The 115,343-nt window shown below is 64.2% G+C and carries 97 protein-coding genes, 3 pseudogenes and 1 riboswitch (1 of these 101 only partly in view); of the genes and pseudogenes, 57 read left to right on the forward strand and 43 right to left on the reverse strand.

The genetic code is table 11. From position 1 onward, the window contains the following. Positions 1-118: 118 nt before the first annotated feature. Positions 119-478 carry a hypothetical protein gene (locus tag E8E78_RS05385; protein WP_049277463.1) on the reverse strand — a complete coding sequence of 120 codons (360 nt, stop codon included), beginning with the start codon at positions 476-478 and terminating at the stop codon, positions 119-121. After that, a complete protein-coding gene (locus E8E78_RS05390; RefSeq protein ID WP_049277460.1) occupies positions 475-852 on the reverse strand; it encodes a glyoxalase superfamily protein in 378 nt (125 codons plus the stop codon). The genes E8E78_RS05385 and E8E78_RS05390 overlap by 4 nt, the downstream gene beginning before the upstream one ends. Before the next feature lie 101 nt (positions 853-953). Further along, a riboswitch (cobalamin riboswitch) is annotated at positions 954-1,170 on the forward strand. Between the two features lie 99 nt (positions 1,171-1,269). Between E8E78_RS05390 and cobW the strand changes: the two genes are divergently transcribed. From cobW to E8E78_RS05410, 4 genes are all read left to right on the forward strand, one after another. Continuing rightward, complete coding sequence (gene cobW / locus E8E78_RS05395) at positions 1,270-2,337, forward strand: cobalamin biosynthesis protein CobW (protein WP_049277459.1); 1,068 nt, start codon at positions 1,270-1,272, stop codon at positions 2,335-2,337. 3 nt (positions 2,338-2,340) lie between these two features. Next, positions 2,341-6,102, forward strand: a complete 3,762-nt coding sequence (cobN, locus tag E8E78_RS05400) for a cobaltochelatase subunit CobN (RefSeq protein ID WP_061204116.1) — start codon at positions 2,341-2,343, stop codon at positions 6,100-6,102. Between the two features lies 1 nt (position 6,103). Then, on the forward strand, positions 6,104-7,126 hold the full coding sequence (locus E8E78_RS05405) for an AAA family ATPase (RefSeq protein WP_016499411.1): 1,023 nt from the start codon (positions 6,104-6,106) through the stop codon (positions 7,124-7,126). A gap of 101 nt (positions 7,127-7,227) precedes the next feature. After that, the gene (locus E8E78_RS05410; protein ID WP_049275019.1) at positions 7,228-7,794 is read left to right on the forward strand and encodes a VWA domain-containing protein; all 567 of its coding nucleotides are present in this window, start codon (positions 7,228-7,230) and stop codon (positions 7,792-7,794) included. A 106-nt stretch (positions 7,795-7,900) separates the two neighbouring features. Here the strand turns inward: E8E78_RS05410 and E8E78_RS05415 are convergent, their stop codons facing one another. After that, positions 7,901-8,167, reverse strand: a complete 267-nt coding sequence (locus E8E78_RS05415) for a hypothetical protein (protein WP_016499413.1) — start codon at positions 8,165-8,167, stop codon at positions 7,901-7,903. Positions 8,168-8,508: 341 nt separating this feature from the next. Between E8E78_RS05415 and E8E78_RS05420 the strand changes: the two genes are divergently transcribed. Beyond that, the gene (locus E8E78_RS05420) at positions 8,509-9,834 is read left to right on the forward strand and encodes a sigma 54-interacting transcriptional regulator (protein ID WP_016499414.1); all 1,326 of its coding nucleotides are present in this window, start codon (positions 8,509-8,511) and stop codon (positions 9,832-9,834) included. Positions 9,835-9,850: 16 nt separating this feature from the next. On the opposite strand, the gene E8E78_RS05425 is transcribed toward E8E78_RS05420, so the two are convergent. Together E8E78_RS05425 and E8E78_RS05430 are read right to left on the reverse strand one after the other, a co-directional pair. Beyond that, entirely contained in the window at positions 9,851-11,851 is a 2,001-nt protein-coding gene (locus E8E78_RS05425; protein ID WP_016499415.1) for a U32 family peptidase, read from the reverse strand. Positions 11,852-12,056: 205 nt separating this feature from the next. Continuing rightward, positions 12,057-12,437 carry a RidA family protein gene (locus E8E78_RS05430; protein ID WP_016499416.1) on the reverse strand — a complete coding sequence of 127 codons (381 nt, stop codon included), beginning with the start codon at positions 12,435-12,437 and terminating at the stop codon, positions 12,057-12,059. A gap of 137 nt (positions 12,438-12,574) precedes the next feature. Here E8E78_RS05430 and E8E78_RS05435 point away from each other — a divergent pair, with 137 nt between their 5' ends. Further along, positions 12,575-13,267 (forward strand): tRNA (adenine(22)-N(1))-methyltransferase TrmK, encoded by a 693-nt coding sequence (locus E8E78_RS05435; protein ID WP_049275020.1) that lies wholly within the window; start codon positions 12,575-12,577, stop codon positions 13,265-13,267. A 1-nt stretch (position 13,268) separates the two neighbouring features. On the opposite strand, the gene E8E78_RS05440 is transcribed toward E8E78_RS05435, so the two are convergent. Next, on the reverse strand, positions 13,269-13,529 hold the full coding sequence (locus E8E78_RS05440) for a DUF2790 domain-containing protein (protein ID WP_049275009.1): 261 nt from the start codon (positions 13,527-13,529) through the stop codon (positions 13,269-13,271). Positions 13,530-13,655: 126 nt separating this feature from the next. Between E8E78_RS05440 and E8E78_RS05445 the strand changes: the two genes are divergently transcribed. After that, positions 13,656-14,588 (forward strand): LysR family transcriptional regulator, encoded by a 933-nt coding sequence (locus tag E8E78_RS05445; protein ID WP_016499436.1) that lies wholly within the window; start codon positions 13,656-13,658, stop codon positions 14,586-14,588. Positions 14,589-14,738: 150 nt separating this feature from the next. Here E8E78_RS05445 and E8E78_RS05450 read toward each other — a convergent pair whose 3' ends face one another. After that, positions 14,739-15,890 carry an acyl-CoA dehydrogenase family protein gene (locus E8E78_RS05450; RefSeq protein ID WP_151326264.1) on the reverse strand — a complete coding sequence of 384 codons (1,152 nt, stop codon included), beginning with the start codon at positions 15,888-15,890 and terminating at the stop codon, positions 14,739-14,741. A 16-nt stretch (positions 15,891-15,906) separates the two neighbouring features. Then, complete coding sequence (locus E8E78_RS05455; RefSeq protein WP_016499438.1) at positions 15,907-16,977, reverse strand: enoyl-CoA hydratase/isomerase family protein; 1,071 nt, start codon at positions 16,975-16,977, stop codon at positions 15,907-15,909. Between the two features lie 255 nt (positions 16,978-17,232). Here E8E78_RS05455 and mdcA point away from each other — a divergent pair, with 255 nt between their 5' ends. From mdcA to E8E78_RS05605, 30 genes and pseudogenes are all read left to right on the forward strand, one after another. Beyond that, complete coding sequence (gene mdcA, locus E8E78_RS05460; protein WP_049275012.1) at positions 17,233-18,894, forward strand: malonate decarboxylase subunit alpha; 1,662 nt, start codon at positions 17,233-17,235, stop codon at positions 18,892-18,894. After that, complete coding sequence (locus E8E78_RS05465) at positions 18,894-19,793, forward strand: triphosphoribosyl-dephospho-CoA synthase (RefSeq protein ID WP_049275013.1); 900 nt, start codon at positions 18,894-18,896, stop codon at positions 19,791-19,793. Before mdcA ends, E8E78_RS05465 begins: the two co-directional genes overlap by 1 nt. A gap of 1 nt (position 19,794) precedes the next feature. Next, on the forward strand, positions 19,795-20,094 hold the full coding sequence (locus E8E78_RS05470) for a malonate decarboxylase subunit delta (protein ID WP_016499441.1): 300 nt from the start codon (positions 19,795-19,797) through the stop codon (positions 20,092-20,094). Further along, entirely contained in the window at positions 20,087-20,935 is an 849-nt protein-coding gene (locus tag E8E78_RS05475) for a biotin-independent malonate decarboxylase subunit beta (RefSeq protein ID WP_049275015.1), read from the forward strand. The genes E8E78_RS05470 and E8E78_RS05475 overlap by 8 nt, the downstream gene beginning before the upstream one ends. After that, positions 20,932-21,723 (forward strand): biotin-independent malonate decarboxylase subunit gamma, encoded by a 792-nt coding sequence (gene mdcE / locus E8E78_RS05480; RefSeq protein ID WP_016499443.1) that lies wholly within the window; start codon positions 20,932-20,934, stop codon positions 21,721-21,723. The genes E8E78_RS05475 and mdcE overlap by 4 nt, the downstream gene beginning before the upstream one ends. Position 21,724: 1 nt before the next feature. Further along, positions 21,725-22,339: a malonate decarboxylase holo-ACP synthase gene (locus E8E78_RS05485; protein WP_049275016.1), complete on the forward strand. Its 615-nt coding sequence runs from the start codon at positions 21,725-21,727 to the stop codon at positions 22,337-22,339. Further along, positions 22,336-23,256: a malonate decarboxylase subunit epsilon gene (mdcH, locus tag E8E78_RS05490; protein WP_049275017.1), complete on the forward strand. Its 921-nt coding sequence runs from the start codon at positions 22,336-22,338 to the stop codon at positions 23,254-23,256. Before E8E78_RS05485 ends, mdcH begins: the two co-directional genes overlap by 4 nt. Before the next feature lie 212 nt (positions 23,257-23,468). Next, positions 23,469-23,891 carry a malonate transporter subunit MadL gene (gene madL / locus E8E78_RS05495; RefSeq protein ID WP_016499446.1) on the forward strand — a complete coding sequence of 141 codons (423 nt, stop codon included), beginning with the start codon at positions 23,469-23,471 and terminating at the stop codon, positions 23,889-23,891. 2 nt (positions 23,892-23,893) lie between these two features. After that, the gene (gene madM / locus E8E78_RS05500) at positions 23,894-24,658 is read left to right on the forward strand and encodes a malonate transporter subunit MadM (RefSeq protein ID WP_280313336.1); all 765 of its coding nucleotides are present in this window, start codon (positions 23,894-23,896) and stop codon (positions 24,656-24,658) included. Between the two features lie 281 nt (positions 24,659-24,939). Beyond that, on the forward strand, positions 24,940-30,801 hold the full coding sequence (mnxG, locus tag E8E78_RS05505) for a manganese-oxidizing multicopper oxidase MnxG (protein ID WP_084967036.1): 5,862 nt from the start codon (positions 24,940-24,942) through the stop codon (positions 30,799-30,801). Positions 30,802-30,819: 18 nt separating this feature from the next. Then, complete coding sequence (locus E8E78_RS05510; protein ID WP_016499449.1) at positions 30,820-32,796, forward strand: cytochrome D1 domain-containing protein; 1,977 nt, start codon at positions 30,820-30,822, stop codon at positions 32,794-32,796. Further along, positions 32,793-33,449: an SCO family protein gene (locus tag E8E78_RS05515; protein WP_016499450.1), complete on the forward strand. Its 657-nt coding sequence runs from the start codon at positions 32,793-32,795 to the stop codon at positions 33,447-33,449. The genes E8E78_RS05510 and E8E78_RS05515 overlap by 4 nt, the downstream gene beginning before the upstream one ends. Further along, complete coding sequence (locus E8E78_RS05520; RefSeq protein ID WP_061204109.1) at positions 33,446-34,111, forward strand: SCO family protein; 666 nt, start codon at positions 33,446-33,448, stop codon at positions 34,109-34,111. The genes E8E78_RS05515 and E8E78_RS05520 overlap by 4 nt, the downstream gene beginning before the upstream one ends. 209 nt (positions 34,112-34,320) lie before the next feature. After that, positions 34,321-35,805 (forward strand): ABC transporter substrate-binding protein, encoded by a 1,485-nt coding sequence (locus E8E78_RS05525; RefSeq protein ID WP_280313341.1) that lies wholly within the window; start codon positions 34,321-34,323, stop codon positions 35,803-35,805. A gap of 12 nt (positions 35,806-35,817) precedes the next feature. Then, on the forward strand, positions 35,818-36,459 hold the full coding sequence (locus E8E78_RS05530) for a SurA N-terminal domain-containing protein (RefSeq protein ID WP_049273631.1): 642 nt from the start codon (positions 35,818-35,820) through the stop codon (positions 36,457-36,459). Positions 36,460-36,708: 249 nt separating this feature from the next. After that, entirely contained in the window at positions 36,709-37,242 is a 534-nt protein-coding gene (locus tag E8E78_RS05535) for a response regulator (RefSeq protein WP_049273640.1), read from the forward strand. A 184-nt stretch (positions 37,243-37,426) separates the two neighbouring features. Next, a complete protein-coding gene (locus E8E78_RS05540) occupies positions 37,427-39,100 on the forward strand; it encodes a GspE/PulE family protein (protein WP_016499455.1) in 1,674 nt (557 codons plus the stop codon). Then, on the forward strand, positions 39,084-39,869 hold the full coding sequence (locus E8E78_RS05545) for a hypothetical protein (RefSeq protein WP_059395366.1): 786 nt from the start codon (positions 39,084-39,086) through the stop codon (positions 39,867-39,869). The genes E8E78_RS05540 and E8E78_RS05545 overlap by 17 nt, the downstream gene beginning before the upstream one ends. Before the next feature lies 1 nt (position 39,870). Beyond that, the gene (locus E8E78_RS05550) at positions 39,871-40,413 is read left to right on the forward strand and encodes a hypothetical protein (protein WP_016499457.1); all 543 of its coding nucleotides are present in this window, start codon (positions 39,871-39,873) and stop codon (positions 40,411-40,413) included. Beyond that, positions 40,400-40,963: a type 4a pilus biogenesis protein PilO gene (gene pilO, locus E8E78_RS05555; RefSeq protein WP_016499458.1), complete on the forward strand. Its 564-nt coding sequence runs from the start codon at positions 40,400-40,402 to the stop codon at positions 40,961-40,963. Before E8E78_RS05550 ends, pilO begins: the two co-directional genes overlap by 14 nt. After that, positions 40,963-41,487 (forward strand): hypothetical protein, encoded by a 525-nt coding sequence (locus tag E8E78_RS05560; RefSeq protein ID WP_049274051.1) that lies wholly within the window; start codon positions 40,963-40,965, stop codon positions 41,485-41,487. The genes pilO and E8E78_RS05560 overlap by 1 nt, the downstream gene beginning before the upstream one ends. Further along, positions 41,484-43,349 carry a secretin N-terminal domain-containing protein gene (locus tag E8E78_RS05565; protein WP_049274053.1) on the forward strand — a complete coding sequence of 622 codons (1,866 nt, stop codon included), beginning with the start codon at positions 41,484-41,486 and terminating at the stop codon, positions 43,347-43,349. Before E8E78_RS05560 ends, E8E78_RS05565 begins: the two co-directional genes overlap by 4 nt. Beyond that, positions 43,346-43,825, forward strand: a complete 480-nt coding sequence (locus E8E78_RS05570; protein WP_016499461.1) for a type II secretion system protein — start codon at positions 43,346-43,348, stop codon at positions 43,823-43,825. Before E8E78_RS05565 ends, E8E78_RS05570 begins: the two co-directional genes overlap by 4 nt. A 5-nt stretch (positions 43,826-43,830) precedes the next feature. Continuing rightward, positions 43,831-44,205, forward strand: a complete 375-nt coding sequence (locus E8E78_RS05575) for a type II secretion system protein (RefSeq protein WP_012272103.1) — start codon at positions 43,831-43,833, stop codon at positions 44,203-44,205. Next, positions 44,180-44,707, forward strand: coding sequence for a type II secretion system protein (locus E8E78_RS05580; RefSeq protein ID WP_049274056.1), 528 nt, complete (start codon positions 44,180-44,182; stop codon positions 44,705-44,707). Before E8E78_RS05575 ends, E8E78_RS05580 begins: the two co-directional genes overlap by 26 nt. Then, positions 44,704-45,099 carry a curli production assembly/transport protein CsgE gene (gene csgE / locus E8E78_RS05585; RefSeq protein ID WP_016499463.1) on the forward strand — a complete coding sequence of 132 codons (396 nt, stop codon included), beginning with the start codon at positions 44,704-44,706 and terminating at the stop codon, positions 45,097-45,099. The genes E8E78_RS05580 and csgE overlap by 4 nt, the downstream gene beginning before the upstream one ends. Further along, positions 45,096-45,509: a curli assembly protein CsgF gene (locus E8E78_RS05590; RefSeq protein WP_049274057.1), complete on the forward strand. Its 414-nt coding sequence runs from the start codon at positions 45,096-45,098 to the stop codon at positions 45,507-45,509. Before csgE ends, E8E78_RS05590 begins: the two co-directional genes overlap by 4 nt. A gap of 34 nt (positions 45,510-45,543) precedes the next feature. Further along, a complete protein-coding gene (locus E8E78_RS05595) occupies positions 45,544-46,395 on the forward strand; it encodes a CsgG/HfaB family protein (RefSeq protein WP_016499464.1) in 852 nt (283 codons plus the stop codon). 314 nt (positions 46,396-46,709) lie between these two features. Further along, positions 46,710-46,943 (forward strand): annotated as a pseudogene (locus tag E8E78_RS05600) (RHS repeat-associated core domain-containing protein); the annotation flags it as partial. Positions 46,944-47,953: 1,010 nt separating this feature from the next. Beyond that, positions 47,954-48,985: an RHS repeat-associated core domain-containing protein gene (locus tag E8E78_RS05605; protein WP_280313347.1), complete on the forward strand. Its 1,032-nt coding sequence runs from the start codon at positions 47,954-47,956 to the stop codon at positions 48,983-48,985. Between the two features lie 47 nt (positions 48,986-49,032). Here E8E78_RS05605 and E8E78_RS05610 read toward each other — a convergent pair. Further along, positions 49,033-49,155, reverse strand: a pseudogene (locus E8E78_RS05610) (IS5/IS1182 family transposase); the annotation flags it as partial. A 107-nt stretch (positions 49,156-49,262) separates the two neighbouring features. On the opposite strand from E8E78_RS05610, the gene E8E78_RS05615 reads away from it, so the two are divergent. The 6 genes from E8E78_RS05615 to E8E78_RS05640 all read left to right on the forward strand — a co-directional run bounded on the left by E8E78_RS05615 (position 49,263) and on the right by E8E78_RS05640 (position 57,382). Continuing rightward, on the forward strand, positions 49,263-50,138 hold the full coding sequence (locus E8E78_RS05615; protein WP_280313349.1) for an RHS repeat-associated core domain-containing protein: 876 nt from the start codon (positions 49,263-49,265) through the stop codon (positions 50,136-50,138). A gap of 570 nt (positions 50,139-50,708) precedes the next feature. Then, positions 50,709-52,619 (forward strand): sigma-54-dependent Fis family transcriptional regulator, encoded by a 1,911-nt coding sequence (locus tag E8E78_RS05620; protein ID WP_280313351.1) that lies wholly within the window; start codon positions 50,709-50,711, stop codon positions 52,617-52,619. 2 nt (positions 52,620-52,621) lie between these two features. Beyond that, complete coding sequence (locus E8E78_RS05625; protein WP_049273397.1) at positions 52,622-54,355, forward strand: ABC transporter ATP-binding protein; 1,734 nt, start codon at positions 52,622-52,624, stop codon at positions 54,353-54,355. Then, positions 54,345-55,022, forward strand: coding sequence for a peptidase S8 and S53 subtilisin kexin sedolisin (locus E8E78_RS05630; RefSeq protein WP_084967041.1), 678 nt, complete (start codon positions 54,345-54,347; stop codon positions 55,020-55,022). Before E8E78_RS05625 ends, E8E78_RS05630 begins: the two co-directional genes overlap by 11 nt. Continuing rightward, positions 55,015-56,307 carry a tryptophan 7-halogenase gene (locus tag E8E78_RS05635; RefSeq protein WP_061204169.1) on the forward strand — a complete coding sequence of 431 codons (1,293 nt, stop codon included), beginning with the start codon at positions 55,015-55,017 and terminating at the stop codon, positions 56,305-56,307. Before E8E78_RS05630 ends, E8E78_RS05635 begins: the two co-directional genes overlap by 8 nt. Before the next feature lie 169 nt (positions 56,308-56,476). Beyond that, a complete protein-coding gene (locus E8E78_RS05640; protein ID WP_280313355.1) occupies positions 56,477-57,382 on the forward strand; it encodes an RHS repeat-associated core domain-containing protein in 906 nt (301 codons plus the stop codon). Positions 57,383-57,501: 119 nt separating this feature from the next. On the opposite strand, the gene E8E78_RS05645 is transcribed toward E8E78_RS05640, so the two are convergent. Beyond that, positions 57,502-58,815, reverse strand: coding sequence for a hypothetical protein (locus E8E78_RS05645; RefSeq protein ID WP_084967042.1), 1,314 nt, complete (start codon positions 58,813-58,815; stop codon positions 57,502-57,504). Positions 58,816-58,940: 125 nt separating this feature from the next. Next, positions 58,941-60,434: an aldehyde dehydrogenase family protein gene (locus E8E78_RS05650; RefSeq protein ID WP_016499470.1), complete on the reverse strand. Its 1,494-nt coding sequence runs from the start codon at positions 60,432-60,434 to the stop codon at positions 58,941-58,943. 495 nt (positions 60,435-60,929) lie between these two features. On the opposite strand from E8E78_RS05650, the gene peaA reads away from it, so the two are divergent. The 5 genes from peaA (at position 60,930) to E8E78_RS05675 (ending at position 67,257) form a co-directional block, all read left to right on the forward strand. Next, on the forward strand, positions 60,930-62,495 hold the full coding sequence (gene peaA / locus E8E78_RS05655; protein ID WP_232861166.1) for a quinohemoprotein amine dehydrogenase subunit alpha: 1,566 nt from the start codon (positions 60,930-60,932) through the stop codon (positions 62,493-62,495). Positions 62,496-62,543: 48 nt separating this feature from the next. Further along, positions 62,544-63,974: a quinohemoprotein amine dehydrogenase maturation protein gene (gene peaB / locus E8E78_RS05660; protein WP_049274520.1), complete on the forward strand. Its 1,431-nt coding sequence runs from the start codon at positions 62,544-62,546 to the stop codon at positions 63,972-63,974. A 1-nt stretch (position 63,975) separates the two neighbouring features. After that, on the forward strand, positions 63,976-64,299 hold the full coding sequence (gene qhpC, locus E8E78_RS05665) for a quinohemoprotein amine dehydrogenase subunit gamma (protein ID WP_016499473.1): 324 nt from the start codon (positions 63,976-63,978) through the stop codon (positions 64,297-64,299). A 32-nt stretch (positions 64,300-64,331) separates the two neighbouring features. Then, positions 64,332-65,453 carry a quinohemoprotein amine dehydrogenase subunit beta gene (gene peaD, locus E8E78_RS05670; RefSeq protein ID WP_280313360.1) on the forward strand — a complete coding sequence of 374 codons (1,122 nt, stop codon included), beginning with the start codon at positions 64,332-64,334 and terminating at the stop codon, positions 65,451-65,453. A 130-nt stretch (positions 65,454-65,583) separates the two neighbouring features. Beyond that, entirely contained in the window at positions 65,584-67,257 is a 1,674-nt protein-coding gene (locus E8E78_RS05675) for a fatty acid CoA ligase family protein (RefSeq protein ID WP_280313362.1), read from the forward strand. A gap of 161 nt (positions 67,258-67,418) precedes the next feature. Here E8E78_RS05675 and mobA read toward each other — a convergent pair whose 3' ends face one another. The 3 genes from mobA to E8E78_RS05690 all read right to left on the reverse strand — a co-directional run bounded on the left by mobA (position 67,419) and on the right by E8E78_RS05690 (position 72,371). Continuing rightward, entirely contained in the window at positions 67,419-67,994 is a 576-nt protein-coding gene (gene mobA, locus E8E78_RS05680) for a molybdenum cofactor guanylyltransferase MobA (protein WP_059395356.1), read from the reverse strand. Positions 67,995-68,055: 61 nt separating this feature from the next. Beyond that, complete coding sequence (locus E8E78_RS05685; protein WP_084967046.1) at positions 68,056-71,184, reverse strand: efflux RND transporter permease subunit; 3,129 nt, start codon at positions 71,182-71,184, stop codon at positions 68,056-68,058. An 11-nt stretch (positions 71,185-71,195) separates the two neighbouring features. Continuing rightward, a complete protein-coding gene (locus tag E8E78_RS05690) occupies positions 71,196-72,371 on the reverse strand; it encodes an efflux RND transporter periplasmic adaptor subunit (RefSeq protein WP_016499478.1) in 1,176 nt (391 codons plus the stop codon). A 216-nt stretch (positions 72,372-72,587) separates the two neighbouring features. Here E8E78_RS05690 and E8E78_RS05695 point away from each other — a divergent pair, with 216 nt between their 5' ends. After that, positions 72,588-73,289 carry a response regulator transcription factor gene (locus E8E78_RS05695; RefSeq protein ID WP_016499479.1) on the forward strand — a complete coding sequence of 234 codons (702 nt, stop codon included), beginning with the start codon at positions 72,588-72,590 and terminating at the stop codon, positions 73,287-73,289. Positions 73,290-73,295: 6 nt separating this feature from the next. Then, positions 73,296-74,594, forward strand: a complete 1,299-nt coding sequence (locus E8E78_RS05700; RefSeq protein WP_059395354.1) for an ATP-binding protein — start codon at positions 73,296-73,298, stop codon at positions 74,592-74,594. Between the two features lie 116 nt (positions 74,595-74,710). On the opposite strand, the gene E8E78_RS05705 is transcribed toward E8E78_RS05700, so the two are convergent. The 4 genes from E8E78_RS05705 to nrfB all read right to left on the reverse strand — a co-directional run bounded on the left by E8E78_RS05705 (position 74,711) and on the right by nrfB (position 81,935). Further along, positions 74,711-75,802, reverse strand: coding sequence for a GGDEF domain-containing protein (locus E8E78_RS05705; protein WP_049275470.1), 1,092 nt, complete (start codon positions 75,800-75,802; stop codon positions 74,711-74,713). Between the two features lie 117 nt (positions 75,803-75,919). Next, positions 75,920-76,759: a DUF4434 family protein gene (locus tag E8E78_RS05710; RefSeq protein ID WP_049275472.1), complete on the reverse strand. Its 840-nt coding sequence runs from the start codon at positions 76,757-76,759 to the stop codon at positions 75,920-75,922. Beyond that, positions 76,759-79,764: a phage receptor gene (locus E8E78_RS05715; RefSeq protein WP_084967048.1), complete on the reverse strand. Its 3,006-nt coding sequence runs from the start codon at positions 79,762-79,764 to the stop codon at positions 76,759-76,761. Before E8E78_RS05715 ends, E8E78_RS05710 begins: the two co-directional genes overlap by 1 nt. Beyond that, complete coding sequence (gene nrfB / locus E8E78_RS05720) at positions 79,761-81,935, reverse strand: cyclic di-3',5'-guanylate-activated glycosyltransferase NrfB (protein ID WP_049277643.1); 2,175 nt, start codon at positions 81,933-81,935, stop codon at positions 79,761-79,763. The genes E8E78_RS05715 and nrfB overlap by 4 nt, the downstream gene beginning before the upstream one ends. A 192-nt stretch (positions 81,936-82,127) precedes the next feature. Here nrfB and E8E78_RS05725 point away from each other — a divergent pair, with 192 nt between their 5' ends. Then, positions 82,128-82,559 (forward strand): PACE efflux transporter, encoded by a 432-nt coding sequence (locus E8E78_RS05725; protein ID WP_016499485.1) that lies wholly within the window; start codon positions 82,128-82,130, stop codon positions 82,557-82,559. 180 nt (positions 82,560-82,739) lie between these two features. Further along, positions 82,740-84,299 (forward strand): threonine ammonia-lyase, biosynthetic, encoded by a 1,560-nt coding sequence (gene ilvA / locus E8E78_RS05730; RefSeq protein ID WP_080889223.1) that lies wholly within the window; start codon positions 82,740-82,742, stop codon positions 84,297-84,299. A gap of 92 nt (positions 84,300-84,391) precedes the next feature. Here ilvA and E8E78_RS05735 read toward each other — a convergent pair whose 3' ends face one another. Then, on the reverse strand, positions 84,392-84,598 hold the full coding sequence (locus tag E8E78_RS05735) for a hypothetical protein (RefSeq protein ID WP_049277645.1): 207 nt from the start codon (positions 84,596-84,598) through the stop codon (positions 84,392-84,394). Between the two features lie 369 nt (positions 84,599-84,967). On the opposite strand from E8E78_RS05735, the gene E8E78_RS05740 reads away from it, so the two are divergent. After that, positions 84,968-85,768: a hypothetical protein gene (locus E8E78_RS05740; RefSeq protein WP_059395348.1), complete on the forward strand. Its 801-nt coding sequence runs from the start codon at positions 84,968-84,970 to the stop codon at positions 85,766-85,768. Positions 85,769-85,840: 72 nt separating this feature from the next. After that, a complete protein-coding gene (locus tag E8E78_RS05745; protein WP_016499489.1) occupies positions 85,841-86,341 on the forward strand; it encodes a methylated-DNA--[protein]-cysteine S-methyltransferase in 501 nt (166 codons plus the stop codon). A 3-nt stretch (positions 86,342-86,344) separates the two neighbouring features. On the opposite strand, the gene E8E78_RS05750 is transcribed toward E8E78_RS05745, so the two are convergent. The 3 genes from E8E78_RS05750 to E8E78_RS05760 all read right to left on the reverse strand — a co-directional run bounded on the left by E8E78_RS05750 (position 86,345) and on the right by E8E78_RS05760 (position 87,919). After that, on the reverse strand, positions 86,345-86,587 hold the full coding sequence (locus tag E8E78_RS05750; protein WP_016499490.1) for a hypothetical protein: 243 nt from the start codon (positions 86,585-86,587) through the stop codon (positions 86,345-86,347). Further along, a complete protein-coding gene (locus tag E8E78_RS05755; RefSeq protein WP_016499491.1) occupies positions 86,584-87,327 on the reverse strand; it encodes a carbon-nitrogen hydrolase family protein in 744 nt (247 codons plus the stop codon). Before E8E78_RS05755 ends, E8E78_RS05750 begins: the two co-directional genes overlap by 4 nt. A gap of 76 nt (positions 87,328-87,403) precedes the next feature. Next, complete coding sequence (locus E8E78_RS05760) at positions 87,404-87,919, reverse strand: DUF3016 domain-containing protein (RefSeq protein ID WP_059395346.1); 516 nt, start codon at positions 87,917-87,919, stop codon at positions 87,404-87,406. Positions 87,920-87,994: 75 nt separating this feature from the next. Here E8E78_RS05760 and E8E78_RS05765 point away from each other — a divergent pair, with 75 nt between their 5' ends. After that, on the forward strand, positions 87,995-88,726 hold the full coding sequence (locus tag E8E78_RS05765; protein WP_084967054.1) for a metallophosphoesterase: 732 nt from the start codon (positions 87,995-87,997) through the stop codon (positions 88,724-88,726). On the opposite strand, the gene E8E78_RS05770 is transcribed toward E8E78_RS05765, so the two are convergent. Both E8E78_RS05770 and E8E78_RS05775 read right to left on the reverse strand, forming a co-directional pair. Continuing rightward, positions 88,674-89,288, reverse strand: coding sequence for a LysE family translocator (locus tag E8E78_RS05770; protein ID WP_049276030.1), 615 nt, complete (start codon positions 89,286-89,288; stop codon positions 88,674-88,676). The two genes, E8E78_RS05765 and E8E78_RS05770, sit on opposite strands and share 53 nt — an antisense overlap. Before the next feature lie 198 nt (positions 89,289-89,486). Next, positions 89,487-90,305 (reverse strand): AraC family transcriptional regulator, encoded by an 819-nt coding sequence (locus E8E78_RS05775; RefSeq protein WP_059395345.1) that lies wholly within the window; start codon positions 90,303-90,305, stop codon positions 89,487-89,489. Between the two features lie 131 nt (positions 90,306-90,436). Between E8E78_RS05775 and E8E78_RS05780 the strand changes: the two genes are divergently transcribed. Beyond that, positions 90,437-91,060 carry a LysE family translocator gene (locus E8E78_RS05780; RefSeq protein ID WP_059395344.1) on the forward strand — a complete coding sequence of 208 codons (624 nt, stop codon included), beginning with the start codon at positions 90,437-90,439 and terminating at the stop codon, positions 91,058-91,060. On the opposite strand, the gene E8E78_RS05785 is transcribed toward E8E78_RS05780, so the two are convergent. The 12 genes from E8E78_RS05785 to E8E78_RS05840 all read right to left on the reverse strand — a co-directional run bounded on the left by E8E78_RS05785 (position 91,057) and on the right by E8E78_RS05840 (position 103,753). Beyond that, complete coding sequence (locus E8E78_RS05785) at positions 91,057-93,477, reverse strand: autotransporter outer membrane beta-barrel domain-containing protein (RefSeq protein WP_280313376.1); 2,421 nt, start codon at positions 93,475-93,477, stop codon at positions 91,057-91,059. The two genes, E8E78_RS05780 and E8E78_RS05785, sit on opposite strands and share 4 nt — an antisense overlap. 133 nt (positions 93,478-93,610) lie before the next feature. Then, positions 93,611-93,886: a peptidylprolyl isomerase gene (locus E8E78_RS05790; protein ID WP_016499499.1), complete on the reverse strand. Its 276-nt coding sequence runs from the start codon at positions 93,884-93,886 to the stop codon at positions 93,611-93,613. Between the two features lie 100 nt (positions 93,887-93,986). Continuing rightward, positions 93,987-94,466 carry a serine protease inhibitor ecotin gene (gene eco / locus E8E78_RS05795; RefSeq protein ID WP_016499500.1) on the reverse strand — a complete coding sequence of 160 codons (480 nt, stop codon included), beginning with the start codon at positions 94,464-94,466 and terminating at the stop codon, positions 93,987-93,989. Positions 94,467-94,521: 55 nt separating this feature from the next. Then, positions 94,522-95,292 (reverse strand): 3-hydroxybutyrate dehydrogenase, encoded by a 771-nt coding sequence (hbdH, locus tag E8E78_RS05800; RefSeq protein WP_049276722.1) that lies wholly within the window; start codon positions 95,290-95,292, stop codon positions 94,522-94,524. 98 nt (positions 95,293-95,390) lie between these two features. Further along, positions 95,391-96,407 (reverse strand): ABC transporter permease, encoded by a 1,017-nt coding sequence (locus E8E78_RS05805; RefSeq protein ID WP_061204091.1) that lies wholly within the window; start codon positions 96,405-96,407, stop codon positions 95,391-95,393. Beyond that, positions 96,407-97,465, reverse strand: coding sequence for a microcin C ABC transporter permease YejB (locus E8E78_RS05810; protein WP_280313380.1), 1,059 nt, complete (start codon positions 97,463-97,465; stop codon positions 96,407-96,409). The genes E8E78_RS05805 and E8E78_RS05810 overlap by 1 nt, the downstream gene beginning before the upstream one ends. After that, positions 97,462-99,261 carry an extracellular solute-binding protein gene (locus E8E78_RS05815; protein WP_049276719.1) on the reverse strand — a complete coding sequence of 600 codons (1,800 nt, stop codon included), beginning with the start codon at positions 99,259-99,261 and terminating at the stop codon, positions 97,462-97,464. The genes E8E78_RS05810 and E8E78_RS05815 overlap by 4 nt, the downstream gene beginning before the upstream one ends. 142 nt (positions 99,262-99,403) lie before the next feature. Further along, on the reverse strand, positions 99,404-99,685 hold the full coding sequence (locus tag E8E78_RS05820) for a peptidylprolyl isomerase (protein WP_003248318.1): 282 nt from the start codon (positions 99,683-99,685) through the stop codon (positions 99,404-99,406). A gap of 79 nt (positions 99,686-99,764) precedes the next feature. Beyond that, positions 99,765-100,826 (reverse strand): 3-deoxy-7-phosphoheptulonate synthase, encoded by a 1,062-nt coding sequence (locus E8E78_RS05825; protein WP_016499506.1) that lies wholly within the window; start codon positions 100,824-100,826, stop codon positions 99,765-99,767. Positions 100,827-101,380: 554 nt separating this feature from the next. Continuing rightward, the gene (locus tag E8E78_RS05830) at positions 101,381-101,932 is read right to left on the reverse strand and encodes a YbhB/YbcL family Raf kinase inhibitor-like protein (RefSeq protein WP_049276718.1); all 552 of its coding nucleotides are present in this window, start codon (positions 101,930-101,932) and stop codon (positions 101,381-101,383) included. 48 nt (positions 101,933-101,980) lie between these two features. After that, positions 101,981-102,289 carry a hypothetical protein gene (locus E8E78_RS05835; protein ID WP_016499508.1) on the reverse strand — a complete coding sequence of 103 codons (309 nt, stop codon included), beginning with the start codon at positions 102,287-102,289 and terminating at the stop codon, positions 101,981-101,983. Between the two features lie 165 nt (positions 102,290-102,454). Next, entirely contained in the window at positions 102,455-103,753 is a 1,299-nt protein-coding gene (locus tag E8E78_RS05840) for an MFS transporter (RefSeq protein ID WP_049276717.1), read from the reverse strand. A gap of 515 nt (positions 103,754-104,268) precedes the next feature. Here E8E78_RS05840 and E8E78_RS05845 point away from each other — a divergent pair. Next, entirely contained in the window at positions 104,269-105,144 is an 876-nt protein-coding gene (locus E8E78_RS05845) for an AEC family transporter (protein WP_049276716.1), read from the forward strand. 16 nt (positions 105,145-105,160) lie between these two features. Here the strand turns inward: E8E78_RS05845 and E8E78_RS05850 are convergent, their stop codons facing one another. The 7 genes and pseudogenes from E8E78_RS05850 to tssA form a co-directional block, all read right to left on the reverse strand. After that, the gene (locus tag E8E78_RS05850; RefSeq protein WP_016499511.1) at positions 105,161-106,294 is read right to left on the reverse strand and encodes an HlyD family secretion protein; all 1,134 of its coding nucleotides are present in this window, start codon (positions 106,292-106,294) and stop codon (positions 105,161-105,163) included. Then, complete coding sequence (locus E8E78_RS05855) at positions 106,291-107,940, reverse strand: MFS transporter (RefSeq protein ID WP_280313386.1); 1,650 nt, start codon at positions 107,938-107,940, stop codon at positions 106,291-106,293. Before E8E78_RS05855 ends, E8E78_RS05850 begins: the two co-directional genes overlap by 4 nt. A 163-nt stretch (positions 107,941-108,103) precedes the next feature. Then, positions 108,104-110,520 (reverse strand): annotated as a pseudogene (locus tag E8E78_RS05860) (TonB-dependent receptor). 211 nt (positions 110,521-110,731) lie between these two features. Continuing rightward, positions 110,732-111,697 (reverse strand): FecR domain-containing protein, encoded by a 966-nt coding sequence (locus tag E8E78_RS05865; protein WP_241801181.1) that lies wholly within the window; start codon positions 111,695-111,697, stop codon positions 110,732-110,734. Next, positions 111,694-112,203 (reverse strand): sigma-70 family RNA polymerase sigma factor, encoded by a 510-nt coding sequence (locus tag E8E78_RS05870; RefSeq protein ID WP_049276534.1) that lies wholly within the window; start codon positions 112,201-112,203, stop codon positions 111,694-111,696. Before E8E78_RS05870 ends, E8E78_RS05865 begins: the two co-directional genes overlap by 4 nt. A gap of 88 nt (positions 112,204-112,291) precedes the next feature. Continuing rightward, positions 112,292-114,808 carry an excinuclease ABC subunit UvrA gene (locus tag E8E78_RS05875; protein WP_280313391.1) on the reverse strand — a complete coding sequence of 839 codons (2,517 nt, stop codon included), beginning with the start codon at positions 114,806-114,808 and terminating at the stop codon, positions 112,292-112,294. A 47-nt stretch (positions 114,809-114,855) separates the two neighbouring features. After that, on the reverse strand, positions 114,856-115,343 hold the 3' end of the coding sequence (gene tssA / locus E8E78_RS05880) for a type VI secretion system protein TssA (protein WP_197862839.1). It continues 598 nt past the right edge of the window; only the last 488 of its 1,086 coding nucleotides appear in the window; its start codon lies off the right edge, out of view — the gene reads right to left on this strand; it ends in the stop codon at positions 114,856-114,858.

The following is a 115,343-nucleotide window of genomic DNA, read 5'->3' on the forward strand; positions in this document are numbered from 1 at the left end:
TGGCTTCAGCCCGGCGCGGTGGGAGCTGCGCATGGCGTCAGGCCGGCGCGGTCAGGTGGGAGCTGGCTTGCCGGCGATGCGCCGCGTGAGCGGCGCCCGATCTTGACTGGCCCTGGGCTCAGCGCCCCGTCAAGCGCCTGGCCCAGTCGCCTCCGTGGCTCTGTTTGCAGGCCTCTTCGCTGTCAAACCGTACATGCCAGGCCGGGTGATCCAGTTGTATGCCGGCGTGGTCCAACGCCTGACGGGTCAGCGCAAGCATGCGTGCCTTTGCTTCACCCGCCACAGCAGCGACTTTCTCGGCCTCTTGGTCAAACACCCAAGTAATACGCAGGCTGGCCGGAAAGTTCTCAGGATCCAGGCGATGGGTGAGCCAGGTGAACCCAACGATTTCTGCCTTGGCGGTTTCACAGGCGTCCGTCAGGCACGCTACCAGGTCCCGCTCCAGGCGGGCCATTTCGCGTTTGCCCAGCGCCTTCACAGGTTGGCCTCCTCATCGATCTGCTGACAGAAGCGCAGGCGGTTGCCGAACGGGTCGCACACCTGCATCTGCAGGCCCCAGTCCAGGCGCTCGGCTTCGGGCCGGGCGTAACCGTACTGTTTGCCTTGGAGTTCATGCTCCAGCGCCCGCAGGTCGTCGAGGCGGGCAAACACTGTAGAGCCGGGGCAGGCATCCCCATGGTGCTCGGTAAGGTGCAGGATCAGGCCATCGCGGTGAATCTGCATGTACAACGGCAGGTCCGGGCTGAAGCGGTGCTCCCAGTCCAGGCTGAAACCGAGGAAATCCATGTAGAACTCCCTGGCCTTGTCGACCGAGAAGATGCGCAGTACCGGTATGGCGGGGGCGAGGGGCATGGGGCGTCCTTGACAGTGGGCAAAGTCGCCACTGTACCGCAGTGCCGCCAAGAGTTGTCGGCACGCCCCGCAGCAATGGTTGACCACCCGCCAGCCACTGCGTAGCCTTGCCACTTCGAGGTTCTTCGGCCAGGCCGAAGCTAAGACGGGAACGCGGTAAAAGCCGCGGCTGCCCCCGCAACTGTAAGCACCGACAACGGATCGACACAGCCACTGCGCCAACGCGCGGGAAGGCGTCATCCCGCCAGCCCGCGGTTCAACTGAACGGGGGATGGAACGGTGCAAGCCAGGAGACCTGCCTCGCAACGTTTTCGACTTTCAACCGGGCGGGGTGATCCGGTGGCGAACAAGCCCGGCCGGCCTGGCCCGCGGCTGTCGTCCTGCATGCCCGCGCCACTCTGCCAAGGGCAATGCGACATGAAAACACTGGCCAAGCTCCCCGTTACCATCGTTACCGGCTTCCTCGGCTCGGGCAAGACCACCTTGCTGCGCCACATGCTCGACAACGCCCAGGGCCGCCGCATTGCGGTCATCGTCAACGAATTCGGCGAACTGGGCATCGACGGCGAAATCCTCAAGCAGTGCAGCATCGGTTGCACCGAGGAAGAAGCCAGCGGCCGTGTCTATGAACTGGCCAACGGCTGCCTGTGCTGCACCGTGCAGGAAGAGTTCTTCCCGGTCATGCGCGAGCTGGTGGCTCGCCGCGGCGACCTGGACCACATCCTGATCGAAACCAGCGGCCTGGCCCTGCCCAAACCGCTGGTGCAAGCCTTCCAGTGGCCGGAAATCCGCAACGCCTGCACTGTCGACGCGGTCATCACCGTGGTCGACAGCCCGGCCGTGGCCGCCGGCACTTTTGCCGCCTACCCGGACCAGGTCGATGCCCAGCGCAAGCTCGACCCTAACCTGGACCACGAATCGCCACTGCATGAGCTGTTCGCCGATCAGCTGGCCAGCGCCGACCTGGTGGTACTGAACAAGGCCGACCTGATCGACGCCGAAGGCCTGGCCAAGGTCCGCGCCGAAGTGGCCGAAGAACTGCCGCCGGCAGTCAAGGTGGTCGAGGCCAGCAGCGGCAAGCTGCCACTGGAGGTGCTGCTGGGCGTGGGCGCCGAGTCCGAGGCACACATCGATGGCCGCCGCACCCACCACGATTCGCACCACGACGGCGATGATCATGACGACCATGATCACGACGCCTTCGATTCCATTTCCATCGACCTGCCAGAGGCTGACGAAAGCCTGCTGCTCGACGCCCTGACCCAGCTGGTGGTGGAGTTCGGCATCCTGCGCGCCAAAGGTTTCGCGGCCATCCCGGGCAAACCGATGCGCCTGCTGGTACAAGGCGTGGGTACGCGTTTCGACAAGCACTTCGACCGCGCCTGGCGTACCGACGAGCCGCGCATCACCCGCCTGGTGCTGATCGGCCAGGAACTGGACGCTGCCCAGCTGGAAGCGCGCCTGCGCCAGGCCTTGGGCGCCTGACCCGTGCACCTGCTGCGGACCCAGCCCGGCGGCTTCGTGCCGGACGACAGTATTGCCGATCTCGGCCAGACACCCGCCGAGCTGGTGATTCTCTGCAGCGGCGATTCGCACCTGGCGTTGCTCGCCGATACCGCCGAGCAATTGCCTGAAGGCTTCCCCAGCCTGCGCCTGGCCAACCCGATGCAGGTGCAGAACCACGCTTCGGTCGACCTGTATGTCGACCAGGTGCTGCGCCATGCCAAGGTCATCCTGGTGTCGCTGCACGGCGGCGTCGGCTACTGGCGCTATGGTGTCGAACAACTGGTCGAGCTGGCCGCCCGTGGCGTGCAGCTGATACTGGTGCCGGGCGATGATCGCCCGGACCCGGAGCTGACCCGCCTGGGCACCGTCACGGGCGACCAGGCCGAGCGCCTCTGGCACTACTTGCGTCAGGGCGGCAAGGCCAACGCCATCAACCTGTACTACTGCCTGGCCAACCAGTGGCTGGGCCGCGATTATGCCTGGGACGAGCCGCAACCTTTGCCGCGCACCGCTGTGTATCACCCGGCCAAGGGCAGTGTGGCACTGCAAGACTGGTACCCGCACTGGCACCCGGACTACCCGGTGGCGCCGCTGCTGTTCTACCGCTCCCACTTGCAGGCGGCCAACACCGCGTTCATCGACGTGTTCTGCCAGCGCCTGCAAGCCGCTGGCTTGAACCCGTTGCCGATTGCCGTGGCCAGCCTAAAGGAAAGCGCCTGCCTGGAGCAGGTCGAAGCCTGGCTGGACGAAGTCGGTGCCGAAGTGCTGGTCAATACCACCGGTTTTGCCCTGTCCAGCCCCGAACGGCCCAACCTGCGCCCGTTCCGCCGTGACATTCCGGTGCTGCAGGCCATCTGCGCGCAGGACAACCAGCCCGGCTGGGAAGCCAGCGAACAGGGGCTGGGTGCGCGCGACCTGGCCATGCACATCGCCTTGCCCGAACTGGACGGGCGCATCATTACCCGCCCGGTCAGTTTCAAGGACATGGCCTGGCGCAGCGAGCGCAGCCAGTCCGACGTGGTGTGCTACCGCGCCCACCCCGAGCGCATGGACTTCGTCGCCGAGCTGGCTCGCCGCTGGGTCGAGCTGGCGCGCCTGCCCAACGCCCAGAAACGCGTGGCCCTGGTAATGGCCAACTACCCGACCCGCGATGGCCGCATTGGCAACGGCGTTGGCCTGGACACGCCCGCTGCCGCACTGAACATTCTCAAGGCGCTGCAGACCGAAGGCTATCCGCTGGGCGATTTGCCGGACAGCGGCACGCAACTGATTCACCAGCTGCTCGGAGGCGTGACCAACGACCTTGACCACCTCGACCAGCGCCCTTGCGCCCAGAGCCTGAGCCTGGCCGACTACCAGGCCGCCTTCGAGCGCTTGCCCGAGGCCAATCGCCAGGCAGTGCTGGAGCGCTGGGGGCCGCCCGAGCAGGACCCGATGTACCGCAGCGGCCGGCTGATGGTGGCCGGCTTGCGCTTTGGCCTGACCTTCGTCGGCATCCAGCCCGCCCGGGGCTACCAGGTAGACCCCAGCGCGGTGTATCACGACCCCGACCTGGTGCCGCCGCACGGCTACCTGGCGTTCCACTTCTGGCTGCGCCACGCGTTCGCCGCCGACGCGGTGATCCACGTCGGCAAGCACGGCAACCTCGAATGGCTGCCCGGCAAGGGCGTCGGCTTGTCGGCGCAGTGCTGGCCGGACGCGCTGCTTGGCCCGCTGCCGAACATCTACCCGTTCATTGTCAACGACCCGGGCGAGGGCGCCCAGGCCAAGCGCCGTACCCAGGCGGTGATCATCGACCACTTGATGCCGCCGCTGACCCGTGCCGAAACCTACGGCCCGTTGCGCCACCTGGAGCAACTGGCCGACGAGTTCTACGAAGCGCAGCTACTCGACCCGCGGCGTGCCCGCGAGTTGCAGCGCGACATCCTCGAGCTGGTCAAGGTCAACCACATCGACCGTGAGCTGCAACTGGAAGGGCAGCTGGACGATGCCGCCGTCTGGCTGCCGCGCCTGGACACCTATCTGTGCGACCTGAAGGAATCGCAGATTCGCGATGGGCTGCACGTGTTTGGCCAATCGCCAGAAGGGCGGCTGCGCCTGGACACGCTGCTGGCGCTGTTGCGGGTCGAGCGTGGCGACGGTCGTGGCGGTAATGCCAGCCTGCTGCGGGCCTTGGCCAAGGCCTTGGTGCCAGGCTTTGACCCGCTCGATTGTGAGCTTGGGCTGCCCTGGCAGGGCGAACGCCCTGAGCAGCTTCTGGCCATGAGCAGTGAACCCTGGCGCACCTGTGGCGATACCCGCGAGCGCCTGGAGCTTTTGGCGCAGCAGGTGATCGAGCAAGCGCTGGGCGGCACCCTGCAGTTGCCTGAACCGAACGAATGGCAGCCGGTGCACGACGTGGTGCAGGCTTTGCGCGAAGCGGTGGCGCCCAGCCTGGATGCCTGCGGCACTGCTGAAATGAGTGGCCTGCTGGCGGCGCTGGCCGGGCGATTCGTGCCTGCCGGCCCCAGCGGTGCGCCCAGCCGTGGCCGCCTCGACGTGCTGCCCACCGGCCGCAACTTCTATACCGTGGATGTGCGCAACCTGCCCACTACCACAGCCTGGCGCCTGGGCTTCGCCTCGGCCAGCCTGATCCTCGAGCGCCACCTGCAGGACCATGGCGATCACCTGCGCCAGCTTGGCCTGTCGGTGTGGGGCACCGCGACCATGCGTACCGGCGGCGACGACATCGCCCAAGCCATGGCGCTGATGGGCGTGCGGCCGGTGTGGGCGACCGGCAGCCAACGCGTTGACGATTTTGAAATACTGCCGCTGAGCCTGCTCGACCGCCCGCGGGTAGATGTGACCTTGCGCGTTTCGGGCTTTTTCCGCGATGCCTTCGGCAACCTTATCCGCCTGTTCGATGCGGCCGTGCAGGCGGTGGCCGCGCTGGACGAGCCCGATGATCTCAACCCGTTGGCCGCCCGTGTACGCAGCGAGCGTGCCACGCTGCAAGCGCAAGGCGTAGACGCCGAGCAGGCCGCGCGCCAGGCAGGCTGGCGGGTGTTCGGCGCCAAACCCGGCGCGTATGGCGCGGGGGTGCAGAACGCTATCGACGGGCGCCTGTGGCACAGCCGCGACGATCTGGCCGAGGTCTACCTCAACCATGGTGGCTACGCCTACGGCGGCAGCGACGACGGCACCCCGGCCCGCACCCAGTTCGCCCAACGCCTGGCCAAAGTGCAGGCGGTGCTGCAGAACCAGGACAACCACGAACACGACCTGCTCGACTCGAACGATTACTACCAGTTCCAAGGTGGCATGCTGGCGGCGTCAGAAACCTTGTCCGGGGCGCCGGTGGCCAGCTACCACGGCGACCACAGTCAGGCAGACCGACCCCGCATCCGTACCCTCAAGGAAGAGCTGAACCGGGTGATCCGCGCCCGCGCGCTCAACCCCAAGTGGATAGACGGGGTCAAGCGCCACGGCTACAAGGGCGCCTTCGAGATGGCGGCGACGGTCGACAACCTGTTCGCCTTCGATGCCACCACCCACCTGATCGACGACCATCATTACCAAGGGCTGGCCGATGCCTACGTGCTCGACCCGGCTACCCGCGATTTCATGCGCGAGCACAACCCCGAGGCCCTGCGCGACCTTACCGAGCGCCTGCTGGAGGCCCAGCAGCGCGGGCTGTGGCAGGCGCCAGGCGACTACCGCGAAGCCCTTGAGGAACAACTGCTCGACGGCGAGGAACAGGCTTGAAATGAGTGAACCCGTGCAATTTCCGCTGGCCGCTGTGGTCGGTGCCGACGACCTGAAGCTGGCACTGTGCCTGACCGCCATCGACCCGAAAATCGGCGGAGTGCTGATCGAAGGGCCGCGTGGCATGGCCAAGAGCACCCTGGCCCGTGGCCTGGCCGACCTGCTTGGCGAAGGCCCGTTTGTCACCTTGCCACTGGGTGCCAGTGAAGAACGGCTGGTCGGCACCCTCGACCTGGATGCCGCGCTGGGGCAGGGCAAGGCGCAGTTTTCCCCGGGCGTGCTGGCCCAGGCCGACGGTGGCGTGCTGTATGTCGATGAGGTTAACCTGCTGCCCGACACGCTGGTCGACCTGTTGCTCGATGTGGCTGCCAGTGGCACCAACCGCATCGAGCGCGACGGCATCTCGCATCGGCACAGCGCCCGCTTCGTGCTGATTGGCACCATGAACCCGGAAGAGGGCGAGCTGCGCCCGCAGTTGCTCGACCGTTTTGGCCTGAACGTGGCCCTTGAGGGCCTGCCTGAGCCTGAGGCCCGTCAGCAGATCATTCGCCGGCGCCTGGCCTTCGACAGTGACCCGCAGGCTTTCTGCACGCAATGGGCTGCGGCCCAGGCGCAGTTGCGCGAGCGCTGCCAGGCGGCGCGCCATGCCCTGGCCGGTATTGCCCTGGATGACCAGGCGCTGGCCTGGATTACCGAGCGTTGCTACGCCGCCGGTGTCGACGGCTTGCGTGCCGATCTGGTGTGGTTGCGTGCTGCGCGCGCCCACTGCGCCTGGCGCGGTGCGGCGGCCATCGAAGAAGTGGATGTCGAAGCGGTGGCCGAGTTTGCCTTGCGCCATCGCCGCCGCGTTGCGCCCCAGGCCAACCCGCCGTCGGCGCCGCAGCCGCCTGACCAGCAGCCCGGCCAGCAAAGCGCTGGCAACGCGGGTGAACAGGGCGGGCAGGGCGACTGGGGGGCATTGCCGGCGCAACCTGTGGCCAGCGGCGCACGCCGCGAGGTACCGAACTGGGCAAAAAAGCCCTGAGCATCCCCCAGTCACCTGCAAAAGGGGCGGATGCCAAAGCGGGCGCAGGCAAGCAGAACGGCGCCAGCCGTGGCCGCGCGTGCAGTGCAGCAAGCGGCCGGGTGGCCTGGCTGCCGACCTTGCTCAAAGGGCGGCCACGGCTACGCCAGGACCTGTGCTGGCAACAACGCCAGGCCAAACCGGCAGAGTTGTGGCTGGTGATCGTCGACGCTTCGGCCTCGACCCGCCGCCATCAGGCGTTGGCACACACCAAAGGGCTGCTGGCGGCACTGTTCGACCAGGCCTACCGTCAGCGCGCCCGCCTGGCCTTGCTGACCGCCAGCGGACGCACACCGCAGTGGCAGCGCCATGGCCTGAAGGCTTCGGCGGCCTTGCAGCCGTGGCTGCAGGCATTGGGCGCCGGTGGCGGTACGCCGCTGATCGCGGCACTGGAACAGGCCCGGAATTGGCTACAGGCGCGCCAGCGCGCCCATCCGGATGAAGCGGTACGCTGCCTGGTGTTTACCGATGGTCGCCTTCAGCACTGGAACGCCTTACAACCCATGCCCTGTACAACATTGGTGGTGGATATGGAGTTGGCGCCGGTGCGTATTGGGCGCGCGCAACGCCTGGCCGAACAATTGCAGGCTGATTACCAGCACTTGCAGCAGTTCAAGGCGGTGGACTGAACAGCATGGATGCGACACTGTGTCGCAATAGTGGAAGTTGCCAGAACAGCAACTTTGCATTTGAGCAAGTGCGTGGCATTGCACGCACTTGGTTTGCCAGGCGATGTTACTTTGGCATTGACCACGGTTGCAGGTCGTAACCTTTTTCGCACAGTTCGGCGCGCACTTCTTCGATCAGGCTGGCCCACTGGGCAGGGTCGGAGTAGGTGCTCGAAGACACTCGCTTGCTGCCGATGCGGGTGTTGGTCCGGTCGATCACTGCCAGGCTCAGCTCACCAGTACCGTTGGGTGCATCCCAGGCTACGCACTGGAAAGGTTCGAAGGCGTGGTCGGCAATCAGCAGTGCTTCGTTGACACGGAGCGGGGCATTCATGGTTCGGTCTCTCTATGGTCCCAAACATCGAAGTGATTCCGCGTTGCTTTAAAGTCGCCTCAATGGTCGCGAAGTGCAGCGCGGGGTTATGTGTACTGATGCTCGTTGTCCGTGGGCAAGTCACACATCAGGTGTAAAATTTTTTGTCAGGCTTGAATCCGTTCTTCCCTGCGCCGCCATGTGATGTCGATAAAGTGCGAAAATTCCCGTGGCACTTTGTAAAAAAATGCGTCAGCAGACAGACGGTAGTGGGCACCGTCAACTTCGTTGCTACTGTTAAACGGGCGCCACAACTTGCTGTTTTACTTCATAAAACCTAAAACTGGCGCCAAGGAACGGTCATGCTGCAGCCTGCCGCCCAACGTCGTTTGCTCATCGTCGACCCCTGCGACGACTGCCACCAATTGTTGCCAGGCCTGAGTAGCGCAGGCTGGGATGTGGACAGTTGCGTGCTCGGTGCCGCGCTCGATCACCCTTGTGATGTCGGCTTGTTGCGCTTGCAGGCTTCGCACCTCAGGCACCCGGACGCGGTCAAGGACATGATCAAGCGCAGTAACACCGAATGGATCGCGGTGTTAAGCGCCGAACAGTTGCGCATGCCGGCCGTCGGCGATTTTGTCTGCGAATGGTTCTTCGACTTCCACACCCTGCCATTCGATGTCTCCCGCGTGCAGGTCACCCTTGGCCGGGCGTTCGGCATGGCGCGCCTGCGTGGCAAAGGGGCCGCCAAGGTGGACGACGCCACCCACGAACTGCTTGGCGAAAGCCGGCCGATCCGCGAGTTGCGCAAGTTGCTGGGCAAGTTGGCACCCACCGAGTCGCCTGTGCTGATCCGTGGTGAAAGCGGCACGGGCAAGGAACTGGTGGCTCGCACCCTGCACCGGCAGTCGCAACGCAGTGACCAGCCGTTCGTCGCCATCAACTGCGGGGCAATCCCCGAGCACCTGATCCAGTCCGAACTGTTCGGCCATGAGAAGGGCGCTTTCACCGGTGCCCATCAGCGCAAGACCGGGCGCATTGAAGCCGCCCACGGTGGCACGTTGTTTCTGGATGAAATTGGTGACTTGCCGCTTGAATTGCAGGCCAATCTGCTGCGTTTTCTACAAGAAAAGCACATCGAGCGGGTGGGCGGCAGCCAGCCGATTCCGGTGGATGCGCGGGTTCTGGCCGCCACCCACGTGGACCTGGAAAGAGCCATCGAACAGGGGCGTTTTCGCGAAGACCTGTATTACCGCCTGAACGTGTTGCAGGTGGTGACCGCGCCCCTGCGGGACCGACATGGTGACTTGTCGATGCTGGCCAGCCATTTTGCACATTTCTACAGCCTGGAAACCGGGCGCCGGCCGCGTTCATTCAGCGACCATGCCCTGGCGGCCATGGGCCGGCATGACTGGCCGGGCAATGTACGCGAGCTGGCCAACCGGGTGCGCCGCGGCCTGGTACTCGCCGAAGGCCGGCAGATCGAGGCGCAGGACTTGGGCCTGCAGACGTTGGACCCAGGGCAGCAGCCGCTGGGCACACTAGAGGAATACAAGCAGCGGGCCGAGCGCCAGGCCTTGTGCGATGTGCTTAACCGGCATAGCGATAACATGAGCGTAGCGGCGAAGGTGCTGGGGATCTCCCGGCCCACCTTCTACCGCTTGCTGCACAAGCATCAGATACGCTGACTGAACTGTCCGAGGGTCAGTGTGGCGCGCGCACGATGGTTTTCAGCAGGTCTTCCGGGCTGATGTGCCCCACCACCTGGGCCACCGCGCTGCCTGGGGTTGGCAGGTCGATGATGTGGCTTTTCATCTTGCCGACCACATGCATTTCGCACGGTTTGCAGTCGAACTTCAGGGTCAGCACTTCATCACCCTGAATCAGCTGCATCGGTGCCACCTTGGTGCGCACGCCGGTCACGCCCTTGGCCTGCTTGGGGCACAGGTTGAAGGAGAAGCGCAGGCAGTGCTTGGTGATCATCACCGGCACCTCACCGTGTTCTTCATGGGCCTCGTAGGCCGCGTCTATCAGCTGCACGCCATGGCGATGGTAGAAGTCGCGGGCCTTCTGGTTGTACACGTTGGCCAGGAAGGAAAGGTGCGACTCGGGGTACACCGGCGGCGGCGTGGTTTCGGCCTTGCGCCCGCCACGCGGGTGCGCCTTGATACGCGCCTCGGTCAGCGCCTCGATGGCTTCGCGGCGCAGGGCCTTGAGCTGCGAGTTGGGGATGAAGTACGCCTGCGGCGCGTCCAGTTCGATGCTGCTGGCGTGGTACATCGTGGTACCCAGCTGGCCGAGCAGGTCATGCAACTGGTCCAGGGCCTGCTGCGGCTTGTTGGCCTCGCCAAACGGGCCGTCCAGGGCCACCTGCACGCTGACGCCTTCCTCGCTGCTGAGGGTAAGCATCAAGCGCTGCTCGCGCAGTACAGCATGCCATTCCACACCAACCCGGCGCTCGGAAGAGGTGCGTTGCAGGGCCTGCTGCCAGTTGTGGTCGAGGTTGCGCGACAGCGGGTGGTTGGGCCGCAGCTTGTGCAGGCCTTCAGGCATTTCGTTGGGCTCGACGCGGTAGCGGTAGCGCTTCTGGCCGTCTTCCTCGAATTCGCCACGTGGTTCGGCGATGTTGGCGCGGAAACCCACCACTTCGCGTTTGACCAGCACATTCAGGCCGTCGCCGTTGGTCAGTGGCACCTCGGTAACCACTTGCATGTCACGCTTGCCGACCTTTTCCACCACACCCACCGGCAGGCCGGTGAAGGTTGGCGAGTCGAAGGCACCGATGTCGACCTTGCGGTCGGTCACGAAATAGTCGGTGCTGCCGCGGTGGAAGGTCTTGTCCGGGTCGGGCAAGAAGAAGTGTTCGGTCCGGCCGCTGGACGCACGGGCATATTCCGGGCGGCCTTCGAGGATGGCGTCGAGCTCTTTGCGGTAGTGGGCGGTGATGTTCTTCACATAGCCCATGTCCTTGTAGCGGCCCTCGATCTTGAACGAGCGCACGCCAGCATCCACCAGGTCGGCCAGGTTGGCGGTCTGGTTGTTGTCCTTCATCGACAGCAGGTGCTTCTCGAACGCTACCACGCGACCCTGGTCATCCTTCAGGGTGTAGGGCAGGCGGCAGGCTTGCGAACAGTCGCCACGGTTGGCGCTTCGGCCAGTCTGCGCGTGGGAGATGTTGCACTGGCCGGAGAATGCCACGCACAGCGCACCGTGGATGAAGAACTCGATGGCAGCGTCGGTTTCGGCGGCGATGGCGCGGATTTGCTGCAGGTTCAGCTCACGGGCCAGTACCAGCTGGGAGAAACCGGCCTGGTCGAGGAACTTGGCCCGTTCCAGGGTGCGGATGTCTGTCTGGGTGCTGGCGTGCAGCTCGATCGGCGGGATGTCCAGCTCCATCACCCCCAGGTCTTGCACGATCAGCGCGTCGACGCCGGCATCGTACAGCTGATGGATCAGCTTGCGCGCGGGTTCCAGCTCGTTGTCGTGCAGGATGGTGTTGATGGTGGTGAACACGCGCGCATGGTAGCGGCGGGCGAACTCGACCAGTTCGGCGATCTCGCCCACTTCGTTGCAGGCGTTATGGCGTGCGCCAAAGCTTGGGCCGCCGATGTAGATGGCGTCAGCGCCGTGCAGGATCGCTTCACGGGCGATGGCCACGTCACGGGCAGGGCTGAGCAGTTCCAGGTGATTCTTTGGAAGGGACATATCGTTATATTTTCGGGCTGCCACGGTTTAGGCGGGCATTGTAGCGGCGAAACGGGCTGGCGGCACCATCGGGGTGCCGGGAGGTGTGTTGCTTTTACCGGCCCTATCGCCGGCAAGCCAGCTCCCACAGAAATTGCATAGGGCTCGAGGCCGATGCGGTCGAGGTGGGAGCTGGCTTGCCGGCGATAGGGCCCTTGCAGGTAGCTCAGCGCTTGGCAGCCATCGCCGTGACTTCTACGCGCATGCCTTCAAATGCCAACGAAGCCACACCCACGGCCGCCCGCACCGGCCATGGCTTGCTGAAGAAGCGTTGGTACACCTCGTTGAACGCGGCGCGGTCGGCCATGTCGGTCAGGTAAATGGTCAGGTGCAGCACACGGTCCATGCCGCTGCCGGCCTTTTCCAGCGCTACTTTCAGCGCCTGCAGGGTGCATTCGCTTTGCTCGACGATGCCGCCGAGCTCCAGGCTGCCATCGGCGTGGGTCGGAATCTGGGTGGTGACCAGCACGCCGTTGAACTCGGCGACGTCGGACGAAATCGACTCGGCGTCCGGGTCCGGGGTGTAGATGATGTCTGCATGTGCCATGGTGTGTTTTGCCTTGCGACGGAAGGAAAACGGCAAGCCTACGCGAGCAGGCGGGTTGGGTCGAGGGCGCCCAGGTGTTTGAAATGCGCGGCGTTCGCCGTCAGAATCGCGCCCCATTGCAAAGCCAGGGGCACATTTTGAACGAACAGACTTTGTCCAGGCGCCTGGAGCGCGTGGCTGCACATGTGCCGCAGGGCGCCCGCTTGGCCGACATCGGCTCGGACCATGGTTATCTGCCGGTAGCGTTGATGCTGCGGGGGGTGATCGAGGCCGGGGTGGCGGGCGAGGTGGCGCAGACGCCGTTTGCCTCGGCGCAGCGCAATGTGCGCAGAAACGGCCTGCAAGACCGGTTAACCGTGCGCCTGGCCGATGGCCTGGCGGCGGTCGAACCGCAAGACCGCATCTCGGTGGTCAGCATCTGCGGCATGGGTGGCGACACCATGTGCGACATCCTCGAGGCCGGCAAGCAGCGCCTTGGCGGCGTCACGCGTTTGGTACTGCAGCCCAATGGCGGTGAGCGCGAGCTGCGCCAATGGCTGGCGGGCAATGGGTACCAGATTGTCAGCGAAGAGCTGCTGCGGGAAAACCGCTTCGACTACGAAATCATCGTCGCCGAGCCGGGCAGCGTGGTGTATAGCGCTGAACAGCTGTACTTCGGCCCGGTGTTGATGCAGGAGAAAAGCGAGGCATTTCTGGTCAAGTGGCGGCGCATGCTGCGCCAGAAGCAGCAGACCCTGGCCAATTTCCAACGGGCCCGCGATGCGGTGCCTCAGGCGAAAATCGACGATTTCAATCAGCAGGTGGGCTGGATCACCCAGGTACTCGCCTGACTCACTGCTGCGAGCAGTTGCCCATTTCGCGGTAGTCTATTTCGCGTTTCTGGCCCTGATGGTCGACGTACACCATGTGCGCAGTGCCAACCTGGCAGTCGGCAGCGTTGCTGGCCGGGGTGATGGAGATCACTTTGGCCACATCCAGCGGCATGCCGTACTCATAATTGCTGCTGGTTGGCTGCGTACTGCCCGCATCGGCAAAGGCTCCGAACGAGGCGAGGGTGGCGGCCGCAGCAAGGCCAGCGATCGAACGTTTCATGACAGGCTCCATTTCTTGAATGTATGACTAATGATGTATTCATTGGTCATCCACAATAAATGGGCCAGTCCGTGATAGATTCCTGCCTGTAACGCAAGAATAAGACTGAACAAGGAGCACACCCTCATGGACATGCTGCATGCCATGCGTACCTTCGCCCGTGTGGTGGAGTGTGGCAGCTTCGCTGCGGCCGCCAATGCGTTGGATATTTCCGCGGCACAGGTTTCGCGAATTGTTGCCGAGCTGGAGAACCAGCTGCAGACCCGCCTGCTGCACCGCACCACCCGGCGTCTGCGCATGAGCGAGGCGGGTGAGCGGTTTCTGGAGCGTGCGCGGCAGATCATGCTGCTGACCGAAGAGGCGGTGGGTGAAGCCCGCGGTGCGCACCTCACCCCTCGCGGCCATCTGCGCTTGCATTGCCCGCACGGCCTGGGCCTGTTGCTGATGCCGCTGGTGGCCGGCTACAACGCGTTGTGCCCGGAAGTGGTGATCGAGTTGACACTGTCCCAGCGCAATCCTGACCCGCTGGCCGAAGGGCATGACGTGGTGATCACCGTGGACGGTGCGCTGCCGGACTCCCAGCTGATTGCCGTCCCGCTTGGCAATATCTTCAGTATCCCGTGCGCGGCGCCCAGCTATCTGGAGCGGCATGGCGTGCCTGAGCGCCCCGAGGACCTGCATGCGCACCGCTGCCTGCGCATGGCGTATCCCATGTATGAAGGCGACTGGGTATTCCCCCAGGGGGTGGACCAGTGCGTGATCGCACCCAGTGACAACTTCTCCACCAACGTTGCCGACGCCATGCTGGTGGCCAGTGAATTGGGCATGGGCATCGGCCTGCTACCGTTCTATACGGCCAGCCAGTCGATCGAGCAAGGGCGTTTGTGCAGGCTGCTGGCGCCGTACCGTTTGCGCGAGAGTGCGCTGTATGCGATGTACCCGTCACGGCATTATCTGGACGCCAAGGTGCGGACGTGGATCGATTACCTCAAGGAGCAGTTGCCAGCGGTGTTCGAGGGGCATGCGCAGGTGGTAGATGATTCGCGGTACTGGCGCTGAATCGCAGATCGGCTTCCTTGTGGGAGCGGGCTTGTGTCGCGATTGGGCCGCAAAGCGGCCCCAGCGATTTCGGAGTGTGGAGCAGATCGTGGGGCCGCGTTGCGGCCCAATCGCGACACAAGGCCGCTCCCACAGACGGGGACCGCCGTACTACAGCGGGTAGTGCTTCAGCTCGCGTGCAATCAGCATGCGCTGGATCTCGCTCGACCCCTCATATATCTGCGTGATCCGCGCATCCCGGTAGTAGCGCTCCACCGGGTAATCCTCCAGGTAGCCATACCCGCCATGCACCTGGATCGCCATCGAGCACACCCGCTCGGCCATTTCCGAAGCGAATAATTTGGCCTGCGACGCCTCCGAGAGGCACGGCTTGCCAGCGCTGCGCAGGCGGGCGGCATGCAGGATCAGCAAACGTGCGGCGTTTACCTGTACCTGCATGTCGGCCAGCAGGTTGGCGATGCTCTGGTGCTCGTTGATCGGCTTGCCGAATTGCACCCTGTCGCGCGAGTAGACCAGCGCCGCCTCGAACGCCGCGCGGGCAATGCCCAACGCCTGGGCGGCGATGCCGATACGCCCGCCTTCAAGGTTGGACAGGGCGATGGCCAAGCCCTTGCCACGCTCGCCAAGGAGGTTGGCAGCGGGGATGCGGCAGTTGTCGAAGGTGACCGCGCAGGTGTCGGAGGCGCGGATACCCATCTTGTGCTCGCTGCGGTCTACCTTGAAGCCCGGGTTGTCGGTGGGCACCAGAAACGCCGAGAGGCCCTTCTTGCCCAGCTCTGGGTCGGTCACCGCGAAGACGATGGCCAGGCCGGCGCGGCGGGCGTTGCTGACGAACTGCTTGGCGCCATTGATTACCCACTCGCCGTTGACCAGCTCGGCACGGGTGCGCAGGTTGTGCGCCTCGGAGCCGGCCTGCGGCTCGGTCAGGCAGAAGCAGCCGATGACCTCGCCGCTGGCCAGGCGCGGTAGCCATTGCTGTTGTTGCTCGGCAGTACCGTAGGCCAGCAGCGGGCCGCAGCCTACCGAGTTGTGAATGCTCATCATCGCCCCGGTGGCGCCGCAGCCTGCGGCGATTTCTTCCACGGCCAGGGCGTAGGCAACGTAGTCGGTATAGCTGCCGCCGAAGTCCTCCGGCACCACCATGCCCAGCAGGCCCAGTTCGCCCATCTTGCGCACCACGCCGTCATCGATCCAGCCGGCCTTTTCCCAGGCCTGGGCGTGCGGGGCGATCTCGCCACGGGCAAAGTCCCGGGCCATGTCGCGGATCATGATCTGCTGTTCGCTCAGTTCCAGGTCTTGCATCTGTGTACTCCCGGGCTCACAGGCCTTCGAAGAATTGGTCAACCCGCTGCGGTTGCAGCGCGGCCAGGGTCGGCGGGTTCCAGCGAGGCTGTTTGTCCTTGTCGATGATCAGGGCGCGCACGCCTTCGATGATGTCGCCGTGCCGGAACCACTGGCGGTCCAGGTGCAGCTCCATGGCAAAGCAGTCTTCCAGCCCAAGGTGGCGACCGCGGCGCAACATCTCCAGGGTAACCGCCATGGCCAGCGGTGAGCGGCTTTCCAGCTGGTCGGCGGCGGCCACGGCCCAGGCATGGCTGTCACCGATACTGACCGCACGCAATTGCTCGACGATGGCTTGCAGGTTGGGCAGGGCGAAGAAGTGGTCGATGACCGGGCGCAGCTTTTCCAGTGGTGCATCTGCCAGCGCCTGGGTACCGAGCGTGGCCAGCAGGTTCTGCAGGTCCTTCAGCGGGTTGTCGCCAAAGTTCAGTTGGTTCAGGCCCTGGTCAAGGGCGGTGAGCTGGTCACTGGCCAGGTACCAGTCGGCCAGGCCGCAGTACAGGGCGTCGGCCGCCTGGATCTGGGTGCCGCTGACGCCCAGGTAGATGCCCAGTTCGCCGGGGATACGTGACAGGAAGTAGCTACCGCCTACATCGGGGAAGTAGCCGATACCGACTTCGGGCATGCCCAGCCGGCTGCGCTCGGTGACCACGCGCAGATCACAGCCCTGGGCCAGGCCCATGCCGCCGCCAAGGGTGAAGCCGTCCATCAGCACCAGCACGGGTTTGCGGTAGCGGTGGATGAGCAGGTCGAGGGCGTATTCCTCGACGAAGAAGGTTTCATGCAGCGTGTCGCCAGCTTTGAAACTGTCGTGCAGCGAGCGGATATCGCCCCCGGCACAAAAGCCCTTGGGGCCTTCGCCGCGCAGCACCACAGCGCGCACTTGCGGGTCCTCGGCCCACTGGTCGAGGTGCTGGCGCAGGCTACGGACCATGTCCAGGGTCAGGGCGTTGAGGCCGGCGGGGCGGTTCAGGGTCAGGTGGCCGACCTGGTTGCGGACCTCGGCCAGTACATGATCGGTTGCCGAGGTATTAGCTTGCGCAGTCATTGCGTTCTCCCTGCTTTGTTATTGATTTTCCAAGTGAAGTCTGGAGTTCGCTGGAGGATCGCAGGATCCTGGCATGCGAATTTACCTTGCACAATCGACAATTATGCAGGGGCATCGTGCATTTTTGCTTTAGGCCACTAATCCGGCGGGGCAATTCATTAACCTGAGCGTAACAAACACGCCAGCAGCTTGATTGATCCGCCAGGCAGCGCAGCCCTAAGGTGATCTCCACGACAGCGAACCTGTGGAGCCACCATGACAATAACTCAGAATCCACCGCCGCAATGGTCGCGGCGGCGCGCCGAAAAGCAGCGCCGCCTTGATCGGGTACGTCACCTCGCCGACGGCGTGGTGCTGCCCACCGAGCGTATCGTCGAAGCCCTCGAACTGCTGCTGGCCCCGGGCGACCGGGTGGTGCTGGAGGGCAACAACCAAAAGCAGGCCGACTTCCTTTCACGCTCGCTGGCCAAGGTCGACCCCGGGCGCCTGCACGACCTGCACATGATCATGCCCAGCGTGAGCCGCGCCGAGCACCTGGACCTGTTCGAGCGTGGCATCGCGCGCAAGCTCGACTTCTCCTTCGCCGGCCCGCAGAGCCTGCGCATCAGCCAGTTGCTGGAAGATGGGCTGCTCGAAGTCGGTGCCATCCACACCTATATCGAACTGTACTCGCGGCTGCTGGTCGACCTGATCCCCAACGTCACTCTGGTGGCCGGCTTCATGGCCGACCGTGACGGTAACCTGTACACCGGCCCCAGCACCGAGGACACCCCGGCACTGGTGGAGCCGGCCGCGTTCAGCGACGGTATCGTCATCGCCCAGGTCAACCAGCTGGTGGACCGCGTGGACGACCTGCCACGGGTCGACATCCCGGCGTCCTGGGTCGATTTCGTGGTGGTCGCCGACCAGCCCTTCTATATAGAACCGCTGTTCACCCGGGACCCGCGCCACATCAAGCCGGTGCATGTGCTGATGGCGATGATGGCCATTCGCGGCATCTACGAAAAACACCAGGTGCAGTCGCTGAACCATGGTATCGGCTTCAATACCGCCGCCATCGAGCTGATCTTGCCGACCTACGGCGAGTCGTTGGGCCTGAAGGGCAAGATTTGCCGCAACTGGACGCTCAACCCGCACCCGACCTTGATCCCGGCCATCGAGACTGGCTGGGTGCAAAGCGTGCATTGCTTCGGAACCGAGCTGGGCATGGAGGACTACATCGCCCAGCGCCCCGACGTGTTCTTCACTGGCCGCGATGGCTCGCTGCGTTCCAACCGCATGATGTGCCAACTGGCGGGGCAATACGCCGTCGACCTGTTCATCGGCGCCACCTTGCAAGTGGATGGCGATGGCCATTCCTCGACCGTGACCCGCGGCCGCCTGGCCGGCTTTGGCGGTGCGCCGAACATGGGCCACGACCCGCGTGGCCGGCGCCACGCTACCCCGGCCTGGCTCGACATGACCGTGCCGGAAACCCTGCTGGAGCGCGGGCGCAAGCTGGTGGTGCAAATGGTCGAGACCTACCAGGAAGGCGGCAAGCCCACTTTCGTGGAAACCCTCGATGCCGTGGAAGTGGCCAGGAAGGCCGGGATGCCGCTGGCGCCGGTGATGATTTACGGCGATGACGTCACCCACCTGCTGACCGAGGAGGGCATTGCCTACCTGTACAAGGCCCGCAGCCTGGAAGAACGCCAGCAGATGATTGCCGCCGTGGCCGGGGTTACCGCCGTCGGCCTGCGCCACGACCCGAAAGACACCCTGCGCATGCGCCAGCAAGGCCTGATCGCGTTGCCTGAGGACCTCGGCATCCGCCGCACCGACGCCAGCCGCGAGCTGCTGGCCGCGCGCAGCATTGCCGACCTGGTCGAGTGGTCCGGCGGCCTCTACAACCCGCCTGCCCGGTTCAGGAGCTGGTGATGAAAGCACTCTTTCTCGAGCCCCCCCAGGTTCCTGTGGGAGCGGGTTCACCCGCGAAGAGGCCAGCCCAGGCAACCGAAATCTCCCTGGCCGACCACCTCGCCGACCTGGCCGTTGAAGCCCTGATCGACGAAGCCGACCTGTCCCCCAAACCCGGGCTGGTCGACCGCCGCAGCAACGGCGCCCACAAAGACATGACCCTGACCTTGATGCACGCATCGGCCCTGGCCCTGTGGCCATGCCTGCGCAATATGGCTGAAGCCGCCCAGTCCATCGGCCAGGTTGGCCAACCCCTGCGCGCCACACTGGGCCAGCTCGGCCGTGAAGGCGAGGCCGCGATGCTTGCCGCCACCCACGGGGTAAACACCCACCGCGGCGCGATCTGGGCATTGGGCTTGCTGGTTGCATCCAAGGCCCTGGCCCCTCAGGTCGACGCCGCTACCCTGGCCGTGCGCGCCGGGCGTATAGCCCTGTTCGACGACCCGGCCATGCCGCACCAGCACAGCCATGGCTTGCAGGTCCGCCACCGCTACGGCACCGGCGGCGCCCGCGAACAGGCACAGCAAGGCTTCCCCGCCGTCATCGGCCACGGCCTGCCACAGCTGCAGCGCAGCCGCGCCGCCGGTGCCAGCGAGCAGCACGCCCGGCTCGACGCGTTACTGGCGATCATGGGCGTGCTCAGCGACACCTGCGTGCTCTGGCGCAGCGGCCCGGCCGGGCTGGCTGCCGTCCAGCAAGGTGCCCACGCCGTACTTGCCGAAGGCGGCAGCGCCACACTGGCGGGGCGCCGGCAACTGCGCCAGCTGGACCGGCAACTGCTGCACCTGAACGCCTCACCGGGCGGCGCCGCCGACTTGCTGGCCGCCTGCCTGTTCCTCGACAAAGCCGGGAGCTTGTGACATGGAAACCCTGAATTTTCAATTCCCCGCCGCCGAACCGGGCCGCGGCCGGACGCTGGTGGGCTGCGTCAGCTCCGGCGACCTCGAAGTGCTGATCGAGCCCGGCACTGCCGGCAACCTGCACATCCAGGTAGTGACTTCGGTCAACGGCAGCGGCGCCCGTTGGGCGCAACTGTTGCAGCGCCTGTTCGAGGGCCGTGCGTGGCCGGCCGTGAACATCGACATCCATGATTTCGGCGCCACCCCAGGCGTGGTGCGCCTGCGCCTGGAGCAAGGCTTCGAGGAGATTGCCCATGACTGACACCGAACGCTTGCTGCGCAGCCGCAGCTTTGTCGAACTGGGCGCCCGCCAGCGCGCCCGCGCCGTGCTTGACCCGGGCAGCTTCCGTGAACTGCTGGGCCCGTTCGACCGGCTGATGTCGCCGTGGTTGCCGCGCCAGGGCATCGTGCCGCAGGCCGATGATGGTGTGGTTATCGCCAAGGGCCGGCTGAACGGGCGCCATGCCGTGGTCGCCGCCATCGAAGGCGGCTTCCAGGGGGGCAGCATGGGCGAGGTGGGTGGGGCCAAAATCGCGGGTGCCCTGGAACTGGCCATCGAAGATAACCGCAATGGCATCCCCACATGCGCCGTGTTGCTGCTGGAAACCGGCGGTGTGCGCCTGCAGGAAGCCAACCTCGGCCTGGCGGCGATTGCCGAAATCCAGGCGGCCATTGTCGAGCTGCGGGCCTTGCAGCCGGTGATCGGCCTGATCGCAGGTTCGGTGGGCTGCTTTGGCGGCATGTCCATTGCCGCGGGCCTGTGCAGCCACCTGCTGGTTACCCGCGAAGCGCGCCTGGGCCTGAACGGCCCGCAGGTGATCGAACAGGAGGCCGGCATCGGCGAATACGACGCCAAGGACCGCCCCTTCATCTGGAGCCTGACCGGTGGCGAACAACGCCACGCCAGCGGGTTGGTGGACGGCTACGTGGCCGATGACATCGATGCGCTGCGCGAACGCTTGCTGCAACTGCTGGACGCACCCTCCAAAGACCGCGCCAGCCAGCACGCCTGGTTCCTCGACCGCCTGGCCCGGCTGGGCGATGACTGCCCGCAACTGGATGCCGCCGCCGTGCGCGCCCTTTACCAAGGAGAAGCCCAATGAACCGTGCCTTGAACTGGCTGCCGGGCCTGGCCGGCGGGCAAACCTTGCCGGGCTACCCCGCGTCGCTGCGGGTGATTGACGGCGAACTGGACAACCGCCTGGCGCGCTTCATCGCCGTGGTGCCCGATGCCGACAACCCATTCCCCCGTGCCCGCTCGGGTGAAGTCGGCCTGCTTGAAGGCTGGGGCCTGGCCAAGGCGGTGAGCGAGGCGGTGGAGGCTGACCGTAACGGCCAGAAGCGTGCCATTGTCGCGGTTATCGATGTGCCCAGCCAGGCCTATGGCCGCCGCGAGGAAGCGTTGGGCATTTACCAGGCATTGGCCGGTGCCGTGCAGGCCTACGCCGAGGCGCGGTTGGCCGGGCACCCGGTGATCGGTCTGCTGGTTGGCAAGGCCATGTCCGGCGCCTTCCTGGCCCACGGCTACCAGGCCCAGCGGCTGATTGCCCTGGACGACACGGGGGTCATGGTGCACGCCATGGGCAAGGCGGCTGCGGCGCGGATTACCCTGCGCAGCGTCGAGCAACTGGAGGCGTTGGCCGCCGAAGTACCGCCCATGGCCTACGACCTGGCCAGCTACGCCTCGCTGGGCCTGCTGTGGCGCCGCCTGACTGTAGACAACGCCCAGGCACCGAGCGCCGCCGACATTGCCCAGGTGCGTGCCTGCCTGGCAGAAGCGGTGCGCGATATTGGTAGCACCACCGACCTGTCGTCGCGGCTGGCGGGGGAAAACCGCAGTGCCTCGCGCCAGGTACGCGAACAGCTGCGCCGCCAGTGGCAGGGCGCCTGAGATGAACTCGCCAAGGCCGCACGACCTGCTGTGGGGGATGCCCGTGTCGGGCTTGCCCGCCGATGCGCCGCAGTGGGCACAGGACGTACTGGCAAGCGGTCGACCGGTGGTGGTGCGCCGTGCCTCTTGTGAGGATGGCTGGGTAGCGGTTGGGGTACGTGGTCAGGGCCGGGCGCAGCGCTTGGGTGCGTTGATGCGCCTGGCCGATGTCCAGCGTCAGCAAGGCCCCGAAGTGCTGCGGGTGCACGTACAAAGCCCATGGCCTGCGCTACAGGCACTGGCCTCGGTCACCCCGGTATTGCAGGCCAGCGACCTAGCCTGGGGGCCGACGGGCGGGGTGGGGTACCAGATTGCGACCGGCATTGAAGTGGTACATGCCGACAGTGACCTGGACCTGCTGCTGCGCACACCGCAACCGCTTGCCCGCGCCCAGGCGCGAGAGCTGCTGGATATCCTCGACTGCGCGCCGTGCCGTATCGATGTGCAGCTGGAAACTCCGGCAGGTGCCATTGCCTTATGCGAATGGGCCGGTTTTGCCCGCCGTGTGCTGCTCAAGTCGCCCCATGGCCCGCGCCTGGTCAGCGACCCTTGGGCAATGATGGAGCGTGCCGCATGAGCAGCCTGTTCGCCTTTCCCGGCCAGGGCGCCCAGCAGGTGGGCATGCTACAGCGCTTGCCTGAGGGCGCCGGGCAGCTGCTGGAGGAAGCCAGCGATACCCTCGGCCAAGCCGCGCTGGCACTGGACAGCCGGGAAGCGCTGCAGTCTACCCGCGCTGTTCAGCTGTGCCTGCTGCTGAGCGGTGTGGCCTGGGCACGCTGGCTGATGCAGCGCAGCCCAGCGCCGGATTATGTGGCGGGGTTGTCGATTGGCGCCTATCCCGCAGCGGTTACGGCTGGCGCCCTGGGGTTTGCCGATGCCGTGCGCCTGGTCGCCCTGCGTGGCGAGCTGATGCAGTGCGCCTACCCGCAAGGCTACGGCATGACCGCACTCAGCGGCCTGGACCTGGCAAGTGTCGAGCGTTTGCTGAGCGAGGTGGAGGGCGAGGTGTTCGTCGCCAACCTCAACAGCGAAAACCAGATCGTCATCGCCGGTAGCGATACGGCGATGGCTGCGGTCGCCGCCAGGGCTCGCCGTCAAGGCCAGGGCGTGGCCCGACGCCTGGCAGTCAGCGTGCCGTCGCATTGCCCGTTGCTGGATGGCCCGGCAGCGGAACTGGCCAGTGCCTTCGCCACGGTTGAGTTACACCGCCCACGCATTACCTACCTCAGCGCCAGCAGCGCGCGCCCGGTGTTCGACCCGCAGCGTCTGCGCGACGACCTGGCGGGCAACATGGCCAGGGTGGTCGACTGGCGCGCCACGTTGCGCAACGCCTTTGAGCGTGGCGTGCGCCTGCATCTGGAAATACCACCCGGCAGCGTGCTCAGCGGGCTGGCCCGGGCAGTGTTCGAACAGGGCAGGGTGGTGGCCGTGGAGGGTACACGGTGGGACACCCTGGACGCGCTGCTGCGCCAGGAGGTGGCTGACGACCGATGATGTCAGTCGGCAGACGCTGTCATTCTGGGAGCTGTCCTGTTTTGGATCTGGAAGCTTGTGCGACCCCTGTGGGAGCGGGCAAGCCCGTGCCATGCACCGAGGCGCCTGCTTCGCGGGCACGCCCGCTCCCACAATGACCGTGCAGGCCGCATCAATGTGTGTTTACGAAGAACAACAACAAGCAACTTCGACACTACCTGAGGACAACAATAATGATCATCTATGGTGTGGCACTGCTGGCGGTCTGCACGCTTGCCGGCGTTATCGTCGGCGACTTCCTGGGCGTGTTGCTGGGCGTCAAATCCAATGTGGGCGGGGTCGGCATCGCCATGATCCTGCTGATCTGCGCGCGGCTGTACATGCATCGCAACGGTGGCATGAGCAAGGAGTGCGAGTTTGGCGTGGGCTTCTGGGGCGCCATGTATATCCCGGTAGTGGTGGCCATGGCCGCCCAGCAGAACGTGGTCACGGCCCTGCACGGCGGGCCGGTAGCGCTGCTGGCGGCAGTGGGCGCGGTGCTGGTGTGCGGCGCGACCATCGCCCTGATCAGCCGCAGCCACCGTGGCGAGCCTTTGCCTGCCCTTGAACCCACCCCCGAAGCCCGCGCGCAGGTTGCCCCTGCAGGAGGTCGTTGAACATGTGGCCGATCATTGAAAATGCCCTGGAGCACAACGGCCTGATCACTGCCTTTGCAGTGGTAGGCGCAATCATGTGGTTGTCGGTTGTGATGTCGAAATACCTCACCTTCGGCCGGGTGCACGGCTCGGCCATCGCCATTGTCATCGGCCTGGTGCTGGCCTGGGTAGGCGGCACCGTGACGGGTGGGCAGAAAGGCCTGGCCGACATGGCGCTGTTCTCCGGTATCGGCCTGATGGGCGGGGCCATGCTGCGGGACTTCGCCATTGTTGCCACGGCCTTCGAGGTGCAGGCCACCGAAGCGCGCAAAGCCGGGATGATTGGCTTGGTGGCGCTGTTGCTGGGCACGGTGCTGCCATTCATTGTGGGTGCGGCAGTGGCCTATGCCTTCGGCTACCGCGATGCGGTGAGCATGACCACCATCGGCGCGAGGGCGGTGACCTATATCGTCGGCCCGGTGACCGGGGCGGCACTGGGTGCAAGTTCGGACGTGATGGCCCTGTCGATCGCCACCGGCCTGATCAAGGCGATCCTGGTGATGGTGTTCACCCCGGTGTCGGCGCGCCTGCTGGCGCTGGACAACCCGCGCTCGGCAATGGTGTTCGGCGGGTTGGCAGGGACGGTGTCGGGGGTGACGGCCGGGCTGGCCGCGACGGATCGGCGGCTGGTGCCGTATGGCGCGTTGACCGCCACCTTCCATACCGGGCTGGGGTGCCTGATGGGGCCGTCGATTCTGTACTTCTGTGTACGCGGCCTGGTCGGCTGACGTCGTAGCCTTCACTCTGTGGGAGCGGGCGTGCCCGCGAAGCAGGCGACTCGGTACATGGCACCGGCTTCGCCGGTGTTCGCGGCCACGGCCGCTCCCACAGCGATTGCGTCGCCTTCAAATCATGCAACCCGTTGCCCCCAAATCGGGGAAAACCGCCGGGTGATCCTCCCCAATCCGATTCGGTTACCTACGCAACCATTTGAAAATATTAGCTATCTTCTCCTGGCATACACCTTGCTCCACTCCTCCGCAGAGTTCCCTTGTCCCGGAGGTGCAGCATGTCTACGCCACGCAAAGGCCCCCTTCTGTCATCACTCGTTCTGGCCTTGTTAGGTTGGGAATCGACCAGCGAGGCGGCCGTGCAGTGCCAGCGCACCTTGGTCGCCAATTTGGTGGCACTGGACCAGCCACTGATGTTCAACCGCCTTGGCGCGCAAAACGCCAATGGCATGATGTTCGCGCTTCGTGAAGATGTGGTGGACGACAAGCAAGTCCCCCTCAGCAAGGGCGGGGCCGCTGTACCGGGCAAGGTCACCCTGCGCCCGGACAAGCGCCCACGGCCGATTGTGCTGCGGGTAGCCGCCGGTGACTGCCTCACGGTCAACCTGACCAACCTGCTGGCCTACCAGGCCAACCCCAACAAGCACGGCATCGACCCAGAGGAAAACGAAGCCGAAGGCGAAGAGGAAGGCACGGAGAACGAGGTCGAGAACGAAGGCGGTGAGGATTTCGTCGCTGATGAGCAGGTGAATGACCGGCATGTCGGCTTCCAGGTGAACGGCATGCAGGCGGTCAACAGCATTGGCGATATCGCCGCCAACACCGGCCGCAATGGCAATTTCCTGGTGTCGCCCGGCAACACCCGCAGCTACACCCTGTACGCCGAGCGCGAGGGGGCCTTTGCTGCCACCAGCCAGGGCGCTACTTTTGGCGGCCAGGGTGGGGCAGGTAACGTCGCCAATGGCCTGTTTGGCCAGGTGGTGGTCGTCCCCAAAGGTGGGCGAACCTTCCGCAACACCTTGACCGAAGAAGAAATGCGCCTGGCCACCACCGGGCGTACCGCCACCGGCCAACCGGTCATCGATTACCAGGCCCGATACCCGCAGACTCAACCGTGGATCAGCGAGGGCAAGGCCGGCAAGCCGATCATTGCCATGGTCGACGGCAATGAAATTCTCAACAGCGAGACCGACGCCATTGTCATGGGGCCAAACCCGGACGGCAGCTTCCCGCGTTCGACCTACCCGCTGGAAAGCGTCAACAAGCGCAACCCCGCATTGCCCAACCGTCTGGAAGCATTCCGCGACTTTGCCTCGCAGTTCGCCGATGAAGTGGCCGCCACCCAGGCCTTCCCCGGCTACTGGGCGGACCCGGTGATGGGGCATGTGCTGGAGCCAACGCGCGATTCGTTCATGATCAACTACGGCTCCGGCGGCATGGGCGCTGAAGTGGTCGCCAACCGCCTGGGTGTGGGGCCGATGCATGACTGCCTATCGTGCGCCTACGAAGAGTTCTTCCTCAGCGCACACACCGTGGGCGATATCGGTACCCTGGTGGACGTGCCGGCCAACGTCGGCCTGGAGAACATTCGGCCAGGCCAGACGCCGCCCGCCAGCGCCGTGGGGGTAAAGGCCAGTATGGCGCTGTACCCGGCCGAGCCTGCCAACGTGCACCACAGCTACATTGGCGATTTCACCAAGTTCCGCAACACCCACAATGGCCATGAGCAGCACATCTTCCACCTGCATGGCCACCAGTGGCTGTTCAACCCCAACGACGACAACTCCGACTACATCGACGCCCAGGGCATTGGCCCGGGTATCGGTTACACCTACGAGATTGCCAACGGTGGTTCGGGCAACCGCAACCGCGTGGCGGGCGATGCCATCTACCACTGCCACTTCTACCCGCACTTTGCCCAAGGCATGTGGGCCATGTGGCGGGTACACGATGTGTTCGAAGAGGGCACCCGGCTGGAAGTAAGCGGGCAGGGCGAGAATGGTTTCCACAGCACCCCGTTTGCCCTGCGCAGCGGCAAGCCGGCTGCTGGCGCCCGGGCATTGCCGGATGGCGAAATCATTGCCGGTACGCCTATCCCGGCTATCGTGCCGCTGCCTGGCAAAGCCATGGCGCCAATGCCTGGCAAGGTGGTGGTGGTACCCAAACTGTCTGAGCAACTGGTCGCCGCCAACGACGATGATGGCGAAAACGAGGACGAAGGCGATGACGACCACGCCAACCAGGCGCCGGTGCGCAAAGCCGTCGGCTCACTGGCGCTGGTCGACCGCACTGATGCCAACCGCAACGCTGATGGCACCCTGAAAAACCCAGGCTACCCGTTCTGGATCGGTGGCATGGAAAGCAGCGTCGGCAACCGCCCGCCAACCCCGCCGCTGGACATGCTCGACCCGGCCCTGGCCCGGCAGCTGAAAGACAGCGGCAAGGCCCTGTGGGCCAACCTCGACGCCAACCAGGTAGACGGCTGGGATGGCGGCCTGGGCCGTCATGCGCTGGACGGTGTATCCGCCGGTGGCGAGGCTGTGACCACCACCACCAAGCTGGACTTCTCCAAGGTGGTGCACAAGGCCAAGCCCATCTACCTGCCCGAAGAAGGAACCGATGTCGAGCAGGCCGCCATGCAGTTCCACGCCAAGGCCGAGCACCCCAGCTTCGCCCTGATCCCCGGCAGCCAGCCGGTGGCAAAGGCCTTCCGCACCAACGGCGCCTTGCCCACTGCCGGCGCGCCGTTCTACGAGCCTTGCATGGATGACCGCGGCAAGCGCCTGACCCAAACCTCGGGGGTAGGCGAGTTTGCGAGTGGTGAGAGCCTGACTGGCATGAGCTTCCGTGGTTCGTCCACCTTTACCGCCGACCGCCCGCGCATCTACAAAGGTGCCAACATCCAGTTCGACGCGGTGTACAACAAGGTCGGCTACCACTTCCCGCAGGCGCGTATCCTGGCGCTGTGGGAAGACGCCTGGCCGGTGATTACCAAGCAGCGCCCGCCAGAGCCACTGGTGATGCGCATGAACACCTTCGACTGCACCATGTATACCCACACCAACCTGATCCCGTCGTACTACGAAATGGACGACTACCAGGTGCGCACCCCGACCGACGTGATCGGCCAGCACATCCACCTGCCCAAGTGGGACCTGACTGCCGCCGACGGCTCGGCCAATGGCTGGAACTATGAAGACGGGGTGCTCTCGCCCGGCAGCGTGGTCGAGCGTGTGCATGCCATCCGCGCCTACAACGGCTGCACCGAGGGCGACAGCCGCGATGGCACCGCCGCGTGCCCGAAAGCCAGGCAGCACCCGTACTTCGGCCGCTTTGGCCGGGCCGACTGGCTGGGTGCGCGCACGGCCATGCAACGCTGGTTTGCCGACCCGCTGGTGAACGTGAACAACGTCGACCGTGGCCTGGGCACCATCTTTACCCACGACCACCTCGGCCCATCCACCCACCAGCAGCTGGGGCTGTATGCAACCGTGCTGGCCGAACCGGCCGGCTCTACCTGGTACCACGCCGAAACCGGCGAGCAACTGTACAACCCGGCCACACGCCAGGATGGCGGGCCGACCTCGTGGCAAGCGGTGATCAAGACTGGCGACCACGATGGTGATGGCAAGAACGACAGCTACCGTGAGTTCTTCCTTGAGTACAGCGACTTCCAGCATGCCTATGAAGCGGGCGTCTACGTGGGCGCAGGCCCGGACGGTATCCCCAGTGGCCAGGCGTACCCGGCCACGGCCGACAGTTTCCGCTACGCCATCAACCCGCCGGTGAGGCAGAAGGCATCCAATCTGCTTGAATCGGTGGTCGAGTCGCGCGGTGGCCTGGCCCCCGGCTGCCCAAGCCGGCCTTGCCCGCAGGCGATTTCGGTCGATGACCCGGGCATGTTCGTCGTCAACTACCGCAACGAGCCGCTGGCCCTGCGGGTATTCGACCCGAACAAGGTCGGCCCCGATGGCAAGCGCGGCATGCAGGCAGACGGCCTGGCCGGCGACCTGAGCTATGCCTTGCAGAGCCGTACCGACCGTGCGATCCCGGCCATGAACCTGGCGCCTTCGGCGATCACTTCGGCGGTTGGCCCGACCGGCGGTACCACACTGTTCCCACCCCACATCAACAAGGCCGGCAGCGAGCCGGGTGACCCGTTCACGCCCATGCTGCGCACCTACTCCGGGGACAACGTACGGCTGCGCCTGCACGCCGGTGGCCACGAGGAGGAGCACAACGTGACCTTGCACGGCGTGAAGTGGCTGCAGAACGGTTCGGGCTTCGGTACCAGCTCCAACTCGGGCTGGAAGGCCTCGCAGATGATCGGTATCTCCGAACAGATGGGCTTCATGGCGCCGGTGTCGATGATTTCCAGTTCGGCTGCCACCAACGGCGATTACCTGTACTCCATGGACGCAGCCCTGGAAGGCTACTGGAACGGCATCTGGGGGGTGATGCGCAACTACACCGCGCAACGCGCCGACCTGTTCCCGCTGCCGAACAACACGCAACCCGTGGCCATGCGCAACACCGTGAACTTTGACGGCATCTGCCCGAAAACCACGGCCAACCCCAACGGCATCGGTACCCGTACCACCGTCAAGCGCAGCTACGAGATTGTCGCGGTGCTGGCCAACGACATCCTCGAGAACCGCAACGGCGTCAGCATCAACGACCCGGCCGGTGTGGGCCAGCATGTCGGCGGCCCGCTGAAGGCCAATGGCGGCACCCTGGTGTTCAACAGCCGCAAGACCAGCATCCCGCAGGTGACGGTTGTCGATGAGGAAGACGGCACCACCTTTACCGTGGGGGGCCACAGTGCGCCGCTGCATGACCCGACCGCCGTGCTGTATGTGCGCAAGGCCGACCTGGACGCCACCACCGGCAAGCTCAAGGCCGGCGTACCGGTGGAGCCGCTGGTGCTGCGTGCCAACGCCGGGGACTGCATCAGCATCACCCTGGAAAACCGCCTGCCACAGGTCATGCCAGACCTGCCAAGCACGGCCGTGATGCAGAACGTGGTCAAGCGTGACCGCTTCGACAGCGAAGGCTCCACCGCCTTCAACAACAACCTGATGCGGCCGTCCAGCCATGTGGGCCTGCATGCCCAGTTGCTGGCCTACGACATCACCAAGTCCGACGGCGCCAACGTGGGTGCCAACCCGGTGCAGACCGTGCCACCCCGGGTGGGCAACAGCGGTGCCTACCCGAGCCGGGTGTACCAGTACTACGCCGGCCACCTGGAACGTGAGGGCAAACCAGTGCTGCAACTGGGCCGCACGGTGGACAACATCAACACCACGGCAATCGAGTTTGGTGGCCTGAACCTGATGCCGTCGGACTTCATCAAGCAGCCACAAAAAGGCCTGGTGGGTGGCATGAGCATCTTGCCGCAGACCGCGACCTGGACCGAGGACACCGCCAGCCGGGCCCAGGCCACGGTCAAGGTCACTGGGCAACCCGATTACCGCGACCTGGTAACGGTGTGGCAGCGCTCGATGAACATGCGCTGGGCTGACGGCCGCCCGGTCGAAGGCATCGCCACCGAAGGCAATGGCGTGCCGGGGGACCCGAAAGACAACGGCAACATGGCCATGAACTACAAGACCGAACCGCTGTGGCTGCGCTTTGGCCTGGCGCCGGATGCACCGTTCGGCCATGCCGACGGCTTCGGCTTCGCCGATGTGCCCAACGCGCACATGGCCTACAGCAACGCCTTGGTTGGCGGTGACCCGCAAACCCCGGTGCTGTACGCCAAGCCTGGCCAGCCGGTGCGCAGCCATGTGCTGATGCCCAGCGGTGGCAGCCGTGGCATCACCTACCAGCTGGACGGGCACCTGTGGCCACTGCACAACTACCAGGCCGAGAAGAGTGACGTGGACGGCTACCCGATGAGCCTGCCTGGCATCGGTTCGGTGCGCTTTGGCTACAACCCGATGGCCATGTACATCGGTGCCCAGGAGAGCGTACTGCCTGCGGCGCACTTCAGTTTCATGCTGCCGAGTGCCGGTGGTGCAAATGCGGTGGCAGGTGACTACCTGTTCCGCGACTACGCCGCATACGGCAACCTCTCGGGGCTGTGGGGGATTCTGCGGGTGACCAACGAAGCGCCGCCGGCAACGGCCCCGGCGCAGTGACGGAAGGGGAGCGCGAGCATGAACAAAAAGACTCGCCCTGCTTACTTGGGGGTATTGCTGGGGGTAGCGCTGATCGGCCTGGGCGTGGCGTATGAAAAGCTCTGGTGCGATCCCCGCGAGCTGTTGCAGGAACCTGCCGACCCGCAGGCCCTGCACCGGCTCAGCCGGGACGGCGTGACCGTGGAGTTCGAGGCCCGGCCGCTGGCCGGGGGCGAGTTGAAGGAAGGCGCCTTCGCCAATATCCGCTTCAAGGTCAGCGACCAGACCAGTGGCCAGCCGCTGTCGGGCATGGCCCCGGGGGCGTGGATCGACCCGGCGCAGTCGGCGCCGGTAGGCGACCGCAACCAAAGCTGCAAGGCGCGGGTTGCGCTGTTTCTCAAGAGCAGCATCGGCGCCCGGCCGCTGCTCGACCTGAACAGCTACTTCCTGTTGATGCTCAACAACGACGCCAGCCTGACGGTGATCGACCCGACCGTTTCGGTGGGCGGCGTGACCAGCACCATGGCCCGCATCGACCTGCCCGGGCGGCCCATGGACTGGGTGGCCACCAGCGATGACAAGCAGGTGTTCGTGTCGATCCCCGAGCGCGGCAAGGTGGCGGTGATCGATACCGAAACCTTCACCCGCGTGGCCGACCTGGACGCCGGTGACCAGCCGCTGCGCGTGGCCTTGCAACCCGACCAGCACCGGTTGTGGGTGGGCAACAACAGCAGTGACCCGGCCAAGGGTGGGGTGACGGTGATCGACGTGCCAGGGCGTACCACCCTGAAAAGCTTCAACACCGGCACCGGGCACCACGAAATTGCCTTCAGCGCAGACTCGCGTTTTGCCTACGTCAGCAACCGCGACAGCGGCACCCTGAGCGTCATTGATATCCCGCAAATGCGCCTTGCCAAAACCATCAAGGTTGGCCCGCACCCGCTGTCGGTCAGCTACTCGGCGCTGTCCCAGGCCGTTTACGTGGTCGATGGCGAGGAAGGCAGCGTGCGGGTGTTCGATGCCCGCAGCCACGAGCTGCGCCATATGGTCAAGGCCGAGCAGGGCCTGGGGCCGATGCGCTTCAGCAGCGATGGCCGCTACGGCGTGGTGCTCAACACCCTTGAGAGCCAGGCACTGGTGATCGATGCCAGTACCGACAAGCTGATCCACCACATCCCGGTAGCGGCCGAACCCTACCAGCTGACCTTTACCAAGGGCTATGCCTATGTGCGTGGTCTGGCCTCGCCGAAAGTGACCATGATCAACCTGTCCAGCCTGGGCGAAGGGCGCTCGCCGATCGTGCAGGGCTTCGAGGCTGGCCCGGCAGCGCCGCGCCAGGCCGGTGACCTGCCACTGGCCCAGGGGTTGTCGGTGTCGCGTGATGACAATTCGGTGTTCGTGGTCAACCCGGTGGACAACACCACCTACTTCTACGCCGAGGGCATGAACGCGCCGATGTCCGGCTACAACAACCGTGGTCACCAGGCCCGCGCTGCCCTGGTCGTTGACCGCAGCCTGCGCGAGGTGGCGCCCGGGGTGTACGGCTCGACGGTGAAACTGCCCGCTGCCGGCAAGTTCGACGTGGCCTTCCTGCTCAACCAGCCGCAGATCATCCACTGCTTCAGCGCCGATGTCGCCGAAGCGCCCAATGCCGGCAAGCGCAAGGCCGCGCATGCCGAGTTCATCGGCCTGGACCAACCAATGCCGCAGCACAGCGCCATTACCGCACGGGTGCGTATCGTCGGTGACGACGGCCAGCCACGCCTGGGCCTGAACGACCTGAGCCTGCGCTACTTCCTGGCGCCGTCGTCGATGCCGCGCAACCTGCAGTTGCAGGAAGTGGGTGAGGGTGTCTATCAGGCAGCCCTGACACTGCCCGAAGCCGGCGCCTGGTACCTGCATGTGCAGTCGCCATCGCTGGGGCGCAAGTTTGCCGAAGAAAACTACACCAGCCTGCGCATCCTGCCGGCCGCAGCAACCAACGCTTCCCAGACTGAAATGAGGAGTGTGCGATGAACGCCAAGCATTCTTTCCAACTGCTGGCCCTGAGCCTGGCACTGGCCAGCAACCTGGCCCTGGCCCACGCCGGCCACGATCACAAGGGCCACGCCGAACAGCCACCGGCGGCGCGCCAGGAAAAGACCAGTGTACGTTTTGCCGACGTTTCCCTGCTGAACCAGGACGGCATGCCGGTGCGCCTGGAGAAGGACCTGGTCGGTGACCACTTGGTGGTCATGGGCTTCATCTACACCAGCTGCACCACGGTGTGCCCGGTGGTGTCGTCGATCATGGGCAAGGTCCAGCAACAGCTGGGTGGCCGGGTAGGCGAAGAAATCCACATGGTGTCGATCAGCGTCGACCCGCAGCGTGACGACGCCAAGCGCCTGCAAGACTACGCCAAGGCCTTCCAGAAGGGGCCAGGCTGGAGCTGGCTGACCGGCACCCCGTACGCTGTCACCGAAACCCTCAAGGGCCTGGGCAGCTTCAGCGCCGACCTCAGCCAGCACCCGCCGCTGATCCTGGTGGGTGACGGGCGCAGCGGGCACTGGACCCGCTACTACGGCTTCACCGACCCCACCGTACTGATTGAAGAAATCAACCGTCTCAGCGCCCGCCGGGTGCATGCCAAAAGTACGGCCATTGCCGACCACCATGAGGTGCAACCATGAGCTCTGTAACCTCCCGCCGCGGCGGCATGCGCGCTTTCGACTGGCTGGTGCTGGGCGGCTGCCTGTGGATTCTCGCTTCTGTGGCGTTCGCCCATGAAGGCCACCTGGAGCAGGCCCCCGAGCCACAGCCCGCCCCCCAGGCGATGACCAGTGGCGGCGGCACCCGCGATGCCCAGACCTGGTTCACCGATACCGTGCTGAAGGACCAGAACGGCCGCGAGCTGCGTTTTTACAGTGATGTACTCAAGGACAAGGTGGTGATGCTGAACGTGATCTTCACCCACTGCACCGACGCCTGCCCGCTGATCACCCGCAAGCTGCGCGAAGTGCGCGAGGCCATGGGCCAGCAACTGGCCAGCCAGGTGACCTTTGTGTCGATCAGCAGCGACCCGCTCAACGATACCCCGCAAGTACTCAAGGCGTTTGCCGCGAAGCAGGGGGTTGATGGGCCGAACTGGCTGTTCCTGACCGGTGACAAGGCCAATGTCGACCTGGTGCTTGGCCGTATTGGCCAGTTCCTGCCCAGCCCCGAGCAGCACTCCACGCAGCTGATTGCCGGCGATGTGGCGGGCAAACGCTGGAGCAAGATCCGCCCGGATGCCCCACCGGCGGCCATAGCCCAGCGCATGCAACTGCTGACCCAGCCCTTGGCAGGCCGGTGATTGCCATGGTGCGATCCCCGTGGAGTCAACGACTGAGAGGGCAGCCTTTGTGGGAGCGGCCTTGCGTCGCGAAAGGGCTGCGCAGCAGCCCCGGCAATGGCAGCCTCAACCCAGAAAGCGGGGAGCGCTGCGCGCTCCTTTCGCGACGCAAGGCCGCTCCCACAAGTATTCGCACCGGGCTTTCGATCTGCTTGGCATGCTTGCTGGGCATGGCACCTTTTGCCTCAGCCCTTGACCTGACCGAACACGAACAAGCCGGCAAACGCCTCTACCGCGAGGGCGTCTCCAGCAGCGATGCACAATTGCAGGCCCGGGTCGGTGCCAGCGACATCAGTGTGCCCGCCAGCGTGCTGCCCTGCGCCAGCTGTCACGGCAACGACGGCCGTGGCCGGGCCGAAGGCGGCGTGCGCCCACCCAACCTGGACTGGCAACGCCTGGCACAAGGCCAGGGCGCACGCGAAGCCAATGGCCGCAGCTACCCGGCGTATACCGAGCGCAGCCTGGCCCGGGCCATCCAGCATGGCGTAGACCCGGCGGGCAATCAGCTGGACCCGGCCATGCCACGCTTCGAACTGACCATGGCTGACCAGCGCAACCTTACCGCCTACCTGAAACGCCTGGCCGAGGAACGCGACCCCGGCATAGAGGAGGGCGTACTGCGCCTGGGCACCTTGCTGCCGGCGTCCGGCCCGCTGGCCGAAGCCGGGCAGGTGGTACGTGCGGTACTGGAAGACGGGGTGGCGCAACTCAACCAGCAAGGCGGCATTCATGGGCGGCACCTGCAGCTGGTTGTGCTGGACCCTGGTTTCGACGCGGCCAGCGCCGAGCAGGCCTTGCAGCAGTTGCTGGAGCAAGAGCGCGTATTCGCGCTGATTTCGCTTTTGGCACCGATGCTCGACCTGCGCCTGACAACCTTGCTGGCACCACAGAATGTACCCCTGATTGGCAGTACCCCGCGCAGCGGCGGCAGCGCGCAGATCTTCGACCCGCTGCCCGGCTTACCTGCGCAATTGCTGAGCCTGGCGGGCCACGCCCGTGCAGGGTTGGGCCTGGCACCGGGCGACATGCGCGTGGTGTACGCCGGCAGCGACCAGGCAGAGGCGGCCGAGCAGGTACGTGAGCGCCTGTTGCAGGAAGGCTGGGCGCCGCCCGCCATCGAGGCCTTCGAGGGCCAGGCCGTGGACGGGCAGGGCATCGTCTTCCTTGGCCGCGCCCAGGCATTTGTCGAGCTGGCGACGGCGTTGCAGGCCGCAGGCCGCCAGCCCTACCTGTTCGCTGCGTCCGGCCAGGTGGCCGGCGCCGTGGCGCGGTTGCCCGAGCAATGGTCGCAACGGGTGTTTCTGGCCTACCCCTATGTCCCCGAAGACTGGACCGAGCAGGGCCTGGCCACCCTCGCCGGGCTGCAGCAGCGCCAGGGCCTGGACCCACGCCAGGCGTCGTTGCAGGTCAATACCTTGTGCGCCCTGCGCCTGCTGAGCGAAGCGCTGAAACAGATTGGCCGTGATGCCAGCCGTGAACAACTGATTGGCGCACTGGAAGGCTTGCACGATGTGTCTACCGGCCTGACCCCGGCGCTGGGCTTTGGCCCCGGTCGCCGTCAGGGCATGGCCGGTGCCCATGTAGTGGCGGTGGCCCTGCCCGGGCCGCGTTTCACCGCAGTTACCCCTTACCGGCCGGTGCCGGACAGCCTTTGAGTGGAGGTTGCCATGCGTATTGTGTTGCTGTGCCTGTTGCTGGTAATGGCCAAGGCGAGCTGGGCCGATGTACCTGCTGCACGGGTCAATGGCGTGGAGATTGGGCTGACGCGCCTGGAGCGCTATTTCAGCGAATACCTGGCCGCCCAGGGCCGCGCGGTGACCAGCATCCGCAACCCGGGGCTTTACAAGCGCCTGCGCGATCAGGCGCTGGATGAGCTGATCGACAAGGAGCTGCTGTGGCAGGAGGCCCGGCGACAAGGCATCGCCATCAGCGACGCGCAGGTGTCGGCGCATGTCGGCGAGGTAGAAGCTGCGTTCGGCAGCCCGGCAATTTTTGAACGGCGTCTGGCAGAGGCGGGCTTTGACAGGGCACAGTACACTGAGTACACCCGGCAAGACATGGCGGCCCAGCAGGTGTATGCCCAGCTCAGCGCAGTCGACGCGCCGAGCCCGGCCGAAGTGCAAGCATTCTATGATGCCAACCGTGAAACACTGCAAGGAGCGCAGAACCAAAGTGTTAACCCTTCGGTCATACACGAACAGGGCCTGGTCCTGGCCAGGGCCGCGCTCATCGGTGAGCGCGAGGCGCAAGCGCGCAAGTCTGTGCGCCAACGTTTGCGCAATTCCGCTAAAGTGGAGATCGCTGACTGAAGCCCCTGGTGGCGTTCCCCCCAATGCTGGGGAATTAGGGTTTGGCAATGTGCCATCAGTTTCCCCGGTTGTGGGGAAGCGGGCGGGTGTGCCTGCCCGCCGTGTACTGGGTGCTGGGTGGCACCTTTTGCAAATCAATGACTTACAGCGGTGCAACATGACTATTCACGCCTGGCACGAAGCCTGCTCAAGCTTGTACAAGGGCGCACTTCGCAGACCGGGAAACCGGGCAGTTCTTGGGAGTCGACCTTGGTGAACAGAGTATTGGTAGTCGATGACGAACAGACCCTTGCGCAGAACCTGCAAGCGTACTTGCAGGCGCAAGGCCTGGAAGTTCATGTTGCCCACGACGGTGCTAGTGGTATCGAACAGGCTGAGCGCCTGGCGCCACAAGTGATCGTGCTGGATTACCGCTTGCCCGACATGGAAGGTTTTCAGGTTCTGGAGGCTGTACGCAAGAACAGGCAGTGCCACTTCATGCTGATCACCGCCCACCCCACCGTCGAGGTGCGTGAGCGGGCCGCGGAGCTAGGTGTGAGCCATGTCCTGTTCAAGCCGTTCCCCTTGGTGGAACTGGCCCGTGCAATCTTCGACCTGATGGGCATTGAGCGCCGGCGCAGGGCCACGGACAACCCGGCTGAAGGGTTCGTCGAACGACGCCAGAACAGGAACGAATCGTTCCCCCTGCAGTTGTACGATGGGAGCTGGGTGTTGGCTGACCGCCGCCGCAATGGCGCCAAGCCACCAGGGCCCGACGACGATCAACTGCTCACAGGGGAATAGCGGCGCCCGCACCCCTGGCTGAGCCAGCCTGCGACGCGCCCCCTGAGCGGAGTCGCAGGCCATGCCAGAAGCATTCGATGCAACCCGGGATTTGCAACAGCCTGCACCGGCCTCTTCGCGGGTAAACCCGCTCCCACAGGAATCGCGCGATCTTCAGGTTTGCAGTGAACCTGTGGGAGCGGGCATGCCCGCGAAGAATCCGGCACCATTCTCGGCCTACCCCCGCGACCTGCTGGCCCAGGCCCGTCTGCAAGCCAGCGACGAGCGCCTGCTCAACTGCCTCGAACGCCTTGCTTGCGACAACCCCGCTACCTTCACCCGTCGCCTGGGCCTGACCCTGCATTACCCGGTGCTGGACAGCCACACCCTGCTGGCCAGCAGCCCACGCTTTGACAAGGTCAGTCTAGCCGCGTGCCTGAAGCGCGAATTCGTGCTGATCGAGCAGGGCGGCCAGCTGTTGGGCGTGTTCGCCGACCCCTTCGACCCCGCCCGCCTGGCCTGGATCGATGATGTACTGCAAGGCGCGCCGCTGTACCTGGCCCACGCCGCCGAACTGGCGACCTTCCTTGCCCGCCACGAAGAAAGCTTCCACGCCGTCGATGCCCTTGACCATGACGCCGAGGCCAGCAGCGAAGGCGACCCGCTGCAACGCCTTTCGTTGGCCAGCATCAGCGAAGACCAGAGCCGCGTGGTCAAGCTGGTCAACTCCACCCTGTATGACGCCCTCAAGCTGCACGCCAGCGACATCCACCTGGGCATGACCGGCCAGGGCCTGACCATCAAGTACCGCATCGACGGCGTGCTCAACGGCGCCGGCAAGGCCAGTGGCAGCGCCTTCGCCGACCAGGTGATCTCGCGCATCAAGGTCATGGCTGAACTGGACATTGGCGAAAAACGCGTGCCCCAGGACGGCCGCTTCAAGGTTGCCGTGGGTGACCGGCAAATCGATTTCAGGGTATCGATCATGCCCAGCATCTTTGGCGAAGACGCCGTGCTGCGGGTGCTCGACAAGCAGGACTTGTCCGACCGGGTCAGCGGCGTGCAACTGCAGGCCCTGGGCTTTGCCGACGAAACCCTGCGCGCGCTGCGCCGGCTGGCTGCCGAACCCTACGGCATGATCCTGGTCACCGGCCCCACCGGCAGCGGCAAGACCACCACCCTGTACGCCATGATCAGCGAGATCAACCACGGCGTGGACAAGATCATCACCATCGAAGACCCGGTCGAGTACCAACTGCCCGGCGTGTTGCAGATCCCGGTCAACGAGAAGAAGGGCCTGACCTTCGCCCGCGGCCTGCGCTCCATCTTGCGCCACGACCCGGACAAGATCCTGGTGGGTGAGATCCGCGACCCGGACACCGCGCAAATTGCCGTGCAGTCGGCGCTCACCGGCCACCTGGTGTTCACCACCATCCACGCCAACAACGTATTCGACGTGATCGGCCGCTTCAGCCAGATGCAGGTCGACCCCTACAGCTTTGTTTCCGCGCTGAACGCGGTGCTGGCCCAGCGCCTGATCCGCCTGGCCTGCACCCATTGCTCCAGCCCCTGCGAGGTGGATGACGACACCCTGTACGGCTCGGGCCTGACCCGTGAGGGCGTGGCCGGCTGGAAGTTCGTCCGCGTGCAGGGCTGCGGCCAGTGCCGGGGCAGCGGCTTTCGCGGCCGCAGCGCCATCGCCGAACTGCTGCACCTGGACGACGACCTGCGGCAGATGATTGTCGAGCGCCGCCCCCTCTCGCAAATCAAGACCCTCGCCTGCCAGCGTGGCCTGCGCCTGCTGCGGGCTTCGGCCCTGGACCTGGTCCGCGATGGCCGCACCACACTTGAGGAGATCAACCGTGTCACATTCATCTGATCGTTTCTGTGCCGTGGTCGGCGCCGAGGGTGTCGGCTTGGGTTGCTGGCACAAACACAAACACCAACACCAGTGGCTGGGCAGCCGCGAGTTCAGTTGCGACGCCGCCCAGCCTGCCTGGGACGCCGCCGTCGACGCGCTGGCCGGGCTGTTGGCCGAGCATGCTGTACGGGGCGCCCAGTTGCGGGTGCTGTTGTCGGCCCGCTACAGCCGCTTCTGCCTGGTGCCCTGGAGTGATGCCATCGGCCACCCGCGCGAGCTGGACGCCTATGCCCGGGCCTGCTTCGAAAACCTCTACGGGCAGCCGTTGGACGACTGGCGTATCGTGCTGTCGCCTGAGCCTGCCGGTGCCGCCCGCATCGCCACGGCGCTGCCCGAAGCCCTGCTGCAACGGTTGCAGGGGCTGGGCCGGGAAACCCGCCTGAGCCTGCGCTCGGTGCAGCCGTACCTGATGGCTGCCTATAACCGCTGCTCGCCGCAGCTGGAGCAGGGCGACTTCCTGTTCGTGCTGGCCGAGCCGCGCCGCAGCGTGCTGCTGCTGGCCGCTGGCGGCGCCTGGCAGCAAGTGCTGACGCAAGGCTGCGCCGACAGCGACCAGGCCCTGCAAGCGTTGATCGAGCGCACCTGCGAGCTGTATGGCGAGCACCTGCCACGGGTGTACCTGCATGCCCCGGGCCGGGGCGACGTGCCGCAACTGGCGGCGGTGCAGCTGTGCCAGCCGGCCAGCGAAGCCGACCCGCTGTGCGCCATGTGGCGGGCGGTGGCTTGACATGCGCCGCCTCGAACTGGAATTCCAACCCCGGCGCAGCGGCCCACTGGCCTGGTCGCTGCTGGCCCTGGGCTGCGCCGTGGTCGCCGGCCTGGTATTGCTGCAACAGCATTTGCAGACCGAGCAGGTAGACCTTGAGGCCAGCGTGCACAGCCTGGAGCTGCAACTGGGCCGCCGCCCGGCCACCGTGGCCCCGCAAAGTACTGCTGCCAGCCGTGAGCAGGCCGAGCGGCTGGCCCAGATGCGCAGCGTGTCGCAACAACTGCAACGCCCCTGGCAGCAGCTGTTCGCCATGCTCGAAGCCTTGCCGCAGGACGATGTGGCGCTGCTCGGCCTGACCCCGGACGCGCGCAAAGGCCAGGTCCGTATCGCCGCGGAAGCACGCAACCTGGAAGCGATGCTGCAGTACCACCAGCGCCTGGAAGCCAGCGATGAGCTCAGCGATGTATCGCTGCTCAACCATGAGGTGTTGGCCGCGCAGCCCGAGCACCCGGTGCGCTTCACGCTCACCGCCACCTGGGAGACTGGCCATGCGCGCCCTTGAATCGCTGAACAGCCTGATCCTCCAGGAACGCCTGCGCCGCGTCGGCCCGGTTGGCCTGGCCGCCGTCGCCGTGGGCGTGCTGGCGCTGGGCGTGGTGTGCGCCGGGTTGCTGCCGCAGTGGCAGAGCGTGCGTGAACTGCGCGCCACCGAAGCGGACGCCAGCGTTCAGGTCGGGCGGGTCAAGCGTGGCGAGGTGAAGATCGCCGTCAAGCCCGAGCAGCAGGCCCTCGACAGCCTGCGCCAGCAATTGCCGGGGCAGCCCCAGGCCAGCGAGCTGATCGAGCGCCTGTACCACCTGGCCAGCGCCGAGCACATCAGCCTGGCGCGCGGTGAGTACGCCTTGGGCGTCGATCCCAAGACCCAGCTGGCGCGCTACCAGATCGTGCTGCCGGTGCGCGGCAGCTACCCGCAGATTCGCGCCTTTATCAAAGGCCTGCTCAAGCAGCTGCCGACCTTGGTGCTGGAAGACCTCGAGCTGCAACGCAAACGCATCGGCGACAGCGAGCTGAATGCCCGCCTGCGCATGACCCTTTACCTGTCGAGGTCATGATGAACACACAACGTGCAGTCATCTGGGCCAGCTTCCTCGGCGTGAGCGCAGTCCTCGCCTGGGCACCAGGGCACTGGTTTGACCAGGAAGATAGCGTTGCGGCCTTCGCGGGCAAGTCGGATCGCCGCACCGCCGCTCCCACAGGAGTTGTGGGCAACGCCGAACCTGTGGGAGCGGCTTTAGCCGCGAAAGGGCCGGAACAGGCCTCCAGAGATCTGTTCCCAACCCAGCAATGGACCAAACCCCAAGCCCTGGCCACCGTCACCGAACAACCCGTGGCTGTCGCGCCCATCGTGGCCGCAGCGCCGACCGCCCCGGAACTGCCGTTCCAGTTCATCGGCCGCATGGGCAACGACAACGACCTGCAGATCTTCCTGCAGAGCGGCGAAAAACTCTACGTCGTGCGCCAGGGCGACGTCATCGAAGACACGTATCGCCTCGATCGGGTATCGGCCAGCGAGCTGAGCCTGGTCTACCTGCCTTTGCACCAGTCGCAGACCTTGTCTGTCGGGAGCGCACCATGAAGTCGTCAAAGCTGTGCAAGCCTGCTCCGTTCCTGCTGTTGGCGTTGTGCGTGGCCATTGCCGGCTGCGGCTCCAGTGCGGTACGCAAGGACAGCGACCAGTTGATGAAGGAGGGCCAGTACGAAGCCGGTATCGCCCGGCTGGAAGAAGCCCTGCGCGATGACCCGCGTGATACCGAGCTGAACATCGCCCTGGCCCACAGCCGTCAGGCAGCAGTCGAGGCGCTGATCACCCAGGCCGATGCCGACCGCATCCGCCACGACTTTGCCAACGCCCGCATGGGCTATGGCCGGGTGCTTACCCTGGAGCCGAACAACCGCCGCGCCCAGGAAGGTACGCGCCAGCTGGAACTGATCCGTACCCTCGACGAGCGCGTGGCCCTGGGCCAGGCAGCGTTGCGCCAGGGCGACCTGTTCGGTGCCGAGCGTTACATGCGCGAAGTGCTGCGCCTGGACCCGCAAAACCAGAAGGGCATGGCCCTGCGCAGCGACATCGAGAATGTCCAGGCGCGCACCGCGCAACCCTTCCCGCAGCTGCGCAGCAAGCTGGACCGGCCGGTCACCCTGGAGTTTCGTGATGCCAACCTGAAGACCATTTTTGAAGTGCTGTCCCAGGTCGCCGGCATCAATTTCATCTTCGACAAAGACCTTCGCCCGGACATGAAGGCCACCATCTTCGTGCGTGAAGTGCGCATCGAAGACGCCGTGGCGCTGCTGCTGGAGCAGAACCAGCTGCGCCAGAAGATCGTCAACGACAACACCCTGATGGTGTACCCCGACTCGCCGCAGAAGACCAAGGACTACCAGGAACTGGTCATGCGCACCTTCTACCTGACCAGCATCGACGCCAACACCGCGCTGAACATGGTCAAGACCATGCTCAAGACCCGCGACGTGTTCGTCGACGAGCGCCTCAACACCCTGACCATGCGCGACACCCCCGATGCCGTGCGCATGGCCGAAAAGCTGCTGCAATCGCAGGACCAGTCCAACCCCGAAGTGGTGCTGGAAGTGGAGGTGATGGAAGTGGCAACCTCACGCATCCTCGACCTTGGCCTGCAATGGCCCAACACGTTCGGCGTGCTGACTTCCGACGGCAAACCGGTCAGCGTGCTCGACCAGCTGAGGGGCATCGACTCCAGCCGCATCAGCATCGGGCCGGCACCGCAGGCCAAGATCAATGCCCAGGACAAGGACATCAATACCCTGGCCAGCCCGGTGATCCGCGTCAGCAACCGCGAGCAGGCACGTATTCACATCGGCCAGCGAGTGCCGATCATCAGCGCCACTTCGGTGCCGTCCACCCAGGGCCCGGTAATCACTGAAAGCGTCACCTACCTGGACGTGGGTCTCAAGCTTGAGGTGCAACCCACCGTGCACCTGAACAACGAAGTGGCGATCAAGGTGGCCCTGGAAGTCAGTAACGCCACCCCGCTGGAGGCTACCCGCCAGGGCACCATCCCGGTCCAGGTCGACACCCGCAATGCCCAGACCACCCTGCGCCTGCACGATGGCGAAACCCAGGTACTGGCCGGCCTGGTGCGCAACGACCACAACGCCAGCGGCAACAAGATCCCGGGGCTGGGTGACATCCCCGGCCTGGGCCGGCTGTTCGGCAGCAACAAGGACGACATGAGCAAGTCCGAGCTGGTGCTGGCTATTACCCCGCGCATCGTGCGCAACCTGCCGTACCAGAGCCCGTCGGACATGGAGTTCTCCACTGGCACCGAGTCGGCCATGCAGGTACGTCAGATGGCCCCGCTACCGCCAATGGACGTGCCCGGCAACGCGCCGGCTACCGACGCACCGGTCGTGGACAGCCAGATGGCAGTGGCCCCGGCCAACGGGAGCCCACGGCCATGAAAGCCCGGCGCCGCATGCAGGGCTTCAGCCTGATCGAAGTGGTGCTGACCCTGGCCCTGCTTGGGCTGCTGGCCAGCATGGCCGCGCCACTGACCGAAACCGTGGTGCGCCGCGGCAAGGAGCAGCAACTGCGCGAGGCGCTGTACCAGATTCGTGATGCCATCGACGCCTACAAGCGGGCCTTCGACGCTGGCTACATCGAGAAGCGCCTGGACGCCAGCGGCTATCCACCGAACCTGCAGGTGCTGGTGGACGGTGTGCGCGATGTGCGCAGCGCCAAGGGCGCCAAGTTCTACTTCCTGCGGCGCATCCCGCATGACCCGCTGGTGGCGGCCAAGGATGAAGACGAAGGCGGCTGGGGCCTGCGCGCCTATGACAGCAGCCCCGACAACCCGCGCGAAGGCGAAGACGTGTTCGACGTGTATTCCAGGGCCCGTGGCAAAGGCCTCAACAGCATCCCCTACGGGCAATGGTGACAGCCATGAAACGCAGCAAAGGCTTCACCCTGATCGAACTGCTGGTGGTCATGGCGATCATCGCCACGCTGATGACCATCGCCATGCCGCGCTACTTCAACAGCCTGGAAAGCTCCCGTGAAGCCACGCTGCGCCAAAGCCTGGCGGTGCTGCGCGAGTCGCTGGACCACTACTACGGCGACACCGGTCACTACCCGGACTCGCTGGAGCAGTTGGTGGAGCAACGTTACCTGCGCAACACCCCGGTCGACCCGATCACGGAGCGCAGCGATGCCTGGCAGCTGGTGCCACCGCCCGAAGGCGTGGCCGGCGGCGTGGCGGATATCAAGAGCGGTGCCACAGGGAGGGCGCGTGATGGCAGCCTCTTCGCTGAATGGTAAGGCCGAGCGTGGCTTTACCTACCTGGGTGTGCTGCTGCTGATTGCGGTCAGCAGTGTGGCCCTGGCCGCCACTGGCACGATCTGGGCCAGCGCCGCCCAGCGTGATCGCGAGCGCCAGTTGCTGTGGGTGGGCAGCCAGTACGCCCAAGCCTTGCGCAGCTACTACCGTGCCTCGCCGGGCCTGGCCCAATACCCGCAGGCGCTGGCCGACCTGCTGCAGGACAACCGCTTCCCGCAGGCCCAGCGGCACATTCGTCGGCTGTACCCAGACCCCATCACCAACAGCGACGAGTGGGGCCTGCTGCGTGCAATCGACGGCCGCATCACCGGCGTGTACAGCCGCTCGGACGCCACCCCGTTCAAGCGCAGTGGCTTCAGCGCCGAATGGAGCGCTTTCGAAGGGCTGGAACACTACAGCGACTGGCAGTTCGTCGCCGAGCAGGCCTTCAGTGAAAGCGCCGGCGGCGTGCAGACCCACAGCGGCCCGGGAGACACGCCATGAATACCTTGGCTGCGCTGTGCCTGGGCCTGCTGCTGGCGTTGGCCACTTCGGCCAAGGCCGGGGACGAAGACGAGATGCAGGGCTTCATCGTCGACAACACCATTTCGCACATCGGCCACGACTTTTACTACTACTTCGCCGACCGCCTGCGCGCCACCAGCCGCCTGGACTTCAACCTGGTGGTACGCGAACGCCCGGATGCCCGCTGGGGCAGCCTGGTCACCGTGGAGTTCGAGCGTGAAGTGATGTACCGCCGCTTCCTGCCACCAAACACCACCGAGCTCAAAGACGAGGCCGTGGCAGCCGCCGACCTGGTCAAGCAGCAAATCATTCAACGCAAGCTGCAACGCCTGCTACAGGACACCACCGACTTGGAGAGGGACGAGCTATGAACCACCGCATTCCACGTTGCATCGCCGCCTGCCTGCTGGCCAGCGCTTGCGCTACCCAGGCCACCGAGCTGGTGTACACCCCGGTCAACCCGGCCTTTGGCGGCAACCCGTTGAACGGCACCTGGTTGCTGAACAACGCCCAGGCGCAAAACGATTACGACGACCCCGACCTCAAGGACCGTGCCTCGGCCTTTACCGGCACCACGGCCCTGGAGCGCTTCAGCAACCAGCTGGAGTCGCGGATGTTGTCGCAGTTGCTGGACAACATCAGCAACGGCAGCACCGGCAGCATGGCGACCGATGCGTTTCTCATCGACGTCATCGACGATTCAGGGGCCTTGAGCATCAAGGTCACCGATCGTGCCACAGGAGAAATTTCGATCATTGAGGTCAGCGGCCTGAACCCCTGAGAGGGAAAGGCTTTTATGTTGGGGAGAGAACACCATGAAACGTCTGCTGAGCACGCTGCTGATCCTCACCGCCCTGGGCCTGCAAACTGGTTGCAGCCTGCGCGAACCCATGTCGGCCGAACAGGACTCGGAAACCCCGACCCTGACCCCTCGGGCCTCGACCTACTACGACCTGATCAACATGCCACGGCCCAAAGGCCGGCTGATGGCCGTGGTGTACGGCTTCCGCGACCAGACCGGGCAGTACAAGCCCACCCCGGCCAGCTCGTTCTCCACCAGCGTCACTCAGGGCGCGGCCAGCATGCTGATGGACGCCCTCAGTGCCAGCGGCTGGTTCGTGGTGCTGGAGCGTGAAGGCCTGCAGAACCTGCTGACCGAGCGCAAGATCATCCGTGCTTCGCAGAAAAAGCCGGATGTAGCCGAAAACATCATGGGCGAACTGCCACCGCTGCAGGCCGCCAACCTGATGCTCGAAGGCGGCATCATCGCCTACGACACCAACGTGCGCAGCGGCGGCGAGGGTGCCCGCTACCTGGGCATCGACATCTCCCGCGAGTACCGGGTGGATCAGGTAACCGTCAACCTGCGCGCCGTGGACGTGCGCACCGGGCAGGTGCTGGCCAACGTGATGACCAGCAAGACGATCTACTCGGTAGGGCGCAGTGCCGGCGTGTTCAAGTTCATCGAGTTCAAGAAGCTGCTGGAAGCCGAGGTGGGGTATACCACCAACGAACCGGCCCAGCTGTGCGTGCTGTCGGCGATTGAATCGGCGGTGGGGCATTTGCTGGCGCAGGGGATTGAACGGCGGCTGTGGCAGGTGGCGGGGGATGCGGGGGAGGGCAAGGCTACGGTGGACAAGTACCTAAGCCAGAATCAGCAGCCGTGAGGTGCAGCCACGATTTATGACCTCGGGCCCCAACATACCAATTGGCAATAGGCTGCGTCGATAATTTCCATGGCTGGAATTTGATTTGTGCAACTATCACAATTGCCAGTTGAATTTGTTCTGCTGGCGGATACCATTAGGTAATGGCTAGTGATGGTTAAAAGGTAATGGCTGTATCGCTTCTTGTTAGGAGGGTCGCAGATTTATGTCAGGCTGCCTGCCTATTGCCAGCAAATCGTGAGTGGGAGTAAGTGTGCACTTTCATCAAGGCTGCTTCGACTGGCTGATGTTTAAATAAGTTTCCACAATTTTCCGCTTACTCGGTCTATGGATATTGTTCGAATCGACTAGGGTTGCTTAACTTTAACGGTGAGCGGATAGATAGGGTGAGCAAATTTTATATGTTGGGCAATGGTTATCGAGCGCTCAGCACCTCCTTGATGCGTTTCAATAGCCCGGACATGGTTAGCCCATTTTCTGTTGGTGGGATAAATGCATATGCATACTGTCTCGGGGATCCTGTAAATTTCCAAGACCCAGAAGGACATTCGAGAATAGGAAGATTTTTTTCAGGTTTATTTAGAGGTTCTAGGAAAGCATCCTCTTCGCAATTCCCTAACTCACCCGCTAAGCGGCCTACAACAGTGCCTGAAGGCTATTCGTTAATTGGTTACCACGGGGGCGCGCTTGAACACAAGAACTCGCTAGAAGCTGGGCTAAGCTCCGAATTCTCTGGTAGCGCTAGCGGTCAGGCACTGATGGGGGAGGGATTTTATTTTGCTCACAAATTTCAAATCGCTGCTAATTACGCTGGTTTTGCGGCAGCTAAAGGTCTCACGCCGCATGTTTACGGCGTGTACGCGGAAAGGAGCGAGTTCCTGAATTTTCGTAAGGGAGGTTTCGAGGAACCGTATGGTAGGATCGGAAGTGCAATGATGGTTGACAGTCGGTTGTTTGGGAAGATTGTCGTGCGGGCGGAAATAAAGATGCCAATGGTTCGTAGGGACTCATTTTATACACAGGAAGCCCAGGATAGGGCAAGGGGTTTGTGACAAAGTCTGTGAGATTGAGCGCCGCCCTCGCGGCGCTCGCCATCCGCTCCACCTGAAAAGCTCCGTCGTACACGCCCAGTCATCAGGGCCGATTGCTTCAGCGCATCCCCTATCATTTTTGCCAGTAGCGGCAATGTGTTGCGCATGGATAAATTGCCACGGATGACAAAGGAAATCTGCCATGGCGAAATTGTCACGCCCGAACGCTGTACTGTTGCTCGGCATCGCTGCGCAAACAGTACAGGCCGCTGATGCGACGAGCTGCTCGCCATGCGCGCAAAGGCGGCGGTGCACCAATTGCACACCGGGTAAAACAGCGCCACCGATGACTGCGGTGGCCTGGACAAACCCGATTGTCTGTGCAGCGGCATATCGTTGCGTACAACGGCCAGCCGCAATGCCACCACCAACCCACGACTAAGCCGGCAAGGCGGTGGCCCGAGATTGGTGGGACCTGGCAGTAGCCATAATATTTAAGTGCGAGCCTAATCCCAAGGAGAATTCCTGTGGTGCAGAATACTTTAAGTCAGGATGTCAAACGAAAGGTCTACCATTTTTATCGCAAGGGTCGTGCCGCCAATCAATTACAAGAAGGCGCAAACCATACAGTTGTCGAGTATGGAGATCAGCTCCTGGCTCAACAGTCATGCAAGGATGGAGTAAGCACGTGCACAGTGTTAACTGTTGATCAGCAGCGAACAGTCCTATACCGAGCTGGCCAATATCAGTCACGACAGCCCCTTGTTTACACACCCTATGGTCAGCCTTCGCAACACCCTGGATGGCTCGGGTTCAATGGCGAGCGACCAGATCCGATAACGCTTCATTATTTGCTTGGCAATGGCTATCGCGGTTTTAATCCCGTACTGATGCGATTCAACTCCCCTGATAGTATGAGCCCTTTTGGGGTGGGCGGTTTGAACGCTTATAGTTACTGCCGGCAAGATCCAGTAAATTATCAAGACCCGAGCGGTAATTCCAGAGTTGGTCGCTTTTTTTTAAATTTGTTTGGGCGTTTCGCTGGAGGTCGTCGGCATGAAGCCCCGACGAAAGAGATTTTTTCAGCAATCTACGCCAACGTTACCCCATTACTTGTGGCTTCAATGAAACCTTTTGGCCGAAAGAATGGCGGCGGAAACTATCTAAAGCTACAGGTCACTCAGGAGCAGGTTACAATGAACGTCACAACAGGAAACCCTCTGCCGGCAGGCTATGAGTACTTGGGGGTCCATGGGAGTAGCGAAATGCAAATGGCATCATTGCAGGCGGGGGTTGATATTAAGCATAATGTTACGAGTGTTCACGGGAGAGGATTTTATTATTCGCCAAATATTAAAACGGCTGAGAATTATGCCTTGGATAAGCGCGGAGGGCGAGGGTACGTGTATGGTGTGTATGGAGAGAGCGCAAAGTTGACGGGCCATATTGATCAATATCGTGGCGGTGATTATAGGGTGGTTCGTAGAGAAGGGATTCCGTTCATAATAGTTAGGGACTTCATACAGTATCCCCAAATCGCTTCAGAGGTCAGGCGTTAGGTGGGGGCGTGAAAGTGATTTGCCGCTTGTCTTGATCTGTAAGGCTTTTAAATTTTTCGCAAACGCCGCATGGAACACGCCTGTGAAAACATAGCGACATCGCTTTTCGCGAGCTTGTCGAGGCGTGTCACGATCCGGTGGTTCTCTTTCAGCCAGCCAACCATGCGCTCAGATGGTCAAATGCCTGACGACGAGAGCGTGTAGATTGGCATTTTGCTGGTACCCATTTTACGTTTGCCGTTAGCACCCTCCGTAAACTGGAAATAGGAAAGTCATCATGCTGCCCTCGGCTAAGGTTCAAAATAAAACCAACACACCGTCACCGACAAAAACTGTGGCCTATTCACCTTACGGTTACCACCTGATCTTATCGGGTGTGCTTGGTTTCAACGGCGAGCGATCAGATCAAATTGCTGGGCACTATTTTCTTGGTAATGGCTATCGTGCTTTCAACCCTCCCTTGATGCGCTTCAATTCCCCGGATACTATGAGCCCTTTTGGAATTGGAGGGTTGAATTCATACGGTTATTGCTCTGGGGACCCGGTAAATTTCCGGGATCCAAGTGGCCACTTGTCAGTGAGTGGTGTTCTGTTGAATATGACTGCGTGGATAAGCAGCAAAGTCGGCTTTAGTAAAAAAAATAACACGTGGAGCGGATTCGAAGGTGTGTCTCAAAGTCCGCCCGACACGTATGCCCCTCTCAAGAGGACTCACTCCGTACCGTCACTCATGCGTCGTCGTCCCGCGAGCGAAATTATAGCTACTGGGGATAAGTTTGCCCTTCATGGAAGTACAGATGGGCATGGGCCTAGTTTGAAAGCAGGGCTCGACCCCACCCTCCAGGGCTCCAGTTGGGCGCAACGATTTGGTAAAGGATTCTACGCCGCGCAGGATGTAATGAGGCCTTGGGAATACGCCAAGGATACGGCTGCGAAAAATGGGCAAAAGCCGCAGATTTTTGCTTTGTATACAGAGAATTTTCACCGACTAAAGCCCGGGCTACATTATGAATATAGAGTGCGTGACGCATTTCCAGCGGAGCGCGCTTTTGGGGAGATGGTTATAAAGCAAAGTGCCTACCATTTAATTACCCTTGGGGAAGTCAGGTCGGGGAGAGTCGTGCTTCCAAGATCCAAGGAGGCGCCATTTTAGAGCCCGGTCGAGATCTCGAAACCTACACTTTTTGGCAGACCTTCGAAAGATGGAATTATAAAAAATATGATTGGTTGTTACGCTAGTGCGGCTAAATTTGCCGTGCGTTCGCCTGTGGACTACGAAGATGCGCTGGTGCACCTGTCCACGCTGTTCAAAGGGCGTTTGCGACCAACCTCAACGCGTTGGGCTGGCCGGCGGGGCGGAAGGCGGCGTCGAGTGCCTGACGGGGCTTGGGGAGTGGTGATATCGATCGATATCCCTGATTGACCTCGAGGGCCTCTTCGCGGGCTCGCCCGCTCCCACAGGTACAGCGCAGTCCTCAGGCTTGCTGCGAACCCTGTGGGAGCGGGCAAGCCCGCGAAGCAGGCGACGCGGTGGATCGCAGCGGCAACGCCGGTGATCGCCGGCAAGCCAGCACCCACAGGGATTGCGCCAGCTTCAAGTAACCCGGCCAGCTGCACCCCAATCCATCCACTACCAGATGACGGCCAGCCATTTCTCCCGCACACTGCGGAAAATTCCCAAGCCAGTACCCCGTCACATTGCGGGGCACAGCCGGAGTAGAAAATGGCGCGACAACTAATAACAAACGCCCACGACCCGCTGCACGAATCCCGCCAGGCCCGCCTGAAGCTGGCCAGCGAAGGCGAATTACCGCTGGGCATGCTGCGCGACGAGATCGACGCGTCCTGGCGCCGCAGCCTGGGCCATGGCCTGGATTGCCTGCAGGGCGAACAGGTCGGCCTGGGGCTGGAGCAGGGCCACGACCTGCGCATGCTGCTGGAGCGCAACCGACTGTTGGTCGACGCCGTCACCCCGGAACTGGACTACCTGGTAGCACGCCAGGGCAAGGCCGGTATTGTCATCCTCGGCGACGCCCAGGCCAACGTGCTGGCCATCGAAGGGCAGAAGCATGTGTTGCAGCGCGAGGGCCTGCGCGACCTGCATCCGGGCAGTTGCTGGAGCGAGTCGCTGCGCGGCACCAATGCCATCGGCACCGCCGTAGTGGAAGGCCGGCCGACGCTGATCAACTGCGGCGAACATTACCTTGACCGCCTCAGCCCGTTCTCCTGCACTTCCGTGCCCCTGCGCGACCCGCGTGGGGAGGTGATTGGTGTGCTCGACATCACTCGCGAAGGGGTGATGGCACAGCCGCAGGACAGCCTGTCGACCCTGATGCTGGCCGCCGGCAACATCGAGAGCCGTATGTTTGGCCTGTGCCACCCAGAGCAATTGGTGCTGGCCTTCCACAGCCGCCCGCAATACCTCAACAGTCCCTGGCATGGCCTGTTGGCGTTGAGCCTGGACGGTGAGGTGCTGGCGGCCAACGACAGCGCCTGCCAGCTATTGCAGGTGCCGCGCCATGAACTGATCGGCCGGCACAGCAGCGACCTGTTGGGCGAACGCTCGCCAGCCTTCATTGCGCGCCTGTGGCAGGGTGGGGTAAGCAGCGTGCAAACGGCCAAGGGAGAGTTCTACTTCCGCGCCTTGCAACTGCCACGCCATGGCCGGGTCAACGGCAGCACACCGGTCAGCAAACCGGCGCTGGGCAAGCAGTCGCCTGCACTAGACGCCCTGGCCGGCGGTGACCCACGGCTGGCGCGTAATTTACGCATGGCCCGTCAGGGGCTGGGCAATGGCCTGCCAGTGCTTTTGCTGGGCGAAACCGGTACGGGCAAGGAGGTCGTCGCGCGTGCTTTGCATCAGGCCAGCCCACGTGCCGACAAACCCTTTGTGGCAGTCAACTGCGCGGCCATCCCCGAAGGGCTGATCGAATCCGAGTTGTTCGGCTACCGCGAGGGCGCGTTCACAGGGTCGCGCCGGGGCGGCATGGTCGGGCGGTTGATGCAGGCCCATGGTGGCACGCTGTTCCTCGACGAAATCGGCGACATGCCGCTGGCCCTGCAAGCGCGCCTGTTGCGGGTATTGCAGGAACGCCGGGTGGCGCCGCTGGGTGCCGGCGACGAGCAGGACATTGATGTGGCGCTGATCTGCGCCACCCACCGCGACCTCAAACGCCTGGTGCAGGAACAGCATTTCCGCGAAGACCTGTACTACCGGGTCAATGGCGTATCACTGCGCTTGCCGGCGCTGCGCGAGCGTGACGACTTGGCGCAGATCATCCAAAGCCTGCTGGAAAAGTCCGATGCCCGTGGTGTAACCCTGGACCCGGCTCTGGCCACATTGCTCGAAGGTTTCGACTGGCCGGGCAACATCCGCCAGCTGGAAATGGTAGTGCGCACGGCGCTGGCCATGCGCGAGGACGGCGAGCAGGTGTTGACCCTGGACCACCTCACCGATTGCCTGCTGGACGAACTGGCCAGCGGCACCGCGCCCTCCGGCAGCCTCAAGGACAACGAACTGGAGTTGATCCGCGGCGCCTTGGCGCGCCACCAGGGCAACGTTTCCGCCGCGGCCGAGGCTCTGGGGATCAGCCGGGCGACGCTGTACCGCAAGCTCAAACAGTTGCGCGGCTAACCATGGGCCCATTGTTCGCAAGGCTGGTGGACTCCAGCGACCCTGCGCTCATGCGCCAGGCGTTGGCCTGGCTGTATGGTTTCGTACGCCCGCATCGGCGTGCCATCGGCCTGTTGCTCGGCTTGTCACTGGGCGCCTCGCTGCTGGCGCTGGCACAGCCCTGGCTGGTCAAGACACTGATTGACGAGGGGCTGTTGGCCAAGGACTACCAGACCCTCTGGCACATGGCGGCGATCATGATCGGCGCGGGCCTGTTGGGCACGGTGCTGGCCGGGGTCAACCGCTACCTGCATACGCGGTTGTCGGGGCGCATCCTGTTTGCCCTGCGTGATGACCTGTACCGTCACCTGCAGCAGTTGTCGCCGACATTCTACGGGCGGCGGCGCATGGGCGACATTCTTTCGCGCCTGGATGGCGATGTGGCGGAGATCCAGCGGTTTGCCGTGGATTCGTTGTTCTCGGCTGTATCTGCCGTCATTGGCCTGGTGGGCGCGGTGGCGTTGATGCTGATGCTGTCATGGCAGCTGTCGCTGTTGCTGGCGTTGCTTGTGCCGATCGAGGTGCTGTGGCTGCGCTGGATGCGGCGCAAGGTGGAGCGCGAGGTGCGCAGCCTGCGCGAGCGTTCGGCGGATGTGTCTTCGTTCCTGGTGGAGACCTTGCCGGCGATGAAGTTCATTCAGGCAGCCGGCCAGCAAGGCCGCGAGGCAGGTAGGCTGGATCAGCTTGGCCAGGGTTACATGCGCCAGTTGCTGAAGGTACAGGTGACAGAGTTCTTTACCCAGGCCATCCCCGGGACGCTCACTTCCTGGTGCCGCGCTTGCGCGTTTCTGGTGGGCGGCTGGTGGGTGATCCAGGGAACGTGGCAGTTGGGTGCGCTGATCGCCTTTTCCACCTATATGGGCATGGCGGTAGGCCCGGTGCAGAGCCTGCTGGGCCTGTACGTGGCGGTACAGCGCATGGCGGTGAGCCTGGGGCGGGTAATGGAGCTCAAGCGCGAGGCCGTGGCCGTGCGCCCGGCAGCCAACCCGCTGCCCATGCCCGACGGGCCGGGCGAATTGCGCCTTGAGGCGCTGAGCTTCGCCCATGAAGGGCGGCAAGGCGCCGTGCTGGACAACGTGCAGGTGTGCGTGCCGGGTGGCCTGAAGGTGGCCATCAGCGGTGCCTCGGGGGTGGGCAAGTCGACCCTCATCGACCTGCTGCAACGTTTCTATGACCCGGACGCCGGGCGCATCCTGCTGGATGGCACCGACCTGCGCGAACTGGACCTGGCCGCGCTGCGCCGTCGCATAGCCGTTGTCAGCCAGGACATCGTGCTATTCCGTGGCACCCTTGCGCAAAACCTTGCCTACGGTGTGCCGGAAGCCAGCCGCGCGGAGCTGGAGCGGGTGGTGCGCCTGGCGCGGCTGGACAGCCTGGTCGATAGCCTGCCGTTGGGCCTGGACGGCCTTTTGGGCGAACGTGGCCAGCAGTTGTCCGGCGGCCAGAAGCAACGCATTGCCATCGCTCGTGCGGTGCTGCAGGCCCCGGCCATTCTGGTGCTGGACGAGGCTACCTCGGCAGTGGATGAAGCCACTGAGCGCGAAGTGATTGCGGCCATCGACCAACTGTTCGCTGGCCGCACGCGCATCCTGATCAGCCATCGGGCTTCGACCCTGGCCGACGCCGACCTGCACTTGCAGCTGCATGACGGCCAGTTGCAGGTGCTGCCGCAGGAGGTGATCAAGCATGGGCCCTGACGTGCGCGTTGGCATCCTCGACAGTGGCTGCTCGCCGGAGCAGGCCAACCGTTTGCTGGGTGCCCGCCGTTTCTGGCTGGAAGACGGCCAGTTGCGTGAAGGAGAAATACGGCCGGACCAGCTTGGACATGGCAGTGCGGTGCTTGCCGGCTTGCAACGCGAGGCCGGCCCGGTACCGTTGCTGGTGGCCCAGGTGTTTGGTGGCCAGGCCAGCACCAGCGCCTTGCAGGTGGCGGCCGGGCTGTTGTGGCTGGTGGAGGCAGGGGCCACGCTGGTCAACCTCAGCCTGGGGTTGCAGCAGGACCGGCCTGTGCTGCACCAGGCCTGTACCGAAGCGCTGGCGGCTGGCGTGCTGTTGTGTGCATCCAGCCCGGCGCAGGGTGAGCCGGTGTACCCGGCCAGCTACCCCGGGGTGCTCCGGGTTACCGGGGATGCCCGTTGCGCGCCCGGCCAGTGGTCCTGGCTGGGCACCCGGCAGGCAGATTTTGGCGGTTATGTCGGGGCAGGCGGCAGGGCGGGCGCGAGTTTGGGTTGCGCAGCCTTGAGCGGCAGGATCGCGGCGCTGATGCGTGAGGAGCCGGGGATGGACCGCCAGCAGGTTTATGACTGGTTGCGCCGCAATGCAGCGTTTACCGGCCCTGAGCGACGGGGTGCCAGCCATGCCTGAACCGCGCATTGTGGTACTGGGCGCCGGCCCTGCAGGTGCTGCCACCGCCATCGGCTTGCGGCGGCTTGGCTACACCGTGACGGTGGTGTCGCAATGGCGCCGTTTCGCGGCAGTGGAAGGGGTTTCGCAACGGGTACTCGAGGGCTTGCGGCATGCAGGCCTTGGTGGGGCGTTGGGCCAGGCGGCCATGCCGGCTACCCGGCAGGTGCACTGGAATGGCCAGCACCTGCACATGAACCAGGAATTCCTGCTGGATAGGCAACGGTTTGACCGGGCGCTGCGCGACGACCTTCAGCGTGCGGGCGTGAGTGTGGTCGAGGGGCGGGTGCGCGAGGTTGTGCAGGAGAACGTTCACCATGTCCGTCTGGACGATGGGCAGGTACTGATCGCTGACTTCCTCGTCGAGGCTCGTGGTCGCCAGGCGCCGCTTGCCGCAGACCGCCTGCGTGGGCCAGAGACGGTCAGCCTGCTCAATGCCTGGCAGGGTAGCCCCGGGGCGCCCGCGTCGGCGGTGGAAAGCCTGGAGGATGGTTGGGCGTGGATGGCACGGCTTGAGGATGGGCGTTGCTATTGGCAAGTCACCCTGGATGCTGCCGGGTTGCCAGGCAAGGCTGGGTTGGCAGATTACTGCGCGGCTCGGCGTGGCTGCAGTGCGCTGGTGGCCGAGCTGTTCGACGCCCAGGCATCGTTACCCGCGCAGGTGCATGCGCGTAGCAGTACCGCCATTCTTGCCGGTGAGTGCGTTGGGCCGGACTGGATACGCGTGGGCGATGCGGCGATGGCGGTCGATCCGCTGTCGGGCAACGGGATTTTCCAGTCGTTGTCTTCGGCGTTACAGGCCCCGGTGGTGATCAATACGCTGCTGCGCAGGCCTGAGCGGGCGGAGCTGGCGCGGCAGTTTCACCAACAGAGGGTCGAGCAGCTGTTCCTGCGCTTTGCCCGCATTGGCCGCGATTTCTATGCTCAGGAACAGAGACGGGCGGGGCAGCCGTTCTGGGGCCAGCGCCAAGGCTGGCCGGATGCGCTGCCACTGCATCAGGCGGCGGATTGGCAGGCAGTGCGGGTTGAGCGGCGGCCAGTGTTGCGTGATGGGCTGGTGGATGAGGCCGAAGTGGTGGTGACGACGGATCAGCCACTGGGGGTTTGGCATTTGCAGGGGGTGGAGCTGGCGCCGATGGTGCGGGCATTGCAGACTGGGCAAGCCGTAGAGGCTGTTCTGTCAGGGATGTCGGGTGAACAGCAGATGATGGTTAGACGCTGGCTGTTGGAACTGGGCCTGGTTTGATATTTCCGGGGCCCAACTGCATGTGAATTTCGATTAGGCCGACAGTTCCTCATGATCCCGTCCCTTCATGAATATCGAATGTCGGCAACTATCCAAACTACCAGTTGTGGGTAGGAATGGTTACTGCTCAGATTGCAGCATGAGAACCTCTTGCACAAATAGGTGTGCTATGAAGAAGCATCATTTCTACCAAGGCAACAAGCTATCGAGATTCGGCCCGAGCAATCAGATGAGCGTGATTCTGCAGAGTAGTTTTGCACCACTTGCCGAGCAATGGGCAGGAGTAGCTGCTAGTGCTGTCCTTATTTCCACCGATACCGCAAACTCAGTTGTGCATGCGGCGGGCACCACTGTTTACACCCCCTATGGCCATTTTGACCTGATTCGTCATGGCTGTGCGCTGGGCTTCAATGGTCAGGCACGTGATCCTGTGATCAATTCTGATTTATTAGGGAATGGGAAGAGAGCGTTCAGTCCATTGCGCATGCGCTTCAATTCGCCTGATGATCTCAGTCCATTCGGCCTGGGTGGTGTCAATGCATACGCATATTGCGGGGATGACCCTATCAACTATACGGATCCAACGGGAAATATAAAACTTGATATCGCCCTCAAGCGTTTGACACGAAATCGACCACGGCCACTTGAGACACGAGATCCCGCCTTGCCAACTGCGGTGGTACGCCCACGAATCGGCGGCGGGCTCGTAGATGGTCCAGCCGCAGGTCCACCAGCTACAGCGAGAGTACATCGGCAAGCAGCCCCAGAGCTTGCGATGAGCGGACCCTTCACAGCGGAAGAACGGGCGAATGTAGCCGTTACAATGCGAACTGCTCAAACCTATCCATTTCTTAGTTCTCAGTTACTCCCTCATGGTGGGTCGAGACTTGTTCCAACCTTGGTCGGGCACTTGCAAAGGCAGGCCCGAGGAGGGTCGCCTCCATATCCGATAGAAATAGCTTATATAAACTACATCCCTAACCACAATACGCCATCTGGCCAGCAGGCCGCTTCGCAGGCGCTGGCACTTGCACGTCTGGTGGTTGCTGTGTCTCAAACGAGAAGCAGTAGTTGAATGCAGAGCGCCGTAGTTCAGGCCGTCCTTGGACGCTATCACTCCAGATTCTGATTCTCCTTTAAGACACTACCGTTTTTGTGTTGCGCTGGGCTGCAGGGCGGGACCTGAACTTAAAATCAGAAGAAGGTCCCGACCACCAGTTGCATGTAGGTGCCGGTATCCCGCCCGCCCAACTGCGTACCACCATTCGCCGCACTGCGCTCAGGCTGGTAGAACCCCACCAACGGGCTGATCAGCAAGTGGTCGTTGACCATCCACTCCACATACAGGTCCAGCTCCCGACCGCCGAGGTTGCCCTGGTCGGTGTCCAGCGTATCGAAGTCAAAGTACAGCGCCCCGACGGTGAGGTTGTCCCGTGGCTTGCCTTTGAGCGCCATGTGGTGCACCTGGCTGTTCTTGTTGAACGGCCCGGCATAGTTGGCTGCCACTTCACCCTGGAACCAGGTGCCATAGCCTCGGCTCAGGCCGTAGAACAGTGGGTCGAAACCTTCGGAGAAGCGGCTGTAGCGGTAGGTGGCGGTGGGTGACCAGGGCAGTTCGGAGAACGTCCAGTTGCCCTCCAGGTACCAGGCATTCTCGCGCCCGCCGGTCTTGTCCTGGGTCACGTACTCGGCAGCCAGCTCGAGGTCTTTCACGCCCAGGTTGCCGCGCCCGCGCAGGCTGGCGGTGTTCATGCCGTCGCGGTGCTCCAGGCCCATGATGTGCGCGTAGCGCTGGTCCACGTCCAGGCCGCGGATCCAGCTGAGGCCAAGGGTACCGGCGTCGGCGACGTGCTCCAGGTTGGCTACCGCCATCGAGGTGTCGGCCTGGTAGTGGTTGTCGGACTTCAGCCACATCAGGTCGCCGCGCCAGCCCTGTTTGCCGCCCAGGCGCAGCACGGCGGTGCGGTCGAAGGCCTTGCGGGCAGCCAGGTAGTAGGCACCGCCACGGTCGAAGTTGGCGCCCAGGTCGACCTTGCCCAGGTTCACCGGGTCGCCCTGGATCAGGAAGCCGTCACCCAGCGTCACCACCTGGCGGCCGCCAGAAATGTCCACGCCGTCTTCGCCCAGCGCCGGGAACAGGTTGGCCGAGCGCCAGCCCAGGTACAAATCCTCGATGGCGGTACGGCGCTCATCGCCCAGGGTCAGGCCGGCAGCATCGCCGTCGCCCCAGGTTGCGGAACTGAGCAGGTTGAAGGCGCCGTACGCGGCCCCGCTATCGGCCAGGGCCTGGCTGCCGCTGAGGCCGTATTTTACGTAGCCTTCCTGCCAGGCGGTGCTGCCGGGTTGGCGGTTGCCGGCTTGGTTGAAGCTTTCGTCGCTATGGAACGTGCCGAACAGGGCTTCGAGGTCGGCGTTGAGGGTGGTGCCGTTCTGGTTGTACAGCTCGTAGGCCTGGCTAGCGGGCGCGGCGAGCAGCAGGGCCAATGTGCAGGCGAGTGTGTGCCTCATGGGGGGCTCCATGGTTTTTTATTGTTGTTTTTGGGTTGCCTGGGCGGCCTCTTCGCAGCACAAGGCTGCTCCTACAGGAACCGCTTGCGCTTGTGTGCGGCGAAGAGGGCGGTACAGGCAGAGGATCAGAGCTTGATCAGCACCGATTTGAGCTCGGTGTAGTGCTCGATGGCCGCTGCGCCCATCTCACGACCCACGCCAGACATCTTGTAGCCACCAAACGGCAGCGCCGGGTCAAGCGCGCTGTGGCAGTTGACCCACACCGAGCCGGACTTGATGCGCGGGATCATCCGATGCACCGCCGCCAGGTCGTTGGACCAGATGCTCGCACCCAGGCCATAGGGGTTGTCGTTGGCCATGCCGATTACTTCGTCCAGGTCATCGAACGGCATCGCCACCAGCACCGGCCCGAAGATTTCTTCCTGCACCAGGCGGTGGCGCTGGTCGACATCCACGATCACCGTCGGCTTGACGAAGTAACCCGGGCCAAAGCCTTCGCCGCCGCAGGCGATGGTCGCACCCAGTTCGCGGCCAAGCTCGATATAGCCGGTGACGCGGTCCTGCTGCTTGGCCGAGATCAACGGGCCCATCTGCACGGCCGGGTCCAGCCCGTTACCCAGCTTCATGCCGTTGGCGATGCCGGCGATGTCGGCCACCACATTGTCGAAGTGCTTGCGGTGCACGTACAGCCGCGAGCCAGCGCAGCAGACCTGGCCTTGGTTGAAGAAGATCGCCGTGGCGGCGCCGGCAGCAGCTTCCTGCAGGTTGGCGTCGGGCATGACGATGGTCGGCGACTTGCCGCCCAGCTCCAGGGTGACGCGGGTCATGTTGTCCATGGCCGCCTTGCCGATCAGCTTGCCCACTTCGGTGGAACCGGTGAAGGTCAGCTTGTCGACGCCGGGGTGGCGGCTGAGCGCGGCGCCGGCATTCAGGCCGGTGCCGGTCACCACGTTGAACACGCCTGCCGGGTAGCCAGCTTCGTCTACCAGTTCAGCCAGCTTCAGCACGCTCAGTGGGGTTTCATCGGCGGGCTTGAGCACGATGGTGCAGCCGGTAGCCAGGGCCGGGCCGAGCTTCCAGCAGGCCAACAGCAGCGGGAAGTTCCAGGCGACGATGGCGCCGACCACGCCGATGGCCTCACGGCGCACAAAGCCGTGGAACTGGTCGTTGGGCATCAAGGGCATGGAGGCTTCTACGGTGCTACCCTCGATCTTGGTGGCCCAGCCCGCCATGTAGCGCAGGAAGTCGATGGCCAGTTGCACGTCCATCACCTGGGCGACGGCGGCGCTCTTGCCGTTGTTCAGGCATTCCAGCTCGGCCAGCTGGCGAGCGTCGCGCTCCATCAGGTCGGCCAGGCGCCACAGCAGGTTTTGGCGTTCCCGCGGGCGCAGGCGGCTCCACGGCGAGTCGTCGAAGGCCTGGCGTGCTGCGCGCACGGCGCGGTCGACATCCTCGGCGTCGGCGGCGGGCACTTCGCCCAGCACTTCGCCGGTGGCCGGGTTGCGAAACGACAGGGTGCGACCGCTGGCGGCGTCCTGCCAGTCGGCACCGATGCGCATTTTCAGCTTGCGTTCTAGAAAGGCGCGGGTGGCGGGCAGGATGGGCAGTTCACAAAGCATGGGGCTGTGCCTCTTGTCATTGGGTGTAAAGGGCACAGGCGCAATGGGCGTGCCAAGGTGGGCAGATGGCCGCAAGGCGTTGAAGGCGTTGGGTTTTGCCTGGGCGCAAGGTTGTGATTGCAGGCGTGCGCTGTTGCACATTGAGACGGTGTGAGACGGTGGTGCAACAGTGGATGTCCCGGCCTCTTCGCGGGCTTGCCCGCTCCCACAGGTACAGCGTTGACCCCAGGCGTTGTGCCATTCCTGTGGGAGCGGGCATGCCCGCGAAGGCCTGCGTGGCAGGCCCTTGTCTCAGGATGAAACACCTAGTCGCGAATTGGCACGCTGCAAGTGGCCATCTTGGCTGCTGGCCAGGCCACGGAAACTGCCTAAAAGGTTGAAAGGCAACGCTTTTACTGCAACTGGCACAGTTCCTGTATCACATCTGCCACATGCACACCTGCTGTACCAAAGCGTGCGAAAAACGATAAGAACAACATCCGTGGAGGTCTGACCTTGAAGACGACTCGACTCCGGCGGCATGCGGGCAAACTGGCGCTGGTCGCCGCCGCGCTGCTGAGCACCCAGGCCATGGCGGCCGAGCAGGGCCCGAGCCTGTTGCAGAACAAGTGCATGGGGTGCCATATCCCCGAAGGCAACGATACCTACAGCCGCATCAGCCATCAGCGTAAAACGCCGGAAGGCTGGCTGATGAGCATCGCTCGCATGCAGGTGATGCACGGCCTGCAGATCAGCGACGACGACCGTCGCACGCTGGTCAAGTACCTGGCCGACAAGCAGGGCCTGGCGCCCAGCGAAACCGATGGCGTGCGCTACGCCATGGAGCGCCGGCTGAACACGGTCGAGCATTTCGACACCCAGCTCAGCGAAACCTGTGGCCGCTGCCACTCTGGTGCTCGCGTCGCCTTGCAGCGCCGCCCCGCCAAGGAGTGGGAGCACCTGGTCAATTTCCACCTCGGCCAGTGGCCATCCCTCGAATACCAGGCCCAGGCGCGGGACCGCGACTGGTTGCCGATTGCCCTGCAACAGGTGGTGCCGGAACTTGCCAGGCGCTACCCGCTGGACAACCCGGCCTGGGCTGAATGGCAGCAGGCAAAACCGAAGGCCGACGTGCTGCCGGGGCAGTGGGCGTTCAGCGGCCACATGCTGGCCAAGGGCGATGTGCGCGGTGTTATGAGCGTTTCGGCCGGGGAGGGCGACACCTTCAAGGTCGAGGTCAAGGGCGCCTATGCCGACGGTACTCCTTTCAACGGCAACGGCACTGCGATCCTGTACAACGGCTATGAATGGCGCGGCAACGTCAAGGTTGGCGACACCAATCTGCGCCAGGTATTCGCGGCGCTGGATGGCGAAATGAAAGGCCGCATGTTCGAGGCCGAACACGACGAGCGTGGCCTGGACTTCATGGCAGCCAAGGAAGGCAAGGCACGCCTGCTGGCGGTGCAACCGGCATTCATCAAGGCCGGTGGCGAAAGCGAGATCACCTTGGTGGGCAGCGGCCTGGACGGCAAGCCCGACCTGGGGGCCGGGGTAGAAGTGACCGAAGTGCTGGAGCAGACCCCGACGCTGTTACGGGTCAAGGCCCGCGCGGCAGCCGACGCCAAGCCCGGGCAGCGCGAAGTTGCAGTGGGCGCGCTCAAAGGCGTGAACCTGGCGGTGTACGACAAGGTCGAGGAAGTGAAAGTCGTGCCGGCGTTCTCCATTGCCCGCATCGGCGAAAACGGCGCTTCGGTGCCGAAGGTGCAAGGCCGCTTCGAGGCGGAAGCCTGGGGCAAGGATGCCAGTGGCCAGCCGCTGCGCATCGGCTACCTGCCGGCCACCTGGAAGGTCGAGCCGTTCAACGAGCGTGCGGTCGAGGACGAGGACGTCAAGTTCGCCGGGCAAATGCAGGCCGATGGCGTGTTCGTGCCAGGCGGTGCCGGCCCTAACCCTGAACGCAAGATGATGACCAACAACGCGGGCAACCTGAAGGTTATCGCCACGCTGGCCGACGGTGGCCAGACCGGCGAAGGGCACATGATCGTCACCGTTCAGCGCTGGAACAACCCGCCGCTGCCGTAACGGCAGGGTGCAACGGTTTTCCATCGGATCGATTACCGGGAGGTCGCCATGGGCGCACTACTGAACCTGGTCGAACGCAACCTGCATGAAGTGCAGGTTGATGCCGACCGCATGCTGTTCCATATCCCCAGCAGTTCGCTGTTCACCGCCGACGCGGTGACCGGGGGCATCATCGACATGTTGCGCCAGCAAGGCTGTTCGGCCGAGGAGCTGATGCAGCGCCTGGGCCAGCAGTTTGCCGGCAATGATATCCAGGACACCCTGCGCGAGCTGATCGCGCTGGAGCTGGTCAGTGACGGCTCGCCGCTGACCCCGGAAATCGGCGTCAAGCGGGTCGAGCGCACCGCGCTGAATACCGTGGTGCTCAACGTCAACACTGGTTGCAACCTCAGCTGCACCTATTGCTACAAGGAAGACCTGGACAAGCCTTCTGCCGGCAAGAAGATGAGCACCGCCACCGCCGAAGCCTCGGTGGAAATGCTGCTCAAGGAGTCGCCCGACGAGGAGCGCTACAGCGTGGTGTTCTTCGGTGGCGAGCCGTTGTCCAACCGGCCGCTGATCGAGCACATGGTGGCTTACTGCGAGCGGCGTTTCGCCGAGGCGGGCAAGCAGGTGGAGTTCATCATGACCACCAATGCCACGTTGCTGACCGAAGAAATTGTCGACTGGCTCAATGCCCACCGTTTCGGCCTGTCGATCAGCATCGACGGCCCCAAGACCGTGCATGACCGCAACCGCATCACCGTGGGCGGGCAGGGTACTTACGACGTGGTGCGGCGCAAGGCCGACATGCTGCTGTCGCGTTACAACAGTCGCCCGGTGGGGGCGCGGGTAACCTTGACCCGCGGCATCACCGATATCGAGACCATCTGGAACCACCTGTTCAACGAAATGGGCTTTGCCGAAGTCGGCTTTGCCCCGGTCACCTCCGGCGACATGGCGGCGTTCAACCTCACCGGCGAAGAACTGGTTGAGGTCTTCGCCAACATGAAGGCGCTGGGCCGCCGTTACCTGGACGCAGCACTGGAACACCGCAACATCGGTTTCTCCAACCTGCACCAGCTGATCACCGACATTCACGAGGGCCACAAGAAGGCCCTGCCATGCGGTGCCGGGCTGAAAATGCTGGCGGTGGACCATGAAGGCGAGCTGAACCTGTGCCACCGCTTCACCGGCTCTAGCCTGCCGACCTTCGGCAACGTGCATCAGGGGGTGAAGCAGGTGGAGCTCAACGACTTCCTATCGCAGCGCCTGGACCGCAGCAACACCGGCTGCGAGAGCTGCCGCATTCGCAACCTGTGCTCTGGCGGCTGCTACCACGAAAGCTACGCCCGCTACGGCGACCCGCAGCACCCGACTTACCACTACTGCGAATTGATGCGCGACTGGGTCGACTTCGGCATCGAAGTCTACAGCCGCATCATGGCCGCCAACCCGGCCTTCATCGACCGCTACATCACCCCGCGGAAGGCGCACTGACATGAAGCATTTGAAGCCCCTGAACAACAAGGCGCGCATCCTTGAGCAGGCCGCTGCCGAAGACCGCATCGAAGAAGTCATGGCCATGAGTGCGGTGGCCGGCTGCACGGCCACCACGGACCCGGGTTGGGAAGTGGATGCCTTTGGTGGCGTTAGCTCGCTGTGCCAACCGATGGAGGCCGACCTGTATGGCTGCTCCGACCCTTGCTGGTGGCCGGCCCAGGTGCCGGACATGATGAGCACCTATCAGGACTGGAACGCCCAGGCGACCAACTCGGCGGATGACTGGCGCAACCTGGGCACTGTGTTCCCGAAAGACAAGTGACCGGCCCAACAAGAATGACAAGGGGAAACCGCATGAAAGCTGGACGCTGCGCGCAACTCGCGCTCACCATCGCCGCCACGGCCTGCGCCGGGCTGGCTCAGGCTGACGACACCGGGCCTGCGCTGAAGGCTGGCCACGAATACATGATCGTGACCAACTACCCGAACAACCTGCATGTGGTCGATGTGGCCACCGACACGGTGTACAAAAGCTGCCAGATGCCCGACAAGTTCGGCCCTGGCACTGCGATGATGGCGCCGGACAACCGTACCGCCTACGTGCTCAACAATCACTACGGCGACATTTACGGCATCGACCTGGATACCTGCAAGAACACCTTCCGGGCCAACCTGTCGAGCGTGGCGGGTGAAGTGGGCCGGTCGATGTACTCGTTCGCTATCAGCCCGGATGGCAAGGAAGTGTACGCCACGGTCAACCCGACCCAGATGCTGAACGACCATTACGTGGTCAAGCCGCCACGGCTGGAGGTGTTCAGCACCACCGATGGCCTGCAGGCCAAGCCGGTGCGCACCTTCCCGATGCCGCGCCAGGTGTACCTGATGCGTGCCGCCGACGATGGCAGCCTGTTTGTCGCAGGGCCGGACATCTACAAGATGGATGTGAAAACCGGCAAGTACACGGTGGCCTTGCCGCTGCGCAACTGGAACCGCAAAGGCTACAGCGCCCCGGACGTGCTGTACTTCTGGCCGCACCAGAGCCCGCGGCACGAGTTCACCATGCTGTACACGATTGCCAGGTTCAAGGACGACAAGCAGGACCCGGCCACCGCCGAGCCACTGTATGGCTACCTGAGCGTCGACCTCAAGACCGGCAAGACCCACACCCAGGAATTCGCCGACCTGACCGAGCTGTACTTCACCGGCCTGCGCTCGCCTAAAGACCCGAACCAGATCTACGGCGTGCTCAACCGCCTGGCCAAGTACGACATCAAGCAGCGCAAGCTGATCAAGGCGGCTAACCTTGAGCACACTTACTACTGCGTCACCTTCGACAAGAAGGGCGAGAAGCTGTACCTGGGCGGCACCTTCAACGACCTGGCAGTGTTCAACCCGGATACGCTGGAGAAGGTGAAGAACATCAAGTTGCCCGGTGGTGACATGTCTACCACTACGCCACAGGTGTTTATCCGCTAGAACCAGGGTGGATTTACTGGCCTCTTCGCAGCACAAGGCTGCTCCTACAGGTCACCGCGTTCCAATGTAGGAGCAGCCTTGCGCTGCGAAGAGGCCGGCCGAAACACCACAAAAACAACAAGAGGTTGCCATGCCCCAGCCAAGCTACTCCCAGGGCAATCCAGACAAAGCCCTGCTTACCCAATGCATCGGCGACGCCTTCGATACCACTGTCGCCCGCTTCCCCGACCGCCAGGCGCTGGTGGTGCGCCACCAGGCCCTGCGCTACACCTGGCAGCAACTGGCCGAGGCCGTCGACCAGCACGCCCGCGCGCTGATGGCACTGGGCGTGCAACCCGGTGACCGGCTGGGTATCTGGGCACCCAACTGCGCCGAGTGGTGCATCACCCAGTTCGCCAGCGCCAAGGTGGGCGCGATCCTGGTCAACATCAACCCGGCCTATCGCTCCAGCGAGCTGGATTACGCCCTCGGGCAGTCTGGCTGCCGTTGGGTGATCTGTGCCGACGCGTTCAAGACCTCCGATTACCACGCCATGCTGCAGGGGCTGATCCCAGGCCTGGCCAGCGGCCAACCCGGCGCGCTGATCTGCGAGCGCTTTCCCGAACTGCGCGGCGTGGTCAGCCTGGCCGTCTCGCCACCCCCAGGCTTCCTGGCCTGGCCCGCGTTGCAAGCCCGCGCCGACGCTGTCAGCCGCGAGGCCCTGGCCGAGCGCCAGGCGCAATTGCGCTGCGATGACCCGATCAACATCCAGTACACCTCCGGCACAACCGGGTTCCCCAAGGGCGCCACCCTCAGCCACAGCAACATCCTCAACAACGGCTACATGGTCGGCGAAAGCCTGGGCCTTACCGAGCACGACCGGCTGGTGGTGCCGGTGCCGCTCTATCACTGTTTCGGCATGGTCATGGCCAACCTTGGCTGCATGACCCACGGCAGCACCCTGATCTACCCCAACGATGCGTTCGACCCGCTGGCCACACTGCGTGCGGTGGCGGAGGAAAAAGCTACCGCGCTGTACGGTGTGCCGACCATGTTCATCGCCGAACTGGACCACCCGCAACGCGGCGAGTTCGACCTGTCGAGCCTGCGCACCGGGATCATGGCCGGCGCCACCTGCCCGATCGAGGTGATGCGCCGGGTGATCGGCGAAATGCACATGGCCGAGGTGCAGATTGCCTATGGCATGACCGAAACCAGCCCGGTGTCGCTGCAGACCGGGCCCGATGATGACCTGGAGCGCCGGGTGACCAGTGTTGGCCGTACCCAGCCACGGCTGGAGAACAAGGTGGTGGACGCCGACGGCAATACCGTGCCGCGTGGCGAGATCGGCGAACTGTGCACCCGCGGCTACAGCGTGATGCTCGGTTACTGGAACAACCTCAAGGCCACGGCCGACAGCATCGATGCCGAGGGCTGGATGCACACCGGCGACCTGGCGGTAATGGACGAGCAGGGGTATGTGCGCATCGTCGGGCGCAGCAAGGACATGATCATTCGCGGCGGCGAGAACATCTACCCGCGCGAGCTGGAAGAGTTCTTCTTCACCCACCCGGCGGTGGCGGATGTGCAAGTGATTGGCGTGCCGTGCAGCAAGTACGGCGAAGAAATCGTGGCCTGGGTGCGGCTGCACCCGGGGCATACCGCCAGTGAAGAAGCGCTGCGTGAGTGGGCGAGGGCGCGTATTGCGCACTTCAAGGTGCCCCGGTACTTCCGCTTTGTCGACGAGTTCCCGATGACGGTGACCGGCAAGGTGCAGAAGTTCAGGATGCGCGAGATCAGTGTCGCGGAGTTGTCCTCCCGATAACCATCACCCCTCAGCTACGCGGACCTTTGTAGGAGCGGCCTTGTGCCGCGAAAGGGCCGCACAGCGGCCCCAGCAATTTATGCGTCACAGCTGAAATCCCGGGGCCGCTTCGCAGCCCTTTCGCGGCACAAGGCCGCTCCTACAATGACCGCGCCATGTGCTTAGCCTTGCAATAGTTCCGGGCTGTTGAAGTTGCTTAGCCGGCGATCATCCTCGGTACATTCCAGCCCCTGCACCGTCTCACGCAGCAGGGCCTTCTGCAAGCTGCGCTCACCCGCCGCCCAGGCCTGCTCCAGCATTGGCAGTATTCGCCGTGGCAGCACGCTGAACATCGGCTGCCAAAACCCACCTTGACGAACCATCGCCGCACTGTCACTGGCCACCGCCAGCCTTGACAGCGCCTCGATCAAATCGCGGTCAACCAGTGGTGCATCGCAGGCCAGTACCACCATCCACTCATGGCGTGCCACCTTGAGCCCGGCAATCACCCCCGCCAACGGCCCGGGGAAGTCCGCTTCGGCATCGCCCACCAGCTGGTCAGCGTACGTACGGTAAGCCTCCTGGTTACGGTTGCAGGAAATCACCAGGTCATCGCTTAGCGGTCGCACCACCCGCTGTACATGCGCAACAAGCGGTTCGCCCTGCCACGCGACCAGGCCTTTGTCACGGCCGCCCATGCGTTGGCCACGGCCGCCGGCGAGAATGAGGATGGAGCAGGGGGGCAGTGCATCAGGCATGAAAAAGGGCTCCGGGCAGTCATTGCCGGGAACCCTCCCATTTCACACGGGGCTTGTCCAGTCAGCTTTCGCTGATCCCGCCTTGTGCGTTGGCTTCACGCGCCTGACGCCGTCCCGCAAGGCGCATCACCACCACGAAGAACACCGGCACAAACACCACCGCCAACGTGGCGCTGAGCATGCCGCCGATCACCCCGGTGCCGATGGCCTGCTGGCTGGCCGAGCTGGCGCCGCTGGCGATGGCCAGGGGTACCACCCCGAGGATGAACGCCAGCGAGGTCATCACGATGGGCCGCAGGCGCAGGCGGGCGGCCTGTACGGCGGCGTCTGCGGCGTCCACGCCCTGGTCGACCAGGTGCTTGGCGAACTCGATGATGAGGATGGCGTTCTTCGCCGACAGGCCGATCAGGGTAATCAGGCCAACCTTGAAGAACACGTCGTTGGGCATGCCGCGCAGGGTCACGGCCAGCACCGCGCCCAGGATACCGAGCGGTACCACCAGCAGCACGGCGGTCGGGATCGACCAGCTTTCGTACAGCGCTGCCAGGCACAGGAACACGATCAGCAACGACAATGCCATCAGCATCGGCGCCTGGCTGCCGGACAAACGCTCCTGCAGCGACAGACCGGTCCACTCCAGGCCGGCGCCGGGCGGCAGCTGCGCCACCAGGCGTTCGATTTCGGCCATGGCTTCGCCCGAACTGTGGCCGGCAGCCGGCTCACCGGAAATCGACACCGCCGGGTAGCCATTGTAGCGGGTCAACTGCACCGGGCCGCTGACCCACTTGGCCTGGACGAATGCCCCCAGTGGCACCATCTTGCCGCTGTTGTTGCGTACGTGGATTTTCAGCAGGTCTTCGACCTGGCTGCGCTGGTCGCCTTCGGCCTGCACCACCACCCGCTGCATGCGGCCCTGGTTGGGGAAGTCGTTGACGTAGCTGGAGCCCACCGCCACATCCAGTACCGAGCCAATGTCGGCGAACGACACGCCCAGGGCATTGGCCTGGCGGCGGTCGATCTCCAGTTGCACCTGCGGGCTTTCGGCCAGCGAGGCTTCGCGCACGTTGGTCAGTACCTTGCTTTTGCCGGCATTGGCCAGCAGCGTGTCGCGGGCGGCCATCAGCTCGGCGTGGCCCATACCACCGCGGTCCTGCAGGCGGAACTCGAAGCCGGTCGACTCACCCAGGCCGTCGATAGGCGGCGGCAGCACCGAAAACGCCACGGCGTCCTTCAACTGGGAGAAGGCCGCGCTGGCGCGGTCGGCAATCGATTGGGCGCTGTCGTCGGCACCACGCTCGGACCAGTCCTTGAGGGTGGTGAACGTCAGCGCCGCATTTTGCCCGCTACCAGAGAAGCTGAAGCCGAGGATCACGGTGGTGTTGCCCACGCCGGGTTCTTCGGCGTTGTGTGCCTCGATTTGCGCGGCCACCTGCTCGGTGCGCATGCGGCTGGCCCCGGGTGGCAGCTGGGTGTCGGTGATGGTGTAGCCCTGGTCTTCGGTGGGCAGGAATGCCGTGGGCAACTGGCTGAAGCCATAGCCCAGCACCGCCAGCAGCACCGCGTACACCAGCAGGTAGCGGCCGCTGCGCTTGAGCGCCTGCACCACCCAGCGCTGATAGCCGTTGCTCATGCTTTCAAAGCGCCGGTTGAACCAGCCGAAGAAGCCTTTGCGTTCATGGTGCTCGCCCTTGGCCACCGGTTTGAGCAAGGTGGCGCACAGCGCCGGGGTGAGGCTGAGGGCCAGGAATGCCGAGAACAGGATCGACACTGCCATCGACAGCGAGAACTGCTGGTAGATCACCCCCACCGAGCCCTGCATGAAGGCCATGGGCAGGAACACCGCCACCAGCACCAGGGTGATGCCGACGATTGCACCGCTGATCTGGCCCATGGCCTTGCGCGTTGCTTCCTTGGGCGGCAGGCCTTCCTCGGCCATGATGCGCTCGACGTTTTCCACCACCACGATGGCATCGTCGACCAGGATGCCGATGGCCAGCACCATGCCGAACAGGGTCAGCACGTTGACCGAGAAGCCCATGGCCAGCATGACCGCAAAGGTGCCCATCAGCGCCACCGGCACCACCAGTGTGGGGATCAGGGTGTAGCGCAGGTTCTGCAGGAACAGGAACATCACCGCGAACACCAGCAACATGGCTTCGAACAGGGTGGTAATGACCTGCTCGATGGACACCTTGACGAACGGCGAGGTGTCGTAGGGGATGTCGTACTTGACGCCTTCCGGGAAGTAACGCGCCAGTTCCTGCATTTTCGCCCGCACCAGCGTGGCGGTTTCCATGGCATTGGCACCCGGCGACAGCTGCACGCTGAACGCGGTGGCTGGCTTGCCGTTCAGGCGCGTGCCGTACTGGTATTCCTGGGCGCCGATCTCGACCCGGGCGACATCACCGACGGTGACCGTGGAGCCATCCAGGTTGGCGCGCAGGACAATGGCGGCAAATTCTTCGGGGGTGCTCAGCTGGCCCTTGACCACCACGTTGGCGGTGATTTCCTGGGTGTCGCGGCTGGGCAGGTCGCCGATGCTGCCAGGCGCGACCTGGGCGTTCTGCGCGGCAATGGCCTCGGCCACGTCGTTGGGCGTCAGGTTGAAACCGATCAGCTTGCCCGGGTCGATCCAGATGCGCATGGCGCGCTCCGAACCGTATAGCTGGGCCTTGCCGACGCCCTTGAGGCGGCGGATTTCGTTCATCACGTTGCGCGCGAGGATGTCCGACAGTGCGGTTTCGTCGAGCTTGCCGTCTTCAGAGGTGAGGGTGCCCAGCAGCAGGAAGCCGGTGGACACCTTTTCCACTTGCAGGCCCTGCTGGGTGACCGGGCGCGGCAGGCGCGACTCGACCACCTTCAGGCGGTTCTGCACGTCGACCTGGGCCAGGTCCGGGTTGGTCCCCGGGGCAAAGGTGGCGGTGATGGTGGCGCTGCCCAGGCTGCTCTGCGACTCGAAGTACAACAGGTTGTCGGCGCCGTTGAGCTCCTGCTCGATCAGGCTCACCACGCTTTCGTCCATGGTCGCCGCCGAGGCGCCCGGGTACACGGCGTAGATTTCCACCTGCGGCGGTGCCACGTTGGGGTACTGGGCCACCGGCAGCTGCGGGATGGCCAGCGCACCGGCCAGCAGGATGAACAGCGCGACCACCCAGGCGAACACCGGGCGGTCGATGAAGAATTGCGGCATGAATCAGGCCCTCACTGGCCGGTGTGCTGTGCGATGGGCGGTGCCCCGGATGCATTGTCGACCTGCACCTGGTCACCGGCCTTGACGTGTTGCAGCCCCTCGACCACCACCCGCTCGCCGGGGGCCAGGCCTTCGCTGACGACCCAGCGGTCGCCTTGGGCGCTGCCCAGTACCACCTGGCGATCGCTGACCCGGGCCTGCTGGTCCACCACCAGCACCTTGGGCACGCCGGCACTGTCGCGCAGGATGGCGCGCTGGGGCACGCTCAGGCCCTTGGGTTGCACGGCCTGCTCCAGGCGTACGCGCACGTAGCTGCCGGGCAGCAGGTCGAGGTCCGGGTTGGGGAACTCGCTGCGCAGGGTGATCTGGTTGGTGGTGGGGTCGACGCTGATGTCGGAGAACAGCAGCTTGCCGGGCAGCGGGTAGGCGCTGCCGTCGTCCTGGATCAGCGTGGCGCGGGCCTGGCCGTCGCCCACCTGCTGCAGTTCGCCTGCGCGCAAGGCGCGGCGCAGGGCGTTGAGCTCGCGGGTAGACTGGGTAACGTCGGCATGGATCGGGTCCAGCTGCTGGATGGTCGCCAGCGGGGTGGTCTCGTTCTGGCCGACCAGTGCGCCCTCAGTGACCAGGGCACGGCCGATACGGCCGGAAATCGGTGCCGTTACGGTGGCGTAGCCGAGGTTCAGGCGGGTGCGTTCCAGGGCAGCCTTGGCGGCGGCCACTTCGGCATCGGCCTGCAGGAAGCTGGCCTTGGCGTTGTCGTATTCCTGGCGGCTGACAGCCTTGTCGTCGACCAGATCGCGGTAGCGCTGCTCCTGCAAACGCGCCTGGTACAAGGTGGCCTCGGCCTTTGCCAGGGTGGCGCGGGCGCTGTCATGGTCAGCCTTGAATGGCGCTGGGTCGATCAGGAACAGTACATCGCCCTGTTTGACGTCACTGCCTTCGCGGTACACCCGCTTGAGCACCACGCCCTCGACGCGCGCGCGGACTTCGGCGGTGCGCGGCGCCAGGATGCGGCCGCTGAGTTCGCTGCTGATGGCCAGTGGCTGCAGTTGCAGGGTTTCTACCCGCACTTGCGGTGTGGGGGCTTTTTCGTCTTGCTCGGCGCTGTCGCCACAGCCGGCCAGGGACAGGCTCAGAAACGCCATGAGCGCCAATGGGCGCAGGCGAGGGGGGAGGGTAGTAGGCATGCGGATCTTCCGATGATGACCGCGCCTATGGTACGGCAGGTACTGCCCATGCGGCTGTTAACACCTGTAGGGCGAGTGTGAAAAAGTGTGAAGAACAATCCTTTCGTGCGGCTGGGTTCTATATTCTGCGTATGCCTGTGCCGGCCTCTTCGCGGGTAAACCCGCTCCCACAGGGATCGCGTACAGGCCTACCTCAACCCAGATTCCCAAGCACCTATGCCGAATATTTTCCTGGTCGAAGACGACAGCGCCCTGTCCGAGCTGATCGCCAGCTACCTGCAACGCAACGACTTCCATGTCCAGGTGATCGCCCGGGGCGATCATGTGCTGGACGAATATCGTCGGCAAAAGCCCGACCTGGTCATCCTCGACCTGATGCTGCCGGGTATCGATGGCCTGCAACTGTGCCGCCTGCTGCGCCAGGAGTCACAGACCCTGCCTATCCTGATGCTGACCGCCCGCGACGACAGCCATGACCAGGTATTGGGCCTGGAAATGGGCGCCGACGACTACGTGACCAAGCCCTGCGAGCCCCGCGTGTTGCTGGCCCGCGTGCGTACCCTGCTGCGCCGCAGCAGCGTCAACGAGCCGCGGCTGGATAACGACCTGATCCTGATAGGAGGCCTGCGCATCGACCTGGCCGAGCGCACGGTCAGCTGGCGCGGCGAAGAGGTGGAGCTGTCCAGCGGTGAGTACAACCTGCTGGTGGTACTGGCGCGCAATGCCGGCGAAGTGCTGAACCGAGACCGCATTTTGCAGCAGCTGCGCGGCATCGAGTTCAACGGCACCGACCGTTCGGTGGACGTGGCCATCTCCAAGCTGCGGCGCAAGTTCGACGATAACGCCGGCGAAGCGCGCAAGATCAAGACCGTGTGGGGCAAGGGCTACCTGTTCAGCCGCGTCGAGTGGGAGTGCTGACCGGCCATGCTCAAAATCCTGGTGCGGTTGTATCTGGTGATCATCGTCGCCTACGCCGGTGCGTTGCTGTTCATTCCCGATACCATCGTTGGCCTGTTCCAGGAACGCTTCATGGCCTACAACCTGGACCAGGCCAAAGGTGTGCAATCGTTGATCGTGCGCCAGTTCCACCAAGCCCCGCGCGAGCAGTGGCCGGCCGTGGAGAAAGACCTGGCCAATGCGTTCGCCCCGCTGGAAGTGAAGCTGCTGCGCATGGGCCAGGCCGAGCTCAGCGCGGATGAGCAAGCGCGGCTGCAGCACGGCCAGTACGCGGTGCGAATTGCCGAGTGGGGCTACTACGAAACGGTGCTGGCACCGCTGGACAAGGAGTGGCTGGTGCGCCTGCATGCACCGCCAGACCCGCTGGACATCAATGTGCTGTCGTGGGGCGTGACCGTGCTGATCGGTGCGGCCATGCTGGGCTGCCTGCTGTTATGGGTATGGCCGCACTGGCGCGACCTTGAGCGCCTGAAGGAAACCGCCCGGCGCCTGGGCCAGGGGCAGATGGCCGAGCGCACTCACATTTCGCCGCATTCCAACATTGGTGAGTTGGCCGGGGTGTTCGACACCATGGCCAGTGACCTGGAGCGCCACGTCAACCAGCAGCGCGAGCTGCTCAATGCGGTGTCCCATGAGCTGCGCACGCCGCTGACCCGCCTGGACTTCGGCCTTGTGCTGCTGTTCGACGAAGTGCCGCAGGCCAGCCGCAAGCGGCTGCTGGAGCTGGTGGGGCATGTGCGCGAGCTGGATGAGCTGGTGCTTGAACTGTTGTCCTACAGTCGCCTGTACAATGCCGACCAGGCCCGCGAGCGGGTCGAGGTGTCGTTGCTGGAACTGGTCGACAGCGTACTCGGCGGTTTTGCCGAAGAGCTTGATGGCCGGGGTATCCAGTGGGAAGTCCGGGCCGAGGGCAATTTGCCCCGGTTTGTGCTGGACCCACGGCTGACAGCGCGGGCGGTGCAGAACCTGGTGCGCAATGCCATGCGCTACTGCGACGAAAGCCTGTTGCTGCGCTTGCGTCTGGAGGACGATGGCGCTTGCCTGCTGACGGTGGAGGATGACGGGATTGGTATTCCGGTGGAGGAGCGGGAGCGGATTTTCCAGCCGTTCTACCGGCTGGACCGCAGCCGCGACCGCAACACCGGCGGTTTTGGCCTGGGGCTGGCGATCAGCCGGCGGGCGATCGAAGGGCAGGGCGGGAGCCTGACTGTGGCGCAGTCGGCGCTGGGCGGGGCGCAGTTCAGGATTCGCTTGCCTGCGGGGTGATGGGGTACCTGTGCCGGCCTCTTCGCGGGTGAACCCGCTCCCACAGGTACGCCACAGCGTTCAAAATCTGTGCGGTCCCTGTGGGAGCGGGTTCACCCGCGAAGAGGCCGGGCCTGCTAACCCTGTTCCGCCAACTGTGTAGTCCATAGCACGACCCGGTCCTTGCCGGTGTGTTTGGCTTCATACAACGCCTGGTCGGCCTTGATCAGCGCCATGGTTAACGTATCGCCCGCGCTCACCTGTGCCAGGCCGATGCTGATAGTCACCGGATGAGCACCTGAATCTTCACGCACTCTGCGTAGCAATGCCTCCACCCGCTGTTCAGCGCCTTTTTGGTCCAGCCCCTCAAGAAAAATTGCGAATTCCTCGCCGCCCAACCGCGCAAACTCGGCGTCGACCATGGCTGCCTTGATGTGTAGCGCAACGCGTTTGAGTACTTCGTCACCGATGTCGTGGCCGAAACGGTCGTTGACCTTCTTGAAGTTGTCTATGTCGACCATCGCCAGGTACTGCCCGGGGGTTGCCTGATGCAACTGTTGCTCCGCTTTGGCCATGAACGAGCGGCGGTTGGGGATTTCGGTCAGGGCGTCGACGTAGGCTTGCTCCAGCAGTACCTTGGACAGGTAAAAGTTGTGCAGCTTGGTCTTGCGGATCTGCAGGTAGCTGTAGCTGACCAGGCCGCTGAGAAACACCGCGTAGCTGATCAACATGGCGCCTTCGACCGCGTCGGGCTCCATGCGGGTGTGGTAGAACGGGCTGAGCATCACCCAGGTGATGGCCATGGCGCAGAAGAATGACCAGCGCCGCACCGGCAGCACCGACATGGCATACAGCACGGTGGAGACCCCGAGGATCAGCCATACCGGGCGCAGGGCCACCGGGAGGCCTTCGATTACCAGGCGCATGCCCAGGGTGATGACGGTGATGAACAGCAGGTTGAGCACGTCGAAGTGATGGCTGCGGCGGGTAAAATTCAGCACGACGGCCAGGCAGCCGAGCAGGGAGATGAACAGGTAGGACAGCCAGGTGAAGCCCTGGCCTGCGAGAAAACTGACGATCAGGTCGAAGACCAGCCAGACCAGGATACTGACGCAGATTACCAGCAGGCAGAACGGGCGCATGGACTCGAATTCGTGCTGGCGGAACTCGGCGCGCAGGGCGGCGGGGGCGACCTGCTTGCGTACGTGCTCCTCGATGGTTTTGAACATGGGTGAGCTCCTGGGGGTACTGCTTTGCCAGGCCCGGCCCTTTCGCAGCACAAGGCTGCTCCTACAGGAGGCGTGCTATCTGCAGGAGCGTGCTGCGAAAGGGCCAGCCCTGGCGACTCAATTCTGTGGCAAAACACCCCGGGCCCAGGGCCGGTAGCGCAAGTCAAACACCGCCTCGAGATGGCACCCACCAACCAGCTTCGGCTCCGTAGGCTCAGCCCTGAATACCTGCCCAGGTGCGCTCACCTGGCGGAACGCCTCGCGCACCACGCCTATTCGGCACGGTAAGGCCTGTTCGTAACCCTGGCGCACCAACGGCGGCAATCGCCCGGTGCCGGCGCCATCCTGCCACCACACAGTCAAGCCCAGGCCTGCCAGTTGATCCAGCCAGGCGGCGTTGACCCGAGGCGACAGCTTGCCTGCGCTGAAGGCACTGATGTGCAGAGGCTTGTCCAGTTGGCGGTTGAAGGCCTGTAACTGGCTGAACAGCGCTTCGCGCCGCGCGGGGTCGCGAAAGTGCTGGTCGTCCAGCTCCATGGGCAGGTACCAGCCCTCCACCGACAACTGCCAGGCCTGGCGCAGTTGCTGGTACTGGGTGAGGGAGCGCCCCAGTTGCGCTTTCCAATAGCTGCTCAGGCCTTCGCCGTCCAGTTCATCCACACGCTGGTAGTAGGCCGGGTCCATGTACAGCCCCAGCACCACCTGCAGGCCTTGGGCACGTGCGCTGCGCAGGCTGTTGGCCAGCCAGCCCTGGGCGCCGCCGAAGTCGCTGTCACCATAGGCGCTCCATTGCACGATCAGGGCCTTGCCCCCCTGGGCCACGGTGGCATGCCACAGCTGTTGCCACTGGGCGGGAGTGACATTGGCGTCGCGGTTGAGCGGTTGGTAGAACAGGCGCTGGTCGGCCGTGGCGGGCAGGCACAGGGCAAGCAGGCAGACGGCGAGGAACGTACGCATCAGAAGGTCATCTCCGCACCGACCAGCACGCCGTTGGCGCGCTCATAAAGATTGCCGCCCAGCGACTGCTGGTACTCGGCACGCACTTTCAGCGAGCCGCGGTAGGCGTTGTAGCGGTCGTCATCGAACCACCATTGCCAGCGCACGCCAACCCCGGCCCGGGCGTCCTGGCGCCAGTCGTTGCTCGGGTCCTGGCTGGAAAACTCGAAAAAGCCATAGGGCATGAGGGTTTGCGGGGTACTGCCGGGAATTTTCCAGGCATGGCCTTGCTGGTAGCGCGACAGCCAGGCGTGATCGCCGGCGCGGGTCCACCAGGCCGCGTCTAGGTAGAGGAAGCGCTCGTTCCAGTCGTCTTCATCCACCCGCCAGTCATTGCGCCAGTCGCCCTGGTCGAGGACCGAGGCGGTGGCGCGCAACAGCAGGTCGTTGCTCGATTCGGCATGGTGGCGCAGATCGCCCCAGTTGCCACCGACCTTGGCCGGGCTCAGCAGCTGGCCAAGGCTCAGGCCGCGGTAGTGCGCTTCGTCGATCTGCCGCTGGTGGTACAGCTCGGCGTACAGGTTGAGGTTGGCCTGGCCGAGCGGCTTGTAGCGCAGGCCGACCCCGGTACCCATGCTCTGCGCATAGTCGGTGCGGCTCTGGCCACCGAACAGTACCCGGCCGTACACCGACAGGGTGCTGCCGTTGCGGCTGGGTTCTTCGCCCAGGGCATGGTCCCACATGGCCAACTGCACGTTCTGCGATTGGGCACGGCGTGAGCTGCCGCTGCGCTGGCCGTTGTCGAGGAACTTGTCGTTGGTCGAGGTGCCGGCGGGTGACCAGGTGCTGGCCAGGGTGATGGTGTCACGCCGTGACAAGCTTTCGTGGGCTCGGCGCTGGCGGTATTTGCGGGCTTCCAGGCTGCCGTATTCGTCGTCACCGTCGACCAGGTTCTGCTCCACATCGAGGATGCGGCGCAGCTCGCGGCGTGCCGAGGCACTGTCTTCGGCTTCGTCGTAGCGCAAGGCCAGGGTTTCGCCGAGGCGGTAATCCTCGGGGAAGTCATGCGTGGCACGCTCCAGGTAGGGGATCGACTGGCGGCGCTGGGCCCTGTCTGTCGAGCCGGCCAGGCGCATGCCGTAGTCGGCCCGGTAACGCGGCTGATCGGGGGCCAGGCGCACGGCTTCGGCGAGCCAGGCCATGCTCTGGGCGCTGTCGCCGGCCAGTTGCGCGGTGCTGGCCGCGGCGTAGTAGTGGTCGGCCCGGGGGTTGCTTGCCAAGGCATGGCGCTGGAAACCCAAGGCCGCCTGGTAATTGCCCTGGCGCTGGGCAATGGCTGCGCCCAGTGCCCAGTCATCGGCGCTGTGGTGTGCGGCAGCGTCCCAATAGCGCCGGGCCGCGTCAGCGTCGCCTGCGTTCAGCGCGCCACCGGCGGCCGTGAGGCGGGCGTTGTCGGTCCAGGCGCTGTCCGGCAGGCTGTGCCAGATAGGCAGCGCGGCTTCGGAGTCGCCGGCCGCTTCAAGTGCATAGGCCAACGCCAGGCGGTTGCCGGCGTCGCCCAGGCGCTCGGCGGCCTGGTAGTAGACCACCGCTTCACCGGGTTGGTCGGGCATGGCGCAGCGGCCCAGGGCGCGGTACTGGCCGGGCTCGCGGGGGGTGGACGGCACCGCCTGGCGAACGGCGTCGCACTGGCCGGCCTCGGCCAGGCGGCCGAGCAACTGGGCACGGGTATTGGCATCGACCCGCGGGATCAGGCCGAGCATGCGGTGGCTGTCCAGAGGCCCATCGTTGCGGGCATACAGGTTGCCCAGGCGCTGCAACAGCGATGGGCTGAGGCGGCCCTGACGGCGCTCGTAGGCCTGTTCCAGCAGTTGCCGGGCGTGACCGGTCTGGCCCTGTTCCACCAGCAGGAACGTAGCTTGCTCCAACGCGGCCAGGTCGCCACTTTGCCGGTAGCGGTTTTCCCATTCTCTGGCTGTGCGCGGTTGTGGGGGTTGCGGCGGGTCACCATACAGGCGTTGCTTGAGCACGGCGTAGGCGCGCGTGTCGGTAGTGGGTGTGCAGCCTTTGAACTGTTCGCGGGCCAGGTCCGGGTCATGGCGTGACAGCCAGTCGACGGTGTCCAGGCAGGGGCGTTGCAGGTCGTTGCTCAGGCGGCGCACCAGTGCCGCATCATCACCTTCGCGGGCCAGCTCCCACAGCTGCTGGCGCTGGTCGGGCTGATTCAGTTGATCTGGCGGCAGCGACTGCAGCCAGCGCTGGGCTTGCTGGTTGTGGCCCATGGCAATGGCGCGGTTGGCCATGGCCAGGCGCGCCTGGTCAGCTGCTTGAGGAGAGGGCGCGCTGGGCAGCAGTTTGTTCAACCCTTTTTCATCCACCTGCTGGACATAGGCATTGGCCAGGCGTTGCCAGTCTTCGGCGGGCAACTGGCCCTTGTCGGCGAGCGGCTGCAGTTGCTCGATGGTTTCCTTCCAGTTGCGCAGTTGTTCGGCGAAGTTGGCCCGGACCAGGCGCAATACCTGGCCATCATCCCTGGGCGGCAACTGGCTGAGCCAGTCCAGCGCCTTGCCCGCGCCACCGAATTTGGCCAGGCTCAGGCTGTAGGCCTGCCACAGGCGCACGCGTTGATTGCCCTCACTGGCAGCCAGCCATTGTTCCACCTGGCTGGCCGGCGGTGGGTCCTGTTCGATCCAGGTCAGGCGCAGTTCGAGCAGGGCGTCGGCGTATTCGGGGCTGCCGTCGAGCTGTGCGGCCAGCGCTTCGGCTTCCTTGTAGCGGCGTTGATGGGCCAGGGCTTCTACCAGCAGTGCGCGGGCCTCGTCGTTGTTCGGCACCCGGCCCAGCACGTGACGGGTCAGGCGCTCGACCTCGGCCCAGTTGTCTTTCTTGGCCTCACGATAGCCGCGGTCCATGAACGGGAAGCTGGTGAACCGCTGGAAGTCGGTCATCGGTGCCGAGGCGTCGACAGGCAGCGCGGCGCAGCACAGCAACAGGCCAGTGAAAGTGAGGGAAAAGCGCGGCTTCATGCCACCTCCCGGGTCAGATCAAGGGCGGCCTGCTGCTCGATGGCCTGTTCGTCAAGCGCCTGCTGCAACACCTGTTCGGTGATGATGCCGCGGGCGATCAGGTGCTCGCCCAGGCTCTGGTGCTCGGGGTCGAAGTCGATCAGCGCCTGGTTGAACAGGGTGACCGGGACCATGCCGCGCACCTGCAACAGCGTACCGAGCATGATCTGGTGGTGGCTGACACGCTCCAGCAGCGCTTCATCGTCCTGATGGCGCTCCAGAATGGCCAGCATGTCGCGGGTTTCCGGCTTCTGCCAAGGGCTTGGGTAGTGGTAGCGCAGGCCCAGGGTTACCCGGCCCTGCGGCGCCAGTCGCACGTGGACCGGGCGTTTCAGGTAGCGGCTGATCACCCCCAGCGACACTTGGCTGACCGGGCTTTCGCTGGCAAGGATCAGCGTGTCGCCGTCTTCGGCAACGGGCAGCACGCCATAGTGCGTCGCCAGTTTGCGTGGCAGTGTGGCAATCAGTTGCGGGTCGATCTTGAACGGGTTAAGCGGCGCCCAGGGCAGGTCCAGCTGCTCGGCCAGGGTGGCCACCAGTTGTTCGCTGTTCACCCAGCCCCGCAGCAGCAGTTCGCGGCCCAAACGCCGGCGTACCGGGCTGGTGATTGCCTGTTGCAGCTGCTCGTCACTGATCAGCCCTTTGGCCACCAGGCGCTGGCCCAGCGGCGTGCGGGCAGGGGCTGCGATGGCGGGGAATTCATGGGTGGTCTTGTCCCAGGCCACGCGCCGTGAGTCGCCCATTTCCATCACTTGGCGCAGGGCACGCAGGTTGGCGAAGAAGTTGACGAAGTTGCTCCACATCATCCGCGGTGCCGACAGCAGGCCTTCGCCGATGCCGTAGAAACGGGTGACGAACCAGCCGCGCTGGAACAGGCGATTGAACAGCATCAGCCCGTTCAGCCACAGCAGGGTAGACAGCAGCCAGCTGTCGCTAAGGATCGACATGAAGCGCCACGAGTCCGGCGCAATCACCGTGACCAGCCACATGGCCAGCAACACCAGCAGCAACATGTTGACCAAAAAGCTCAGCAGGTAGGCGAACAGCCCACGGCGGTCGCGCCAGAGGAAGTAGTTGAGTGCGCCCTTACGGCTCCAGCCGAGGTTGCTGGTGCCCTGGAACACGATGCCGACGATCCACCGCGACTTCTGCCGGATGGCATGCTGCCAGTCACGCGGGAAGTGCTCGCGCACGCAGATCACCTGAGAGAATTCCCGGCTCATGCCCGGGCGCCACTCCTGCTTCAGGGTGAGCGCCGGGTCGGTGATGGAATAACGGGCGAAAATGCACTTCATGCCCTTTTGCTTCAGACGAAAGCCAATGTCGTAGTCTTCGGTGAGGCTTTGCACGTCGAAGGCAATGCCGTCGCCGTCCTCCAGCAGCGCACTGATGGCGCGGCGGCTGAAGCAGGTACCGACACCGGCGCTGGGCACCTGGCCGGTCAGCGCTTCGCGGACGATGACGTCCTTGCCGTGGTTTTCGGCAAACTCGTCGACATAGTGGCCGGCGGTAAAACCTTTCCATTCCGGTGCGTAGGGGTAGACCGGGATCTGGATCATGTCCTTGTTCGGCAGCAGGTAGTTGAACAGGCGCAGCTCCATGGGCGAGATCACGTCTTCGGCGTCATGCAGGATGAAACCGGCGAATTCGATGCCGGCGTCCTGCTGGAAGCGCAGCAGGGCGTCGATGATGTTGTTCAGGCAGTCGGCCTTGCTGGTGGGCCCAGGGCGTGCGCACACCACCTTGTGCACGTTGGGGTAGTGCAGGCACACCGCGTCGACGTCGGCCTGGGTTTGCGGGTCGTTGGGGTAGGTGCCGACGAAAATCTGGTAGTTCTCGTAGTCGATGGTGGAGGCCGCCAGGCGCGCCATTTCACCGACCACACCCACTTCGTTCCAGGCCGGGACCATGATGGCAAGGGGCTTTTCCGGTACTTCGTACAGGCGCTTTTCGTCAGCCTTTTCGTACTTGTCATACACGCGAAAGCGCCGGATCAACTTGCGGACCCAGTAGCACAGGTCGATGAACAGGTCGTCCAGGCCCAGCAGGAACATCAGCGAGGCAAGGATGATGGCCAGGATCTTCAGGCCGAACAGCACGTAGGTGAGAAAATCGATGAATGCCAGGCTCATATGGCAGGCACCGGCATGGCAGAGTGGGCCATCGTCTTTATCCTCCCTCGCTTCCCTCGACGAAGTTGTACGGGATGTCACTTTTGTACGGGATAGATACAAGCAGCCCTATGCGCTGTTGTCCAAATTTGGGGCTTTTTCTTGTGGGCTACATCTTGTAGCTTTACAGGTCGTTCATTCAGGGAGCTGAACATGCAAGGCAAGGCCCGCAAGATCGTCCAGGCCATTCTTTATGAAGCCATCGCGGTCGCCTGCGTGGCGCCCGCGCTGGAGCTGGCGTTCGGTGCCGGCATGGCGCAGTCGACGGTGTTGTCGGTGCTGATGTCAGGCATCGCGATGAGCTGGAACATGGGCTACAACTGGGTGTTCGAACGCTGGGAAGCGCGCCAGCGCCAGCGTGAGCGCACATTCATGCGGCGCTTGCTGCACGCCTTGGGCTTCGAGGGCGGATTGGTGGTGATCCTGCTGCCACTGGTGGCGTACTGGCTGGATGTGAGCCTGTGGGCGGCGCTGCTGACCAACCTGGCGTTGTTCGTGTTCTTCTTTGTCTACGCCTTTGCCTTCCAGTGGGGCTTCGACAAGGTGTTCGATGTGCCGCTTTCGGCGCAGCAAGCCAAGTGTTGACTTTGTGCCGCACTAACGGCTAAGTTCCTACCCCATGAATACATTCCCGCATGTGAACGCCATTATTATTACCGCCATTATCAGCTTGGCGGGCTAGCGCGTACGTGCACCGAACCCGCCCTGGAGGCGGGTTTTTTCTCTCTGACTCCTGGGCAACATAAAAAAGCCAAGGAGTCATCGATGACCAGCTTCAGCGTCCCTCGTCCTACCGTCACCCCCCAGCAACTGCTGTCGGAGCAGGTGCGGCGCATTCTGGCCGCGCCGGTGTACGACCTGGCCATCGAAACGCCGCTGCAAGCCGCGCCTGCACTGTCTGCCAGCCTGGGTAACCAGGTGCTGCTCAAGCGCGAGGACCTGCAACCTACCTTCTCGTTCAAGATCCGCGGCGCCTACACCCGTTTGTCACGGCTGAGTGCTGTGCAGCGCGAGCGTGGGGTAATCACCGCCTCGGCGGGCAACCATGCCCAGGGCGTGGCCCTGGCGGCGTCGCACCTGGGTATGAAGGCCACCATCGTCATGCCGACTACCACGCCGTCACTCAAAGTGGAGGGGGTGCGGTCGCGCGGCGGGCATGTGGTGCTGCACGGTGAGAGCTTCCCGCACGCCCTGGCCCATGCCCTGACGCTGGCCGACAGCGAAGGCGCCACCTTTGTGCCGCCGTTCGATGACCCGGACGTGATCGCCGGGCAGGGCACCGTGGCCATGGAGATCCTGCGCCAGCGCCCGGGCGCGCTGGACGCCATTTTCGTACCGGTGGGCGGTGGCGGGCTGATCGCCGGTATCGCTGCCTACGTGAAGTACCTGCGCCCCGAGGTGAAGGTGATTGGCGTCGAGCCGGAGGACTCCAACTGCCTGCAGGCCGCCATGGCCGCCGGCGAGCGGGTGATCCTGCCGCAGGTCGGCACCTTCGCCGACGGTGTAGCGGTGGCGCAGATCGGCGCTCATTGCTTCGAGCTGTGCCGGCATTTTGTCGACGAAGTGGTAACCGTCAGCAGTGACGAGTTGTGCGCTGCGATCAAGGACATCTACGACGACACCCGGTCGATCACCGAGCCTTCTGGTGCCCTGGCCGTAGCCGGGATCAAGAAGTACGTGGCACGCGAGGGCGTGCAAGGCCAGACCTTGGTGGCCATTGACTCCGGGGCGAACGTGAACTTCGACCGCCTGCGCCATGTGGCCGAGCGGGCCGAGCTGGGCGAGCAGCGCGAGGCGATCATCGCCGTGACCATCCCCGAGCAGCCAGGTAGCTTCCGCGCCTTCTGCCAGGCGCTGGGCAAGCGGCAGATCACCGAATTCAACTACCGCTACTACCCAGGCAAGGAAGCGCGCCTGTTCGTCGGGGTGCAGACTCACCCGGTGCACGACCCGCGTGATCAGCTGTTGGCCAACCTTCGTGAGCAGGGTTACAGCGTGCTGGACCTGACCGACAACGAGCTGGCCAAACTGCATGTGCGCCATACCGTGGGCGGCCATGCAGCGCCGGGCGCTGATGAGCGGGTGCTGCGCTTCGAGTTTCCCGAGCGCCCAGGGGCGTTGCTGGGCTTCCTGGAACGGTTGGGCAAACGCTGGAACATCAGCCTGTTCCATTACCGCAACCACGGCGCGGCGGAGGCGCGGGTGTTTGCCGCGCTGGAGGTGCCGGGGGATGAGTTGGCAGGCTTGCCGTTGGCGCTGGACGAGATGGGGTATCGGTATTGGGATGAGACTGACAACCCGGCGTACCAGCTGTTCCTGGGCTGACAGTTAATTTGAGTAGACACCGGGGGCCGCTGTGCGGCCCCTGGTTGCGCCTGCAGGGATCGCACGGGCGCCTGTACGTCGAGCTCCCACGATCACCCCAGTTCACTTCGCTTGTTCAATTCCTCGCACTGCACCTGCGCATCCGTCCGGCTCGGGTAGCTCGGCTTGAGCCGCTCTTTCGCATGGTTGTCGTAAATGTCGAACCCTCCACACACGGTAGTGGCGTAGTAGCGGCTACCCACGCGGAACGACTCCTTTTCTATCGGCACCGCAGGAACGATAACGAATCTGGTTTGCATGTTTCGTGCCTCCCCAGGCAGAGACTTTAGTATTAGTCTCACCCGTGATAAGCATCAAGCAGGCTCATGAATAAAGCCGCGTTTGATGAAATGGCGGCGGCCCGTCTGTCGCCTCCAGAGTGGTAATCGGTATTCCTGATCCAAAGTGGGGGGAACAACCCTTGGGCCAAGTGGTCTGCTGAGATGGCCTAAGTCGAACCAGACGGCATTGAACATGCACCGTCTGAGCGCTGTGCAGCGCTTCAGAACCCCGCCAGTCAGGGACATGGCGGTCGATTATGTTCAGGTGGGTAAAGTTAGGTAAAAGCGGCCACGGCCCATACACGGCTGGTTATTGTGGCTTGTACTGTCCAGTTAAAGATGCCATTGATGAACACACTTCCGTCGCAGCCAGGTGCTGAACGCGGGGCGTTCTCCAGTTTCGAGGCGTGTCGCAACACCCAACAGGGCCCTGTGGTGATCCTTGCCTCTGGTGCCTCTGCCAAGCATTTTCCGCTGGGCGAATTCGCCCATTTGCCCATCATCACCATGAACGGTTCGGTTGCGATGACCGCCGAACATGGCATTCAGCCTTTCTTCTACGTGTGCACCGACAAAAGCTTCAGCCAGCAACAGCCGGCCTTGTTTGCCACTGCCTTGCGCGACAGCGAGCGCCTGGCGCTGTGGCCCGAGCAGTATGCGGGTGCCGATGTGCCGGTAGGCACCGAGTGCTATGCCTTGCATAAAGCGGATACGCCGGGCCTGCTGGACGGGTTGCGTGGCCATGGTGACAGCTGCGTGTGCAACCGCACCCTGTGGAGCAAACGCAGCCGCTCGATTGCCTTCAGCAAAGACTTGGCGCAGGGTTTCTTCGACGCCCGCACAGTGGCGTACGTGGCCTTGCAGTTGGCCTATCACCTGGGCTTCGAAGAAGTGTTGCTGGTGGGGGTGGACCTGGATCAGAGCGTCAGCCGCTTCTACGAGAACGGCCAGGGACAGTGTTCGCCGTGTGGGCTCGACCAGCATTGGGACAGCCGTATCCTGCCGTCGTTGACGCTGATGGCCAGGGAGGTCGTGAACGAGCACTTCCACGTTTACAACCTGTCGTCGATCTCGCGGATTCCAGCCGAGCTGATCCCCAGGGTCAACCTCAGGGAAGCGCGCCGGATTGCCGGTTGTGCAATTACCTGAGCAAGAAAGCGGGTGCGTGCAGGGCTGTGGATGCGTACAGTACGCCGAACGCAAACAGGCAGGAACCCGCTCATGTCCAGCGCATTCACCTTCATGCATTCGCCCGTCGGCACCCTGACCCTGGTTGCCCGGGGCCAGTGCCTGGCAGCCGTACTGTGGGAAGAGGAGCGGGAAAACCGCGTGCGCCTCGGTGCCTTGCACCGTGACGACCAGTGCCCGGTGCTACTGGACACCGCGCGGCAGCTTGGCGAATATTTTGCGGGCAAACGCCAGCGCTTCGAGCTGGCGCTGGATTTCGCCGGTACCGAGTTCCAGCGCCAGGTGTGGGCCGCGCTGCTGGCGATACCCTTCGGTGAAACCCGCAGCTACGGCGACATCGCCCGGCAGATCGGCAACCCCAGCGCGGTGCGGGCGGTAGGCGCCGCCAATGGCCGCAACCCGATCTCGATCATCGCCCCGTGCCACCGCGTGATCGGCGCTTCGGGCAGCCTGACCGGCTTTGCCGGTGGCCTGGCGGCCAAGCAGTACTTGCTGGCGCTGGAGGGCCGGCAAAGCCTCGCGCTGGACCTGTAGGCGTCAGCTGAACCAGCTGGCGACCAGGCAGGCCAGCAACGCCAGCGCCGAGCCAGCCATCAGGGTGTACTGCCGATGGGCCCGACGTGCATGGGCCTTGACCGCACGCAGGTACTCGCCCGGTGTCGGTGCATCGGGCCGATGGCGCAAACCCTCGGCCACATCGGCAAGCTGGCCCTGGATCAGCAAGCCGACCAGGTAGTAGGTGCAGGTGTAACTCAGCAACGCCAGAAACAGATAGATCATGCCGGGTGTGGGTCCAAAGGCAGGGCCATTGCGCTGGCGTTGCCAGTGTCCAGCATGATCAGCCCTTCACTGTGGTCGTCCAGGCTGGCCAGCAAGCGCCCCTGGCTGTCCCACGCTGCCGAACCGCCCGCACCGATGAAGGTGTCGGCTGGCCCCACGCAGTTGGCCATCAGTATCGGCATGCCCAGTTCACGTGCCACCTCCGGGTAATGTGCGTATCCCTCGCGGATGCCCTTGGCGGTTTTCGCCACGCTGACCAGATACAGGTCGGCGCCGTGCTCGCGGGCGGCGGCCGCGTGGGCCATGAACATCGATTCGTAGCAGATCGCCGGTGCCACCCGATGATCGCCTACTTGCAGCAGCAGTGCCTGATCGCCAGGGGTGAAGTAGGGCAGCTCGTCATCATGCAGGCGCCGTTTGGCATAGGCCTGGCGCGGTGCCCCGGGGCTGAAGATAGGCATGCCAATGCGAATACCGTCGGGTGTCGGCAACGGCAGGCCAACGGCCACGGTGATACCCAGGCGGTCACAGGCTGCCTGCAGCGGGCCCAGTCGCTCGGAGCTGACCGGCAAGGCGGCCTGGCGCGCAAGGCTTGGCTCATAGCCGGTCAGCGAGAGTTCGGGGAACACCACCAGCGCCGCGCCAAGGGCCGCGGCCTGCTCGATGCAGGCCAGATGACGCTGGAGGTTGCCTGGCAAATCGCCCTTGAGCGACGCCAGTTGTACGGCGCACAGTTTCATGAAATACCCTTCCCTGGTACAGGTTGAAGGCTCGAGCATACTATCGGCACCAACGCCTGTACCAGTGAAGGCTTTTTCAGGTTGCCGGGTGCGTCGCGAAGCGCTGGCGGAACCAGTCGTCGAGCATGGCCTTCTCGGCATACAGGCGGTCGCTGCTGCTGGCGACCCGGCCGGGGCGGCTGAGGTACATCTTGTCGCTGACCCGCTCCTCGGCCTGCTGGGCGGGTTTGCCCGGCTGGCTGAGGGTGTAGGTGAGGTCGATGCTCGGCCAGGTGATCTCGCGCATGAAACGCACATCGTAGGCCTGGCTGTGCCAGGGCTCGAAGCGCCCGGCCAGGTCGATGTCGCGGATATCGATGACCAGCTGCTGGCCCGGTTGCAGGTAACGCTGACCGAGCTTTTGCAGGTACTGGGTAAGGGATTTCATCACATAGGCGTCGGCGCCACGCTCATAACCGTGGCTGTCCAGGCTGGCGTCGCGGAATTGTTCCGGGTGGTCGAAACGCACCTCGACCTGCGCGGCCGGGGAGCCTTGTGCCATGCTGTTCAGTGATAGCGCCATGAGCACGGCACACACGAGGGCGGTACGCATGATGCACCTCCGGGGTAGATTGGGGGTGTTTCCATTTTACGCCCGCCATGGCAGCACCTGCAGAGGAAGATTGTAATGGGACGGTTTCGGCGGTTGCTCGCCAATATCCGGGGGCGTGACCTGGCGGTGGGCGATATCCATGGTCACTTCCAGCGCCTGGAACAGTGCCTTGAAGCGGTGGGGTTCGACCCCGCGGTAGACCGCCTGTTCAGTGTGGGTGACCTGGTCGACCGGGGGCCGCACAGCGAGGCCGTGCTGGAGTGGCTCGCGCAGCCTTGGTTCCATGCGGTGCAAGGTAACCATGAGGCGCTGGCAATCACTCGCGTGCGTGGGGGGCGGCTTGACCTGGACATGTACCGCGCAGCGGGCGGCAGCTGGTTCCTGGACCTGCCGCGGGCCGCACAATTGCGCTTCGCGGAGCGCTTCGAGCAGTTACCGATTGCCATCGAAGTGGAAAGCGCGGCCGGCCTGGTCGGGTTGCTGCATGCAGACAGCCCGTTTGCTGATTGGGCAGTGCTGCGTTCATGGCTGGAGCTGGAGCTGGATCACGACTCGAAGGTACGCGAGGTATGCCAGTGGTCGCGCCGGCGCCTGAAGGAAGGCGATACCCAACCGGTGCAGGGCCTGCGTGCTTTGCTGGTCGGGCACACGCCGGTGCTGGAGGCAAAGCTGCTGGGTAATGTCTGGCACCTGGACACGGGGGGGTGGGCGAGTGGCCACTTTACCTTGATGGACATGCGCACCTTGCAACTGGTCAGCCCCGGGCCAGATGCAGCACCAGCGCCGCAGCCAATATCACCAACATGAGCCCTGAGGCCCGCTCCAGCCACGGCAGGCTGCGAGCGAAACGCCGCAGTACCCGCTGGTTACCGATGGCCACGGCCACCAGCAGGTCCCAGAGCAGGACGATGCTGAACATCCACACGGCGTAGGCCGATTTCCAGCCGGTGCTGGCGCTGGCTACCATACTGGCAAGGCTGGCATAGAACAGCGCGTTTTTGGGGTTGAGGATGCCGGACAAGAAGCCCATGCCCAGATTGTGCCACCAGCCTTGAACCCGCTGGTTGTCAGTGACTGAGCGCAGGCTGGTTTGCCCGGCATGGCGCAGGAACAGCACGCCGATGTACAGCAGGTAGCTGGCGCCGGCCAGTTGCAGGGACGTAAACAGCAGGCTGCCTTCCTGCAACACCGACAGGCCGGTGAAGGCGATGGCGATGAACGCGCCATTGGCCAGGGCAATGCCCATGCAGGCGCCGCTGGCGGTGCGCCAGCCGCTGTTGATCGAGCTGCGTGCGACCAGGAAGAAGTCCGGGCCAGGTGAGAGCAGGGCGAGGAAGTGGGCGAGGGCGATGATCAGGAACTGTTGCATGGGCGGCGAGGCTCTGCGGGAAAAGCCGCAGTCTGCTGCCGGGCTTGTCAGGCGTATTGAAGAATATTGCGTGGTAGTGCCTTGGGGCTGCTGCGCAGCCCTATCGCGACACAAGGCCGCTCCCACAGGTACTGCGTATGCCGTTCAATGTGGGAGCGGCCTTGCGTCGCGATCGGGGCGCAGAGCGCCCCCAGGATCTCAAGGGCTGCGCACATCCCGATACTGCCCTGGCGTCACGCCCACATGGGCCTTGAATACCCGCTGGAAATGGCTTTGGTCGGCGAACCCGAGGCGGTAGGCCACCTCCGCCAACGCCAGCCCTTCACCCAACAACTGCCGCCCGCGATTGATCCGGGCATTGAGCACATAGGCATGCGGGGTCAAGCCAGTGGCGGTGCGGAACGCGCGGATCAGCTGGTAGCGCCCAAGGCCGGCTTCGCGGGCCAGCACCTCCAGGCACAGTTGCGCGGGGTCTTGCCCTTCGAGGCGCGCGATCAACCCGCTCAACGCAGTCGCCCCCAAGGCGGGGGCTGCCGTCAGAGGGGGCTGTGCGGAAAAGTCCAGGTCACCCACAAAGGCAATCAGCGCCGCATCTTTCTCACGGTTGCTGGCGCTGGAGAACAGCAACCTGTTCAGCTCGCAGAACTGCCCATACACCGCCGGCGCCCGGCAGATACGCGCCGGTGCGCCGGGCCCGGCGCCGCCCAGCCCCGATTCCAGGCGCACTTGTGCCAGCCAGTCGGCGTCCACATGCAGCATCTGGTAGCTCCAGGCTTGCCCGGGCTCGGGGTTGCAGGCATGTACGCGGTGGGCTGGCACCAACACCAGCGTACCGGGTGTCAGGCGTTCCTGCCCATTCGCGGCGCCGCTGAAATGGCTGTGGCCGGCATCCACTGCACCGATGGAAAACGTTGGGTGACTGTGGGCCTTGTAACAGGCCCGGCTATGACAGGCGCGGCGGCTCTCCACATGCGGGAGTGCCGGGTCGCGCCACAGCGCGGCGTGGGAGCGGGGCATCACAAGGTCCTCTATTTCGCCGGCAGCGTAACAGGTGCCGCGTACCCATACAGTTTTTATCGCTGGCTGTAACTTGACCGCAAGGCCCGGCAGAGGCCGAAATAGACGCCTGTTGCCAAAGGAAAACAACAATGGACCTTTCAAGCCTGCTGCTTTTCATCCCTGCCTGCTTTGCCCTGAACATGGCGCCGGGGCCGAACAACCTGCTGTCGCTGCACAACGCCAGCCGCTATGGCCTGCGCACGGCCTGCGTGGCCGGGGGTGGTCGCATCGTCGCCTTCAGCGGCATGATCGCCCTGGCGGCCATGGGCCTGGCCGTGGTGCTGCATACCAGTGAATACCTGTTCCTGGCCATCAAGGTAGTGGGTGCGGCCTACCTGTTCTACATCGCCTGGCAACTGTGGCATGCACCGGTAGGCGAGGCAGTGGTGGCAGCGGACCACCCGCGTGGCACCTGGCGCCTGACGCGCCAGGAGTTCTGGGTGGCGGCCGGCAACCCCAAGGCCATCCTGATCTTCACCGCGTTCCTGCCGCAGTTCGTTACAGTCGGCAGCGCCACCCCGGTGAGCGAGCAGTTTCTGTGGTTGGGCGTGCTGTTCCTGCTGTTGGAATGGGCGGCCATTGCCCTCTATGCAGGCCTGGGTGCCTACATGCAGCGCTGGTTCAGCCAGCCTGGCCCGCGCCGCGTGTTCAACCGGGTCAGCGCCTCCCTGCTGGGCTGCGCTGGCCTCGGCTTGCTGGCGGCGCGCCGCTAGAACTGCCAGCGCACCCCCAGGTTGACGCCGCTGGCTTCCTGCTGGCGGCTGTCCAGGTTGGCGGTGTACTGCACGCCGCCATGCAGGCTCAGCGCTTCGCTGACCTGCGCCACCACGCCGCTTTCCAGTTGTACCGAGGTGTAGCGGTAGTCGGTCTTGATCTTGTCGACACCATCGAAGGTCAAGGTGTCGCGGCCACCGTCGCCGTGCCACAGGTTAACCTGCGCATAGGGCTGCAGCAGGCGCCCGCTGCTTCCCGTGAACGCACCTTCCAGGCGCACACCCAAGCGACCCGTCAGCTCGACCTGGGCGTCATGGCTGATGCGCGAAATGCTATCGCTTGCGCTGTCGAGCGAAACTTTTTGTGCGATCAGCTGGGCTTGCGGCTCCAGCCTCCAGCGCTCGGACAGGGCAATGGGGTACCCGGACTCCAGCGACGCCGTCCAGGCGTGGCCGTCGATGTCCAGCTTGTCGCCGCGGTCCGAGCGGGCTCGCCCATCAAGGCGGGTGTACTGCAACACTGCATCCAGGTACGCGCCTTGCGGCCCGACCAGCGTCCAGTATGTGCCGACGCTGTCGCCATCGAGTTTCAGGTCACCCACGCTGCGGTCTTTCACGGCCAGGGCGAAACCTTTGACGTCGGCGTCCAGGCGGCTATGGCTGACGTAGAAGCCGACATGCTGGCGGTAACCGTTGTCGTGGACCTTGGCATACAGGTCCTGGCCCACCTTGAAACCGTATAGGTCGCCATCCAGGCTCGGGCTGACCGTACCGCTCCATTGCTGACGCAGCGTGCCGCCGTAAGCCTGCCCCCAACTGGCAGGCAGGGCGCCTTCGCCTTTGAGCAACTGTTGGTCACCCTGGCGTTGATGGAAGGTGCCCAAGGCCTGGCGGGCGATGATCGCAGCGCCTCTTGGAACGGCAGCGTAAACCGGGACTTCCGGGCGATAAAGCGGCAGGCTTTCGCCTTGCACGGGGGCGGGCAGGTCGACCTGGCCAGGTGCCGGTGCGGCAACAGGTGGCGTCTGGGCCGGTGCTATCAAAGGTGGCTCGCCCGGCTGTGAAGGTTGTGTTGGTTGTTCGGGCCCGGGTACAGGTGCTGGAGCGGGTGCCGCGACCAGCGTCGAGCGCAGGTACCAGCTGTTTTCGCTACCAGCGGTTACACCACCTTTGAACAACCGGTAGTCATAGGCACCCACCGATAGCGTTTGCGTCTGCACGAATGCTGTGGCCGTGCTGGTGGCGCCGTCACGGGCTTCGACAACCTGGATGCCGTTCTGTGCAGTTGCTGCACCCGCGCCATTGAGGTTGTTGACGAGCAATTGCGTGGAGCCGCTAATGGCGCCACGGCTGACCACCAGGCGGTCGGAGGCAGCGCCATCGCCTGCCAGCACGCTATTCAGGCGCAGGGTGCCGTTGTTACCGGTGTAATCGCCCTGAACGGTCAGGCGGCCTTGAGCGTCGTTGCCACGACTCAGGTCGATGGTGCCGGCGTTGACTACCGATACCTTGCTGTCACTCGGGATGCTGACGATGCTGCCCTGACGGCTGTTCAGCGCGCTGCTTGCATCGATTTGCAGGGTCCCGGTCCCAGTGGCCGGGATCACGCGTGGCTGATCGCTGCCCAGGTCTCCCAGTGTAAGGGTGTCGTTGAGGGTGAGCCGGCTGCCTTGCTGGAGGTTGATGGACTCCCAGTTCATGTACGACGCACCTTGGCCGACCTGACTCTGCTCGAATGTCAGTGTGTCCGTGCCGGTACCGCCGTCCAGGATAACGGCAGAGTTGCCCAGGTCGAGGGCGCGGACGATGGCGGTGTCATCGTCATTCTCCATGATGACCCGCTTACCGATCTGGCCACCCGTCCAGGTAAATTCATCCTTGCCGTTGCCAGTGCGTATTTCGCCTTTGAGCGTGCCGCCGCTGATGGTTATCTTGTCAACGCCGCTACTGGTACTGATATCACCGCCGACGGTGCCGCCCGTCATGATGATCGTGTCGTTGCCAAGCCCGCTGACCACGTTGCCAACAACAACGGTTTCGACACCGAGCCCTTGGGAAATCTCGAGGAAGTTGTCAGCGAGCTTGAGATCGATTCGGCCAATGCTGCCGCCTTTGAACCACGCCGTGTCTCCATCTTCAAAAGCGCCTGTGATGGTGCCGCCGGTCATGGTGAACGTGTCCATGTCACCGCCTTGGTTCAATGACCCTAGCGTGCCGCCAGACATGGTGAAGGTGTCTTGGCCATTGCCTTGTTGCAATGACTGGACCGTTGCGCCGCTGAGGGTGAACTCATCAGCGGCATCGGTTTGCACGAGGGCGCCAAGGGTCTCACCGGGGGTAACCGTCAGGGATTGGGAGTGAGCCAGTAATGGCAGTGCCAGCAGGGGGAAGGGCAGCAGCAAGCGGGGGCATCGCATAGGCAGGTCTCCGGGTCCATTCAAGGGTCCACTACCTGAAGCGACGCCAGCAGGACGGCTTCGGCCCTGCCGGAGTTGTATGTAATGTTGGGTGACGGGACAACTGGCAAAAATGTCAGGTGGCCCGCTGCCATCAATCGCGGTAGAACGTTTGCACCAGGTGGTAGCCGAACTTGCTCTTGATCGGCCCGTGCACCACACGCAAAGGTTTTTTGAAAATTACCTGGTCGATAGCGCCGACCATCTGGCCCGGGCGGACTTCGCCCAGGTCGCCGCCGCGCTTGCCCGAAGGGCAGATAGAAAACTTTTTGGCGAGCACGTCGAAAGCCTCACCGTTGGCGATGCGCTGTTTGAGCTTTTCGGCTTCGTCAGCGGTCTTGACCAGGATGTGGCGGGCTTGGGCTTTCATGAGGTACCTGTGCTTCGGGCGCGAAAAAAGGGGCGCATTATGCCTGATAGATTTGCCTTGCAGGAGCGGCACAAGGCCGCTCCTGCAGGGGCTGCGGTAGTTATTCGACTTTAGCCTTTTGCACGTCCTGCGACGCCGACCAGATGCGGTAGCGCACCTCGACATCCTTGGGCACATACACCACCACCGGCAGCTTGCTGTTGTAGCGCAACAGGAAGCCGTCACCGATCACTGGTACGAAGGCCTTGGTCTTCTTGCCATCCGGGCAGGCCATCAGGGTGCTGGCCGGGCCGCTGACTTTGTCCAGGCGGTAGTAGTTGTAGCCCCAGCCTTCCAGGGTGCGTTCTTCCAGGCTGCCGCCCAGGCGCTGGCGATTGCAGTCGACCTGCAAGGTCTTGCCGGCGAGGATTTCCAGTTTGTAGGCCGATTCATCGGCCTGTGCCGGCAGGTGGATAACCTGCCGGGTAAAGCCTTTTTCCGCTTCGGGGTAAGGCGCGACGTCCTTCAGGCTGGCCGCCATCACAGGCGTGGCGGCAGCCAGGGTGAGGGCCAGAATTGCGGTCATCGGGGTAGGGCGCATAGGGCCTCCTTGCAGATAAACGAATGCGAACCCGCCGCCAGGCCCAGGCTGCCCGTCACTGGGCCAACCAGCCACCATCGACGTTCCAGGCGGCGCCGCGAACCTGGCTTGCGGCCTCGCTGCACAGGAATAGTACCAGTTCACCCAGGTGCTCGGGGGTGACAAACGCGAGCGACGGTTGCTTTTCGGCCAGCAGATCATGCTGTGCTTGCAGCGGATCGCCACCGTTGGCAGCACGATCGTCGATCTGCTTTTGCACCAGCGGGGTCAGCACCCAGCCGGGGCAGATGGCGTTGCAGGTGACATTGCTGGTCGCGGTTTCCAGGCCTACCACCTTGGTCAGGCCGACCACACCATGCTTGGCTGCAACGTAGGCCGCCTTGCCGGTCGAGCCGACCAGGCCATGCACCGAGGCAATGTTGATGATGCGCCCCCAGTTGCGCGTGCGCATGCCCGGCAGGGCCAGGCGCGTGCCATGGAACACGGCTGACAGGTTCAGGGCAATGATCTTGTCCCAGCTTTCCACCGGGAACTGCTCCACCGGCGCTACATGCTGGATGCCGGCGTTGTTGACCAGGATGTCGACGCCACCGAATTGGCGTTCGGCCAGGGCGAACAGCGCTTCAATCTGGGCCACGTCCGACAGGTCGGCCGGGTGGTGAACCACCCTCACGCCATGGCGGGCGATGTCGGCTATGGCCGGTGCCGGGTCGCCAAAGCCGTTGAGCACGATATTGGCGCCAGCGCGGGCCAGTACCTGGGCGATACCCAGGCCGATGCCGCTGGTGGAACCGGTGACGAGTGCAGTCTTGCCTGTGAGGGTCATGCAAAGCTCCTTGTCAAGTAAAGGCAGGTCCGAAGATTCAGCGTCTGTGGAGGTCCTGTGGGAGCGGGTTTACCCGCGAAGAGGACGGGCCTGATAACTCATCCTCTGGGGTCGAAGGCTTCGCGCAAGGCATCGCCGATAAACACCAGCAACGACAAGATCACCGCCAGCGCAAAAAACGCCGTAAAGCCCAGCCACGGCGCTTCCAGATGTTGCTTGCCCTGGGTCACCAGCTCACCCAGCGAGGCACTTCCGGCCGGCATGCCGAAACCGAGAAAATCGAGTGCAGTCAGGGTGGTGATTGCCCCGGTCAGCATGAACGGTACATAGGTCAGCGTGGCGTTCATGGCATTGGGCAAGATATGCCGCAGCATCACCTGGCTGTCCGGTAACCCCAGCGCGCGAGCGGCTTTCACGTACTCCAGGTTGCGCCCACGCAGGAACTCGGCGCGCACCACATCGACCAGGGCAAGCCAGGAGAACAGCGCCATGATTCCCAGCAGCCACCAGAAATCCGGCTCCACAAAACCGCTGAGGATGATCAGCAGGTACAGCACCGGCAACCCCGACCACACCTCCAGCAGGCGTTGGCCGAGCAGGTCGACCCAGCCGCCGTGGTAGCCCTGCAACGCGCCGGCCACCACGCCGATAAACACGCTGACCACGGTCAGTGCAAAGGCAAACAGCAGTGATACCCGGGTGCCATACAACACCCGAGCCAGCACGTCGCGGCCCTGGTCGTCGGTGCCTAGCCAGTTGCTCGCACTGGGCGGGCTGGGGGTGGGTACCAGCAGGTCGTAGTTGGGCGTATCGGCACTGAACGGGATGGGCGCGAACAGCATCCAGCCGCCCTGGCCTGTGATCAATTGCCGTACATAGGCACTGCGATAGTCGGGCTGGAATGGCAGTTGGCCGCCGAATTCCTGCTCGCTATAGCGCTTGAGCGCCGGCACATACAGGTCGCCTTTGTAGCCCAACAGCAGCGGCTTGTCGTTGGCCACCAGCTCTGCGCACAGGCACAACAGCAGCAGGCCGGCGAACAGCCACAGCGAGACCCAGCCCAGGCGGTTGCGGCGAAAGCGTTGCAGGCGGCGGCGCGAGACGGGCGAAAGCATCAGTGCGCCCTCGTGTCGAAGTCGATACGCGGGTCGAGCAGGGTGTACGACAGGTCACCGATCAGGCGGATCAACAGGCCCGCCAGGGTGAAGATGAACAGGGTGCCGAACACCATCGGGTAATCCCGCGACACGGCGGCCTCGTAACTCAGGCGGCCGAGGCCATCGAGCGAGAAGATCACCTCGATCAGCAACGACCCGGCGAAGAACACCGTGATCAGTGCCTGCGGTAACCCGGCCACCACCAGCAGCATGGCATTGCGCAGGACGTGGCCGTACAGCACCCGGCGCTCACTCAGGCCCTTGGCGCGGGCGGTGACTACGTACTGGCGGGAAATCTCGTCCAGGAAGGCGTTCTTGGTCAGCAACGTAAGGGTTGCGAAACCGCCGATCACCAAGGCCCCGACCGGCAGCACTAGGTGCCAGAAGTAGTCGGCCACCTTGCCCACCAGGCTGAGTTCGTCGAAGTTTTCCGAGACCAGGCCGCGTACCGGGAACCAGTTGAGCGAGGTGCCGCCGGCGAACAGCACGATCAGCAGCAAGGCGAACAGGAACGAGGGCAGGGCGTAGCCGATCACGATCAGCGCGCTGCTCCAGGCATCGAAACGGCTGCCGTGGCGCACCGCCTTGCGGATACCCAGCGGGATCGATACCAGGTAGGTGATCAGCGTGGCCCAGAAGCCCAGCGACAGGGTGACCGGTAACTTGTCGAGGATCAGGTCGGTGACTTTGGCACCACGGAAAAAGCTGCTGCCAAAGTCCAGGCGGGCATACTGGCCGAGCATCAACCACAGGCGTTCGGGGGCGGACTTGTCAAAGCCGTACTGGCGCTTGATCTCTTCGATCAGTTTCGGGTCCAGGCCGCGGGTGGCCCGCGACTCGCTGTGCACCACTTCCGCCCGGGCGCCGGGTGCGCCGCCACCCAGGCCTTGCAGCCGCGCAACGGCCTGTTCCACCGGGCCACCCGGGGCGGCCTGGACGATGGCGAAATTCACCAGCAGGATCGCCAGCAGCGTCGGGATGATCAACAACAGGCGGCGCAGGATGTAGGTGGTCATGGCGTGGCCTTCCGGCGTTCGGCCATTTGCGCGTTGGTCAGCGGGGTGGGGCTTACTTCCCACCAGGTGTCCAGGCCTTCGTCATAGGCGGCCTGGACCTTGGGCAGGCCGAAGCGGTTCCACCAGGCGGTGGAGCTGCCCGGCGGGTAATAGTTGGGGATCCAGTAATAGTTCCATTGCAGCACCCGGTCCAGGGCATGGGCGTGCTGCAGCATGTCGGCCTGGGTGTCGGCGCGCACCAGGCCGTCGATCAGGTGGTCCACGGCCGGGTCCTGCAACACCATCAGGTTGTTCGAGCCGGGGTCGTGGGCGGCTGCCGAGCCAAAATAGTTGTACAGCTCGGCACCGGGCGACAGGGTGACCGGGTAGCCGGTGACGATCATGTCGTAGTCGCGTGCCATCAGGCGGTTGACGTACTGGGCTGAATCGACATTGCGAATGTTCAAGGTGACGCCGATCTGTGCCAGGTTGCGTTTCCACGGCAGCAGCAGGCGCTCCAGGCCGGACTGGCCATTGAGGAAGGTGAATGCCAGCGGCGTGCCCTGGCTGTTCACCAGGCGGTCACCTTCGGGGTGCCAGCCGGCTTGTTCGAGCAGCGCCAGGGCCTGCAACTGCTGCTTGCGGATAATCCCCGAACCATCGGTGACCGGTGCGGTAAATACGGTGGTGAAGACTTCGTCCGGTACTTTGCCACGCAGCGGATCGAGCAGCTTGAGTTCGCCGGCATCCGGCAGCTTGCGGGCTGCCAGCGGGGTGTTGGAGAACACGCTCTGCTGGCGGATGTACAGGTTGCGCATCATCTGCCGGTTGCTCCACTCGTAGTCCCACAGCATGCCCAGCGCCTGGCGCACGCGGCGGTCCTTGAACTGCGGCTGGTCGAGGTTGAACACGAAACCCTGGGCAACCTGCGGTTTGGCCGGGCCCAGGTGGGCGCGTTGCAGGCGGCCGTCGTCCAGTTGCTCGCCGTTGTAGCCCAGGGTGTAGGCGGTGGCGGAGAACTCGCGGTTATAGTCGTAGCCACCGCCTTTGAGCACCTGCCGCGCCACTTCGGTGTCGCCGAAGTACTCGATGCGCAGCTGGTCGAAATTGTAGCGGCCACGGCTGGCCGGCAGGTTGCGCGCCCACCAGGTCGGGTTGCGCTCGAAGGTGATGCTGCGGCCGTTGTCGATGCGCCCGATGCGGTACGGCCCGCTGCCGACCAGCTTGTCGAAGCCGGCACCATTGGCGAAGTCGCGCTGCTGCCAGTCATGTTCGGGCAGCACCGGCAGGCTGGCGAGGTCCAGCGCCAGGGTGCGGCCGTGGTCGGGCTTGAAGTCGAAGCGCACGTGCTGCGGGCCTTCCACGGTGACGCCGGTCACGTCGGCGAACTGGGTGCGGTATTTAAGGCTGCCCTTGCTCATCAACAGCTCGAAGGTAAACCGTACGTCCTCGGCGCGAACGGGTTTGCCATCGGCGAAGGTGGCACGCGGATCTATCTCGAAACGCAGCCAGGCATCGTCCGGGCCACGCTCCATGTTTCGGGCGATCAGGCCATAGACGGTGTAGGGTTCATCGAACGAGCGGACCGCCAGTGGCGCGTATAGCAGGCCGTCGACCTCGCTGACACCGATGCCCTTGTCGATATACGGCAGGATATGGTCGAACTGGCCGATCTCGATGGCCGAGCGGCGCAGGATGCCGCCCTTGGGGGCGTCGGGGTTTACGTAGTCGAAATGCTGGAAGTCGGGGGTGTAGCGGGGGGCTTCGTCGTAGACGGTGAGGGCGTGGCTGGGAGCGGCCTGGACGGTAAAGCCCATGCACGAAAATACAAGCCCCCACAGTACTTGTGGGAGCGGGTTTACCCGCGAATGCGTCGGAGCAGGCAACGAGGTTGTCTGGTCTGGCCTCTTCGCGGGTAAACCCGCTCCCACAGGGGGTCTGATCACCGGGAGGGGTGAATCAGTCCTGACGGCTGGTCACTTCCAGCAGGTGGTAGCCGAACTGGGTCTTCACCGGGCCTTGCACAGTGTTGACCGGGGCGCTGAACACCACGGTGTCAAATTCCTTGACCATCTGGCCTGGGCCGAACGAGCCCAGGTCACCGCCCTGACGGCTGGATGGGCAGGTGGAGTTGGCTTTGGCGATTTCGGCGAAGTCGGCGCCTGCTTCGATCTGGGCTTTCAGTTCGTTGCACTTGTCTTCGCTGCTGACCAGGATGTGGCGGGCGGTTGCACGGGCCATGGGTACTGCTCCTTGGGGTAAAAAGGCAAGCCTAGCGCACTTGCTTGGGGTATGTCTCGCCAGGCTCGCAACCTTGGGCTTACAGTTTTTGTGCCGCCTCACGCAACAGGGTGTCAGTCGAGGCCCAGCCCAGGCAGCCATCGGTGATCGACACGCCGTATTTCAGTGCCCCCTTGCCCAGCGCTTGGCAGCCATCGAACAGGTGCCCCTCTATCATCACGCCAACGATCGAGCGGTCACCGGCCAGGCGTTGTTCCAGCACTTCGTTGAACACCGCTGGCTGGCGTGCCGGGTCCTTGCCGCTGTTGGCGTGGCTGCAATCGACCATGATCCGCGCCTGCAACCCCACCTTGGCCAGGGCCTGGCGGGCCATGGCGATGCTGTTGGCATCGTAGTTGGGGCCCTTGTGGCCACCACGCAGTACCAGGTGTGTATCGGGGTTGCCCAGGGTTTCGATGATTGCCGGGTGGCCCTGCGCATCCATGCCGAAGTGGCGGTGCGGGTGGGCAGCGCTGCGCATGGCGTCGCTGGCGATGGCGATGCCGCCGTCGGTGCCGTTCTTGAAACCGACCGGCAGCTCCAGGCCACTGACCATTTCGCGGTGAATCTGCGATTCAGTGGTGCGTGCGCCAATCGCGGCCCAGGCCAGCAGGTCGTCAAAGTAGCCGGCGGCCATCGGTTGCAGCAGCTCGGTGGCAACCGGCAGGCCACGCTCGATCATGCTCAGCATCAGCCCGCGGGACAAGGCGATACCCGAGTGCATGTCGTCGCTGCCATCAAGGTGCGGGTCGTAGGCCAGGCCTTTCCAGCCCACGGTAGTACGCGGTTTTTCGACGTAGGCGCGCATCACCAGCAGCAGCTTGTCATCCACTTCGCTGCTGAGGGCGGCCAGGCGGTCGGCGTATTCCAGGGCCGAGCGTGGGTCGTGGATCGAGCATGGGCCGACGATGACCAGCAGGCGCTCGTCGCGGCCTTCGAGGATGTTGCGGATGGCTTGGCGGTGGGCTTGGACTTGCTGGGCCAGTTCACTGGACAGCGGCATCTGCTGCTTGAGCAGGTGCGGGCTGGGCAGGCGCTTGCTGACAGTGGTGTTGGCTGCTTGCGGCTGGGTCAGGGGCAGGGCGAGGTTGGTAGCTTGCATGGCGTTTTTCCCTGGGCGGACGGCGGGTTCTGGCCCGCGTGGTCGGCCCTATCGAGGTGTTCGACAGATCGTTGAATTCGTATTGGCTGCTGCATTGCCACCTGTAGAAGACCGATCGGAGGCGGCAGGCTGGCCCGAGCGGGATTGGCTAAATCGCCAGGCATAGGTGTTTGCGTAGTAGTAAGTGGCGTAGTTCATGAATCTGTCCTCAATATGAATCGGTGTTGTTCAAAGGCCTGAAAAGCAAAACCCCCGGTCGGGGAGCCGACCGGGGGTTTGAGTATTCTCATGTTCGGCGGCCCCTCGAAGGTGGGCGCCGTGTGGGTATCGGCGCCTAGTGGCTAAACCAATACCCAAAGTAATAGCTGGCAGGTGCCACGCAGCCGGCAACGGCCAACACAGGGCGCAGGTTGCGACCGGTGTGGTTGGCGTGGTTGCGGGTGTGTTTTGGCATGTTGCTCTCCAGTGAATGAGCCCGAGCTTACTTCAGTTTTACCGGGCCATTCAATGGATAAATGCTATGGGGCCGATCATTTGTTTTTGTACTGATTGGTTCAATGGCCATAACGACCGACCAGGCTCTGCGCCCCCAATGCGTGGCCTTGTAGCAACTGCAGCAGGCCATTGCGGTCCAGGCCTTCGGGCAAGGTGCCCAACGGCAGGTCGGTGGCGATCAGGGTCAGTGCGTAATGGTGCGGGTTGTCGCCAGCGGGTGGGCAGGGCCCCCGGTAGCTGAGGGTGCCCCGCGAGTTGCGCCCCACAGTCACGTATTGCCCACTGAGCCCCGCCATGCCTTCCTTGAGCCCATCGTGTTCCGGGTCGATGTTGTAGGCAACCCAGTGCACCACGCCGATACCCTTGCCGCCGTCCGGATCGAACATGATCAACGCGAGCGACCGGGTACCTGCTGGCAGGTTTTCCCAGCTCAGTTGCGGGGTGCGCTCTTCACCGGCGCCGCAGGCCGGGTCTGGGCCGACCTGCTGCAGGGCAATCACGCCACCATCGGTAAACGACGAAGAACTGATCGACAGCGCACCTTGGTTACTGCTGTTGGCCAACGCCATGCAAGGCAGCAGGGCGGCGAGCAGCCACGGTTTGACGTTCATGACGAATCCTTGGCAGGGCTTTGGGGCGCAGTGTAGCCGAGGCGAGCCTTAGTGGCTGTCCTGGTCCTCGGCGGTGCCGCCGGTGTGCCCGGCCCCAGAGCCGGTCGCCTCGCCCGTGCTGTTGGAACCCCCACTGGCCCCGTCGGCGGCATCGCTGTTGCTGCCGGTGTCGCTGCTGTCGTTGTCCTGGCCACTGCCGGGGCTGTTGACGCTGCTGTCGTCACCGGCGGTCTTGCCGCCAGACTGGTCGGTTTGCGGACGGCTGTCGGTGTTGGTGTCAGTGGCGGCGAAGCTGGTGCCGGTGAGGCTGGTCAAGGCCAGCGCCAGGCACAGGGAAAGCGGGCGAATGCGGATCATGGGAATGCTCCTTTGCGGATGATCTGTCATTCGTTTGGCTGGCGACGGGTGGCGGGGTGCCTTCTAGGCGACGGGTGGTCATTTGCGGGGCTGCTTTGCAGCCCAATCGCGACGCAAGGCCGCTCCCACAAGGAAATGCGATTTCCTGTGAGAGCGGCCCTGGAATCAATGAGATTCCGAGCGCTGTGCTGGCGCCGGGTTTTCGACCGGTTCCAGCGGTGGATGCTCCTGCGCCGCATGCATCAGGTCTTCGGTCACCCGCAGCTCGGCACCGGTGGGCGAGAAGGTGGTCGAGGCGGTGAACGGCGCCGGGTGCTCTGCGGCCGGGCGCTTGCCACGGCGCCACATGAAGAAGCAAACCATGGCCAGATTGACCACGGCAAAGGCCCAGAACAACCCGGCCTCGCCAAACTCGGTCATCATCGGCGAAATCGCCACCGGCGCCATGGCCGAACCCAGCGAGTTGATCAGCAGCAAGCCTTGAATCATCGGTACCAGCGCATCGGAAGGCGCCCGGTCGGCCGCGTGGCTGACTGCCACCGGGTACAGCGTGAACACGCCACCACCCAGCAGGAACAGCATGGCCGGTAGCAGGAAAGAGTCCGACGGCAGGAATACCGTGATCAGCGAAAGCACCACGCACAGCGCGGCCAGGGCGATCAAGACGTCCTGACGGTCCTTGCGGTCGGACCAGCGGCCCACCGGGTATTGCAGCAGCATGGCGCCGAGGATCACCCAGGCCATCATGTTGCCGACCTCGCCCACCGCCAGGCCGATGCGCTGCAGGTACAACGGCAGCAGGGCATAGATACCGGCAATCGCCACGCCTGAACCAAAGCAGCCAACCAGGCCAGACGGCGCCACACCCAGCAATTGGCGGGGTTTGAGGGGTTCGACCTGGTCCAGCAGGGGCGATACCCGCGGCAGGATCACGATAGGCAGCACAGACAGGGCAGCCAGCACGCCAGCCAGCATGAAGGGTGCGGTGTCGCCAAGCTGGGTGATTTCGCCCAGGCCTGCCTGGGCAATCACCCCGGCGCCGTAGAAGGCAATCATGTACAGCGCCAGCAGGCGGCCGCGGATTTTCGCGTCGCCGGCCAGCAGCAGCCAGCTTTCGATCACCAGGAATACGCCCACTGCTGCCCAGCCGTTGATCAGGCGCAGCACCGACCACCAGGTGACATCGTAGAACAGCCCCTGCAGCAGAATGGTCGCGGCGATCAGTGAAGCAAAGCTTGTATAGGCGCGGATATGGCCGATGCGCAAGATCAGCCGGTCGTTGAAGATGGCACCCAGGGTCAGGCCGATGAAGTAGGTCGACGAGACGACACCGATGGTGGTGGCCGATTCACCGGCAGCGCCCAGGCGCAGGGTGGTCAGCGAAGACATGAAGCCGTTGCCCAGGGCAATGATGAACAGCCCGAGCAGGGGCGCCAGCGCCATGGCCAGCAAACGCGGAGACATACGAACCTCTAGTTGGATGAGCGGAATGAGCGCCTTCTCGGACGCGCACACCGGCTCGACCCGACAAGGGGGCGAGTGGCGACACGGATGCGACCTGGGCAAGACTCAACCGCTGGCACCTTTGGGAATGGGCCGGGCGGGGAGGGTTGAGCCTATTTCACATGTGCGTTCATGTGTTCAGGCACGGACTCTGTCATTGCTGCGGGTTGCCACCGTTCAAGGCGACGGGCGAAAAGGAAGCGGGATTCTACGGGCTTGGAAGCTTTTGCCCAAGGGGCACGGGTATGCGACGAGACGCCGCAGTCCAAGGGCGACATGAAAGTGTCTTGGGCAGACATCTTGGGGCCCCTGTGCGGCCCAATCGCCGGCAAGCCAGCTCCCACAGGTATTGCACATGCCTTGGAAATAACACGCTTCCTTTGGGAGCTGGCTTGCCGGCGATTGGGCTGCAAAGCAGCCCCGGCCCTCTCACGGACTGCTGCATAATGCTGAACCCACACCAAGGAAGGCCCATCATGTTCGCGTCGCTGTTCGCAGTCCTGGCCCCGGTTTTCATCGTCGCCGGCGTCGGCTATGCCTGGGCCCGCAAAGGCCTGGACTACCCAACCGACTTCATCGCCCGGGTTGTGATGACGGTCGGAACCCCGTCGTTGGTGCTGTCCACACTCAGCCGCACTGAGCTGAACCCGGATGCCTTCACCAGCATGGCTGTGGCTTGCCTGCTGTGCACCTTGGGCATGGCCCTGGCCGCGTTGCTGGTGTGTCGCGCTTCTGGCATGCATTGGCGAGTACTGCTGCCGGCGTTCATGTTCCCCAACACCGGCAACATGGGCCTGCCGATCAGCCTGTACGCCTTCGGTGAGCACGGCCTGGCCCTGGCCGTGGCGTTTTTCCTGACCCTGTCGATCGTGCAGTTCACTATCGGCATGGCCATTTCCGGCACGGCGGCTTCGCTCAAGGCGCTGTTGCGCAACCCGATCGTCATCAGCCTGGCGGGCGCCATGCCCATCATCTTTCTCGATTTCGAACTGCCGCGCTGGCTGGCCAACACCGCAGACCTGCTGGGCGGCATGACCATCCCTCTGATGCTGCTGACCTTGGGGGTATCGCTGGCCAGCATTCGCCTGCGCCACGTGGGCAGTGGCCTGTTGCTGGGCGGCTTGCGCATTGGCCTGGGGGCTGCGATGGGCTGGGCAGTGGGGGCGGCGCTAGGCATGGACACCCTTGAGCGCGCGGTCCTGGTGGTGCAGTCGGCGATGCCGGTGGCGGTGTTCAACTACCTGATGGCGGTACGGGCCAACCGTGAACCAGAGCAGGTGGCGAACCTGGTGATGTGTTCCACGGTACTGTCGTTTGCCTGGTTGCCGGTGGTGCTGGCCTGGTGGATGTAGGCCGGCAGCAAGCACATCAATCCTGAGTACGGGTATCGATACTGACCACCACTGACATCCCCGGCCGCAGGTGTCTGGCATCTGGCTGGTCGGCATCCACGGTAATGCGCACCGGAATCCGCTGGGCAATCTTGACGAAGTTGCCGGTGGCATTGTCCGCTTGCAACAAGGCGAACTCCGAGCCGGTTGCTGGCGAGATCTGCTGTACATGCCCCTGAAGCTTCAGGTGGTTGAGCGCATCCACGGTGAAGCTCACCGGTTGGCCGATGCGGACATTGGCCATCTGGGTTTCCTTCATGTTGGCGATCACCCACAAGGTGTCGGGCACCAGCGCCATCAATTGCGCGCCGGAATTCACATAAGCCCCCAGGCGTGTACCGATCTGGCCGAGCTGGCCGTCGCGCGGGGCGGTGACCCGGGTGTTGTCGAGGTCGATGCGCGCCAGCTCCACGGCCGCCTTGGCATTCTCCACCGAGGCCTGCAGCGCGGCCCGGTTGACCACCACCGTTTCCCGGTCCTGGCGGGCGATTTCCAGCGCCGCTCTGGCTTGGGCCAGGCTGGCGACGGCAGCGGCTTCACTGGCCCGGGCCAGGTCCAGGTCACGGCGTGACACAGAGCCGTCATTGACCAGCGCCTGGTTGCGGCCAAGGTCGGCTTTGGCCTTGGCTGCCTGGGCCATGGCATCGCCAATGGCTGCCTGACGCTGGGCAATGGTGGCTTCAGCGCTTTTACGCTGCTGCAGGTTGTTGGCCAGGGCCGCCTGCTGTTGCTGCAACTGGGCGATGGACTGGGCCAGGCGCTGCTTGTAGATGCGATCGTCCAGTTGCACCAGCAGGTCGCCTGCCCTGACGAACTGGAAGTCGTGCACCGGCACGTCGACGATGTAGCCACTGAGTTGCGGGCCGATGATGGTCACCTGGCCGCGTATCAAGGCATTTTCGGTACTTTCGATAGCGCTGCCGAATGGAGGCAGGCGCCAGGCATAGAGCACCAGCAGGATGCCGGCCAGGGCCACGCAGGCGAAGCTGATCGTTGACAGGATGCGCACCCGCCGCGAGCGCCCCGGGCTGGTCGGCTCGCTGGGGGGTGTGGTGCCTTCCGGGGTTTCGGCGATGGCGGTGGTGGTCGTGGTGCGGGTGTCGTCGGTCATCGGGTGGGCGCGCCGGGGGTGGAGTCGGTGGAGGTGGTCTGGCGTCTTGCGTACCAGAGCCAGGTGCTACGGATGCATATCCAGATCATGGTCAGGATAGCGATGCTGCCAATCAGCACGAATACATCGTTGTAGGCCATGACATTCGCTTCACGGCTGGCGGCATTGGCCAGCACACGCATGCCGGCCTCGTTGCGCAGGGCCGGGTCGGCAAAGATGCCACCGTAGCCGGCGCCGCCGCTTTGTACGCGGGCGGTAACCAACGGTTCGAGGAAGCTGAGGCGGTCCATCAGGTGGCTGGAGTGGAATTTCTCGCGCCAGGTCTGGAAGGTGCCCAGCAGTGCCGCGCCAATCAGGCCGCCAAGGTTGTTGCAGATACCGAACAACACCGAAAAACTCACCAGGTTGCGCGGGTTGGCGCGTACATGGCTGATGCCCAGGGCCATCGACGGGCCTAGAAAAAAGGTACTCCCGAACGCCAGCAGGAACTGGCTGAAGTACACCTGTGCCGGGCGTGTGAGGTTGCTTGAGCTGCTGTCCATGAACGCACCTGTGGCCATGGCCAGTAGCGAGACCAGCAGCGGGATCACCAGGTGGTTGGGGTTTATGGTCAGGGCACTGCTGGCCAGGCCCGCCACGGCACCCAGCAGCATGATCCAGTACAGCGTGCGCATCTGCTCGCTGCCCATGTTCAGCACTTGCAGGAAACCGACCGCACCGGTGGACTGTTCGGAGGTGACCATGCGGATCAGCACCACACACAGTGCCAGGCGAATGATCGCACCGCTGCCCAGCCAGTGGGTCATCAGCAACGGGTTGCGCCGGTTGTGCTCGATGGCCAGGCCAGCGAAGATCGGGGCGATCGATGCCGCCAGTGCCACGCCGATCCACGGCGCCTCCAGCCACCATTCGATGCGCCCCAGCGACAGCGCGGCGCAGAGCAGGGCGGTGCCGCTGGCCATCAAGGTGAAGGTCAGGAAATCCAAGGGCTCGAACGTCTTGAAGCGGTCACCTGGCGGCAGCTTGAGCATCAGAACGCACCCCAGCGCTGCCAGTGCCAGCCCCAGTTCGAACAGGTACAGGCCACGCCATTCGGCGATCTGCAGCAGGTCTTCGGAAAAGATCCGCGCCAGCGGCAGCGCCAGTTGCGAGGCGCCCAGGCCCAGCACCATCGCCTTCAGCCGCCATTGCGCGGGAAACGCCTGGATCATGTAGTACAGCCCCAGCGAGCTGAGCGCTGCCCCGACCATGCCGTGGGCCGCACGCACGGCGATGGCCGAATTGAGGTCGTTGACCAGCAGGTGGGCGAAGGTGACCAAGGCATACAGCACCAGGAACACTTCGGTGAACGCGCGCAGGCCGAACTGCTGGCGAAACTTCACCAGCAGCAGGTTGATGGACACGTTGGTCATGACGTAGGCGGCCGGTAGCCAGGCCATTTCTGCGGACGTCGCGCCCAAGGCACCCTGCAGGAACACCAGGTTGGCGGTGACCAGCGCGTTGCCCAGGCCACCGGTGATGGCTACCAGCAGGCCGACCACCCCGTAGGCCAGGCGTTTGGCTGGCGAATGCAGGGGCGTGGAGGGCGAGCCCGGCAGGCTGGGTTTTTCGTGGGGGAGCCACTGGCGGGGGGCGTATTTGTCCATGGGGCAGACTGTACTTGAGCGGCAACTGCAAGGAAAACAGTTACCGCCTGCTCCGGCCTCTTCGCGGGTATGACACTGGCCTTGAGGCTGGCGCTGTACCTGTGGGAGCGGGTTCACCCGCGAAGAAGCCGGAGCAGGCTAAAACAGGCCCCAGCCTCCAGGCTCAGAAATCCACGCTGGCCGATAAGCGCAAAACCCGCGGTGTACCTTGGGTCAGATAGTTGTTCGAGGTCGACGCCGATGCCCAGTACGCCTTGTTCGCCACGTTCTCCACATTGGCCCGCAACGTCACCTGCTTGTCATCGACCTTGAAACGGTAGCGCCCGCCCAGGTCCACCCGGGTCCAGGCCGGGATGCTCAGGCTGTTGGCCGCATTCACATACTGGCCGCCGGTACGCAATACCCGGGCGCTGAGTGCGGCCCCCTGAATGCCTGGCACGTCCCAGTCGGCCCCCAGGTTGTACTGGAAGCGCGGTACACCGGCAGCACGGTTGCCGTCGTTGCTGCCATAGGCGGTGTTCTTCTGCTCGGTGTGCATGAACACGGCACCGGTCAACAGGCGCAGGCCGTCCACCGGTTCACCGAACAGGTTCAGCTCCACACCTTTGTTGACCTGCTCGCCGTCCATGCTGAAGGTGTCCAGCGTTGCGCCGGGTGCGCGGTAGGTGACGCTGTTTGGTTGTTCGATGCGGTACACACCCAGGGTGGCGCCGAAACTGTTCCAGTCCAGCTTCACCCCGGCCTCTACCTGCTTGCTGCGCTTGGGCGGGAATACTTCGTTGGCATTGCTGACACTCGACGGTGCCGTCGGGCCCTGGGCCAGGCCCTCGATGCGGTTGGCATAGAACGACACATGCTCCCAGGGCTTGATCACCAGGCCATACACCGGGGTGGTGATGGACTCGTCATACGGCGTGTTGCGCGCACCGGTGGCGGTCGCCCAGCTGTCCACGCTGATCGACTGGCGGCGCACGCCCACGGTCAGCAGCACGCGGTCATCGAAAAAGCCCAGGGTGTCGGACAGCGCCACGCTTTTGTTGCGGTTCTTGCCGACGATGCGCGGGTCGTGCAGGTCGCTGCCGAAATAGGTATCGGTCGGGCGTGGCACCTTCACCGGGTTGTACAGGTTGCTGTCGTAGCGCTTGGCCGCAGCCAGTGCTTCATAGGCCGAGCGCTGTTCACCCCACATGCCCGACAGGCCGAAATTGAAGCGGTGGCTGACCGGGCCGGTGGCGAAGCGGCCATTCAGCCCGGCAACGGCGCTCTTGTTGTCTTCGTCGTGGGGCGAGTACAGGAAACCACCACGCGCGGTGCCGTTGGCGTCGCTGACGTACAGCGAGGAATACTCGCCATTTTCGCGGGTGTGCTTGGCGCCGGCGCCGGCGTACAACATCCAGTTGTCGTTCAGGTCATACTCGGCGTTGACCATGCCGTAGGTGTCTTCGAGCTGCGACCAGGTCCAGTCTTGCGAGTAGTTGTCACGTGCCGACGGGGCGTGGGGCACTTTGCTGCCGTTGGGGTAGATCACCGCCCGGCCCTGGTTGATGCGCTCTTTCTGGTAACCCAGGTCGGTTGACAGGCGTAGCCGTTCGCCACGGTAGTCAAGGGCCACGGCAACCAGGGTGGAATGCTGGGCTTCGTCGTCGACGCCGGTGCCGCCGTCATGCTGGGCCAGGTTGATGCGAGCGCCGAAACGGTTGTCTTCACCAAAACGCTTGCCCAGGTCCAGGTGGCCGCCAACGTTGTCGCCAGTGGCGTAGTCGAGGGTGATATGCCGAGTGGGGGTATCTTCGGCGCGCTTGGGCACCAGGTTGATGGCACCACCAATGCCACTGCCCTGGGGCGCGACCCCATTGAGGAAGGCGCTCGACCCCTTGAATACCTCCACCCGTTCCAGGGCCTCGGTGGTCACTATCTGGCGCGGCAGCCCCCGTACAGGCCGTTGTAGCTGATGTCGTCGGTATTCAGCGGCAGGCCGCGGATGGTGAACACCTGCGAAAAGTTGCCGAAGCCCGCCGATTGGCGCACCGACGCGTCATTGAGCAACACGTCACCCAAAGTGCGGGCCTGCTGGTCGGCGATGGTCTTGGCGGTATAGCTGGTAACGCTGAACGGCACGTCGCTGATTGCCTGGTCGCCGAGCACGCCCAGGCGGGCGCTACGGGCTACCTGGCCACCTTGCCAGGTGTCGTTGCTGGCGGCCAGGTCGCTGTTGATGGTGGTTGCGCCCAGCTCCAAAGCATTGCCCAGGTCCACCGTCGGCGCCAGGGTGTAGCCGCCACTGTCGGTGGTTATCAGGCTGTAGCCGCTGCCGGCCAGCAGGCGGGCGAAGCCTTCCGGCACGCTGTAGTTGCCCTCCAGCCCCTGGCTTTGTGCGCCCTTGAGCAGCGCCGGGTCGAACGACAGCGGTACCCCGGCGCTGGCGGCAAAGCGCGCCAGCACGTCGGCCAGTGGCCCGGCAGCCAGGTGGTAACTGCGCGAGGTGGCATCGGCGGCCATCGCTGTGGGCGCCAGGGCGGCCATGGCGATGGCGAGGCTCAGGGCCTTCAAAGGCAAGCGGTACGTCTGGCGGGGCGTCATGCGAGGGTCCTGTAGGTGCAGAAAATGAAGGTTCTGCACTCATCACCGGACGACGCAGGAAAAGGTATCAACGAAATATTCACGGCCCCTGTAGGAGCACCTTGCGTCGCGATGGAGCGCGTGGCGGTCCCAGGTTCTCTGCCTTCTTGCAAGACTGCCGGGGCCGCTTTGCGGCCCATCGCGGCGCAAGGCCGCTCCTACAGGGCCCGCGTCAGGCGAGAGGTTCTACGGTTACCCAGTAACGGGTCAGGCCCTGGATTGTCACTGGCAGGGTGTCGCTCAGCAGCCGCAGGCTGGCATCGGTATCGGCCAGCGGGAAGGCGCCGGACACCTTCAACTCGCGTACTGCAGGGTGGCAGCGCAGCACGCCGGGGCGATAGCGGGCCAACGCTTGCAGCAGATCGGCCAGGCGCATGTCACGGGCAAGCAGCATGCCGTGCTCCCAGGCCAGGTCACCGGTTTCCAGCGCAGCGGCGGGCAGTACCCGGTCGGCATCGAAAGCGCTGCGCTCGCCAGCCCGGAGCAGCAGGCCGCTGGTGGCGTGCTCCGGGCGGGCCTCGACCGCGCCTTCGAGCACGGCTACCCGGGTCAACGGGCCATCGAGGTGCACGCTGAAACGGGTGCCCAGTGCAATGGCCCGGCCATGCAGGGTACGCACCATCAGTGGCCGCGCCGGAGTGGCAGGGTCCTTGGCGCTGGTAAGCAGGATTTCGCCCGCCAGCAGGTCGATGCGGCGCTGTCGGGCATCGAAGGTGATATCGATGGCTGTGTCGGTGTTCAGCAGCACCTGGCTGCCATCGGCAAGCGTCAACGCGCGTTGCTCGCCGACTGCAGTGCGGGCATCGGCGGCCCATTGCTGCCAGGGTGCTTCACGCCAGGCCAACCACGCCGCCGGTGCTGCCAGCAGCCACAGCCCCAGGCGATGCAGGGCCTGGCGGCGGCTCACTGCGCCGTTGCGGCTCAGGCGGCGCAGGGTTTCACCGGTAACGGGGGTGGGCAGGCGACGCAAATCACCGAGAATCGCCTCTGCACGTTGCCAGGCCTGGGCGTGCTGGGCGCTGCGTTGGCACCAGGCCTGCACGGCGTGATGATCGTCATCGGTGGCGGTGCCCGATTGCAGGTGCACCAGCCAGTCAGCGGCTTCGCCAAGGATCAGCGGGTCGATACGCGCGGTCATCCGTCAATGCTCAGGCAGGCAAGGAAGGCCGTGCGCATGTCACGCTTGATGGTAATCAGAGACAGCTGCAACTGCTCGGCGATTTGCGCATAGGTCAGCCCGTCCAGCTGCGACAGCAGGAACACTTGCCGGACCCGAGCCGGCATGTCGCGCAGCATGGCATCGACGCGGCACAGGGTTTCCAGGATCAGCCAGCGTGTTTCCGGCGAGGGCACCTCGGGTTGCGGCAAGTGGGCAATGGCTTCCAGATAGGCGCGCTCGACATCCTGCCGGCGCCAGCGGTCGACCACCAGGCCCTTGGCGATGTGGGTAAGCAAGGCCCGGGGTTCACTGCCGAAATAGCTATTGCCCTGGCGGCTGAGCAGGCGCACGAACGTGTCGTGAGCCAGGTCGGCTGCATCGCAGGCATTGCCCAGCTTGCGCCCCAGCCAGCCCTGCAGCCAGCCATGGTGCTCGGTGTACAGCGTCTGGACCTGCAGGTTGAGGGTAGGGTCGGCGGGCGGCATGGCGTGCGCAAGGTTCCGGCAAAAGGGGTGCAATTAAGAATTGATCGCATTCTAAGCGCCGTTTGTGGAACCTGGCAATGCGCAGGCGCTACAAGGCCTTGGCCAAAAACGCCGCTGTGCGGCTGTCGGCGCACCCGGCCACCTCCTGCGGGGTGCCACTGGCCACTACCTTGCCCCCGGCATCTCCGGCCCCAGGCCCGATATCGATCACCCAGTCGCTTTGCGCCACCACGCGCATGTCATGCTCGACCACCACCACGCTGTGCCCGCTGTCGACCAGGCGGTTCAACTGCACCAGCAGCCGGTCGATGTCTTGCGGGTGCAAGCCGTTGGTGGGCTCATCCAGCACATACAGGGTTGCACCGCGGGCCTGGCGTTGCAGTTCGGTAGCCAGCTTGATGCGCTGCGCTTCGCCACCGGACAGTTCGGTGGCCGGTTGGCCCAGGCGCAGGTAGCCCAGGCCGATATCCTGCAGCACTTGCAGGCAACGGCGCGCCGGTGGCTGTTCGGCAAATACCTGCAGGGCCTGGTCGACCGTCAGTTGCAGCACTTGGGCGATGTTCATGCCTTGCCAGCTGACAGCCAGGGTTTCGGGGTTGTAGCGGGCGCCATGGCAGGTCGGGCAGGGCGCGTAGACGCTGGGCATGAACAGCAACTCGACGCTGACAAACCCTTCACCTTCACAGTTGGCGCAACGGCCCTTGGCGACGTTGAAGGAAAAGCGCCCGGCGTCAAAGCCCTGGGCCTTGGCCTGATCGGTGGCGGCGAACAGCTTGCGCACATGGTCGAACAGGCCGGTGTAGGTGGCCAGGTTGGAGCGAGGTGTGCGGCCGATCGGCTTCTGGTCGACCTGCACCAGGCGCTTGATGCTGCCAAAGCCCGCACTCACGTGGCCGCTGCTGGCCTGTTCAGGTTCGTCTTCCAGGTTTTGTTCTTCCGGCTCGCTACGTTGCTCGGCATGGCCCAGGTGCGCGCCCACCAGGTCAAGCAGGGCCTGGCTGACCAGGCTGGACTTGCCCGAGCCGGAAATGCCGGTAACGGCGGTAAAGCAGCCAAGCGGGAAGGCGGCGCTGACGTTGTGCAGGTTGTTGCGGGTGATGCCCTCAAGCTTCAGCCAGTCGCGGGCCTGCCGGGGCTCACGCGTGGACCGGGCCGGGGCACTGAACAGGTAGGCGCGAGTGCGCGACGGCTCGACCTCGGCCAGGCCTGCGGGCGGGCCGCTGTAGAGGATGGTGCCGCCATGCTCGCCGGCATCTGGCCCTACATCCACCAGCCAGTCGGCGCGGCGCATGGTGTCCAGGTCGTGCTCCACCACATACACCGAGTTGCCAGCCTGCTTCAGGCGTTGCAGGGCTTCGAACAGCGCTTCGCTGTCGGCAGGGTGCAGGCCGGCCGACGGCTCGTCGAGCACGTAGATCACGCCGAACAGCTGCGAATTCAGCTGGGTGGCCAGGCGCAGGCGTTGCAGCTCACCGAAGGACAAGGTCGGGGTGCTGCGCTCAAGTGCCAGGTAACCGAGGCCAAGGGCAAGCAGGGTATCGATGCGTTCGAGCAACTCGTTGGCGATGCGTTGGGCAGCCAGGCGCTTTTCTACCGTCAGCGGGTCCTGTTTTTGGGTCAGGTAGTCCGCTGCCGCCACCTTGCGCAATACCTCGGCCAGCGCCTGCAACGACAGGTGCGACAGCTCGGCGATGTCCAGGCCGGCGAACGTCACGCCCAGTGCCTCGCGCTTCAGGCGCTTGCCCTGGCACAGCGGGCAGGGGCTGGGGCGCATGTACTGGGCCACGCGCTTGCGCATCTGCGCGCTTTGCGAGTGCATGAAGGTATGCAGCACGTATCGCCGGGCGCCCATGAACGTACCCTGGTAGCTGGGCTCCTGTTTGCGCTTTAGCGCTTCGCGGGTCTGTGCCGGGGTCAGGCCGGCATACACAGGTGCGGTGGGCGTGTCCTCGGTGAACAGGATCCAGTCGCGCTGCGCCTGGGGCAGGTCGCGCCAGGGAATGTCGACGTCATAACCCAGCGTTACCAGGATGTCGCGCTGGTTCTGTCCCTGCCAGGCCATTGGCCACGCCGCCACCGCGCGCTCGCGGATGGTCAGCGACGGGTCGGGGACCATGGTCGCTTCGGTCACCTCGTAGACCCGGCCCAGGCCGTGGCACTCCGGGCAGGCGCCCTGGGGCGTGTTCGGTGAAAAGTCTTCGGCATACAGCATCGCCTGCCCGGCCGGGTAGTGGCCCGCGCGCGAGTAGAGCATGCGGATCGAGCTGGACAGGGTGGTCACGCTACCCACCGAGGAACGTGCGCTGGGCGTGCCGCGTTGCTGCTGCAGCGCCACCGCCGGCGGCAAGCCGTCGATGGCATCCACGTCTGGCACGCCAACCTGGTCGATCAGGCGCCGGGCGTAGGGGGCCACCGATTCGAAATAGCGACGCTGGGCTTCGGCATACAGCGTGGAAAAAGCCAGTGACGACTTGCCCGAGCCGGACACGCCGGTGAATACCACCAAGGCATCGCGGGGCACATCCACATCGATGTTCTTCAGGTTGTGCTCGCGGGCGCCACGGACTCGGACAAAACCCGTTGGCGAGGTAGGGCGCTGACGCATGCGGCGATCCTTGAACGTTGGGGAGTGGCCGTCAAAGTAATAGCATTCTAGCGGGTGCCCAGCACATCACGGATGTTGTCCACGACATTGTTGTCTTTGATCACATCACTGAGCCAGCCTTCCAGCGGCATGTTGCCCCACTTTATTGCACGTTCTATCAGGTAGGGTACCGGGCTTTGCGGTTCGCTCTGCTTGAAGTACTGGGCAATGCCCGCAAGCATGGTGAACGCCTCATCGCGGGTCAGCGGCGTGGTGCGCATGGCGGCTGGCACAGTCGCCGGTGGGCGTGTATCCATTTGTTCACCTGCTGATTGGGGGGTGGCCGTGACGGCCTCTGGCTCCTGCTCCTCGAGGAGGGTGGGGTGCAGCTCGACACCGCGGTCCTTGAGCAGTTTCTCCGCCAGCTGGCTTGCACGCGAGAGCATGTCGGCAAGGCTGGCAAAGCTGGGTGCCTCGCGCTCGAACAGGCGGTCTACCGTAGCCTGCAGGCGCTTGCATGCATTGAGACTGGTGGCAATCTCCAAGGCCTTGGCGC

Origin of the sequence: Pseudomonas sp. BN505, assembly GCF_029873175.1 — a bacterium.
GTDB classification, from domain to species: domain Bacteria; phylum Pseudomonadota; class Gammaproteobacteria; order Pseudomonadales; family Pseudomonadaceae; genus Aquipseudomonas; species Aquipseudomonas putida.

Coding starts and splice junctions, on each gene's coding strand:
- hbdH (WP_049276722.1), bottom strand. CDS start 95,292: ATGACCCTCACAGGCAAGACTGCACTCGTCACCGGTTCCACCAGCGGC.
- E8E78_RS05420 (WP_016499414.1), top strand. CDS start 8,509: ATGCTGCAGCCTGCCGCCCAACGTCGTTTGCTCATCGTCGACCCCTGC.
- E8E78_RS05570 (WP_016499461.1), top strand. CDS start 43,346: ATGAAAGCCCGGCGCCGCATGCAGGGCTTCAGCCTGATCGAAGTGGTG.
- E8E78_RS05575 (WP_012272103.1), top strand. CDS start 43,831: ATGAAACGCAGCAAAGGCTTCACCCTGATCGAACTGCTGGTGGTCATG.
- E8E78_RS05475 (WP_049275015.1), top strand. CDS start 20,087: ATGACTGACACCGAACGCTTGCTGCGCAGCCGCAGCTTTGTCGAACTG.
- E8E78_RS05595 (WP_016499464.1), top strand. CDS start 45,544: ATGAAACGTCTGCTGAGCACGCTGCTGATCCTCACCGCCCTGGGCCTG.
- E8E78_RS05675 (WP_280313362.1), top strand. CDS start 65,584: ATGCCCCAGCCAAGCTACTCCCAGGGCAATCCAGACAAAGCCCTGCTT.
- csgE (WP_016499463.1), top strand. CDS start 44,704: ATGAATACCTTGGCTGCGCTGTGCCTGGGCCTGCTGCTGGCGTTGGCC.
- E8E78_RS05745 (WP_016499489.1), top strand. CDS start 85,841: ATGTCCAGCGCATTCACCTTCATGCATTCGCCCGTCGGCACCCTGACC.
- mobA (WP_059395356.1), bottom strand. CDS start 67,994: ATGCCTGATGCACTGCCCCCCTGCTCCATCCTCATTCTCGCCGGCGGC.
- madL (WP_016499446.1), top strand. CDS start 23,469: ATGATCATCTATGGTGTGGCACTGCTGGCGGTCTGCACGCTTGCCGGC.
- E8E78_RS05875 (WP_280313391.1), bottom strand. CDS start 114,808: ATGCGTCAGCGCCCTACCTCGCCAACGGGTTTTGTCCGAGTCCGTGGC.
- E8E78_RS05635 (WP_061204169.1), top strand. CDS start 55,015: ATGCCTGAACCGCGCATTGTGGTACTGGGCGCCGGCCCTGCAGGTGCT.
- E8E78_RS05845 (WP_049276716.1), top strand. CDS start 104,269: ATGTTCGCGTCGCTGTTCGCAGTCCTGGCCCCGGTTTTCATCGTCGCC.
- ilvA (WP_080889223.1), top strand. CDS start 82,740: ATGACCAGCTTCAGCGTCCCTCGTCCTACCGTCACCCCCCAGCAACTG.
- nrfB (WP_049277643.1), bottom strand. CDS start 81,935: ATGAGCCTGGCATTCATCGATTTTCTCACCTACGTGCTGTTCGGCCTG.
- E8E78_RS05785 (WP_280313376.1), bottom strand. CDS start 93,477: ATGCGATGCCCCCGCTTGCTGCTGCCCTTCCCCCTGCTGGCACTGCCA.
- E8E78_RS05520 (WP_061204109.1), top strand. CDS start 33,446: ATGAGCTCTGTAACCTCCCGCCGCGGCGGCATGCGCGCTTTCGACTGG.
- E8E78_RS05485 (WP_049275016.1), top strand. CDS start 21,725: ATGAACTCGCCAAGGCCGCACGACCTGCTGTGGGGGATGCCCGTGTCG.
- E8E78_RS05770 (WP_049276030.1), bottom strand. CDS start 89,288: ATGCAACAGTTCCTGATCATCGCCCTCGCCCACTTCCTCGCCCTGCTC.
- E8E78_RS05735 (WP_049277645.1), bottom strand. CDS start 84,598: ATGCAAACCAGATTCGTTATCGTTCCTGCGGTGCCGATAGAAAAGGAG.
- E8E78_RS05790 (WP_016499499.1), bottom strand. CDS start 93,886: ATGAAAGCCCAAGCCCGCCACATCCTGGTCAAGACCGCTGACGAAGCC.
- E8E78_RS05405 (WP_016499411.1), top strand. CDS start 6,104: ATGAGTGAACCCGTGCAATTTCCGCTGGCCGCTGTGGTCGGTGCCGAC.
- E8E78_RS05430 (WP_016499416.1), bottom strand. CDS start 12,437: ATGGCACATGCAGACATCATCTACACCCCGGACCCGGACGCCGAGTCG.
- E8E78_RS05870 (WP_049276534.1), bottom strand. CDS start 112,203: ATGCCGCCCGCCGACCCTACCCTCAACCTGCAGGTCCAGACGCTGTAC.
- E8E78_RS05645 (WP_084967042.1), bottom strand. CDS start 58,815: ATGAGGCACACACTCGCCTGCACATTGGCCCTGCTGCTCGCCGCGCCC.
- E8E78_RS05425 (WP_016499415.1), bottom strand. CDS start 11,851: ATGTCCCTTCCAAAGAATCACCTGGAACTGCTCAGCCCTGCCCGTGAC.
- E8E78_RS05695 (WP_016499479.1), top strand. CDS start 72,588: ATGCCGAATATTTTCCTGGTCGAAGACGACAGCGCCCTGTCCGAGCTG.
- mnxG (WP_084967036.1), top strand. CDS start 24,940: ATGTCTACGCCACGCAAAGGCCCCCTTCTGTCATCACTCGTTCTGGCC.
- E8E78_RS05565 (WP_049274053.1), top strand. CDS start 41,484: ATGAAGTCGTCAAAGCTGTGCAAGCCTGCTCCGTTCCTGCTGTTGGCG.
- E8E78_RS05685 (WP_084967046.1), bottom strand. CDS start 71,184: ATGCCGCAATTCTTCATCGACCGCCCGGTGTTCGCCTGGGTGGTCGCG.
- E8E78_RS05835 (WP_016499508.1), bottom strand. CDS start 102,289: ATGATCCGCATTCGCCCGCTTTCCCTGTGCCTGGCGCTGGCCTTGACC.
- peaB (WP_049274520.1), top strand. CDS start 62,544: ATGGGCGCACTACTGAACCTGGTCGAACGCAACCTGCATGAAGTGCAG.
- E8E78_RS05775 (WP_059395345.1), bottom strand. CDS start 90,305: ATGCCCCGCTCCCACGCCGCGCTGTGGCGCGACCCGGCACTCCCGCAT.
- E8E78_RS05450 (WP_151326264.1), bottom strand. CDS start 15,890: ATGCAAGACCTGGAACTGAGCGAACAGCAGATCATGATCCGCGACATG.
- E8E78_RS05580 (WP_049274056.1), top strand. CDS start 44,180: ATGGCAGCCTCTTCGCTGAATGGTAAGGCCGAGCGTGGCTTTACCTAC.
- E8E78_RS05840 (WP_049276717.1), bottom strand. CDS start 103,753: ATGTCTCCGCGTTTGCTGGCCATGGCGCTGGCGCCCCTGCTCGGGCTG.
- E8E78_RS05825 (WP_016499506.1), bottom strand. CDS start 100,826: ATGCAAGCTACCAACCTCGCCCTGCCCCTGACCCAGCCGCAAGCAGCC.
- E8E78_RS05550 (WP_016499457.1), top strand. CDS start 39,871: ATGCGCCGCCTCGAACTGGAATTCCAACCCCGGCGCAGCGGCCCACTG.
- E8E78_RS05765 (WP_084967054.1), top strand. CDS start 87,995: ATGGGACGGTTTCGGCGGTTGCTCGCCAATATCCGGGGGCGTGACCTG.
- E8E78_RS05390 (WP_049277460.1), bottom strand. CDS start 852: ATGCCCCTCGCCCCCGCCATACCGGTACTGCGCATCTTCTCGGTCGAC.
- E8E78_RS05805 (WP_061204091.1), bottom strand. CDS start 96,407: ATGCTTTCGCCCGTCTCGCGCCGCCGCCTGCAACGCTTTCGCCGCAAC.
- E8E78_RS05630 (WP_084967041.1), top strand. CDS start 54,345: ATGGGCCCTGACGTGCGCGTTGGCATCCTCGACAGTGGCTGCTCGCCG.
- E8E78_RS05810 (WP_280313380.1), bottom strand. CDS start 97,465: ATGACCACCTACATCCTGCGCCGCCTGTTGTTGATCATCCCGACGCTG.
- E8E78_RS05740 (WP_059395348.1), top strand. CDS start 84,968: ATGAACACACTTCCGTCGCAGCCAGGTGCTGAACGCGGGGCGTTCTCC.
- E8E78_RS05530 (WP_049273631.1), top strand. CDS start 35,818: ATGCGTATTGTGTTGCTGTGCCTGTTGCTGGTAATGGCCAAGGCGAGC.
- E8E78_RS05715 (WP_084967048.1), bottom strand. CDS start 79,764: ATGAAGCCGCGCTTTTCCCTCACTTTCACTGGCCTGTTGCTGTGCTGC.
- E8E78_RS05525 (WP_280313341.1), top strand. CDS start 34,321: ATGGCACCTTTTGCCTCAGCCCTTGACCTGACCGAACACGAACAAGCC.
- eco (WP_016499500.1), bottom strand. CDS start 94,466: ATGCGCCCTACCCCGATGACCGCAATTCTGGCCCTCACCCTGGCTGCC.
- E8E78_RS05650 (WP_016499470.1), bottom strand. CDS start 60,434: ATGCTTTGTGAACTGCCCATCCTGCCCGCCACCCGCGCCTTTCTAGAA.
- E8E78_RS05540 (WP_016499455.1), top strand. CDS start 37,427: ATGCCCGCGAAGAATCCGGCACCATTCTCGGCCTACCCCCGCGACCTG.
- pilO (WP_016499458.1), top strand. CDS start 40,400: ATGCGCGCCCTTGAATCGCTGAACAGCCTGATCCTCCAGGAACGCCTG.
- E8E78_RS05705 (WP_049275470.1), bottom strand. CDS start 75,802: ATGTTCAAAACCATCGAGGAGCACGTACGCAAGCAGGTCGCCCCCGCC.
- E8E78_RS05780 (WP_059395344.1), top strand. CDS start 90,437: ATGGACCTTTCAAGCCTGCTGCTTTTCATCCCTGCCTGCTTTGCCCTG.
- qhpC (WP_016499473.1), top strand. CDS start 63,976: ATGAAGCATTTGAAGCCCCTGAACAACAAGGCGCGCATCCTTGAGCAG.
- E8E78_RS05830 (WP_049276718.1), bottom strand. CDS start 101,932: ATGAACGTCAAACCGTGGCTGCTCGCCGCCCTGCTGCCTTGCATGGCG.
- E8E78_RS05470 (WP_016499441.1), top strand. CDS start 19,795: ATGGAAACCCTGAATTTTCAATTCCCCGCCGCCGAACCGGGCCGCGGC.
- mdcH (WP_049275017.1), top strand. CDS start 22,336: ATGAGCAGCCTGTTCGCCTTTCCCGGCCAGGGCGCCCAGCAGGTGGGC.
- E8E78_RS05820 (WP_003248318.1), bottom strand. CDS start 99,685: ATGGCCCGTGCAACCGCCCGCCACATCCTGGTCAGCAGCGAAGACAAG.
- E8E78_RS05440 (WP_049275009.1), bottom strand. CDS start 13,529: ATGAAACGTTCGATCGCTGGCCTTGCTGCGGCCGCCACCCTCGCCTCG.
- cobW (WP_049277459.1), top strand. CDS start 1,270: ATGAAAACACTGGCCAAGCTCCCCGTTACCATCGTTACCGGCTTCCTC.
- E8E78_RS05855 (WP_280313386.1), bottom strand. CDS start 107,940: ATGGACAAATACGCCCCCCGCCAGTGGCTCCCCCACGAAAAACCCAGC.
- E8E78_RS05510 (WP_016499449.1), top strand. CDS start 30,820: ATGAACAAAAAGACTCGCCCTGCTTACTTGGGGGTATTGCTGGGGGTA.
- E8E78_RS05750 (WP_016499490.1), bottom strand. CDS start 86,587: ATGATCTATCTGTTTCTGGCGTTGCTGAGTTACACCTGCACCTACTAC.
- E8E78_RS05415 (WP_016499413.1), bottom strand. CDS start 8,167: ATGAATGCCCCGCTCCGTGTCAACGAAGCACTGCTGATTGCCGACCAC.
- E8E78_RS05560 (WP_049274051.1), top strand. CDS start 40,963: ATGAACACACAACGTGCAGTCATCTGGGCCAGCTTCCTCGGCGTGAGC.
- E8E78_RS05850 (WP_016499511.1), bottom strand. CDS start 106,294: ATGACCGACGACACCCGCACCACGACCACCACCGCCATCGCCGAAACC.
- E8E78_RS05445 (WP_016499436.1), top strand. CDS start 13,656: ATGGACATGCTGCATGCCATGCGTACCTTCGCCCGTGTGGTGGAGTGT.
- E8E78_RS05725 (WP_016499485.1), top strand. CDS start 82,128: ATGCAAGGCAAGGCCCGCAAGATCGTCCAGGCCATTCTTTATGAAGCC.
- E8E78_RS05615 (WP_280313349.1), top strand. CDS start 49,263: ATGCTGCCCTCGGCTAAGGTTCAAAATAAAACCAACACACCGTCACCG.
- E8E78_RS05755 (WP_016499491.1), bottom strand. CDS start 87,327: ATGAAACTGTGCGCCGTACAACTGGCGTCGCTCAAGGGCGATTTGCCA.
- E8E78_RS05710 (WP_049275472.1), bottom strand. CDS start 76,759: ATGCGTACGTTCCTCGCCGTCTGCCTGCTTGCCCTGTGCCTGCCCGCC.
- E8E78_RS05640 (WP_280313355.1), top strand. CDS start 56,477: ATGAAGAAGCATCATTTCTACCAAGGCAACAAGCTATCGAGATTCGGC.
- E8E78_RS05865 (WP_241801181.1), bottom strand. CDS start 111,697: ATGACCGCGCGTATCGACCCGCTGATCCTTGGCGAAGCCGCTGACTGG.
- E8E78_RS05590 (WP_049274057.1), top strand. CDS start 45,096: ATGAACCACCGCATTCCACGTTGCATCGCCGCCTGCCTGCTGGCCAGC.
- E8E78_RS05620 (WP_280313351.1), top strand. CDS start 50,709: ATGGCGCGACAACTAATAACAAACGCCCACGACCCGCTGCACGAATCC.
- E8E78_RS05815 (WP_049276719.1), bottom strand. CDS start 99,261: ATGGGCTTTACCGTCCAGGCCGCTCCCAGCCACGCCCTCACCGTCTAC.
- mdcA (WP_049275012.1), top strand. CDS start 17,233: ATGACAATAACTCAGAATCCACCGCCGCAATGGTCGCGGCGGCGCGCC.
- E8E78_RS05465 (WP_049275013.1), top strand. CDS start 18,894: ATGAAAGCACTCTTTCTCGAGCCCCCCCAGGTTCCTGTGGGAGCGGGT.
- mdcE (WP_016499443.1), top strand. CDS start 20,932: ATGAACCGTGCCTTGAACTGGCTGCCGGGCCTGGCCGGCGGGCAAACC.
- E8E78_RS05690 (WP_016499478.1), bottom strand. CDS start 72,371: ATGCCTACTACCCTCCCCCCTCGCCTGCGCCCATTGGCGCTCATGGCG.
- peaD (WP_280313360.1), top strand. CDS start 64,332: ATGAAAGCTGGACGCTGCGCGCAACTCGCGCTCACCATCGCCGCCACG.
- E8E78_RS05700 (WP_059395354.1), top strand. CDS start 73,296: ATGCTCAAAATCCTGGTGCGGTTGTATCTGGTGATCATCGTCGCCTAC.
- E8E78_RS05455 (WP_016499438.1), bottom strand. CDS start 16,977: ATGACTGCGCAAGCTAATACCTCGGCAACCGATCATGTACTGGCCGAG.
- E8E78_RS05625 (WP_049273397.1), top strand. CDS start 52,622: ATGGGCCCATTGTTCGCAAGGCTGGTGGACTCCAGCGACCCTGCGCTC.
- madM (WP_280313336.1), top strand. CDS start 23,894: ATGTGGCCGATCATTGAAAATGCCCTGGAGCACAACGGCCTGATCACT.
- E8E78_RS05515 (WP_016499450.1), top strand. CDS start 32,793: ATGAACGCCAAGCATTCTTTCCAACTGCTGGCCCTGAGCCTGGCACTG.
- E8E78_RS05760 (WP_059395346.1), bottom strand. CDS start 87,919: ATGCGTACCGCCCTCGTGTGTGCCGTGCTCATGGCGCTATCACTGAAC.